The sequence below is a fragment of the Streptomyces sp. NPDC003036 genome, from assembly GCF_040611175.1.
Taxonomy (GTDB): domain Bacteria; phylum Actinomycetota; class Actinomycetes; order Streptomycetales; family Streptomycetaceae; genus Streptomyces.
In genome coordinates, this window is sequence record NZ_JBEXNO010000023.1 from 1 (window position 1) to 110245 (window position 110245).

General features: G+C 72.7%; 113 protein-coding genes, 4 pseudogenes and 1 riboswitch (1 of these 118 cut by a window edge). Of the genes and pseudogenes, 46 read left to right on the forward strand and 71 right to left on the reverse strand.

The features are described 5' to 3' along the window. From ABZX67_RS18335 to ABZX67_RS18365, 7 genes are all read right to left on the reverse strand, one after another. On the reverse strand, positions 1-753 hold a 753-nt coding region (locus tag ABZX67_RS18335; RefSeq protein ID WP_355361291.1), incomplete at its 3' end, for a squalene/phytoene synthase family protein. 356 nt (positions 754-1109) lie between these two features. After that, entirely contained in the window at positions 1110-1403 is a 294-nt protein-coding gene (locus ABZX67_RS18340) for a hypothetical protein (RefSeq protein WP_355361536.1), read from the reverse strand. 1047 nt (positions 1404-2450) lie between these two features. Continuing rightward, positions 2451-3179 (reverse strand): hypothetical protein, encoded by a 729-nt coding sequence (locus ABZX67_RS18345; protein WP_355361510.1) that lies wholly within the window; start codon positions 3177-3179, stop codon positions 2451-2453. Beyond that, the gene (locus tag ABZX67_RS18350) at positions 3077-3499 is read right to left on the reverse strand and encodes a hypothetical protein (protein ID WP_355361293.1); all 423 of its coding nucleotides are present in this window, start codon (positions 3497-3499) and stop codon (positions 3077-3079) included. The genes ABZX67_RS18345 and ABZX67_RS18350 overlap by 103 nt, the downstream gene beginning before the upstream one ends. Positions 3500-3735: 236 nt before the next feature. Beyond that, positions 3736-4104 (reverse strand): STAS domain-containing protein, encoded by a 369-nt coding sequence (locus tag ABZX67_RS18355; protein WP_355361295.1) that lies wholly within the window; start codon positions 4102-4104, stop codon positions 3736-3738. Continuing rightward, positions 4101-5546: a SpoIIE family protein phosphatase gene (locus ABZX67_RS18360; protein WP_355361297.1), complete on the reverse strand. Its 1446-nt coding sequence runs from the start codon at positions 5544-5546 to the stop codon at positions 4101-4103. Before ABZX67_RS18360 ends, ABZX67_RS18355 begins: the two co-directional genes overlap by 4 nt. Positions 5547-6238: 692 nt before the next feature. Next, positions 6239-6547 (reverse strand): hypothetical protein, encoded by a 309-nt coding sequence (locus ABZX67_RS18365; RefSeq protein WP_355361299.1) that lies wholly within the window; start codon positions 6545-6547, stop codon positions 6239-6241. A gap of 638 nt (positions 6548-7185) precedes the next feature. On the opposite strand from ABZX67_RS18365, the gene ABZX67_RS18370 reads away from it, so the two are divergent. Further along, complete coding sequence (locus ABZX67_RS18370; protein WP_355361301.1) at positions 7186-7359, forward strand: hypothetical protein; 174 nt, start codon at positions 7186-7188, stop codon at positions 7357-7359. A 111-nt stretch (positions 7360-7470) separates the two neighbouring features. On the opposite strand, the gene ABZX67_RS18375 is transcribed toward ABZX67_RS18370, so the two are convergent. Then, positions 7471-8079: an ABATE domain-containing protein gene (locus ABZX67_RS18375; RefSeq protein WP_355361303.1), complete on the reverse strand. Its 609-nt coding sequence runs from the start codon at positions 8077-8079 to the stop codon at positions 7471-7473. 93 nt (positions 8080-8172) lie between these two features. Between ABZX67_RS18375 and ABZX67_RS18380 the strand changes: the two genes are divergently transcribed. The 3 genes from ABZX67_RS18380 to ABZX67_RS18390 all read left to right on the forward strand — a co-directional run bounded on the left by ABZX67_RS18380 (position 8173) and on the right by ABZX67_RS18390 (position 11142). After that, positions 8173-8964, forward strand: a complete 792-nt coding sequence (locus ABZX67_RS18380; RefSeq protein WP_355361305.1) for an MBL fold metallo-hydrolase — start codon at positions 8173-8175, stop codon at positions 8962-8964. Between the two features lie 134 nt (positions 8965-9098). Continuing rightward, positions 9099-9515 carry an ester cyclase gene (locus ABZX67_RS18385; RefSeq protein ID WP_355361307.1) on the forward strand — a complete coding sequence of 139 codons (417 nt, stop codon included), beginning with the start codon at positions 9099-9101 and terminating at the stop codon, positions 9513-9515. Positions 9516-10437: 922 nt separating this feature from the next. Next, complete coding sequence (locus ABZX67_RS18390) at positions 10438-11142, forward strand: hypothetical protein (RefSeq protein ID WP_355361309.1); 705 nt, start codon at positions 10438-10440, stop codon at positions 11140-11142. 318 nt (positions 11143-11460) lie between these two features. On the opposite strand, the gene ABZX67_RS18395 is transcribed toward ABZX67_RS18390, so the two are convergent. Then, positions 11461-11808, reverse strand: a complete 348-nt coding sequence (locus ABZX67_RS18395; protein ID WP_355361311.1) for a hypothetical protein — start codon at positions 11806-11808, stop codon at positions 11461-11463. Beyond that, positions 11805-13569: pseudogene (gene mobF, locus ABZX67_RS18400) on the reverse strand (MobF family relaxase). The gene ABZX67_RS18395 and the pseudogene mobF overlap by 4 nt, the downstream one beginning before the upstream one ends. A gap of 219 nt (positions 13570-13788) precedes the next feature. On the opposite strand from mobF, the gene ABZX67_RS18405 reads away from it, so the two are divergent. Further along, entirely contained in the window at positions 13789-13986 is a 198-nt protein-coding gene (locus tag ABZX67_RS18405) for a hypothetical protein (RefSeq protein WP_355361313.1), read from the forward strand. Here the strand turns inward: ABZX67_RS18405 and ABZX67_RS18410 are convergent. Further along, entirely contained in the window at positions 13974-14258 is a 285-nt protein-coding gene (locus ABZX67_RS18410; RefSeq protein WP_355361315.1) for a hypothetical protein, read from the reverse strand. The two genes, ABZX67_RS18405 and ABZX67_RS18410, sit on opposite strands and share 13 nt — an antisense overlap. A 145-nt stretch (positions 14259-14403) precedes the next feature. On the opposite strand from ABZX67_RS18410, the gene ABZX67_RS18415 reads away from it, so the two are divergent. Then, positions 14404-15093: a hypothetical protein gene (locus tag ABZX67_RS18415; protein ID WP_355361317.1), complete on the forward strand. Its 690-nt coding sequence runs from the start codon at positions 14404-14406 to the stop codon at positions 15091-15093. A gap of 59 nt (positions 15094-15152) precedes the next feature. Here ABZX67_RS18415 and ABZX67_RS18420 read toward each other — a convergent pair whose 3' ends face one another. Then, positions 15153-15755, reverse strand: a complete 603-nt coding sequence (locus ABZX67_RS18420; protein ID WP_355361319.1) for a hypothetical protein — start codon at positions 15753-15755, stop codon at positions 15153-15155. Positions 15756-16441: 686 nt separating this feature from the next. On the opposite strand from ABZX67_RS18420, the gene ABZX67_RS18425 reads away from it, so the two are divergent. Both ABZX67_RS18425 and ABZX67_RS18430 read left to right on the forward strand, forming a co-directional pair. Continuing rightward, positions 16442-16828 (forward strand): hypothetical protein, encoded by a 387-nt coding sequence (locus ABZX67_RS18425; RefSeq protein ID WP_355361321.1) that lies wholly within the window; start codon positions 16442-16444, stop codon positions 16826-16828. 835 nt (positions 16829-17663) lie between these two features. Then, positions 17664-17831, forward strand: coding sequence for a DUF6207 family protein (locus ABZX67_RS18430; protein ID WP_355361323.1), 168 nt, complete (start codon positions 17664-17666; stop codon positions 17829-17831). A gap of 23 nt (positions 17832-17854) precedes the next feature. Here ABZX67_RS18430 and ABZX67_RS18435 read toward each other — a convergent pair whose 3' ends face one another. Together ABZX67_RS18435 and ABZX67_RS18440 are read right to left on the reverse strand one after the other, a co-directional pair. Beyond that, positions 17855-18631 (reverse strand): hypothetical protein, encoded by a 777-nt coding sequence (locus ABZX67_RS18435; RefSeq protein WP_355361325.1) that lies wholly within the window; start codon positions 18629-18631, stop codon positions 17855-17857. A gap of 83 nt (positions 18632-18714) precedes the next feature. Further along, a pseudogene (locus ABZX67_RS18440) lies at positions 18715-18843 on the reverse strand (AAA family ATPase); the annotation flags it as partial. Between the two features lie 304 nt (positions 18844-19147). On the opposite strand from ABZX67_RS18440, the gene ABZX67_RS18445 reads away from it, so the two are divergent. Further along, positions 19148-20635, forward strand: a complete 1488-nt coding sequence (locus ABZX67_RS18445) for a PE-PGRS family protein (protein WP_355361327.1) — start codon at positions 19148-19150, stop codon at positions 20633-20635. Positions 20636-21235: 600 nt separating this feature from the next. Here the strand turns inward: ABZX67_RS18445 and ABZX67_RS18450 are convergent. Beyond that, on the reverse strand, positions 21236-21436 hold the full coding sequence (locus ABZX67_RS18450; protein WP_355361329.1) for a hypothetical protein: 201 nt from the start codon (positions 21434-21436) through the stop codon (positions 21236-21238). A 26-nt stretch (positions 21437-21462) separates the two neighbouring features. Further along, positions 21463-21661: pseudogene (locus tag ABZX67_RS18455) on the reverse strand (transposase family protein); the annotation flags it as partial. A 206-nt stretch (positions 21662-21867) separates the two neighbouring features. Between ABZX67_RS18455 and ABZX67_RS18460 the strand changes: the two are divergent. Then, a complete protein-coding gene (locus ABZX67_RS18460; protein ID WP_355361331.1) occupies positions 21868-22407 on the forward strand; it encodes a hypothetical protein in 540 nt (179 codons plus the stop codon). 574 nt (positions 22408-22981) lie between these two features. Here the strand turns inward: ABZX67_RS18460 and ABZX67_RS18465 are convergent. Beyond that, complete coding sequence (locus ABZX67_RS18465; protein WP_355361333.1) at positions 22982-23254, reverse strand: hypothetical protein; 273 nt, start codon at positions 23252-23254, stop codon at positions 22982-22984. Between the two features lie 416 nt (positions 23255-23670). On the opposite strand from ABZX67_RS18465, the gene ABZX67_RS18470 reads away from it, so the two are divergent. Next, on the forward strand, positions 23671-24711 hold the full coding sequence (locus ABZX67_RS18470; RefSeq protein ID WP_355361335.1) for a vWA domain-containing protein: 1041 nt from the start codon (positions 23671-23673) through the stop codon (positions 24709-24711). 475 nt (positions 24712-25186) lie between these two features. Here ABZX67_RS18470 and ABZX67_RS18475 read toward each other — a convergent pair whose 3' ends face one another. After that, positions 25187-25747 carry a GNAT family N-acetyltransferase gene (locus ABZX67_RS18475; protein ID WP_355361512.1) on the reverse strand — a complete coding sequence of 187 codons (561 nt, stop codon included), beginning with the start codon at positions 25745-25747 and terminating at the stop codon, positions 25187-25189. Positions 25748-26221: 474 nt separating this feature from the next. On the opposite strand from ABZX67_RS18475, the gene ABZX67_RS18480 reads away from it, so the two are divergent. From ABZX67_RS18480 to ABZX67_RS18510, 7 genes are all read left to right on the forward strand, one after another. Next, a complete protein-coding gene (locus tag ABZX67_RS18480; RefSeq protein ID WP_355361337.1) occupies positions 26222-27025 on the forward strand; it encodes a maleylpyruvate isomerase family mycothiol-dependent enzyme in 804 nt (267 codons plus the stop codon). 674 nt (positions 27026-27699) lie between these two features. Next, complete coding sequence (locus ABZX67_RS18485; RefSeq protein WP_355361514.1) at positions 27700-28785, forward strand: glutamate--cysteine ligase; 1086 nt, start codon at positions 27700-27702, stop codon at positions 28783-28785. 65 nt (positions 28786-28850) lie between these two features. Further along, positions 28851-29033, forward strand: coding sequence for a hypothetical protein (locus tag ABZX67_RS18490; RefSeq protein WP_355361339.1), 183 nt, complete (start codon positions 28851-28853; stop codon positions 29031-29033). A 6-nt stretch (positions 29034-29039) separates the two neighbouring features. After that, positions 29040-29627: a transposase gene (locus ABZX67_RS18495; protein ID WP_355361516.1), complete on the forward strand. Its 588-nt coding sequence runs from the start codon at positions 29040-29042 to the stop codon at positions 29625-29627. A gap of 516 nt (positions 29628-30143) precedes the next feature. After that, complete coding sequence (locus ABZX67_RS18500; RefSeq protein WP_355361341.1) at positions 30144-30941, forward strand: hypothetical protein; 798 nt, start codon at positions 30144-30146, stop codon at positions 30939-30941. A 485-nt stretch (positions 30942-31426) separates the two neighbouring features. After that, on the forward strand, positions 31427-31696 hold the full coding sequence (locus ABZX67_RS18505) for a hypothetical protein (RefSeq protein WP_355361343.1): 270 nt from the start codon (positions 31427-31429) through the stop codon (positions 31694-31696). Next, positions 31693-32055, forward strand: a complete 363-nt coding sequence (locus ABZX67_RS18510; protein ID WP_355361345.1) for a TetR family transcriptional regulator — start codon at positions 31693-31695, stop codon at positions 32053-32055. The genes ABZX67_RS18505 and ABZX67_RS18510 overlap by 4 nt, the downstream gene beginning before the upstream one ends. 232 nt (positions 32056-32287) lie before the next feature. Here ABZX67_RS18510 and ABZX67_RS18515 read toward each other — a convergent pair whose 3' ends face one another. Both ABZX67_RS18515 and ABZX67_RS18520 read right to left on the reverse strand, forming a co-directional pair. Further along, on the reverse strand, positions 32288-32632 hold the full coding sequence (locus ABZX67_RS18515; RefSeq protein ID WP_355361347.1) for a hypothetical protein: 345 nt from the start codon (positions 32630-32632) through the stop codon (positions 32288-32290). 7 nt (positions 32633-32639) lie between these two features. Then, complete coding sequence (locus ABZX67_RS18520) at positions 32640-33224, reverse strand: sigma-70 family RNA polymerase sigma factor (protein ID WP_355361349.1); 585 nt, start codon at positions 33222-33224, stop codon at positions 32640-32642. A 295-nt stretch (positions 33225-33519) separates the two neighbouring features. Between ABZX67_RS18520 and thpR the strand changes: the two genes are divergently transcribed. Continuing rightward, entirely contained in the window at positions 33520-34104 is a 585-nt protein-coding gene (thpR, locus tag ABZX67_RS18525; protein WP_355361351.1) for an RNA 2',3'-cyclic phosphodiesterase, read from the forward strand. Positions 34105-34270: 166 nt separating this feature from the next. Then, positions 34271-34732 (forward strand): VOC family protein, encoded by a 462-nt coding sequence (locus ABZX67_RS18530; protein WP_355361353.1) that lies wholly within the window; start codon positions 34271-34273, stop codon positions 34730-34732. Between the two features lie 342 nt (positions 34733-35074). Here the strand turns inward: ABZX67_RS18530 and ABZX67_RS18535 are convergent, their stop codons facing one another. The 4 genes and pseudogenes from ABZX67_RS18535 to ABZX67_RS18550 form a co-directional block, all read right to left on the reverse strand. After that, complete coding sequence (locus tag ABZX67_RS18535; RefSeq protein ID WP_355361355.1) at positions 35075-35746, reverse strand: polysaccharide deacetylase family protein; 672 nt, start codon at positions 35744-35746, stop codon at positions 35075-35077. Positions 35747-35822: 76 nt separating this feature from the next. Continuing rightward, positions 35823-36368, reverse strand: a complete 546-nt coding sequence (locus ABZX67_RS18540) for an erythromycin esterase family protein (protein WP_355361357.1) — start codon at positions 36366-36368, stop codon at positions 35823-35825. Between the two features lie 53 nt (positions 36369-36421). Continuing rightward, positions 36422-37177: pseudogene (locus ABZX67_RS18545) on the reverse strand (erythromycin esterase family protein); the annotation flags it as partial. Continuing rightward, positions 37150-37299 carry a hypothetical protein gene (locus ABZX67_RS18550; protein WP_355361538.1) on the reverse strand — a complete coding sequence of 50 codons (150 nt, stop codon included), beginning with the start codon at positions 37297-37299 and terminating at the stop codon, positions 37150-37152. The pseudogene ABZX67_RS18545 and the gene ABZX67_RS18550, both read right to left, overlap by 28 nt. Positions 37300-37413: 114 nt before the next feature. On the opposite strand from ABZX67_RS18550, the gene ABZX67_RS18555 reads away from it, so the two are divergent. Both ABZX67_RS18555 and ABZX67_RS18560 read left to right on the forward strand, forming a co-directional pair. After that, positions 37414-37776 (forward strand): hypothetical protein, encoded by a 363-nt coding sequence (locus ABZX67_RS18555; protein ID WP_355361359.1) that lies wholly within the window; start codon positions 37414-37416, stop codon positions 37774-37776. A 166-nt stretch (positions 37777-37942) separates the two neighbouring features. Next, positions 37943-38458 carry a hypothetical protein gene (locus ABZX67_RS18560; RefSeq protein ID WP_355361361.1) on the forward strand — a complete coding sequence of 172 codons (516 nt, stop codon included), beginning with the start codon at positions 37943-37945 and terminating at the stop codon, positions 38456-38458. 20 nt (positions 38459-38478) lie between these two features. Here ABZX67_RS18560 and ABZX67_RS18565 read toward each other — a convergent pair whose 3' ends face one another. From ABZX67_RS18565 to ABZX67_RS18590, 6 genes are all read right to left on the reverse strand, one after another. Beyond that, positions 38479-38673, reverse strand: a complete 195-nt coding sequence (locus ABZX67_RS18565; protein ID WP_355361363.1) for a hypothetical protein — start codon at positions 38671-38673, stop codon at positions 38479-38481. A 268-nt stretch (positions 38674-38941) separates the two neighbouring features. Beyond that, positions 38942-40330: a hypothetical protein gene (locus ABZX67_RS18570; protein ID WP_355361518.1), complete on the reverse strand. Its 1389-nt coding sequence runs from the start codon at positions 40328-40330 to the stop codon at positions 38942-38944. Positions 40331-40484: 154 nt separating this feature from the next. Then, positions 40485-41087 (reverse strand): cysteine hydrolase family protein, encoded by a 603-nt coding sequence (locus ABZX67_RS18575; protein ID WP_355361365.1) that lies wholly within the window; start codon positions 41085-41087, stop codon positions 40485-40487. A 46-nt stretch (positions 41088-41133) separates the two neighbouring features. Further along, positions 41134-42135, reverse strand: a complete 1002-nt coding sequence (locus ABZX67_RS18580; protein WP_355361367.1) for a helix-turn-helix domain-containing protein — start codon at positions 42133-42135, stop codon at positions 41134-41136. 240 nt (positions 42136-42375) lie between these two features. Further along, entirely contained in the window at positions 42376-42600 is a 225-nt protein-coding gene (locus ABZX67_RS18585) for a ferredoxin (protein ID WP_355361369.1), read from the reverse strand. After that, on the reverse strand, positions 42597-43790 hold the full coding sequence (locus ABZX67_RS18590) for a cytochrome P450 (RefSeq protein WP_355361371.1): 1194 nt from the start codon (positions 43788-43790) through the stop codon (positions 42597-42599). The genes ABZX67_RS18585 and ABZX67_RS18590 overlap by 4 nt, the downstream gene beginning before the upstream one ends. A 171-nt stretch (positions 43791-43961) precedes the next feature. On the opposite strand from ABZX67_RS18590, the gene ABZX67_RS18595 reads away from it, so the two are divergent. Together ABZX67_RS18595 and ABZX67_RS18600 are read left to right on the forward strand one after the other, a co-directional pair. Further along, positions 43962-44645, forward strand: a complete 684-nt coding sequence (locus ABZX67_RS18595) for a TetR family transcriptional regulator (RefSeq protein ID WP_355361520.1) — start codon at positions 43962-43964, stop codon at positions 44643-44645. Positions 44646-44759: 114 nt separating this feature from the next. Then, entirely contained in the window at positions 44760-45401 is a 642-nt protein-coding gene (locus ABZX67_RS18600; RefSeq protein WP_355361373.1) for a carbonic anhydrase, read from the forward strand. A gap of 52 nt (positions 45402-45453) precedes the next feature. Here ABZX67_RS18600 and xdhC read toward each other — a convergent pair whose 3' ends face one another. From xdhC to ABZX67_RS18625, 5 genes are all read right to left on the reverse strand, one after another. Beyond that, positions 45454-46263, reverse strand: coding sequence for a xanthine dehydrogenase accessory protein XdhC (xdhC, locus tag ABZX67_RS18605; protein WP_355361522.1), 810 nt, complete (start codon positions 46261-46263; stop codon positions 45454-45456). A gap of 1 nt (position 46264) precedes the next feature. Then, positions 46265-48652 carry a xanthine dehydrogenase molybdopterin binding subunit gene (gene xdhB / locus ABZX67_RS18610; RefSeq protein ID WP_355361375.1) on the reverse strand — a complete coding sequence of 796 codons (2388 nt, stop codon included), beginning with the start codon at positions 48650-48652 and terminating at the stop codon, positions 46265-46267. Next, positions 48649-50127, reverse strand: coding sequence for an FAD binding domain-containing protein (locus ABZX67_RS18615; RefSeq protein WP_355361377.1), 1479 nt, complete (start codon positions 50125-50127; stop codon positions 48649-48651). Before ABZX67_RS18615 ends, xdhB begins: the two co-directional genes overlap by 4 nt. A 405-nt stretch (positions 50128-50532) precedes the next feature. After that, positions 50533-50916, reverse strand: coding sequence for a DUF3592 domain-containing protein (locus ABZX67_RS18620; RefSeq protein ID WP_355361379.1), 384 nt, complete (start codon positions 50914-50916; stop codon positions 50533-50535). A 4-nt stretch (positions 50917-50920) separates the two neighbouring features. After that, on the reverse strand, positions 50921-52939 hold the full coding sequence (locus ABZX67_RS18625) for a hypothetical protein (protein ID WP_355361381.1): 2019 nt from the start codon (positions 52937-52939) through the stop codon (positions 50921-50923). A 365-nt stretch (positions 52940-53304) separates the two neighbouring features. On the opposite strand from ABZX67_RS18625, the gene ABZX67_RS18630 reads away from it, so the two are divergent. The 3 genes from ABZX67_RS18630 (at position 53305) to ABZX67_RS18640 (ending at position 57444) form a co-directional block, all read left to right on the forward strand. Beyond that, on the forward strand, positions 53305-54909 hold the full coding sequence (locus tag ABZX67_RS18630; RefSeq protein WP_355361383.1) for a TROVE domain-containing protein: 1605 nt from the start codon (positions 53305-53307) through the stop codon (positions 54907-54909). A 121-nt stretch (positions 54910-55030) separates the two neighbouring features. Beyond that, positions 55031-56269, forward strand: a complete 1239-nt coding sequence (locus ABZX67_RS18635; RefSeq protein WP_355361385.1) for an MFS transporter — start codon at positions 55031-55033, stop codon at positions 56267-56269. 32 nt (positions 56270-56301) lie between these two features. Beyond that, on the forward strand, positions 56302-57444 hold the full coding sequence (locus ABZX67_RS18640; protein WP_355361387.1) for a DUF4185 domain-containing protein: 1143 nt from the start codon (positions 56302-56304) through the stop codon (positions 57442-57444). Here ABZX67_RS18640 and ABZX67_RS18645 read toward each other — a convergent pair. The 4 genes from ABZX67_RS18645 to ABZX67_RS18660 all read right to left on the reverse strand — a co-directional run bounded on the left by ABZX67_RS18645 (position 57402) and on the right by ABZX67_RS18660 (position 62921). Continuing rightward, entirely contained in the window at positions 57402-59777 is a 2376-nt protein-coding gene (locus ABZX67_RS18645) for a glycoside hydrolase family 3 N-terminal domain-containing protein (protein WP_355361524.1), read from the reverse strand. The two genes, ABZX67_RS18640 and ABZX67_RS18645, sit on opposite strands and share 43 nt — an antisense overlap. Positions 59778-59887: 110 nt before the next feature. Beyond that, positions 59888-60706, reverse strand: a complete 819-nt coding sequence (locus ABZX67_RS18650) for a carbohydrate ABC transporter permease (protein ID WP_355361389.1) — start codon at positions 60704-60706, stop codon at positions 59888-59890. Further along, positions 60706-61593 (reverse strand): sugar ABC transporter permease, encoded by an 888-nt coding sequence (locus tag ABZX67_RS18655; RefSeq protein WP_355361391.1) that lies wholly within the window; start codon positions 61591-61593, stop codon positions 60706-60708. Before ABZX67_RS18655 ends, ABZX67_RS18650 begins: the two co-directional genes overlap by 1 nt. Before the next feature lie 23 nt (positions 61594-61616). Continuing rightward, entirely contained in the window at positions 61617-62921 is a 1305-nt protein-coding gene (locus ABZX67_RS18660) for an extracellular solute-binding protein (RefSeq protein ID WP_355361393.1), read from the reverse strand. A 138-nt stretch (positions 62922-63059) separates the two neighbouring features. Here ABZX67_RS18660 and ABZX67_RS18665 point away from each other — a divergent pair, with 138 nt between their 5' ends. Together ABZX67_RS18665 and ABZX67_RS18670 are read left to right on the forward strand one after the other, a co-directional pair. Beyond that, positions 63060-64100: a LacI family DNA-binding transcriptional regulator gene (locus ABZX67_RS18665; RefSeq protein WP_355361395.1), complete on the forward strand. Its 1041-nt coding sequence runs from the start codon at positions 63060-63062 to the stop codon at positions 64098-64100. 259 nt (positions 64101-64359) lie between these two features. Beyond that, complete coding sequence (locus ABZX67_RS18670; RefSeq protein ID WP_355361397.1) at positions 64360-65769, forward strand: endo-1,4-beta-xylanase; 1410 nt, start codon at positions 64360-64362, stop codon at positions 65767-65769. A 31-nt stretch (positions 65770-65800) separates the two neighbouring features. Here the strand turns inward: ABZX67_RS18670 and ABZX67_RS18675 are convergent, their stop codons facing one another. From ABZX67_RS18675 to ABZX67_RS18700, 6 genes are all read right to left on the reverse strand, one after another. After that, positions 65801-66427, reverse strand: a complete 627-nt coding sequence (locus ABZX67_RS18675) for an NAD(P)H-dependent oxidoreductase (RefSeq protein ID WP_355361399.1) — start codon at positions 66425-66427, stop codon at positions 65801-65803. Further along, entirely contained in the window at positions 66424-66882 is a 459-nt protein-coding gene (locus tag ABZX67_RS18680; RefSeq protein ID WP_355361401.1) for a hypothetical protein, read from the reverse strand. The genes ABZX67_RS18675 and ABZX67_RS18680 overlap by 4 nt, the downstream gene beginning before the upstream one ends. Beyond that, entirely contained in the window at positions 66866-67624 is a 759-nt protein-coding gene (locus ABZX67_RS18685; RefSeq protein WP_355361403.1) for a hypothetical protein, read from the reverse strand. Before ABZX67_RS18685 ends, ABZX67_RS18680 begins: the two co-directional genes overlap by 17 nt. A 292-nt stretch (positions 67625-67916) precedes the next feature. Next, on the reverse strand, positions 67917-68114 hold the full coding sequence (locus ABZX67_RS18690) for a hypothetical protein (RefSeq protein ID WP_355361405.1): 198 nt from the start codon (positions 68112-68114) through the stop codon (positions 67917-67919). A gap of 29 nt (positions 68115-68143) precedes the next feature. Then, a complete protein-coding gene (locus ABZX67_RS18695; protein ID WP_355361526.1) occupies positions 68144-68638 on the reverse strand; it encodes a metallophosphoesterase in 495 nt (164 codons plus the stop codon). A gap of 14 nt (positions 68639-68652) precedes the next feature. Then, a complete protein-coding gene (locus ABZX67_RS18700) occupies positions 68653-68877 on the reverse strand; it encodes an acyl-CoA carboxylase subunit epsilon (RefSeq protein WP_355361407.1) in 225 nt (74 codons plus the stop codon). A 171-nt stretch (positions 68878-69048) separates the two neighbouring features. Here ABZX67_RS18700 and ABZX67_RS18705 point away from each other — a divergent pair, with 171 nt between their 5' ends. The 3 genes from ABZX67_RS18705 (at position 69049) to ABZX67_RS18715 (ending at position 72155) form a co-directional block, all read left to right on the forward strand. After that, a complete protein-coding gene (locus ABZX67_RS18705; protein WP_355361409.1) occupies positions 69049-70287 on the forward strand; it encodes a type III polyketide synthase in 1239 nt (412 codons plus the stop codon). A 69-nt stretch (positions 70288-70356) separates the two neighbouring features. Then, positions 70357-71589, forward strand: a complete 1233-nt coding sequence (locus ABZX67_RS18710) for a cytochrome P450 (protein ID WP_355361411.1) — start codon at positions 70357-70359, stop codon at positions 71587-71589. Further along, positions 71586-72155: a cupin domain-containing protein gene (locus tag ABZX67_RS18715; protein WP_355361413.1), complete on the forward strand. Its 570-nt coding sequence runs from the start codon at positions 71586-71588 to the stop codon at positions 72153-72155. The genes ABZX67_RS18710 and ABZX67_RS18715 overlap by 4 nt, the downstream gene beginning before the upstream one ends. Positions 72156-72191: 36 nt before the next feature. Here ABZX67_RS18715 and ABZX67_RS18720 read toward each other — a convergent pair whose 3' ends face one another. Together ABZX67_RS18720 and ABZX67_RS18725 are read right to left on the reverse strand one after the other, a co-directional pair. Continuing rightward, a complete protein-coding gene (locus ABZX67_RS18720) occupies positions 72192-73487 on the reverse strand; it encodes an MFS transporter (RefSeq protein WP_355361415.1) in 1296 nt (431 codons plus the stop codon). 222 nt (positions 73488-73709) lie between these two features. Further along, the gene (locus ABZX67_RS18725; protein WP_355361417.1) at positions 73710-74177 is read right to left on the reverse strand and encodes an SPW repeat protein; all 468 of its coding nucleotides are present in this window, start codon (positions 74175-74177) and stop codon (positions 73710-73712) included. A 202-nt stretch (positions 74178-74379) separates the two neighbouring features. Here ABZX67_RS18725 and ABZX67_RS18730 point away from each other — a divergent pair, with 202 nt between their 5' ends. Next, positions 74380-74598 carry a hypothetical protein gene (locus ABZX67_RS18730; protein ID WP_355361419.1) on the forward strand — a complete coding sequence of 73 codons (219 nt, stop codon included), beginning with the start codon at positions 74380-74382 and terminating at the stop codon, positions 74596-74598. On the opposite strand, the gene ABZX67_RS18735 is transcribed toward ABZX67_RS18730, so the two are convergent. After that, positions 74571-76109 carry a SulP family inorganic anion transporter gene (locus ABZX67_RS18735; RefSeq protein ID WP_355361421.1) on the reverse strand — a complete coding sequence of 513 codons (1539 nt, stop codon included), beginning with the start codon at positions 76107-76109 and terminating at the stop codon, positions 74571-74573. The two genes, ABZX67_RS18730 and ABZX67_RS18735, sit on opposite strands and share 28 nt — an antisense overlap. A gap of 657 nt (positions 76110-76766) precedes the next feature. On the opposite strand from ABZX67_RS18735, the gene ABZX67_RS18740 reads away from it, so the two are divergent. Together ABZX67_RS18740 and ABZX67_RS18745 are read left to right on the forward strand one after the other, a co-directional pair. Beyond that, a complete protein-coding gene (locus ABZX67_RS18740) occupies positions 76767-77201 on the forward strand; it encodes a subtilase-type protease inhibitor (RefSeq protein WP_355361423.1) in 435 nt (144 codons plus the stop codon). Positions 77202-77605: 404 nt separating this feature from the next. Continuing rightward, positions 77606-78547, forward strand: a complete 942-nt coding sequence (locus ABZX67_RS18745; RefSeq protein ID WP_355361425.1) for a hypothetical protein — start codon at positions 77606-77608, stop codon at positions 78545-78547. A gap of 27 nt (positions 78548-78574) precedes the next feature. Here the strand turns inward: ABZX67_RS18745 and ABZX67_RS18750 are convergent, their stop codons facing one another. The 4 genes from ABZX67_RS18750 to ABZX67_RS18765 all read right to left on the reverse strand — a co-directional run bounded on the left by ABZX67_RS18750 (position 78575) and on the right by ABZX67_RS18765 (position 81777). After that, entirely contained in the window at positions 78575-78973 is a 399-nt protein-coding gene (locus ABZX67_RS18750) for a response regulator (protein WP_355361427.1), read from the reverse strand. A 112-nt stretch (positions 78974-79085) separates the two neighbouring features. Then, a complete protein-coding gene (locus tag ABZX67_RS18755) occupies positions 79086-80759 on the reverse strand; it encodes an NAD(P)/FAD-dependent oxidoreductase (protein WP_355361429.1) in 1674 nt (557 codons plus the stop codon). 79 nt (positions 80760-80838) lie between these two features. Further along, positions 80839-81315 (reverse strand): SRPBCC family protein, encoded by a 477-nt coding sequence (locus ABZX67_RS18760; RefSeq protein WP_355361431.1) that lies wholly within the window; start codon positions 81313-81315, stop codon positions 80839-80841. A 75-nt stretch (positions 81316-81390) separates the two neighbouring features. Then, positions 81391-81777 (reverse strand): hypothetical protein, encoded by a 387-nt coding sequence (locus tag ABZX67_RS18765; RefSeq protein ID WP_355361433.1) that lies wholly within the window; start codon positions 81775-81777, stop codon positions 81391-81393. A 159-nt stretch (positions 81778-81936) separates the two neighbouring features. Between ABZX67_RS18765 and ABZX67_RS18770 the strand changes: the two genes are divergently transcribed. Further along, a complete protein-coding gene (locus ABZX67_RS18770) occupies positions 81937-82314 on the forward strand; it encodes a plasmid stabilization protein (RefSeq protein ID WP_355361435.1) in 378 nt (125 codons plus the stop codon). Between the two features lie 36 nt (positions 82315-82350). Here ABZX67_RS18770 and ABZX67_RS18775 read toward each other — a convergent pair whose 3' ends face one another. Then, on the reverse strand, positions 82351-83022 hold the full coding sequence (locus tag ABZX67_RS18775; RefSeq protein WP_355361437.1) for an HAD family hydrolase: 672 nt from the start codon (positions 83020-83022) through the stop codon (positions 82351-82353). 228 nt (positions 83023-83250) lie between these two features. Here ABZX67_RS18775 and ABZX67_RS18780 point away from each other — a divergent pair, with 228 nt between their 5' ends. Then, positions 83251-83730: a DUF6328 family protein gene (locus ABZX67_RS18780; RefSeq protein ID WP_355361439.1), complete on the forward strand. Its 480-nt coding sequence runs from the start codon at positions 83251-83253 to the stop codon at positions 83728-83730. Here the strand turns inward: ABZX67_RS18780 and ABZX67_RS18785 are convergent. From ABZX67_RS18785 to ABZX67_RS18795, 3 genes are all read right to left on the reverse strand, one after another. Further along, positions 83706-85262, reverse strand: a complete 1557-nt coding sequence (locus ABZX67_RS18785; protein ID WP_355361441.1) for an ATP-dependent DNA ligase — start codon at positions 85260-85262, stop codon at positions 83706-83708. The two genes, ABZX67_RS18780 and ABZX67_RS18785, sit on opposite strands and share 25 nt — an antisense overlap. Before the next feature lie 81 nt (positions 85263-85343). Next, positions 85344-86336, reverse strand: a complete 993-nt coding sequence (locus tag ABZX67_RS18790) for a DUF6397 family protein (protein ID WP_355361443.1) — start codon at positions 86334-86336, stop codon at positions 85344-85346. Between the two features lie 98 nt (positions 86337-86434). Beyond that, positions 86435-86830, reverse strand: a complete 396-nt coding sequence (locus ABZX67_RS18795; RefSeq protein ID WP_355361445.1) for a roadblock/LC7 domain-containing protein — start codon at positions 86828-86830, stop codon at positions 86435-86437. Between the two features lie 245 nt (positions 86831-87075). Here ABZX67_RS18795 and ABZX67_RS18800 point away from each other — a divergent pair, with 245 nt between their 5' ends. The 5 genes from ABZX67_RS18800 (at position 87076) to ABZX67_RS18820 (ending at position 90809) form a co-directional block, all read left to right on the forward strand. Further along, a complete protein-coding gene (locus ABZX67_RS18800) occupies positions 87076-88494 on the forward strand; it encodes a nucleotide sugar dehydrogenase (RefSeq protein ID WP_355361447.1) in 1419 nt (472 codons plus the stop codon). A 91-nt stretch (positions 88495-88585) separates the two neighbouring features. Then, positions 88586-88759: a hypothetical protein gene (locus ABZX67_RS18805; protein WP_355361449.1), complete on the forward strand. Its 174-nt coding sequence runs from the start codon at positions 88586-88588 to the stop codon at positions 88757-88759. A gap of 44 nt (positions 88760-88803) precedes the next feature. After that, a complete protein-coding gene (locus ABZX67_RS18810; protein ID WP_355361451.1) occupies positions 88804-89412 on the forward strand; it encodes a methyltransferase domain-containing protein in 609 nt (202 codons plus the stop codon). 72 nt (positions 89413-89484) lie between these two features. Continuing rightward, on the forward strand, positions 89485-89790 hold the full coding sequence (locus ABZX67_RS18815) for a hypothetical protein (RefSeq protein WP_355361453.1): 306 nt from the start codon (positions 89485-89487) through the stop codon (positions 89788-89790). 110 nt (positions 89791-89900) lie between these two features. Next, positions 89901-90809 carry a hypothetical protein gene (locus ABZX67_RS18820; RefSeq protein WP_355361455.1) on the forward strand — a complete coding sequence of 303 codons (909 nt, stop codon included), beginning with the start codon at positions 89901-89903 and terminating at the stop codon, positions 90807-90809. Between the two features lie 4 nt (positions 90810-90813). Here ABZX67_RS18820 and ABZX67_RS18825 read toward each other — a convergent pair whose 3' ends face one another. From ABZX67_RS18825 to ABZX67_RS18840, 4 genes are all read right to left on the reverse strand, one after another. After that, positions 90814-91059 (reverse strand): hypothetical protein, encoded by a 246-nt coding sequence (locus ABZX67_RS18825; RefSeq protein ID WP_355361456.1) that lies wholly within the window; start codon positions 91057-91059, stop codon positions 90814-90816. 76 nt (positions 91060-91135) lie between these two features. Continuing rightward, positions 91136-91681, reverse strand: a complete 546-nt coding sequence (locus ABZX67_RS18830; protein ID WP_355361458.1) for an MOSC domain-containing protein — start codon at positions 91679-91681, stop codon at positions 91136-91138. An 86-nt stretch (positions 91682-91767) separates the two neighbouring features. Next, positions 91768-91950, reverse strand: coding sequence for a hypothetical protein (locus ABZX67_RS18835; RefSeq protein ID WP_355361460.1), 183 nt, complete (start codon positions 91948-91950; stop codon positions 91768-91770). A gap of 81 nt (positions 91951-92031) precedes the next feature. Next, entirely contained in the window at positions 92032-93117 is a 1086-nt protein-coding gene (locus ABZX67_RS18840; RefSeq protein ID WP_355361462.1) for an acyl-CoA desaturase, read from the reverse strand. A 255-nt stretch (positions 93118-93372) separates the two neighbouring features. Between ABZX67_RS18840 and ABZX67_RS18845 the strand changes: the two genes are divergently transcribed. Then, the gene (locus ABZX67_RS18845) at positions 93373-96318 is read left to right on the forward strand and encodes a DEAD/DEAH box helicase (RefSeq protein WP_355361464.1); all 2946 of its coding nucleotides are present in this window, start codon (positions 93373-93375) and stop codon (positions 96316-96318) included. Next, positions 96315-97616 (forward strand): SWF or SNF family helicase, encoded by a 1302-nt coding sequence (locus ABZX67_RS18850; RefSeq protein WP_355361466.1) that lies wholly within the window; start codon positions 96315-96317, stop codon positions 97614-97616. Before ABZX67_RS18845 ends, ABZX67_RS18850 begins: the two co-directional genes overlap by 4 nt. 87 nt (positions 97617-97703) lie before the next feature. On the opposite strand, the gene ABZX67_RS18855 is transcribed toward ABZX67_RS18850, so the two are convergent. Beyond that, on the reverse strand, positions 97704-98570 hold the full coding sequence (locus ABZX67_RS18855; protein ID WP_355361468.1) for a bifunctional 5,10-methylenetetrahydrofolate dehydrogenase/5,10-methenyltetrahydrofolate cyclohydrolase: 867 nt from the start codon (positions 98568-98570) through the stop codon (positions 97704-97706). Between the two features lie 20 nt (positions 98571-98590). Continuing rightward, a riboswitch (ZMP/ZTP riboswitch) is annotated at positions 98591-98679 on the reverse strand. A gap of 117 nt (positions 98680-98796) precedes the next feature. On the opposite strand from ABZX67_RS18855, the gene ABZX67_RS18860 reads away from it, so the two are divergent. Together ABZX67_RS18860 and ABZX67_RS18865 are read left to right on the forward strand one after the other, a co-directional pair. Further along, positions 98797-99609 carry an AAC(3) family N-acetyltransferase gene (locus tag ABZX67_RS18860; RefSeq protein WP_355361470.1) on the forward strand — a complete coding sequence of 271 codons (813 nt, stop codon included), beginning with the start codon at positions 98797-98799 and terminating at the stop codon, positions 99607-99609. A gap of 135 nt (positions 99610-99744) precedes the next feature. Further along, positions 99745-100968 carry a phosphodiester glycosidase family protein gene (locus ABZX67_RS18865; RefSeq protein ID WP_355361472.1) on the forward strand — a complete coding sequence of 408 codons (1224 nt, stop codon included), beginning with the start codon at positions 99745-99747 and terminating at the stop codon, positions 100966-100968. 5 nt (positions 100969-100973) lie between these two features. Here the strand turns inward: ABZX67_RS18865 and ABZX67_RS18870 are convergent, their stop codons facing one another. From ABZX67_RS18870 to ABZX67_RS18915, 10 genes are all read right to left on the reverse strand, one after another. Then, complete coding sequence (locus tag ABZX67_RS18870; RefSeq protein WP_355361474.1) at positions 100974-101168, reverse strand: hypothetical protein; 195 nt, start codon at positions 101166-101168, stop codon at positions 100974-100976. A gap of 125 nt (positions 101169-101293) precedes the next feature. Continuing rightward, positions 101294-102199: a phosphatidylinositol-specific phospholipase C/glycerophosphodiester phosphodiesterase family protein gene (locus tag ABZX67_RS18875; RefSeq protein ID WP_355361476.1), complete on the reverse strand. Its 906-nt coding sequence runs from the start codon at positions 102197-102199 to the stop codon at positions 101294-101296. A 116-nt stretch (positions 102200-102315) separates the two neighbouring features. Continuing rightward, the gene (locus tag ABZX67_RS18880) at positions 102316-103182 is read right to left on the reverse strand and encodes an ANTAR domain-containing protein (protein WP_355361478.1); all 867 of its coding nucleotides are present in this window, start codon (positions 103180-103182) and stop codon (positions 102316-102318) included. A gap of 43 nt (positions 103183-103225) precedes the next feature. Then, positions 103226-103888 carry an ATP-binding cassette domain-containing protein gene (locus ABZX67_RS18885; RefSeq protein ID WP_355361480.1) on the reverse strand — a complete coding sequence of 221 codons (663 nt, stop codon included), beginning with the start codon at positions 103886-103888 and terminating at the stop codon, positions 103226-103228. After that, on the reverse strand, positions 103881-104807 hold the full coding sequence (locus ABZX67_RS18890) for an ABC transporter ATP-binding protein (RefSeq protein WP_355361528.1): 927 nt from the start codon (positions 104805-104807) through the stop codon (positions 103881-103883). Before ABZX67_RS18890 ends, ABZX67_RS18885 begins: the two co-directional genes overlap by 8 nt. 35 nt (positions 104808-104842) lie before the next feature. Continuing rightward, positions 104843-105709, reverse strand: a complete 867-nt coding sequence (locus ABZX67_RS18895) for an ABC transporter permease (RefSeq protein WP_355361482.1) — start codon at positions 105707-105709, stop codon at positions 104843-104845. After that, positions 105702-106667 carry an ABC transporter permease gene (locus tag ABZX67_RS18900; RefSeq protein ID WP_355361530.1) on the reverse strand — a complete coding sequence of 322 codons (966 nt, stop codon included), beginning with the start codon at positions 106665-106667 and terminating at the stop codon, positions 105702-105704. The genes ABZX67_RS18895 and ABZX67_RS18900 overlap by 8 nt, the downstream gene beginning before the upstream one ends. Positions 106668-106705: 38 nt before the next feature. Then, positions 106706-108310, reverse strand: a complete 1605-nt coding sequence (locus ABZX67_RS18905) for an ABC transporter substrate-binding protein (protein WP_355361484.1) — start codon at positions 108308-108310, stop codon at positions 106706-106708. 99 nt (positions 108311-108409) lie between these two features. Then, positions 108410-109507, reverse strand: coding sequence for an acyl-CoA dehydrogenase family protein (locus ABZX67_RS18910; RefSeq protein WP_355361486.1), 1098 nt, complete (start codon positions 109505-109507; stop codon positions 108410-108412). Beyond that, positions 109504-110245, reverse strand: the 3' portion of a protein-coding gene (locus ABZX67_RS18915) for an acyl-CoA dehydrogenase family protein (RefSeq protein ID WP_355361532.1). It continues 446 nt past the right edge of the window; only the last 742 of its 1188 coding nucleotides appear in the window; the start codon falls outside the window, past its right edge; it ends in the stop codon at positions 109504-109506. Before ABZX67_RS18915 ends, ABZX67_RS18910 begins: the two co-directional genes overlap by 4 nt.

The following is a 110245-nucleotide window of genomic DNA, read 5'->3' on the forward strand; positions in this document are numbered from 1 at the left end:
GAGCTCCTGGGTGGAGAGCTGGCCGCGCCTCGACGGCTGGAAGCGCTGGCTGAAGGTGACCGGCTCCGGGCACTTCACCTTCACCGACTCCTCGACGAGCCGGCCCAGCTCGGGACCGGGCCGCGTCAGGTCCGCGCCGTGGCGCGCCACCGCGTCGGCCGGGACGCCGGGCCGGCCCGCGCGCACGTCCTCGGCCAGGTCCTCCAGGAAGTCCAGGCGCTGCATGGCGCGGATGAGCACATGGCAGTGGGCGGTGAACGCCTCCCGCGCGGGCGGCTCCGCGGGGGCGAGCAGACAGGCCGTGAGCATCAGCCCGGGCAGGGAGTACTCCCGTACGTACCGCTCCAGCTCCTCGTCGTCCGCGATGGTCCGCCACGCCGCCTCGCGCGCGCACCCCCGCAGGAACTCCTCCACGTGCCCGCGCACGTCCGGGTGCCGCTCGGCGGTGCGTGTCAGGCAACGCAGCACCGGCAGCCCCGAGTCGCCTTCCGCGAACGCCTTCCGTACGAGCCCGTCCCACTCCGCGAGCGCGCCCGCCCGCTCGTCGTCAGCACCCCGGTCGATCCGGTCGTCCGTCTCGTGCATGAAGGCGACGGCGGCCACGACGTGCGGCAGCAGCCCGGCGGGCAGCAGCAACCGCGCCGCCGCGTACTCGGCGGGCCGATACCGCCGAACCGCCCGCCGCTGCTCCGTGTAGTCCCGTCGCAGCCGGGGTTCGCCGACCCCGGCCCGGTCGAGGGCCCGCTTCCACATGCCGATCTCCTGTCGTCCGTCGGCTGTGAGCCTAGGGGGTGGGACACTCCGGGCGAGACGCTCGCTACGGCCGACCGGAAACCTGGATGAGCCGCCGGCGTTCGCGGAGAAACTGCCAAAGACCGCTGCCGAGCTGTACGTCCACGACGCCTCCGACGACGACCTGGCCGCCGAGGACAAGCTGCCGAAGTCCTCGATCCACACCGACTTCTACGAACCTGAGGCCAGCCGCTCGTACCGCAACGAAACGCGGATAATCTCCCACTCCCCCGGCTCCAGAACCGAAGGCCCGGGCGCGCGGCGGCACGGAGCGGCCGCACCCCACACCTTCGACCCAGCGCCCCTGCTCCAGCGCATCATCGCCGTTGACGACCGGCGAAACGCAGATCCTCCAGCAGCACCCGAAGCTCCTCAGGCACCTGTGACGTCACCTGGGCAGCCGCACTGAGCAAAATACTCACGCGTTGCTGCAACTCGACCAGTTCACATCCCTCCCCCAGCGCCTCAGCGACCATGACGAGCGGCGTGCTCATCTCGATCTGCACTTCATACGGCAAGGAGTCGTGGTAAGCCATGTCATCCGTGAGCGCCAGCTCGACGACACGTTCTGCCGCTCCTCGGACAGCCTGCTCATTCTGTAGGGCCGGCATCCGCCATCTCCTTTGCCTTGGGTAACCGACGCAGAGCCAGTCAAGCCGGATGTTCGTCAGGCACGGTACGACGGAGCGGGTACGGCACGGAGCGGCGGAAGACCGGGCGACGGCCGGCCTGGCCGGACCCGAGGCCCGTGGGCACGGGGCCCCGTCGGCGGAGGCAGCGGGTACGACGCCCCCGGCACGGAGCGAAGCGGAGCGGCTGGACCAGCAACCCAGCAACCAAGGGGGGGCGGGCGGCGAGACGTGGAACGGCTACGGCCCTGGAGGCCAGGGGCGATAGTCCGGGGGCACAGCGGGAAGTGGTGGAGCTGGGAGCATGGCGACCGTTCGAGGTTCAGGCGCGCCGCTCCCGGCAAGCCTGCACGAACTTGATGCAGACCCACACGGCCACGGTGAGGACACCGGCCAGGACGATGCTGCCGACAAGGAAGGGAGCGGTCATGCCGCCAGCATCTCAGGCGATCACCCATCAACCTTCAGTGGCCCCGACTACGGGGTGGGGTGCCTGCAAGCGTATGCCCCGGGGGATGGTCCTGCCGCGCACCACAGCGCGGCGCCGGGTTGCTAGAGGCGCTGGGCTACGCCGGCGGTCCGCGCACGGCGCGGCCCCGGCGGACAGCGGGCGGGGAGAGGCAGCAGCCCGGCGCACGCGCAGAAGGCGGACAACCGACGCGGCCCAAGCACGCACCGGAGCCCGCCCCGGCGGTGAACAACGGCGACGCGGGAACGGGACTGACGCGCCGGCCCGAACACGCGGCCGTCCATACGGCGACGCTACCCCCGCACGGAGCGACCGGCGCGGAACGCGGAACGGGCAACGAAGGGGGCAAAGCGCGGCGAGCGGGCGGAGGCGGCGAGCGGAGCAGCGGCGCCGGGCGCGGAGCGGCTGGCGGACGGACACCGGAGCAGCTCGCGAACGCCGATGTACGGCGGGCGGCGGCTGGACGACCAGCCCGAACGCACAGCGGAGCGCGGTGAACGGGCCCCGGGCGGGCGGCGACGGAACGGCGCGCGAGCGCGCGACCGCACGGCGAGCGACAGTCACTCGGTGGGCGCGGGACAGCGAGACCGGCGCGAGGCGAAGCGAAGCGGCCGGGCCAGCAGCCCAGGGGAAGGCGACCGGCGAGACAAGCCCGACCCCCGGCGACGGAGGCCCACCAAGCGGCGCACGAGCGCGCGGAGGCGGCGAGCGGAGCAGCGGGGCGAGCGCGGAGCGGCGACGCAGGCGGGCACGGCAGCGCGGCCCCGGCACGAAGCACGCGCGGAGGCCCACACGACGGTCGGCAAGGCGGCGGGCGGACCCCGACGTCGCAGCGGGCAGTCGGCAGCACGGCACGACCCCGACGCGCGGTGGAGACGGCGCAACGCCTGAACGGCGCCTGGACGACCATCCCGAACGCAACGGACAACGGCAAACAGGCGCGCAGCGGCGGAGCCGCGTCGGGCGTACGACGACCCAGGCCAACAGCCGTACGAACAAGCCGCGGGGGCGCGACCCCGGCACGAGGCGAAACGTAGCGCGGACGCACGGCGGAGAGGCCCGAGCGTGCTGCGGGTGGACGGCGGGGGCAAACAGAGCGCGGCGGTGCTCGTCGGCGCGGTGAGCAGTTCGCGGCCCTCGAGCTGGAGGACGTCGAAGGCGATGAAGTGGGCGGGCAGGGTGTTCGCTAGCTGGTCCACCGTGCGGGCGCCGGCGGAGGCGCGGTGCTGCAGCGCCTCGAAGGAGAGCCGTCCCTGCGACCACACGACGAGCTCGCCGTCGAGGACCAGGCTGTGTGGTAGCTGCGTGGCCGCGCGTACGAGGTCGGGAAAGTGCCGTTGCGCAGCCTGTCCCCGCCCGGGATCTGCCCGCCGTTCTCCGCCAGGCCGTGCTTGCGCAGATCGGACAGCGCCCCGGTATGCGAGGCAGTGCGAGCCTGCTTCCGCTTCGACGGCGTCGGCTTGTCGGTGTGGCGGTAGCTCAGGTGCGGAGCCGCGATCTGCTGGATCTGTTCGACCGTCGCGACCTTCACCACCCCGAGCACGCGCAGCACGTCACCGCGCAGGTTGTTCGACGACCCCGCCGGGTTCTCCTCACGCTTGCCCGCCATCAGCTGCGCTCCCTCCCCGTGGTCTGTCGCGCGCGGCCACCGGCCGAGCGCCGGCCGCGCCCTGCCGCATACGCCGCGGCCCGACGTGTAGCGCCTGGCGGAGCGGATGAGCGCGCGTCGCGACCAGTACGTTGGTCGCGGCGCGCGCTTGGCCATGCCCCCGTGCCCTGCGGGAGGAAAGGCCGGGCCGTGCAGTGCTAGCCAGCTGTTGGCGCCGACCTGGCGAGCGAGAGGTTTCAGGCGGTGGTGCGGTTGCTTTGGCGTGCGGCAAGCGCGGCGTCGGCGCTGGGAAAGATGGGCAGGAAGGTGTCCATCCCGGTGACGCTGAGCAGGCGGCTCAGCCGGCCGGGGATGGCCGCCAGGGTCAGCGAGCCGTGGGCGTCCTTGGCGCAGCGCCAGATGCCGACGAGGGCGCCCAGCCCTGAGGAGTCGCAGAAGGTGACGCCCGCCAGGTCGGCGACTAGGTCGGGGTGGCCGTTCTCAAGGAGTTCCAGGGCGCGGGTCCGCACGGCAGGGGCGGCGGTGATGTCGAATTCACCGGACAGTGCGATCACGGCCAGGGTGCCGTCGGTGTGCGGGACGTCGATGTGGAATGTGTCGGTCATGGGCGTCGGTTCTCCTGCCCGACGGAGGCGTCGGCGGTCGGGGCGGCGGCGCTGTGGGCGGTAGTGGTGATGCCCGCGGGAGCGACATCGGGTGGGGGGACGGACAGAGCCAGCAGGGCAACGTCGTCGCGTTCAGTGTCGGGGAGGGTGTCCAGGAGCACGACGGTGTCGTCGATCAGGGAGCCGGCCCTGACCGGCGCCGGCCGCCGGGCGAGGAAGTCGGTCAGGCCCGTGTCGGCGAGCATGTGGCCATCGGCGGTGCGGGCCTCGGTCAGCCCGTCGGTGTAGAGCAGCAGGCCCTGGCCGGGCGCCAGGTGCAGGGTGCGTGAGGCGAAGGTGGCTTCGGCGATCGCGCCGACCAGCATGCCGCCCTCGGCGCGGACCGCCTCCACCCGTACACCGCCTTCCTCGGTGGGGCTTAGGTGGTAGGCGGGCGGATGGCCGCCGGTGGCCAGCGTGACCGTGAAACCGCCATCCCGGGCGGGATCGAGCAGGCCGAAGATGGCAGTGCAGAAGCGGGTACCAACCGCCGCGTCCAGCAGCAGCGCCGTGTTCAGGGCATTCAGCGCGGCCGTCGGGTCCGCGTCGACGAGGGCTGCGGCCCGCAGCGTGTAGCGGGTCAGTGAGGTGACCGAGGCGGCTTCGGCGCCCTTGCCGCACACATCGCCCAGGAAGAACGCCCACCGGTCCCCGCCGATGGGGAAGACGTCGTAGAAGTCGCCGCCCACTTCCTGCGGGGAGGCGGTCTTGTAGTGGCAGGCCAGCTCCAGCCCGGGTACCGCGGGCAACGCGGGAGGCACCAGGGTGCGCTGCAGGGTGGAGGCGAACGCGGCGATGGCCGCCTTGTCCCGCTCCGCCCGCTGCCGGGCCTCTTCCTCCGCCTGGCGCTTCTCCTGCTCGACCTTGCGGCGCTCCTGCTCGGCGCGCACCGCGTGCAACGCCGACAGCCGCAGCTCCAGCTGGTCACGCACGACCGCCGCCAGGTCCGCGAGCGTGGCCGAATCCGCCTCGCTGATCTCGCGGGGGCGGGTATCGAGGACGTTGACCGTGCCCAGCCGATACCCGTCGGCGGTGATGATCGGAGCGGCGGCGTAGAACCGCACCCCCATCGGGCCGGCGACCAGCGGGTTGGAGCAGGCGACCGGGTCCAGCAGGGTGTCGGGGATGACAGTGGTGTCATCCGTCAGGACCGCCGAGGCGCACAGGCCCGGATCCCGGCCGATCTCGCTCACACCTTCCAGGCCGTGCGCGGCCTTGAACCAGATCCGGTCCTCGTCCACGATCGTCACCGTCGCCACCGGAACCTCGAACAGACGCGCGGCCAGCGCTGCGACCCGGTCGTAGGCGCCGTCCGGAGGAGTGTCGAGAATGTCGTAACGGCGCACCGCCGCCATCCGCGCCGCCTCGGCCGACGCGGCCAGAGGTTTCTTCGGTGCTATCACAGGCGGGCTCGCTTGCTCCGGCATAACCCTCGTCTCGCTCATCCCCCCCAGGAAGACGCCGACCAGGCAGCCAGCATCCCCAGCACTGTACCCAAACGCCTCAGCGCACCCGACCCGACGGCAAGCTTCGCGGAAACAGCCCGCAGCTGAGCGCAGTAATCACGGAAAGGCGAAACGTGACGGCCTTCGCGGCCCGACGGTTCGTCGACCGCAGCCTGCTGGTCGACCTGAGCGCGAACCCGGGCAGGGACGCTGCACCACCCCGGTCAAGACGACCAGGCCTGCCGCCCCGAGGACCTGGCGAACCTGGTCGCCCCCCCGACACCCCTGCTCGGGCCCGAGCAGGCCGCCGCTCGGCTTGGGGTGCGCAGGGTTGAGTTCGACTGGATGGTGCGGCTCGGCTGAGTCCGCGCCCCGCAGTCGATCGAGGTCCGCTTCGGCAACCAGCCGGGCCGGGCCGTCGACGTCGCGCTCTACACCACGGCCTCCGTCGACGCGGTCATGCCCGCCCACCCCGAGGCCGACTGGGGGCAGCTGCGCACCGTGGAGAAGGGCCGACGCTCTCCGCTCGCGTCGCTGCGCCCGGAACCTGCGCCCGTACCGGCGTAAGCCTCCGGCTTCCTTCCGCCCGCCCGCGCCCCACGCCGCCCGGAAGGGCGGCCCGGGGCGCGGGCGTTCTTCTTGCGAGCCGCTCAAGCGTGCCCGGCAGCCGGCTCCCACAAGGGTCGGGCGAGCCCGGTCCCGTCGCAGTGGAAGCACCGGCCGCCTCCCGGCGTGCTGCGGGCACCGATGGTGCCGGCCTCGCGCAGCGCCGAGACGCGTATGCCCCTCGGCTCCAGCAGCTTCTTCGCCTCGCCGTGGCCTCGCTTGGTCAGCACCCACACCTGCCGCTGGTCCTCCCGGACCGTCTCGATCCTCACCAGGCGGTGGTCCTGAAGATCCAGGAGGTTGTCCCGTACGAGCTTGTCGTGCCGGTTGTCCGGACGGGTCAGTTTCCACAACCGATCGGGCGTCGCCCTCTGGAAGATCCCCAGCACTTGCAGAAGTTCCCTCCGCCTGGGCTCTGTCGAGTTCTTCCTGTGAGTAGGACGCCTTTGGGCATGAGGGTTTGTCGGACCTGCGGCGCCCCCCTGTCCGCCGGGCCTGACCTGCGGGAACGCCCGGGCCCTGGCGACGGGGCGCGGAGGGGGTGATGGAGGGGGCCACGGAGGGGTTTCCGGAGCCGTGTCCGGGGTCTGCTCGGGCTCGTCTGCGGTGCTCGCCACAGGGCGCTCCTGGGAGGTGGGGGCGGGCTGATCCCGCCATTCACCTTCTATAGGTCCGGTTTTCCGCTCTCGTGTGACGCCGGTCTTGAAGAACCTCTCTGTCGTGACCGCATCGTGATCAGCCGTGTGACGGCTGCCGATAGTTGGCGGACAACCGGAGGAATCCCGAAGGTGACGAGTGTGTGGTCGAACGTAGTTGGCAAGTTTGGTCGACGATAGTTGGCGAGCCCATCGCCGTTCCCGTCACTGGGGTCAGAGGTCGGCTGACAGCGGCCATGCGGGGCGAGGGGACAGGTAGCTCAGTGTGATCTGAGGGCTTCTGCTTGAGTACGCGGCTCGGTGATCGCTCCGTTGTTCATGGCGGTGAAGTCGGCGTGGGCCTGTTCGACGGCTTCGGGATATGCCTCGCGCTTGGCGTGGTCGGCGAGCGCCCGGTAGATGCTGGTGACGGAGGGGTTCTGGCCCTTGCGCTTGCCGGTGGGGATGATCAGGTCGTGCTGGATCTGCTCGACGGACTCGCCGCCCGCGCGGCGGCGGAGTCAAAGTAGTGATCTTCAGTGATCAAGTGCCCGGCTGTCGGTTGGCAACCGGAAGCAGCCTGCTGGAGGTGTTTCGCGTGGCCGCCGGGCGGTCCGCAGGAGGGCCCTGGGGGTGGTGCGTCAGTCCGAGGCGCCGCTGCGCCGGGCGTAGGCGCGGGCGGCGCGGGCACGGTCGCCGCAGCGTGTGGAGCACCAGTGGCGCCGGCCGTGGGTGCGCAGGAGGAACCGGTCGCAGGGGGCTGATCCGCAGGCGGCGAGGATGTCGGCGTCGGGACCGGTGAGCAGGTCGGCGGCGTCGGCGGCGAGGGTCGCCAGTGCGTGGTTGACGGCCTGGTCGGTGGGGTGCGCCTGGATGCGGCGCAGCCCCCGGGCCCCGTCCCAGGCGAGGAGGGGGGCGGTGGGCACGGCCGTGAGGGCCTCGTTCACCGCGCGCAGGGATTCCTCGGGCGGCGTGGTGGTGTCGACGCGGGCGGCGAACAGGGCGCGGATGTGGGCGCGCAGCGTGCGCATCCGCTGTGCGCACACCTCGTACAGCTGCACGTCCGGGGTGGTCAGGTCGTGGGCGGCGAGCCAGCGCATGGCGGATTCCGGGGCTGCGAGCAGGTCGTAGCTCTGGCTGGCGGGCAGGGTGGCGGCGGTGTCGGCGAAGTCCAGGGAGCGGTACCGGTCGGCACCCGGTGCCGGGGGCAGAGCGGTCGGTGCCACGTCGGTGGCCAGGGTGTCATCCATACCTCTCATGGTAGCGCTTGCATTTTTCCGTGATGCCTGCCTAGCCTGGGATCACGTTAACCGCAGGTTTTTTTCGTGAGAAACGGAGTCGTGATGTCCCAGCTCAACGACAGCCAGTTCCCGGTCCGCACGTTCGGCGGTCCGACCGCCCTGTTCGAGTACGGCGGCCTGCGCTTTCTGACCGACCCGACCTTCGACGGCCCCGGCGACTACGCCTCGCCCGGTGGCCCGACCCTGTCCAAGACCGCCCCCTCCACCACCACACCCGCCGAGCTCGGCCCCATCGACGTGGTCCTGCTCTCCCACGACGAGCACGCCGACAACCTCGACACCTCCGGCCGCGCCCTGCTCGCCGACATTCCCCTCACCCTCACCACCCCCGGCGGCGGCGAGCGCCTCGAGGCGAAGGCCAAGGGCCTGGCCGACTGGGAGTCGATCGAGCTGGAGCGTCCGGGCGGCGGCACCATCACTGTGACCGGGGTCCCTGCCATCCACGGCCCCGGCGCGCGTGAGGAGGTCGAGCCCTTCGCCGGCCAGGTCGTCGGCTTCGTCCTGACGGGGGAGGGACTGCCGACGGTCTACGTCAGCGGCGACAACGCCTCGCTCGACGCGGTCAGGGAGATCGCCGAGCGCTTCGCCCCGATCGACACCGCCCTCCTGTTCGCCGGCGCCCCCCGTTTCCCCATGGTCTTCGATGGCAACCTGATCGTCCTGGACAGCGCCCAGGCGGCCGAGGCCACCCGGATTCTTGACGCCCGCCGTGTCGTCCCGGTCCACCACGACAGCTGGGCCCACTTCACCGAGGGCCGCGACGAGCTGGGGGCAGCCTTCGCCGCCGCGGGCCTGACCGACCGCCTGGACCAGGACTGGGCGCAGCGCGCCTGAGCCCGGACCGCAGCTTAGGAACCGAGACCTCGTGCCAGGGGCGGGGCTCCCCACACGCCGAGCCCCGACCCTGGGAGCAACCCCTCGCGGCGTCCCCTGCGCCGTGCCAGAACGACAGAGAAGGACCCGATCACATGTCCACCGGAACCAACGTCGGCCTCGTGCACCGCTTCTACCAGGCCCTTCAGCAGGGCGACTACGACACGCTCACCGGCATGTTCCACCCGGACTTCCTCTTCTACCCTCAGATCGACAGCCCCCGGCCCGGTGCCGCAGGGTTCATCAACGCGGAGAAGAAGCACGTCGACGCCTTTTCCGACGTCCGCCTGACGGTCCTCGACACCGTCGCCGAAGCCGACAAGGTCGGCGCCTACGTCGTGGTCGAAGGAGACCAGGGCGGCGACTACTACGGCATCCCCCCACGCGGAGCGCACGTACGTTTTTCCATGTTCAACCTGTTCACGTTCAAGGACGGGAAGATCATCGAGAAGCGGGCCCACTACAACCTGGCCGACATCATGGACCAGCTCACGGCCGGCTCCGCCGCCTGACGACACGGGCCTCGACAGGGCCACGCCCTGCGCCCCTCCACCGCCGCACACCGACGGCGCGCGCCTGGAGCGAAACGCTCCGACTGCCCACACCGAGAACCGCGGCGTCACCTTCTGGCCGATGCCGCATCGCCCTGCGGGCTGCGCGGGTCGGGCACCGCCCTGGCCGTAACGAGCACCCGGGCAATCACACAGCGCTACATGTCCGTTCGCCGCAGCTATACGAGAACAAGGCCGACCGCATCAGGCACCCCATTTCCGACTACTGTGTGCGAGCAACGCCGTGGCCACTTGACGGGGCGTCAAGTGGCCACTGGCGGGGAATCTCAACAGGCCGCTAGCAGTCGGCGCTGTCGGCCGCCGCCAGCTGGCCGGCGTATCGCGTGAGGGATTCTCTGAGCAGCTTGTAGAAGTGCAGCGTCGGGCTTCTGAGCTGCGTCATGATCCAGTACTGGGGGCTGCGTGTGGTGATCGCCTGTTCGCGGTTTGGTCCTTCGGTCCGGAGGCTGGGAGCCAGACGCCATTCGCTTCCGGTTACGAGCGACCAGGTGAAGGCGGGTGAGCAGCTGCGGAGCTGTTCATCAGGGCGTCTTGTGGTGCGTGGGAGGCCCTCGCGGATCACGCCCCATTCCTCCGGTCGCAGTGTCCAACCGGCAAAGGTCTGCCTGCGTTTGCGGTAATCGCGTCCCCGCAAAGCGTGGATCTGCACACGTGATCACAAGCGACGCGATCTGACCGTCTACGCAGCGTCACTCGCCAACTATCAGTGGCCAACCGCCAACTATCGCTGGCCGTCGCATCAGCCGGGAGGAGGGAGAGTTCTTCCCCCTCCCGGCCGGACTCTGTCCACAGGGCCGCACGCCGAGCATCGGGTTCGAGGCCGCCACGATCAGCGGGGCGGCCCGTACGTTGAGGAGCCGACATGCCCGGCACCACGCCGCTCGCCCCGATGACCCCCCACGCGGCCATCAGCGCTTTCAACTACCTCCTGGCCGTCCAGGCCGACGACGTCGACGCCGCCCGCGAGTTCGCCGGCGCCGAACCGCGGATGCCCGAGCTGCTCGTCGACGCCGCGACGCGGATCGTCGTCCCGGTCACCGCGCTGCCCGGCCCGGACGCGGGCGAGCCGTGCGAGGACACCTTCGCCCTGGAGGCCCTCGGGCGGGTCTTCGTGACCTCGCTGCGGATCTGGGCGCAGGCCGGGCCGGACACGGCGGAGGGCATCGCCCGCGCGGTCATCGACTTCACCGCGCAGTTCCTCACCGAGGACCACGAGGACGTCGCCGACACCCTGCGCCAGTTGGAGGCCGTCGGCGTGGGCCAGGCCCTCGATGCGCACCCCGCACCGGCCGGCTCGCCTTCCGGTGCGCCTGACCATCGCGTAGGGCGCCGCCGGAAGAGCGGTGGTGCGGTGCGGCGCGCATCGAACCCGCGCCACCGCCGCGCGCCGCACCACACCACCCATCGTGATGCACTCCACCGGCATCGCCGCACCGCACCAGGCGCGCGCCGCAGCCGGGCGGGCTCCTCTATCACACACCCCCTTGACCGCGACCTGATCGCCAGCCGAAACATGCTGTGGCAAGGGGAAACGTCCTCGGTAGCAGACCTGGACAAGGGGGTGTAGCGGAGCTGGACAAGGGGTCGCGCGCCTCCAGCCGCACCTGATCGAGGGGACGGTCGGCAGTGGGCGCACCAGTGCGGTGCGGAACATCGAGTGCGGCCCACCGGCGCGCGCGAGTGCCGGGCATCGGCCGGGCGGGGCGGTGCACCGGGTGCGGTGGCGCACCATCGCGGTGCGCACCACGGTGGTGTCGATCGTCATCCGGCGCACCGGAGTGGAGTCCACTCGGTGGAGCCCATCGGGTGGAGCCCACCCGATGTCGTGCATCTCACTGGATGCAGAACATCGTGGGCTCCACCCGGTGGACGGTGTCCGGCATCGTCACCGCAGCCATGCGGTGGAGTGCCGCACCCGGGACAGGGCACGCGCGTCGCGGCGCGCGGCCGCGTTGCCGATCCGGTTCTGCCGGGAGCGGGGCCGGCGCGACTGTGCGGCGGCGAGTCGGCGCTTCCCGGCGTCCTGGAGTCGCTTCCGCTGCTTGCGCAGTTCCGCCTTCTTCGCGGCCTTCGACTTCGGCTTCCGGGGCCGCTTCCAGATCGGCTGCCACCCCAGGGGCTCGTCGGGCTCGGGCTCCTGGTCCTCGTTGAGCGCGGCGGCCATCTTCGCGCGGGCCGCGCGGGCGCGGGCGAGGGCTTCGTCGGGGTTGGGGCATTCTTCCGGGGTGTTCACGTGACTCCTCCTGTGGTCCGGCCCGGCGTGTGCTGGGTGCCGGGCTGCTGCGTGTGCGGCGGCGGGGCCGTCGCCGGGGCGGGCTGCGGTCGGGGGCCGTGGGCGACTTCGCGCGCCCGCCGACTGTCCTGGAGCGTGGCGGCCACCTGCGCGGCGGCGGCTTCCAAGGTCTGGCGCGTCTGTTCGACCATGTCGACGCCGGTCTCCGGCCCCAGGAGGCGGCCGTCCTTCGGGCCGGTGCGAAACGGCCGCGGATGCGACCTCGAGGCGGCGGGCACGGCGACGGTGCGCGACCGGATACGGAAGCCCAGTCGCTCCGCACGACGCACCGCGTGGACCCGGGCGGCCAGGGCGGTCAGCGGCGAGCCGGGCCCGCTCGTACGGCGTGGCGGTCCGCTTGCGGGTCAGCGGGCGCAGCACGGCCTGGTCCTCGGTGTCGCGCGGGTACAGGGCGCGCAGGTCGGCGGTCATCATCCGCCGGCTCGCCGGGCGGGTGTAGTCGTCGACGACCGTCTGCACGATCTGTTCGTCCAGGCCCGGCTGGTGGGGTCGGCCGCGCAGGACGTAAGAGAGGTGGCGGCGGGCTTCGGCGAGCAGGTGGTGGCACGCGAAGGCGCCGCGCATCACGTACACCACGGCGACGACGTCGACGGCCGCCAGCGCGATGTCGACCACCGGCCGCACCCGCGCCCACACCGCCGCGGCCGCCGCCCGCGCCCGCTCGGCGAGCCGGTAGATGGTGCAGGCCCCGAACGCCCGGATCGCTAAGGTGCGCCACCGCGTCCGCAGCTCGGTCAGCGACAGCAGCTCGGTGCGCTTGGGCAGGCGGGTCTGGTCGGCGGCCTTGCAGGCCAGCGCGTAGGCGGCCCGCTCCCCCGGCGCGTGCCCCTGCCGTTCCTTGTACCTGGCGGTCAGGACGGGCAGTGCGTCCTCGATCTGCTGGCGGCGGGTCGACTGCCAGCAGATGAGCCGCCGGTCGATGCCTGCGATGTCCATCACGGGCCGGCGGCCGGGCGTCACTTCGCGCGGCTCCCACGCCCACCCGAGCCGGGCGGACACCTCTTCCATGAAGTACAGGGTGTAGAGGGTGTCGGCCGCGACGATGTGGGCCATCAGCGAGTCCGCCGACAAGTTGCCCCACGTCCCCGCCTCGTCAGGCCGCCGGGCGCGGATCGACACGACCGCGTGAGCGTGAAGAAGTGGCCTCGATTCCGTGGCTCTGGACTCGTAGTGCCGGAAGACCGCGACGATCAGCCCGTCCTTGACCCGGGCCCGCTGCTTACCGCCGGCCTTCGAGCGGATCTGTGCGACCGACTCCTCTATCCACGCCAGGGTCTTGTCGCGGGCGACGTCGTCGCACAGCTTCAGCACCCGGCGGTGCTCGTCGTCCATCAGGGCCCACGCGAGGTGGGCCGTCGGCGGGGGCCGGAAGACCAGGTCGAAGGCCAGCCAGGGGGTGCGCTCCTTGGCCTTGTCGGTCTTGGGCGACTGGTTGTGCTCGATGGGCCTGCCCAGCACGGTCGCCCGCCTCGCCTGCGCCGGGCTCTTGCCCTGCGCCAGGAGCTCGCGCTCGATCCGGTCGGCGTCCGCTGCCGGCCCTCCCCCCAGGAGCAGCTCGGCCTGTCGCTCGCTCACCACGTGCCCGTCCTTGAGACCGAGCGCGGCCAGGCCCCGGCCCTTCCACACGCCGGGCGGGACACCGGCTTCGTCCTGGGCGGCGCGCAGCGACGTGCCTGCGGCACGGTGGCCGTCACCGACCATCACGCCACGGAACAGGTAGCGCCACCCGGCCCCCGGGCGAACTGGCGACATGCTGATCATCGACCCATGGAGCCCCGGCGCTGACCTGCGGAAAAGTGCGATCCGGGGTCCTTCCCGCCGGGCGGGAGGCCATCACCAGATCTTTACCGCAGCGCCCGCCAGGCGGGCCGTCTACTCAGCCCGAGACGGTAAGCCGCCGACGTGTGCACAGTCCGCCGCATGAATACGGAACTGCTCCACGGAGACCTCTGCCCGCTGTGCCGCCGCCCTCTCACGCTGCGCACGACCGTCGAAGTCCGCTCAAACACGCCGTACCCCACCCGGACCGACTACCTGCCCCACTGCGAGAGCTGCGTCAGCGACATGGCGCGGGCCCAGGAATGGGCAGACATGATGCACGCCCGCTACGAGAGCTGACCGCACCGTGCGAATACTGCGCGACAACCACCGACATCGCACGCCTCCCTCAGCATCGCCACCATGCGGGCCAGGATACGGATCACCCGCTCCTGCGGAGGGATCCCGGTCTTATGGCCGGGCACCCACTGCGTGCCGCCAACCAGGGCCTTGAGAAGCTCGTCGGCCTCCTCGCCCTGGAGCACCAGGTCCGCGGTCTCCTCCTCCACCCACACCGTCGGTGACCCCTCACCGACGGTGTTCGGGTCCATCCCGACAAACCGTAACGTCATCGCGGCCTCCCCTGTCGAGTCAGTTGCGCACAGTAGCGCCACGACCGCCCCGCGCGCCGGGGCGGCGGTCAAGGCCGCGCCCCGTGAACGCCATCATGTGATCAACGCGCACGACCTTGCGCGACCACATCTCGTTGGACGGGACATGAAGCTGACAACCGAGCCGGGCCGGGTGGAAGCGCTGGCGGAGGAAGCCGTCGTCGCGGCGTGCACGCTCGCCGACGCCGCCGACCCGACACGGTGGAGCGCCAGCGCGGTCGAGGACACGGCCGCCGCCCTCGAGGTCCTGGCAGGTGCGCTCGCCCAGCTCGACCCCGAGTGCGCGGAGATCCTCTCCGTCGTGCCGATCGCCGCGGCCGCCATCATCGAGCGCGCCGAACAGGCCGCAGCCGGGCCAAGCGAGGCCGTCGGCGGCAGAGCTACAGCCGGAACAAGCGCCGCGCTGCGCCAGGCGCTCGCCGCTCACGGTCTGACCCGGCACCGTGTCCACCAGCTCGGGGCCGCGCTCGTCACGGTCACGCCGGACGCACCCGAGGCGCAGGCCCTGGCCGTACTGCTCAGCCGAGGTGACGCACTCCCCCGTCAGTCGCAGCAGGCCGATGACAGCTGGGGCGCGGGACCGGCGGAGACCGCGGCCGCCGCGCTCGCCGACGCACCTCGCACGCATGGCAGCGGCGCGTACGCGCGGGTCCTGACCTCCGGCCAGGTCAGCGCCGGCCTCACCCCGCAGACCGCCCAGGCGGTGGCCGCAGCCCTCACCACCCGGCCCGGCGCCGCGTCACGTGGCAAGCGGCGCGGGCTCGGATCCGGCTTCAAGGGCATCGCCGCCTCGTAGTCGGCGCCCTCCCTCCCGTCTGCTTGGCGCTGGTTGGTGCCTGACCTACGAGCAGGTGTTCAGAGGTAGGGGCTGAAGCGGCCGAAGCGGGCCAGCAGCATCCGTGCCGCGTCCTCGTTCAGCCCAAGGGCGGCAGCGGCCCGGTCCGGCGTCGTCTCCTGCAGGGCATCGCGAGCCGGCCAGTAGCCCAGCCGTACGGCGGTCACCTCCAGACGCCGGGCTGCCCGCAGGGCCGCCAAAGGGGACATCTTCGCCAACTTCTCGATCTCCTCCTCCAGCTGGGACAGCAACGAGGTGACCGCCTCCGGCAAGGCCACAGCCGAGGCCTCCACTTCGGCGGTGTGCGCATCCCAGTCCACCAGGCACGCGTCTGCCGCACCCGCTCCCGCCTCCGCCAGCTCCTGCTCGCCGACCTCGTCCCAGTCCAGGGTCTGCTCCGTGCCGGTCCAGCCGCACGAGCACACCGCGCGCAGCGCGGCCGCACGCGGCCCGCGCGTGATCCGGCCGTCGTAGACGCTCCACTGGGCGACCGACTGCCCGCCCCCACCGGAGCCCGTGTCGAAGAGGACGGGGGCCGGGACGGCACCGCCGGCCAGAAGGACACCGACGCCCTCGTGCGAGGCGCCGAACTCGTCGGTCGTCCACATCTCCCGCTCACCCATGCCGCTCCTCCAGCCGCTCCACCTGCTTGCCCGCGCGCACCCGGTAACGGGACGCCGGAGACGACGATGCCGCAGACTCGGCGGCCTCAGGGCGTAATCACCTATCAGGTGACCCCTGTAGACGCGGTCCGCGCGACCACGTCGGGACCTGTCGGCAACGGGGCTTCGTCGCGTGGGTACTTGGGCTCGCGGCCGGAGAACCGGGCCGCTCGACACGAAGCTTGAAGAGCCGGGGTGGAGCGTGACGCGAACGGCCACCATCCGCCCGCTGGCTGATCAGCGTCAAGAGGTCTGCACACCTTGCAGCCCCTCGCAGCAGCACCGTCGGCGGCAGGGGTCCCGACAAGGGGGGCAACCGGCGCGGTCCTGTCATCGAAGCGCGGCTGCCCCTTCCTGTTTACGGCAGGGCATCGATCCGCGCGACGAGCATGGGGTGAGTCGGCGTTCAAATCCCTCGATCCCCCGCGTACGGGCCTGGCTCGGCTGCGCCTGGGCCACCTACGCCTTAGTCCGCTAGCGCCTCTTGATCATGAGAGCGTGATTGTCGTACTGTTTCGCCGCCCCGGGGGCTTTGAGCTCCGAACCGTAACGACCAAGGCCATATGGAGGGCAGCATGATGCCGCCCCTCCTCGACCATATGGGGGACTGTATGAAGCTCCGTACACATCGGGTGAGCAGGGCGCTCATGGCCACGATGGGCGCCGCTGTGCTCGTGATAGGTACTCAGAGTCAGGCCTACGCGTCCACAAGCATCTACGTGTCGGACTGGGAGCCGGCGGGCTACGGCTCCTTCACCGCCGACCCTGACCCGGCGCGCGACACGCCTGGAGACAGCGTGATGGCGTGCGACAGGGCGGCAGATGGCTGGGGCGTACAGGCCGAACTCGACATCAACGCCGTTTCGCCGTTCTCTTTCGACGCGGACCGCATCGCCACCACACGCGGTGAAAGCTCCCCTTACTGCGACATCGTGACGGGCAACATCGCGGAGGAGACCCCGGTGTCCCTGAGGGTCTGCCTGGTTAAGGGCACGGAGAAGAAGTGCACGGTGCCGAAGTTCGGCAAGGCCTAAACCGCGGAACTCGGGTGGGCGGTGGGGCGGCCGTCGAGCGCGGCGCGGGCCCGACTCGTGCCGGGCAGGACAGCCAACAGCGGTCGCAGCGGCAGCGGTGACACCGGCGCGACCCCACCCTCTTGCCGTGTGGGCGCACACCCGGAATACCGCGCACATGCTGGCATGGACGCTGAACGGCGCCGTGCCGCCCGCGCTCGCCGGGCGGTTACCCAGGCGCAGACGCGGCCCCAGCTGGCGCCCCCGAGCGAACGGTGTTTTTCGATCACCTTGGGCCACCACCGATCAGGCGGTGGCCCAAGGGACGTCGGGCGCTTCTGCATCGCAGGCGCTTACCTGGCCCGTACGACCGCGGCTGCGCGGCCTCGCCCGCGGGCCGCACCTGGCACCCGGCTATGTCGACCTGTACGCGCACTCTGGGCCCTGCTGACCGCGTTCCCGTCCTGCCGCAGGCGGTCGGCCCCCTCGCCGGGCGCTGCGCGAGCGGACCGTCAAGCTTCTGGACGCGGCGGCCATCTCGGCAGGTCACGGCGCGAGCTGGCCCCATGTCCACTACGTTCTCGGCTGGGTGCGTCGGCTCCGCGGGCGGGCTTCCCACCACCAAGTTCTCGTGGTGGGGAGCCGTGCCGAGCTCGGGGGCGGCACGGCTCCCCGTCAAAGGGCGGGGTGCAGCCGGCCTGGTCCTGTCAGCGGAGCACGGCTGCCCCTTTCCTGTGTACGGCCTGACCCTGGTCCTCGCGACCGCGCGGGGCGAGTCGGCGGGTCGAGTCCCTCGTACGGGTTGTCTCCCCACAACCATCGAACCGGCCGGCCGGGTGGAGCCGTCAACAGGGGCATGGAGATCGATGCGCAGCACATCGCCGAACCGGGGCTCGTGGTCCTGGACGTCACCGCCGCCGACGAGGAGACCGTCTGGCTTCGTTCACTTCTAGGGGCAGCGTTTGTCCGCCAGTTTGGGCAGCAGTTGCGGATCTTGAGGCCGGTCAATGTTCACGAGAAATAGCAGCGCGAGCGACGCGCGGTGCGTCACTGCCCGGCGGGTGCTCGGGTGAGTCCGATTCCGACCTTCGTCAGCATCTGGCCGAGGAGGTGGAGGGCTCGTGACCGGGCTGGCACTCCGCGCGCTGTTCCTGTCCAGTAGGCGTCAGCGAGCTTCTCCGTCGCCGTGAGGATCTGGTCGTCGTTCTGGGTGGCCAGGACGAGGACGAACCGCACGTAATCGCCGATGTCGGTGCCATGGGTGTGCTGGTGCGTGAAGGTTTGCAGGCGCGGTGTCAAGGCGGGCAGGGTGCGGTCCGTCGGGAAGACCACGGCGAGTCCGGCGAGGGCGAGGCGAACCGCTGGGCATTCGGCCGACCAGCGGGCCAGCAGAGCTGGAACGTGAGCCTGGACCGCGCTGCGGGCCCGGGCCTCGCTGTCGGGATCGGCATGCTGCGGGGTGGCCGGCCAGGTCTCGGCAAGATGGCGCTCAGCGACAGTGGCAGCCCTGAACAGCAGGTCGACGGCTTGGAACCGGTGTCGGGCGGGAATGCGGTCGTCGACTGCGAGGGCCGTGACCAGGGCGAGGCCGTCAGCGGTGGCCGACTGGCAGGTGTCCTGGTGAAGGATCTCGCTGTAGAAGTCGCCGAGGAAGCTCCGGTCGTCCCAGCAAGGGTCGACCTCGCCGTCGAACAGCATCGCGGCCTGGGGCGGCCTGGGGCCCTGCATGCGGTCGGCGATGACGTCCCGGAACAGCTGCCGGATCGGCGGACCAGCAGCGTTTGTGGTGTGCCGGGTCTGCTCGGGTTCGGCGTTCGTATCCATGGCCAGCGCAGCCTACTGGAGCGTCTCCGGCCGACGGCCCGTCGCCTGGATGGGGCGGGTGGTCGGCCCTGAGTCTGTCGCGGTCAGCCGGCCTTGGCCGATTCCTCCGCTCGGGCTCGCGTGCAGGCGAGGCGGTAGGAGTCGGTGCCGGTCTCGATGATGGTGCCGTTGAAGGTGAGGCGGTCGACGATGGCCGCGCAGAGCCGGGGGTCGGCGGGCCAGCATGTGGAAGGGGCGCACGGTGTGACCAGCGGCAACGAGCTGCCACCGCGGTGCGGCGCAGGGGCCGCGCCGGTGAGAGCACCGGAAGCTGCCGTAGGTGCCGACGGTCGGTTCGCTGCGGCCACGATGCGTGCGGTGATCAGTCTCACCTTCGTGCCGTACGTCCCCGCACCCGCGTGGTAGTCCGGTGCTGACGCCCGTTGCCCGCGCGCGCCGGCGCCATCCTCGCCCACCACCATGACCAGCCCATGAGCCCCCATCTCAGCCGGCCGTGGCTGGGGCAGGATGGCGCCCATGACACTCGACGACGTAGGAAAGCCGGTCCACGGCTGGCACTGTCTGGGCTACAACCGGGCGGCGCCCGAGGAACTGCTGATCCGGTTGCTCGACGCCGAACCCGGCTTCCTGTGGCGCAAGGACCTGCCGCCGGCCGTCCTCGACGCCGCGGTCGACCATCCAGACGCGCAGGTGCGCGGCCGAGTCGTCGAGGCGAGGCAGGAGTTGACGGCCGAGCAGTGGCTCCGGCTCCTCCTGGCGGAGAGGAGCGCTGCACGGCGAGCGCTGTTCATGGAGTGGCTGGCGCGTGCCGACGTACTGCTGACCGCCGCTGAGTACGAGGCGCTGGCCTCCGACGCCTCTCCACTGGTCCGCGCCGAGGCCGCCCGGCTTCCCGGACTGCCCGCATCCCTGCTCGATGCGCTCGCCGCCGACCCCGTCCCCGCCGTACGGGCCGCCGCCTGCGAACCGGCCTGGCCCCACCTGCCTCCGCCCCTACGGAACCGGCTGCTCACCGACCCGGACGAGCGCGTCCGTACCGCCGCCCTGCTGCGCCACCACCAGGACCACCCGCTGGACGAGGCCACGTTCGAGGAGCTCGGCGGCACGGCCGGCAAGGCCTTGGACACCTGCTGTCTGGCGCCGGAACTGGCAGCACGCCTCACGGCGCACGAGGACCCCGAGGTCCGGGAGAGGCTGGCGGTGAACCCCCGTCTCGACCCGGCGGCCGTCGCCGTCCTCGCCCAGGACCCGGAGGACGAGGTCCGGCACAGCGTCGCCGTACGGGCCGACCTGACGGAGGAACAGCGCGCTGCCATACGCCTCGCCCTCCATCCCAGCGACGGGCGCCCCATAGTCCTGCCCTGGGTCGCCGCGCTCCACCACGACCCGGAGGCCATGCGTCGACTCGCCGCCTCCCGCCATCCGTACATACGCAGCAGTGTGGCCCGCGCCCGGCACCTGCCGCCCGATGTCGTCGAACGCCTCGCACGGGACGAGGACCGGGTCGTACGGCTCTTCCTCGCCGAGTCCTGCGACGACGCGCCCCCGGAGATGCTCCTGGAGGTCTGGCACTGGTGGGACGGCAGCTTCACCTTCCCCGGACGTCCGCGCACGCATCCGAACTTCCCACGCGCCGGACTGCTCTGTTACGCCGGCGACCCGAACCCGAGGCTCCGCCGACTCGCCCTGAGCGACCCGCAGTCCACTCCCGAACTAGTCGAGGAGCTCAGCCAGGACGAGTCCGCAGAGGTACGGCAGGACGTGGCGCAGGACCCGCGCCTCGCGCCCGCGGCGGCAGTACGCCTGCTCCACGACCCGAACTCCTCCGTGCGGGCCCTCGCAGCCCGGCACCCCGCCCTCCCACAGGACGTCCTGCTCCGGCTGCTACGCGACCCGAAGACCGCCGGCGACGCGGCGACGAATCCCGCACTGCCCGTGCCGGTGATGCGCCGGATGGTCGACCTGCTGGCGGAACGGGCGGAAGGGGCCACCTCTAGTCGCTGAAGCGCAGCCACCCCATGACCGCGTTGATTTCACCCCCGGCGAGCTGCCGAGCAGCGGGCACGGGGCCGCGCAGCAGGTGGGATAAGCGCCCACCGAACACCGACGGCGGCGCGCTGTCCACCCCGCAGGCGACCCCGGTGTGCGCCCGCACCCGGCTAGCGGGTACGGCCCAACGCCCGCGGGGGCGTTGACACGGGGATGCCTGGCCGGCAAGGCACAACCGGCACTCGGCACCGGTGGGCCTGCCCGCTGAATCAGGCGTCGGCGTACGCGATAACCGACGACCGGCAGGACGCCGGTGTCGTGGTCGATCAGGATGACCGCGGTGACATGGCCGCAGGCGGCGGTGCGCCCGTCCAGACGAGCTCGACCGTACGGGGCGCTGGCGCGGCGCGGACGCCAGGACCCGGATGCTGCGTCCGGCGTCGGTACCGACGGCCCGGTTCGCTGGGGCGCCGATCCGACACCCTTCGCCGTCACCGCGTACCCAAAACCCCGGCGGCCCGCCGCTGTGCTCCGCCGCGCAGAGGCGCAGCAGTTCTTCGGCTCGGGGCGGTCAAAACCGGTCGCGGCGTTCGAGGGAGAGGCTGATCTTGCTTGCTACTCGGTCTCCGTGCTCTGGAGGAGCTGGTCGTGAAACCCAGAGATCGCCAAGAAGGTGACCGTCAAGACCGGGAAGAACGCCGGGCAGCACCCCTCCGTCACCTCCGTCTGCCGCGCGCTCGCCGACGCCGAGAAGACCGCCGCACCGGCCGGGCCGGGCATCGCCGCCCCGGGCTGGCCGATCCGGGTGGACCTCACCGGACCCGACAGTGGCACCGACCCCGAGCGGCCAACTCCGACACCCCGACAGCGGGGCCAGTTGCCGCATCGTCAAGTTCGCCCGCCAGTACGCGGCGACCAGCAGCACGCGGTCCTCCAACGGCGGCTTCCATGGCCGACCCCGACCAGGGGAGCCGGCCCCTGGCGACGCAGCGCGGTCACCAACTTGCCGAAGGCGCGCGGCCTCAGGCCGGTGAACGGGGCTTCGAGGACGGCTCGGACGCCGCTGCGGGTTCGGGACGGCGGCCGCCGTGGCGGGACCGGTCTTCCCAGGGGCCGGCGGCAGGACGTGCAGGGTACGCACGCTCGCGCCGGGCACCTGCTCGTTGGCCGCTTCGATCAGCCCAAGCGCGGTCCAGCGGAGCTTCGTGCCGTACGCCGGGGCGTCGGGGGCGACGTCCAGGCGGCCGGTGTCCGCGTCGCACTTCACCTCCTGGACGTGCCCGGCGAGCTCGGGTGCGACGGCGGCGAGGACGGCCTCGAACCGCGCGAGGACGCTGCCGCTGGCGGCCGGGGCGACCCTGCCGCGCTCGGTCGTCATCATCGTGAGCGCCGCGCCGAGCCGAAAGGCTCGTGGCCATCACGCCGTACGGCCGTTCCCGTGCGCCGCTTCGGCTTCGCCGTGCGGCCGGCGCAGCTCTTCCTCGCCGCCTCCGGGCGGCGAGCAGGGCCTGGCGCGCGAGGTCGACGCCGCTCAGCTCGGCCGTCACGCGATCACCGCCCCGGCCGCCTCGCCGTCCAGTGGGCGCGCGGCGAGCTCGGGCATCGCACTGCGCAAGACCTCGGCGGCTCACGGCCTCGCCCGGTACTGCGTCCGCATCACGCTAACCCTGGATGGGCAGCCCCCGAAGTCTTTCCGGGCGCCGAGGAGCGGCCGCCCCCCTCCCGGCCCGGGCATGCTCGCCCTCTACCGCTCCCACCCGACCTTCAACAAGGGCTCTTGCCACTGACTTGGTGATCTTTCTGGAGCCCCTACGCGGACGATGCGCGCCAACCGGCGTCGGTCTCGGGGAGGCTCCCGCCAACGAGGCAGGCAGTTGCAGGACGCAGCGGCGCCGTGCGGCCGATGGGGTGGAGACGTTCGTGCGCGCCTCGTGGCCACCCAGGAGGAGCTGGCCGGAGCAGGGGCCGGTGATCGCTTCGGTGCTGCCGCACCGCCGGAATCCGGCAAAGGAGGGGCGCCGCATCCCGCCCGGTCCCGTCATCGAAGCGCACCCCCTCTGCCTGTCTACGGCCGGGCCACGGCCTGCGCGACCGGCGCCGCGTGAGGCGGCGGCCCGAGTCCCTCGCACAGGGCTGCCTCCCCGCGCTCAGCGAACCGGCCGACCGGGCCGAGCCGTCGGCTGGGATATGGAGACCGCTGAGCAGCACATCACCGAGCCCGGGCTCGTGGTCCTGGACATCGCTGCCATGGCGGCGAGCCGGATGGGCATCAGCAGGTGCCGGTAGCCCTCTGCGGCCCGTTGGTGCCTTGACGGTGACCGGTACGGCTTGCGGTGGGGTTCACACCACGGCGCCGGGCGCTCACTCGGCGACGTCGACGTGAAGGTTCTCCGCAGGCTGGTCGGCTTTGTCCCCCTTGGGCAGCCCCAGGTCACCGCATTGGTTGGCCGGGGCACTCAAGGACAACGCGAGCACCCCCGCGACCAGACCTCCAGCGGTATGCCGCGCGGGGCTCGCGGTGTGCGTGGAGCCCTGGTTGACACACTGGTTGTCGTGCGCGCTGTTGCCGAAGCCGATGACCGAGGTAGCGCCCGCCGCGGTGGCAGCGCAGACCACGAAAGCGGCTGCGGCCACGGCGTATCAGGGAAGGTGCCGGTGTACCGGCACGACGTGTACGTCGCCGACAACGACCGCGCCGCCTGGCGCGTCACGGCCGTCGCTGCCCGGCGGCACAACGGCAGGGCACCGACGCCCTGCCGGACCCCGTCGAAGGGCGAGCAGTGGGGCGAGGCCGGTGGGTGGGCTGACAACGGCGGGCCACGGCACAGGACTACGGTCAGGTGGACCAGAAGCACCCGGGCCAGGCCGCCGGGGCGTGCGGCGCGCACCGTACGACGCGCACAGCGCCGGGACAGCCGAGCGCCCCGGGCAACTGGGGTTGTCCGCAGGCTCGCTCCTGCCCTGCGGTCAGCCCCCCGGCCCCGATCCGAGATCATTGTCAGTGGTGGGTGAGACGATCACAGCATCAGGTCGAAAGAGGGGGAGCAGTCATGTCCGGAAAGCAGAACTACATCAATCACGTTGCTCTTGTGCTGGATGCCAGTTCGTCCATGTCACACCTGAGCCGCAAGGTCATCGAAGTGGCCGACCAGCAGATCGCCTATCTGGCCCGCCGGTCGCAGGAGCTGGACCAGGAAACCCGCGTCACCGTGTACGTCTTCGCACAGAAGGTGGAGTGCGTCATATACGACAAGGACGTGCTGCGGATGCCGTCTTTGAAGCAGCTGTACCGGGTCGGTGGAATGACGGCGCTGCTGGCGGCCACGCTCAAGTCACAGCGGGAGCTGGCGCAGACCGCTCAGCTGTATGGAGACCACAGCTTTTTGACGTTCGTCCTGACCGACGGCCAGGAGAACGCGAGTCATCGCTGTCCGGATGCCCCTTCCCGCGATCAGCGTGAACTGGTGCAGGCCGTGGCCGAGATGATCGAGACGCAGGACGACAACTGGACGCTGGCTGTTCTCGTGCCGGACCAAATGGGCAAGCGGGAGGCCATGCAGTACGGGTTCCCCAAGGACAACATCGCCATCTGGGACGCCACGAGCACACAGGGGCTGGAGGAGGCGGGGCAGGTCATCCAGGAGGCCACCGAGAAGTTCATGGTGGGCCGCACCAAGGGCATCCGGGGATCGCGGGCGGTGTTCTCCACGGGCGCGGACGCGGTGAACAGGGAGACCATCAAGGCAGCCGGTCTCACACCGGTGGATCCCTCCCAGTACCAGCTGATACCGGTAGCTCGCGCAGCGGGGATCCGGGAGTGGGTCATCGAAAGCGGGCACACCTACCGCACCGGTGGTGCCTTCTATCAGCTCAGCAAGTCGGAAAAGATCCAGGCACGGAAGCAGATCGCCGTGCTGGAGAAGAAAACGGATCGCGTGTACACGGGGCCGGAAGCCCGGGTCCTTCTCGGCCTGCCCGACATGGAAGTGCGCATCAAGCCCGACCACAACGACGACTTCACGATCTTCGTGCAAAGCACAAGCGTCAACCGGAAACTCGTACCCAACACACGGCTTCTTCTGATGAACTGACACCGCGGAGCCCCACCGGCTCCAGGACCAGTACAGCTCTTTCCTCCACGTGGGAATAAGCAAGGCAAGGCCAGGCAGACAACCCAGCCGAAGCCAAGAAGTCCGAGACCACCGCCGACAACCAAGCGGCCGACTGGGCCACAGGGCGCGTCCAGGCGCTCGCGCAGGCGCCGCGTGGAGGGTCTGCCGACGACATCGAGGGCGTGCTTGGCCGCACCGGGGGCAGCGTGATCGGCGATGTGGCTGCCGAGGGCGTGGAGAGGCGCGTCGTAGCCGAGCTCGCCATCACCGTCGGCGTCGGTCACGGCGATGATCTGGCGCTCGGGGCCGACGGCGGTGACCCGGCCAGGCGCAGCCGTATCGACGAAGCCGTGACAAGCGCTGGCGGCGGGCCGCCTGTTTCCTCCCGCCCGCGTCGGCCACTTCGGGCGGAAGTGGCGTGGAGCGGCAGGATGACTTCGTATTCCCGGGGCCTCTAATGCAGATGTTCCCACGCGGTCCGGGTGAGTTCGTACTCGACTTCACCGTGCTCGGAGCCCTCGATCGCCTCCGGCCAGTCCCCGGTGAAGTTCCGGACGAAGGACAGCCCAGACTTCTCCATGACGCGGCGGGACCGGGTGTTGACGGCCATCGTGTTCGCTGTGACCCGCTCGACCTCCATGTCCGTGAAGCCCTTGTGGATCAGAGCCCGAGACCCTTCAGTGGCGTAGCCGCGTCCCCACGCCGCCTGGTTCAACCGGTAACCGAGTTCGACCACGGCGGGGCTGCGCTCTTGCAACGGCCGGAACTCGAACCAACCCAGGAAGGTGCCGGTGGTCTTCTCCTGCGCGGCCCAGTAACCGCGAGTCCCCCAGCACGGATAGTCGTGCACGAGCCGCGGCAGGACCCGCGTCTCGATCGCCTCGCGGCTGGTGGGTCGGCCACCGTTGATGAAGCGCATGACCTCCGGGTCGTTGTCCAGGGCGAACAGGTGGTCGGTGTCGGCCGCTGCGAATGCGCGCAGGACGAGCCGGTCGGTCTCCAGGAAGTTGGACATACCGCGATCTTCATCAGCGGCCGGCCATGCCTGCCACCGGTTTTCCGGTCGGCGCCGGTTGGTGGTGTTCATGCCGCGCGGGGCTACCCGGCCTCGCCCGCGCCGTCGCGCGGCGCGATCCGGCGGCCGGGGTCGCTTCCTGTCCGAATCCGGCCACGTCGGCTGCGGTGACGTCCGGGCGCAACCGCGCGTAGCGGATCGGGCGACGTTCGAGCGCCGTATTACGTGGCCTTCGATCGCGTGCACGCGGGCGCGGCCTGACCGCTGGCCGTACGCGGCCCCGTCACCGGCTCCGTCGCAGCGCCGTGACGCCGCCGCTTGCGATGCTTCCGCCCGCAGACCCATATTCTCCCCGGCCGCTGGAAGCGTCTTCGCGTGCAGCTGTTGTTCTCATTCCACCTGCTCGGCTGCCCCTGGTCGCATGCACATGCCGCCGGTGTGGGTGCCTTGTAGCCTGGGTGGAGGAGGTGCGGTATGGCCACGCCTACTGTCTCTGCCAAGGACATTCCCCGGACTTCCGCGGCTCGGGCGCGCGCGGTCAACGAGGCGGAGGTACGAGCCTCGCTCGCGATCATGGGTGCGTTGGATGTCGGGGCCTGGTCGAGGCCGACCGTGTGCTCTGGGTGGACCGTCCGGAACATGGTGGCCCACGAGGTCGGTCAGTTCGAGGAGCTGCCCAAGCCCTGGCTCATGATCACGCGAGTTCGACGGGCCCGTCGGAGGCATCCCGAATTGGGTGCGCTGGACGGCCATAACGAAAGCCAGGTCGAAGATCGTGAAGAGGTCCCGGGAGAGCGGTTGGTCGCGGAGTTCGCTCGCATCGCCCCGAAGGGGGTGCGCTCGTTGGCCCGTGTGCCGGCTTCGGTACGGCGTCGGATCCGCACGAGCATGATCTTCCCGGAGGCGAAGGCGCTTCCCGAGGACTCCATGGAGTACCTGAACTGCGTTCTCGTCGCCCGTGACACCTGGATGCACCGCATCGACATCTGTGACGCCACCGGTACCGAGTTGGCGCTGGATGCGCACGACGGCGAAATCATGCGCCAGGTACTGCTGGATCTGGCGCTTGATTGGACCGGTCCGTCCTGTCTGCTGGAGCTTTCCGGCCCGGCCGGTGGCCGATACCGGCTCGGCAGCGGTCCCCCCGTGGTCACCCTGCGGGCCGATGCCCTGGACTTCGCCCGCCACCTCTCCGGGCGACCGCCACGAGGTGAGCTGACGTTCGAGGGCGACGGGGAGGCCGCGGCGGCTCTCACTGCGGCGCGGGTCCTCTTCTGAGCATCACTGTTCCCATCGGTACCCGACACACGACGGGGCAAGCTCCACGAGGGGGAAGCTCCCGCCGCCTGCCGACCATGACCGCCAGCGCGACGCCCGGCCCACTATCCCAGGCCACCGCCCCCACCCTCCCCGCGCGGGCCCGGGCCGTCCGCGTCGTCGGTACGGTACTGAGCGGCCACGGCCGTCGTCTGTCTGGGCTTGTTCCTGCTGGGCATGGACCTGACCGTTCCTGAACGTCGCGCTCCCCGCCTTCAGCAGGACTTGCGCCCCTCCACGACACAGGTTCAGTGGACGGGTCGCCGGTTGGGCACTGCTGCTGGGCGGCACGGCCTTACCCTCCGACCGGTGACCGGCGCCGCGCGCCGCACAGCTGCCCCCGTGGCCGCCTACTGGCGGCTTCCCGCGGTGGCAGCTCGTATGCGGAACGTCAGCCCTTCCGGGCCGCCGTTGTTCCCGCCGGGCCGCCCCCGGCGATCAGTATCTATGTCCGCTCGCGCACCTCCCGCTCCCCGTAGTTGAGAGATGTCGTCTTTGCGTCCTGTCTCGGGCTTACCGTCCGTGACAGCATGATGACCATGACGAGTACAGGGCGTACGTCTGCCGGTGCACAGGGACTGCTCCCAGGCCATGGCCGAAGCCGGGCAACCGCAGGCAGGCGGGCCCCGTTGACGGTGGGAGCGGAGGAGGAATTCCTCCTGGTCGATCCGGTGTCGCGCGCGGTGAGCGCGGAGGCGGACAACGTGGTGGCCGAGGCGTCGGGTGAACTCGGCGATCGCGTCGGTACGGAGCTGACGCGCTACCAGGTCGAGGTGCGGACCGACCCTCACACCAGCCTTGCGGACTTCGCCGAGCAGGTCCGTTCCACGCGCACGGCGGTCGTACGGGCCGCCGACCGCCAAGGTCTGCGCGTCATCTCCAGCGGCACTCCCGTCCTCGGCCAGGCCTCCCCGCCGCCGCTGACGGCCGGCCCGCGCTACGCTCGGAGCGCGGCGATGTTCCGTGCCCTGGACGACGAACAGAGCGTCTGCGCCTGCCACATCCACGTCGGGATCCCCGACCTCGCCACAGCGTTGCAGGTCAGCAACCACCTGCGCCCCTGGATCCCGGTCCTGATCCCCCTCACCGGCAACTCGCCCTACTGGGCGGGGCGCGATACCGGTTACGCCAGCTGGCGCAGGACAGCGTTGGGACGCTGGCCTGTGGCCGGGCCACCGCCGTACTTCGAGTCCACCGCCCACTTCGAGGACCTCGTCGCCGCCTTCATCGCCACCGGCAGTGTCATGGACCGCGGTGGCCTGTACTGGGACATCCGGCCCTCCCACCACGTGCCCACGCTCGAATTCCGCGTCACCGACGCGACCGCCACCCCGGGAGAGACCGTGCTGCTCGCCGGCCTCATCCGGGCGATGACCACTACCGCCTTGCAGGCCATCACCGCCGGCGTCCCGGTTTTCCAGCCCGGGCCTGAGATGCTGCGCGCCGCTTGCTGGCGCGCGGCCCGCGACGGCCTGGCCGGGCAGGGCATCGACCTGTCCACCGGCCGCCTGTCCCCCGCCGTCGACCAGGTCGACCAGCTCCTGGCATGGGCGCAACCCGCTTTGAAGGAGCACGGCGACGCGGAACTGGTGAGCACACTCTGGTCACGCGTGCGCGCCGCCGGCGACGGCGCCGACCGGCAACGTGCCGCGTACCAACGCAGGGCCCGTCTCACCGATGTCGTCGACCATCTCATGTCCACGTTCACCGCATCGGATTGAGATATCCCGCCCGCTGTCGCAAACGGGCCGATCCGGCCGGAGTCGGGTTCCGCCGCTGTCCGTGCGTGAAGGGCAAACGACGCACAAGCGGCGGGGACTGCAGGGACCTGCCCGCCCTCGCCGTCCGCATCCGCGCCGACGCCGAAGGCCGCTACGACGGCGCAGAACCCGGGTGGCGGGCCAGCGTCGAATGGACGCTGCCGTGGATCGAGGACACCGCCGGCCAGCTGACCGCGGGCAGGCCGTAGGCAGTGGTGCCGGCTTGGGCGTCAGGGCGTGCCGCCGGAGTAGGAGAAGCGGCAGCTCACGCCGGGGCCGGGTGTGCGGGGTTCACCGGAGCCCGGGTCGTACGGGGGGCGGCCGCCAGCCCGCCGGGAGAGCTCGGTGGACAGGGCGACGCCGTCGTCGACTTCCGCGATCAACCGGGGCGGATCGACGTCGCACGCCTTCGTCGCGCGGTGGCGAACGTGCCGCTGCCTCGGGCGAGCGACGGCCGGTCGGTGCTGGCGGTGAACGTCTCGCCGTGGTTGCGGCCGGGTGCCGACACACCTGCTCGAACCGCTCGTTCTGTCACACCTTCGGCCGGGGCCTGGGTAAGCACCAGATGGTGCCTGGCTGGCCCTACTCGATCGTGGCCGCGTTGGAGACGGGCCGGGCTTCCTGGACCGCGCAGCTGGACACGATCCGCCTGGAGCCCGGCGCGGACCTGGCCGCGGCAACCACCGAGCAGGTCCGCGAGGTCGTTCACCGAGTGCTGCCATCGGCATGCCCTTGGACACCCGGACCGCAGTGCCGTCACAGCCCTGCCCGCGCCGCCGGACGGCCGTGAGCGGTCGAAGTAGGCGGAGCCGCACACGCCTGTGCAGCGCGCGCTCACGCTGACGAGCGGACCCTGCTTTCGGAGCGCGACATGCACCAGATCATCCGCGCTCGGGAGCAGCGCCGCCACGTCGGCCACGCCGGCCACGGAGGCAGGCAAGCTCTCGGTCATGCCGTGACCGTACTTGCCGGGCGCATGTTACGCCGCCGTGCGCGGTGGCGGAACTGGTTCCGATGCCGATCGCCAGGCGCACCGGGAGGTGCGGGGATCCGCTCGGCCATCGCCGGCGGAGGAGGCCTTGCACCGGTGCGGCAGGACTTTCCGGCAGGGTGACGAGAAGTCCGGCCTGGTGGGCTAAGGTGTCAGGGCCATTACAGCCATCAGCGGGTGAGCGCCGTTCCGCCGTGGCCGGGTATGCCCGCACGGCAGGCGCGCCCGCCACCGCGGACAGTCGCGCCGTGATACGCGGACGGATCTCCGTATCCATGTATCCATCCGTCTGCGCGTTCGTACGTTTCATGTGTTCGGGGGAGCATCAGTGAACACCCGCCGGGGCGCGTCCGCGTCCCTCCGGTCGATACCCAGTCCGTTCGCGGTCGCCACGGCGATGACCGCCCCGTCCCGGCCCGACCGGATCGAGGACCCCCTCATCACCGGCCTGCAGTGGGCCCGTACGGCGGCGGGCTTCATCGCCACCGCCTGGCTGCTCCTGGCGTTCCCGCTGGCCGAGGGCCGCGAGAAGGTCGTCCTGGGCAAGCTGGAGGACCTGCTCATCGGAGGCGGGCTCACACTCACGGTCGGTTTCGTAGCGGTGACGGCCTTCATCGTCGCGGCCCGCGCGCCGCTGGGCCGCCGGTACGCCGCCCGGCTGCTCGGTCCGCTGTGCTCGCTGAGCGCAATCGCGTTGGGCGCCGGAGTGTCGTATCTGATGGTCAAGATGCTCAAGGGCGAGATTATCTCGACGGCCGACATCGGCTACCACGGCATCCTGATCGGCCTGTTGGTCATGGTGCTGTTCTTCGTCGGCGCGGTGGTCTGCGCGCTGGTCCTGGTGTTCGCGCTGCTGTGCACGATCGTCGCACTGGTGTACGGGGTGAACTCCTGCTTCCGCCTGGGCGATGTGCACGAGCTGCTGCCGGCCCTGATCTCCCCACTGCTGGTGTGGTCCCTCTTCGGGCTGGGCCTGTTCGACGGCCCCGACGTGGCGGCTCCGCCCCTCGTCCTCTACACCTTCCTCCTCGGCGGCCCCCTCTCGGTCACGGCGCTATCGGTCTGGGAGGTGCGCAGGCTGCGGACCCGGTGGGGTGTGACGCTGCGGGGGGCGCTGGGGAGATAACCGGGATGCCGACATCCTCAGGACCGTCGACGGCAAGCGCGTGCTCGACACGGGCCGCGCTGGTCACGAGTACACCCGCCACCAGCGGTCCTCCTCGGCACGAGCCACTTCGGCGCCCGTACTGACGCGCGTCGGAAGCGGAGCTCCGGCAGTGGGGAGGGCAAGAGGGGTGTGGGCCGGCCACGGGACCTCCCAGTCCCACCCCGCAGGATCTCCCCGAACCGCTGCACGACCACGGTCAGGAAGCCACAGCAACCACCGGTACAGTCCGGCTCCCCCAGCTCCAAGCGGCGCGCCTCGCGGTCGCCCTGGACGGCGTGCCGGGAACCCGGCGGCAACACCCTGATCTCCCCATGAGAGAACATTCAGATCACTTTGCGCGTCGTGCCGACGCCGACGCGCTGCCGGGTCTCGGGTTCCTCCGCGGCGCCCCGAAAGACCCACCGCGAGAGACGGTCCGCGGGATCGTGGGGCAGTGGTGGACCATGGGCCCAGCCGACGGACGGCCGGGCGTCACAGGGCCGCGTGAGTTCCTGGCGTTCGACGAACCCGGCTACGCGAAGGCGACCTTCAGCATGCGGTTCTCCGTGGACGCCGCCACCGGCGGTACGCGGGTCGTCACCGAGACCCGGGTCCTGTGCCTGGACAAGGCGGCTCGTCGAGCCATGGGCCGGTACTGGCCGCTGATCGGACCCTTCAGTGGCCTCGTCCGCCGGATGATGCTCGGCAGGCTCAGGAAGCGGGCCGTGGCGTGAGCGGTGCCAGGAGCCCCCGCGTACAGGCGCTGCTCACCGCGGCGGTGGAAGTGATCGCCGATGAGGGCCTGCGAGGGCTCACCCACCGTGCCGTCGACGGGCGGGCGGGGGTGCCGGCCGGGTCCACCAGCTACTACTTCCGTACCCGGCAGGCGCTCCTCGCCGGTGTGGTCGCGTTCATCGCCGAACAGGAAGTGGCGGACACCGAAGCGGCGACCGTCTCCGAAGAGCCGGCCGCGGCGCCGCCGGTACGCCAGATGGCGGACCGCTTCGCCGGCGTACTGGCCCACTGGCTCGGCTCCGAGCGCGACCGCACCCCGCGCGTCTGGAGATCGTCCTCTTGGCAGCACGCAACCTAGAAGGGAGCTGGGCTCCGAACTGCTCCGCGCCCGGGAGCAGTTCGTCGGCCAGGCGCAGCTACTGGCGACCGCGCTCGGCAGCCCGTATCCGGTGGTGCAGCGGCTCATCCAACGTCAGGTCGATGCAGGCCATGGAGAGGAAGGCTTCGCCCGAATCATCGAGAGCATCAAGCAACCGGGCTGAGGACACGCGCTCCCGGGGCGGTCCAGGGTCACCCCGGTTGTCGGTTGCCTAGCGCTTCGCGCGGGTCAGGTCGCACCTCCCGTCCGTGCAGGACCGGCGTAGTCGGCCGGCCGAGACGGTTTCCGCGAGGCCGATGGCCCAGCACATCGGGCAGCCGCGCAGCGCGATCAGGCCCACCGGGGCGAGCAGCAGGCTCGCCGGGCCGGTGATCGGCAGGAGGGACAGGGAGGCGGCGAGCGCGCCGAAGCCCAAGGCGCCGCGGGCCAGATGGCGTGGGACGGTGGCGCTCGCGAAACGGCCGCGTGCCGGTGATACCAGTGGTGCCGGTGTGGCGTGTGCACCGGTGGCACCGGGGTCGGTGGGGCGTGTCGTCATGGTCGCGTCAGGGGTCATCGTCGGTTCACCTCGTTTCGGCCGGTTCGTCGCGCAGGGCTTCGCGTACCGCCGAACGGGCGCGGTGGAGGCGGGACTTCATCGCGGCGGTGCCGAGCCCGAGCCGGTCGGCGACGGTGCGGCCGGGCAGGCCCTGGATGTCCCGCATGACCAGCACCTGCCGCTGGTCGTCGGGCAGGGCCGCGACGGCCGCTGCGACGCGTTCGCCTTCCAGGCGCAGCAGGACGTCCTCCTCGGCGGACCGCGTGGGGCCGCCGAGCGCCTCGGACCGGTCCGGCGTACCGAGCCCGCCCGCCTCGGCGTCCGGTCCGCGGTGGAGCAGGGCGCGGGTGCGGCGCAGGCACTCGTTGCGCACGATCCGGAACATCCACGACGCCAGCGCCCCGGAGGCGCGCAGCATGCCGATCTTTCGGTAGAGGATGATCAGCGCTTCCTGGGCGGCGTCCTCGGCGTCTTGGGGTGTCGCGCACAGCGAGTGCGCGAACCGTTGCACGTGCGGGTAGGAGCCGTACACGAGCGCGGTGAGCGCCTCGACGTCGCCGCGTTGCGCCGCGGCGACCAGGGTCGCGCCGGGCCAGGTGCGGTCAGCCACGCTGCCGCCTCCGGCGGCGCAGCAGGGTGGCGGTGCACGCGCACAGCAGCGGCACGGCGGCCGCGGCGGCGACGACGACGGTGGTCATGGGGGGTCCTTCCGGTCGGGGTGCGCGGCGGACGCGGTCGTCCGCACACCTATGAGAGGCGCGACCGGCGCGGAAGGATTCACCCCCTGTCCGCGCTCCGGCGGTTCGCCGTACGAGCTACGAGGTCGGTAGCCGGTTTCCCTTCCCGGCGTTCCCGTGTACCACGGGGAAAGCGTGGACCGGCGCCAGTGGTGTACGAAGTCCTTCGTGAACGAACAGATTGCGGCCGAAACCATCCGTGTCTTCATAGCCCTCGCTCCGCCCGACGACGCCAAGGAGGAGCTGGCGCAGGCACTGCGGTCCGCCTATGACGCCCACCCGTGCCTGCGGTGGAACCGCATCGAGGACTGGCACATCACCCTGGCGTTCCTCGGTGAGCTGCCCCGGTCCACCGTTGCGCTCCTGCAGCCGCCCCTCGCGGAACTGGCGGCCGGGCGCCGGCCCCTGCGGCTGGCCCTGCGCGGCAGCGGGCACTTCGACGAGCGGGTGCTGTGGAGCGGAATCGGCGGGGACCTCGAAGGCCTGCGGTCGCTCGCCGGAGAGGTGCGGACGCTGGTCAAGGCGCACGGTGTCGCCTTCGTCGACCGGCCGCTGAACCCGCACCTGACGCTCGCCCGGGCCCGCCGCGACGACACCTCCGGCGTGGTGCGGGCCGCCGCAGGACTCTCCGCGTTCACCGGCCGTACGTGGCAGGCCGAGCGTCTGCACCTGGTCGGCAGCAACTACGGCCGTGGCCCCGGGCCGATCCATTACCGCGACATCGACTCCTGGCCCTTCGGCGGCACGGGATGAACCCGCTCGGAGGAAAGCGGACCGGTTCTGTCCGCTCAAGGTGTCAGGGTGACCCCACGGACGGAGACGATCCGCAGCCGGTCCCCGGCGGACCGCTCCCCGTGCGGGAAACCCGCAGGAAGCCCGCAGGGAGCCTCAGGAAACCCACGACGGACGGAGCAACCCTATGAGCCGCCACATCCAGGTCACCTTCGACGCCCACGACCCGCGGGCGCTGTCGTGCTTCTGGCGCGACGCGCTCGGCTATGTCCACCCGGGCCCGCCCGGAGTCGACCTGCCCAAGGGCGCCGACCCGCTGGCCGCGTGGGACGACTTCCTCACGCGGATCGGCGTACCGGAGGAGGAGCGCAACACGCGGTCGGCCATCGAAGACCCGGAGGGGCACGGCCCCCGGCTGTTCTTCCAGCAGGTCCCCGAGAACAAGGTCGCCAAGAACCGCGTCCACCTCGACATCCGTGCGGCTCCCGGGCTGGAGGGAGAAGAGCGGATGGCGGCGCTGGAGGCCGCCTGCGACCGGCTCGTCGCGCTCGGAGCGACGCGGGTACGCCGCTTCGAGCCCGCTCCCCCGATGAGCGCCGGGTTCATCGTGATGGCCGACCCGGAGGGCAACGAGTTCTGTCTGGACTGACCGCGGGCAGCGGTGCGGGCGCGAAGCCGTGCTAGGGGAAGGCGGCTGTGGGAAGGCGGCCAGCACGCCTTCCCTTCGTCCGACACGACCGCCGCCCCCACTCGGTCACCGGCCGCTGGGGCAGGTTCCCTCCGCCGCGTCCCGTCCGCCGCCGACGGCGCCGCGGAGAACGGCACGGAGGTCGATGACGCGGTAACCACGAGCGGTGAAGGGCGTCGAGGACGAGCGGCAGGGCCTCGGCGTCGATCACCTCGCTTCCGCCGTCGGCGGCGCCGACGTGCATCTGCACGATGGCTCCCGGGCGCAGGGCGTCCAGCGCTCGGCGCACCGCGCGGTCCACGGTCATGCCGCCCTTGGTGCCCTTCCATCCGTTGGTGTCGGTGGTGAACTCCACGTCCGCGAGCCCGAGTGCGTTGACCTCCTCGATGTGGGCGGGGCTGGTCTCGCCGTAGGGGAAGCGGAAGAACGGGGTGCGGGCCGGTCCGCGCCGGCCGCGCGCAGGGCCCGGTCCGCCGCGAGGACCTCGCGGGCTCTGCCGGCCGCCGTCAGGTCCTTGAAGAACGGGTGGCTGTAGGAGTGGTTGCCCAGGCCGTGCCCGGCGGCCGCGATCCTCCGGACCACGTGGGGGTTCCGGTCGGCGAACTCGCCCGTGAGGAAGGACGCGGCAGGCGTCCGTCGGCGGGCCAGCTCGCCGAGGACGCGGTCCAGGCCGGCGTCGTTCCACGCCGCGTTGAACGTCACCGCGACGGCCTTCTCGCAGGTGCGGATGACGCGGTTCTCCGAACCGAACAGCGAGCGCAGGCCCTGCTCCTCGTCCGCGGCCGCCGCGGCGGGGCGAGGGGACCCCGGCCTGGCGGGCGCGGCCGGGGCCGGGACTGGAGCTGGGGCCGGGGCTGGGGCCGGGGCTGGGGCCCGCAGGGCCGCGCCGGACGAGACGGCGAACAGGGTGGCGGCTGATACGAGCAGGCGGCGGGAGAGAGGACCGGGTACGGCGAACAGACCACGCGTTGTCATACCGCCCTCATCGGCCGGCCGTCGCCCGCCCTGAACCTGGACCGCCGTGTCCGTACGCCGGGCGCGTTCGCCGCCCCTACCGGGGTGTGTCGGCACTCGGGGTCGTGTCCGGGAGGCAGATGATCCCGTCGAACGCCTCCAGGGCGGGGATCTCGATGAACGTCGTGTCCAGGCGCGTACGGACCGGTTCCGCCAGTCCGTGCCGGCGTGCGTACGCGCGCAGGGCGCGGGCGTCCACCAACGCCGGCTCCCCGGGGACCCCGGCGAAGAGCGCTTCGACGCTGTCCGGCGCCGCCTCGGGAGTGGCCGCCGGGCCCCAGCGCATGCCGAGCGGATGCTCCGGGTCGGGCACGTTCTCCACCGTCTCGCCGCCGTTGCCGGTGAGCGCGATCGGGACGTACTGCGCGCCGAGCGCGCGGGAGAGCAGATTGCCCATGGGGGTCACCGTCAGCGGCCCGTCGGCCGGGTTCGCCGAGCGCTGGATGTGGGCGTTGTGCCCGACGAGGACCACGCGGGTGCCGGGGCCGGAGCGCTCCAGGAACTCCAGCAGGGTGTCGGCCAGATAGCGCTCCCTGGCGGCGAAGGCCAGGTTGTCGGGCGCGCCCGCGAGCGCTTCGGCCATGGCCCGCTGGAGCCGGTCGGTCGTCGCCGCCGCACGGACGTCCGCAGGGCGGTCTCGTACGCCGTACGGCCGCTGCGCTCGGTGTAGAGCTCGCGCAGGTCGGTGAAGCGGCCCAGCAGGCGTGCCAGCGCGGTGGTGAGGCGGTCCTGCGGGGCCTGGTCCAGGTGCAGTCTGGAGTAGGCGGGCACCATGACGGTTCCGCCCGCGATCGGCCCGGAGATCTCGAGCGCGGTGTGCACGAAACGCAGCGCGGCGGGGTCCACCGTGGCCAGGTAGGCGGCGACCGGCTCCAGTACGGGCGCGAGCGCGCCTCCTGCCATGGGGATGTCGCAGTCGACGAAGCGGAACGGGTGGGCGGTGCCGGCGTTGTGACGGCGTAGCCATCGCAGGGTGTTCCTGCACTCCACGGGCTGCCCCAGGCCCTTGACGACCTGGTCCTTGCCCTGCCGCCGGCCTTGGCCCCGGCCTCGGTCGCCGTCGCCGTCGCCGTCGCTCCCGGCTCGCTCGCCGTCGGCGGCCAGGAGGTCGTCGATGTCGCCCGGCCCGCCCTGGACCCAGGCGTCAACGGCGCGGCCCTCGGCGGCTCCGTACTCCATGGCGTAGGCGTTGAAGCCCACCTCCTCGATGTGGAACCGCAGGACGCGGTGGCGCAGCAGCCCGAACTCGCGGATGCGGTGGGCGCTCTCGCCGAGGGCGACGACGCGGGCGTCGCCGACGAGGTCGCGCAGGGGCTCCAGGTCGTCGAACGGGGCCGCCGGGTCCGCCCCCGGGCCGAGAGGGGTCAAGCGGTCGGCGTGGCGCGTGACCATCGCGTCAGTTCAGCGGGGGCGGCCGTCTGGGCGGGCTCCGCGGGCGGCAGCAGCGTACGCGGGTCGCTGGGGATTCCGGGGTCGTTGCCGTGAGGGGCGCCGTGGCGGCTCCGGCCGGTCATGGAACCCATGGTCCGGTACGGGCCGGGGCCATCGGCGCTGCCTCGCCGACCGGTCCCCCGTCCCTGGAGGGTGCAGGCCGGCAAGCGACGCCGCTCGTCGCGTACGGTGCCGGGATGACCGGAAGCCTTCCCGCCGACGTGGCCGACGTACTGGAGCTGGTCCTGGACGGGGACGATCCCGTTCATGTCGCCCTGCGCAGGCAGGTTCCGCACCTGGGCGTGCGAACGCGCTGCACGTGCGGGTGCGGTACCGCCTTCTTCACGCTCGACGCCGGCGCGGTGGAGCCCGCGCCCACCGGCCCCGGCACGGTCGTGGCGGTCGAGGCGCAGCTCGTCACCGAGGCCGGCGAGTGGCCCGGCGAGGTCCTGGTCTTCACGCAGGGCGGCTATCTGTCGTGGCTGGAGGTCTGCTCTTGGAGCGATGACATCGAGGTCACCCTGTCCGCCGCACGGCGGTGGCTGCGGTCGCGCTGTTGAGCGGCCGGTGCCGGGCCACCGTGTCGGCGGCCGTGTCGCCGGTACGACTTGTGCGTGCGCCCGGGTGACACGCGGGCCGTTGAGCTGCGGTGCGGAGGCCCGCCCTTCTACGAATCGGCGTGATGAAGGACGAAGCACACCGCTGCCTGCCCCGTGGGGGAAGACCATGAACAAGCACCTCGCCGCCGCCCTCGCCGTGGCCGCCACGGCGGTCCTGGCCGCCACCGGCTATCTCACCCACCGGTACGTCACCTCCCCCGCCGCGCCGCGCGAGGCCATCGCCCGCCACGCCCCCGAGAGCGCCCGGGAAGTGGCGGGGAGCGCCGACGACGTCTTCCACGGCACCGTCGTCCGCCACGCCGGGCGGCGTACCATCGCCGAAATCCCCTCGGAGCTGTACGAGGTGCGCGTCGGGCGCGTTTTCAAGGGCGGGGTGAGCGGCACCGTCACGCTCACGCAGCCCGCAGGAAACCCCCGCCTGGCCGTGGGCGGGAAGTACGTCTTCGCCACCGCGTCGTGGCACAACGCGAGCAACGAGCACGCCGTTCTGGCGGACGCCCGTCCCACCCCGGCAGCCGACCTCGGCGCGCCCGTACGGGGGGTGGGCGGCGGCTCGGCGCCGACCGTCGCCGAGTACTGGCAGGACGCCGTCGACCGCCGGATCGGCGCCGCCCGCGGTTGACCGGCGGCCGCCGGTGCGGGTCAGCCGAGGTGGTCCTCGGGGTGCGCCTGGGTCTTCAGCGCCCAGTACTCGCCCGAGCAGCCGGCCGGCAGCGGCGGGAAGCGGTGGCCCTTCACGTCCGTGCTCCAGTGATGCTCGCCGCCGCAGTCGCACTCGTAGATCCCGCTCGCCGGGACGATCTCACCGGGGTGCCACGACGTCTTGTCCTCGCCCATGTCACCAGGTCTACGACGCCGGTCCCGGGACCGCTACCCGAGCGGCCGCGCGGGCGGGTGCGGACCCGGCCCGGGAAGCCGGGTGTCAGTCCACCCACACGCGTACGAGGCACCGGTGGCGGATGAAGTGGTCCCGCACTCCGTTGCTCGCCGGTGCGAGGAGGTCGGTGCCGCGTCGCGGCGTCGCCGGAGAGGGGTGGAGCACAGGTTCCGTATCCCCGCCGGCCGGGGCCGAGCCCCGCGCCGGCCCCTGTTCACCCGAAAAGCCTCAGCCGCTCACGCCGGCTTCCCGTTTGCGCCGCTCGAGCACATAGTCGCTGAACAGGTGCCTGCTCCGGTCGAGGAGCTCGCCGACCTCGGCGGTCCCGCGCGGTTCGTTCGTCGCCGGGTGCCAGCGCTGGACGGACTGTCCGGCCCAGGTGCGGAGCTTGTCGTCCGGGTCGTTCAGCAGGCCCACGGCGGCGCGCAGCGCCACGATGCCGCCCCGCGCGTCGAGCAGCCGGAACGCGGCCAGGCGCACGTGCCGCAGCCGGTGGGGCCCTGTGCGCTCCGTCAGCCATGGCGCGGGCAGCTGCTTCGCACAGGGCAGCAGGGAGACGGTGGCCTGGCGTACGACGGCGGGGGCCGGGTCGTCGAGCAGGGGCCGCAGGCGTGCCACGTCCGTGACGTCCAGGGCCCGCAGCCCCGCGAGCGCCTGGGCCCGGACGCCCGCCGCCGGGTGGGCGACGAGCGGCCACAGCGCCCCGGCGTCCGCGCGGTCTCCGCACTCGGCCAGCCCGATGACCGCGCCCGGCGCGATTGCGGGGTCCTGCGGGTCCGCGCACCATCGCCGGTACCGGGCGGCCGGATCATCTCCGTGCTGCCGCACCACGTACCGCGCGCAGGCGCGCACCAGCGCGGACCGGTCCGCGAGGTACGCCTCCGCCCGGTGCGGCTGCCCGGACGCCCGAAGGGCGGTGACGCCCGCCGAACGCGTCCGCGGATTGCGGGCGGTCAGCAGCGGGGTGAGCACGTCGTCCGGCACGTCGTCCGACACGTCGCCGTCCCACAGGTCGGCCAGGGTGGCGAGGGCCGCACTGGCGCACAGGTCCTGGACCACGGTGTCGTCGTCCCGGTGGGCGGCACGGGCCAGTTCGACGGGGCTCAGCAGCCGCCGTGCGATGGCGAGGCGGTACGCGAACCGCCGTACGGCACGGTCCGGGTCGGTGAAGAGCGCCGAGAACCGCTCACGGGGAGCGTGGCGCAGCGTCTCCTCCAGCACGCCCACGCCGAAGGCGCCCCTCTGCCGCCTGCAGACGCGCAGGATCAGCGCGGCGAGGGCGACGGCGGCGTGGACGCCGAGGGCCTCGCTCAGTACGTGGCGGGCGCGTTCGCGCACCGGTGCGGCCCAGTCCGCGCAGCGGACGACGACCAACGGCAGCAGGTCGGGGCGGTGCCTCGACCGGTGGACCGCCGCTTCACGGACGCGCCCGTCGCGGTGGCAGAGGGCGAGTGCGAGCCGGGGATCGTCGAACCCGGCCAGCTCCTCGATCCGCGGGCGGGCGTACCGGCGTGCCCCCGGAACGCCGAGCCCGTACCAAGGGACGTCCCGCACCCCCGCGTCCAGCGCCAGCCACGCGCAGGGATCCGCGGTGGCCAGCGCGCGTTCCAACGGCATGCCGTCGGCGAGGCGCAGGGCCGCGGCCACCCCGCCCTGGTACGTCTCACGCGTCGTCACTCCGGCTCCCACTCCCCCATGTGCCATACCGGCCCATCCTAAGGAGCGGGCCTCGGCTCCTCCCAGGCCGTCAAGACGGCTGTCAGGGCGGCCGTCAGGGCGTGAGGTCCCGCACGCGGCGCGCGATGAGGCCGAACAGGTCGCCGATGGTGGTCAGGGCGGCGTTGTGGAGGGCCTCGGCGGGCAGGTCGGCGCCGTCGGGAGCGGGGAGGGAGCGGGTGGCGGTGGCCTCGGCGACGACGGTGGGACGGTAGCCGAGGTTGAAGGCGCCCTGGGCGGTGAAGGTGACGCACATGTGGGTCATGAATCCGGCCAGCACCAGTTCCGGACCCGCGCCCAGGTCGCGCAGCGTCTTCTCCAGCTCGGTCTCGTGGAAGGCGTTGGGGAACCGCTTGACCACCACCGGTTCCCCCTCGACCGGGGCGGCCTCGGGGCTGATGGCGCCGATCTCGGCGCGGATGTCGTACGGGGTGCCCTCGCCTCCGTCGTTGACGACGTGCACCACGCGCGTGCCCTGCGCCCGGGCGGCGGTCAGCAGCCGCGCGCCGGCGGCGAGGGCCTCCTCGGCTCCCTCCAGGGCCATGACGCCGGTGCGGTAGGTGTTCTGGAAGTCGATCATGATCAGGGTGGCGTCGGCGAGCTTGGGGAGCTCGTTGTTCAGGCCGATGACGTCGCGCAGTGTCGTGGACGTGGGCATGGCTGTCTTCCTCTCGGATGTCGGATGGGGTGGAACCGGCCTGTCGTCAGGCCGTGGTCGTGGTCGTACGGAAGCGGCGCCGGTACGCGGCCGGGCTCGTGGCGATCTGCCGCCGGAAGGCGCGGTGGAGGGTTTCCACCGAGCGGAGCCCGGTGGTCCGGGCGATCTCCTCCAGGGACTGGTCGGTGGTTTCCAGCAGGCGGCGGGCGGCCTCGACCCGCAGGGCCTCGACGTACGCGGCGGGTGTCGTCCCGGTCTCCTGGGTGAAGACACGGGCGAAGTGACGCTCGCTCAGGCACATGCGCGCCGCCAGCGCGGCCGCCGACAGGTCCTCGGTGAGGTGGTCGGCGACGTACAGGCGCAGCTCGTCGATGTCCCTGCGGGATGCCGGCGGGCGGCTGATCGGGACGCTGAACTGGCTCTGGCCGCCCTGGCGTTTGAGGTACACCACCAGGTGCCGGGCGACCGCGAGCGCAAGGTCTTCACCGTGGTCCTCCGCGACCAGCGCGAGGGCCAGGTCCAGGCAGGCGCTGATGCCCGCTCCGGTCCACACCCGGCCGGAGCGGATGAAGATCGGGTCGGGGTCGACGGCGACCCGGGGGTGGTCGGCGGCGAGCCGGTCGGCCGTCGACCAGTGGGTGGTCGCGGCCTTGCCGTCCAGCAGGCCGGCCGCCGCCAGCAGGTGGGCGCCCACGCACACCGAGGCGATCCGCCGTGCGTGGGGTGCGGTGTCCTTGATCCAGTCCACGACGTGGCGGTCGATCCGGGGCCGGGGGCCGTCGGTGTGCACCTCCACCGCGCCGGGGACGAGGAGGGTGTCCACCGCGTCACCGACGTCGGCGAAGCCGATGTCGGTGAGGAGGCGCACGCCCGCGGAGGTGGCCACCGCTTCCCCGGCCCGCCCGGGTCCGGCCAGGCGCACCTGGTAGCGGGCGCGGCCGCCGGACTCCCGGTTGGCCAGCGCGAAGACCTCGGCCGGCCCTGTGACGTCGAGCAGATCGACGTCGGGGAAGACCGCGATCACGACGCGGTGACTGATCTTGGACATGTCCACATCGTCGGGCCCCGGCAGGTACGGCGGCAATGACGAGCTCCTGCCACATCCGGACATCGATACCTGCGATGCCTGTAGCGGGAACGGTCCTCCCTGTGACGCAGGACGCGCAGATCGCGGGGACGAAGGTCCTGCTGACCATGGTCGGCGGCACGGTCGTGCACGGCAGCACCGACCTCGGCTGAGCACGGCCGGCCCGGTCGCCCGGGGCGCGGCGCGTGTCAGCAGCGCGACTCAGGGGCGCGGGCCGAGGGTGCGGTGGCCGTCGCGGACGACGATGGCCAGCGCCGGGCAGGAGTCGGCCGCGTCCAGGGCGCGTTCGTCGGGGGCGAGCTCCTCGCGTACCGGCTCGGCCTGCGCGCCCTCCAGGCGGAACAGGTCCGGGGCGAGACCCGCGCACATGCCCGAGCCCATGCACTGGTCCCGGGCGATCTCCAGGGTCCAGGTCACGGCGGTCACCAGCCCACCGGCATCGCGCGCGGGCCCCGGACCAGCATCTCGTTCTTCCAGGCGACATCACCCGCGAGGTGGATCCGGGGGAAGCGGGTGATCAGCGCCTGGAGCGCCTCCTGGAGTTCGAGGCGGGCCAGCGGCGCGCCCAGGCAGTGGTGGACGCCGTGGCCGAAGCCGAGGTGCTGCACCCCGGTGCGGGTGAGGTCCAGCCGGCCCGGCGCGTCGAACTTGAGCGCGTCGCGGTTGGCCGCGCCGACCGCCACCAGCACCGGCTCCCCCGCGCGTACGAGGGTGCCGCCCACCTCGATGTCCTCCTTGGCGTAGCGGGGGAACGCCGCGGCGCTGCCGAGGGGGACGAAGCGCAGCAGCTCCTCGACCGCGCCCGCGATGAGCTCGGGCCGCTCGCGGAGCAGCTGGAGCTGGTCGGGGTGTTCGAGGAGCGCGTAGAGGAAGTTCGGGATCTGGCTGGCCGTGGTCTCGTGACCGGCCACGAGGATGCCGACGCACAGGTCCACCAGCTCCAGCTCGGTGAGCCGGTCGCCGGTGTCACGGGCCTCGATCAGCCCGGTCATCAGGTCCGGGCGGGGGTTCTCGCGGTGGTCCTCGATCAACACGGCCATGTAGGCGCGCAGTTCCTCGCGGTTGCGCTGGAACTCCTCGGCGGTCAGCGAGCTGGTCGACAGGGCGGCGTCGCTCCACACCCGGAACTTCGGCCGGTCCTCCTCCGGTACGCCCAGCATCCGGCAGATCACGGCGACCGGGATGGGCAGCGCGTAGGACTCGACGAGGTCGGCGGGCGGTCCGGCGGCCTCCATCTCGTCGAGGAAGGCGTGCGCCAGTTCCCGTACCTGCGGGCGCTGCTTCTCCACCTGGTGCACCGTGAAGGCCTTCGCCACCAGCGTGCGCAGCCGGGTGTGCTCGGGCGGGTCCATGCTGAGGATGCCGGCGTCCTGCCGCCCCTCCGACTGCCGCGGCTCGTCGTGCTGCAGCGCTTCCGCCCGGCTGAAGCGCCGGTCGCCGAGGACCAGGCGGGCGTCGGCGTACCGGGTGGCCAGCCAGGCGGGCTCGCCGTAGGCCATCCGTACGCGTAACAATCCGGGGTGTTCGAGCGCCTCCGTGTACGCCTCGGCCAGGCCGAGCCCTTCGGGTTCGTTGAACGGGTAGACGAGCGGAGCCTGCTCGTCAGTGGTCGTCATCGGGGGTGACCTCCCTGGTGTAAGCAGCTGCTTACGAACCTATGGTGGGGCGGGTGGACAGTCAACGGCGCCTGGGGCGAGGGGCCTTGGACGGTGCGCCGGACGACGGAGGGGTGGCGGAAAGTGGCGGTTGCGAAGGTGGTCGCGAAGGCGGCGGCGGAGGCCGTGCCGGTGGCCGGCGGGGCGGAGGCGGAGCGTCCGCAGGCGGGTCCGGCTACCCGGGACCGGCTGCTCATGGCCGCGTCCGCCCTGTTCGCCGAGCGGGGTTACGAACGGGCGACGGTACGGGAGATCGCCGCACGCGCGGGGGTCAACCAGGCGCTGCTGTTCCGCCATTTCGGCTCGAAGCAGGCCCTGTTCGGTGAGGTGGTCGCGCGGGGCGGGCACGAGCAGCTGCGCAGCACGCCCCCGGAGCAGTTGGTCGAGGTGGTGGTGCGGAGCCTGCTGCGTCCCACGGCAGAGGGGAGGCCCGCGGGGGCGGAGCACGCGGGGGCGGAGCACGCGGGGGCGGAGCACGCGGGGGTGGACCGGTCGCTGGAGACGCTGCTGCGTTCGGTGGGCGGCGACGACGAGGTGGCGGCCGTGGTGACGGCGCTGGGCGACGAGTACGCCCGCGCCCTGGCCACCCTCAGCACCGCGGACGACCGGGGGCTGCGCGCCGACCTCGCCCTGTCGTGGCTCCTGGGCATCGGTCTGATGCGGGTGGTGGTGGGCAGGCAGCCCCTGGCCGACGCGGACGCGGACGACGTGTGCCGTCTGGTCGGGGGCGCGCTGCGCCACCTGCTGGAGGGGCTGCCCGCGCCGGTGGAGCGCCCTGGGGCGGCCGAGCCGTGCACCGACGAGGCCGCGCGGTGACGAGACGGGACAAGCCGGGCATGTGGGCACCGGTCGGCAGGCCCGCGGAGCATCCGGGCGGTGCCGCGCGCCCCGCTGCGCCATCCTGCGAGGCCAAGGCCGTAATCTGGCCTCATGACTACTGCCCAGACATTGACGCCCCGTGAAGCCTTCGAGGTGCTGTTGGCTGGCAACAAGCGGTTTGTCGCTGGTTCGCCGGAACATCCCAACCAGGACGCTGCTCGGCGGGCCGAGACCGCGCCGGCCCAGTACCCGTTCGCCGTGATGTTCGGCTGCTCCGATTCCCGGCTGGCCGCCGAGATCGTCTTCGACCGCGGGCTCGGCGACCTCTTCGTCGTACGGACCGCCGGGCACGTCACGGGCTCCGAGGTGCTGGGCAGCATCGAGTACGCGGTCAGCGTGCTCGGCAGCCCCTTGGTCGTGGTCCTCGGCCACGACGCCTGCGGCGCGGTCGCGGCCACCCGCGCCGCCGTCGAGGAGGGCACGACCGTGGGCGGCTACGTGCGGGACGTGATCGAGAGGGTGACTCCGAGCGTGCTGGCCGCCCGCGCCGCCGGCCGCACCGAGGACGCGGACTTCATCAGCGAGCACATCCGGCACACCGTCGATCTCCTGCTGGACCGCTCCAAGGTCCTGTCCGAAGCGGTCGCGGGCGGGCGGGTCGCGGTCGTGGGCCTGTCGTACCGGCTCGCCGACGGCACAGCCCATCTGGTCACCACCCGCGGCCTCGACTCGGAGACCGCCTCCGCCTCCTGACCTCCCACTCCCCTGGCCGCCGGCCCCTCGACGGGCCGGCGGCCCCCGTGTCTCAGCGGCGGTCCCGCTCGAAGGTCAGGAGCAGATCCGCCGCCACGCTCACCGCGATCGTGGCGGGTTCCTTGCCGGTGATCCCGGTGATGCCGATCGGGGTTCTGATCCGGTCGATGGTGGCGGCGTCGTGGCCGCCCTCGGTGGCCAGCCGGTGCCGGAAGCGCGTCCACTTGGCGGCTGAGCCGATCAGTCCGATCGAGCCGAGAGCGGGGGTGCGCAGGGCGGCGTCGCACAGCGCGGCGTCCTCGGCGTGATCATGCGTCATGATCAGGACGTGGGTGCCGGGCGCCAGCTCGGCGAGCACCTCCTCCGGAAGCAGCGGCGTGTGGTGCACCCGGACCTGCGCCACCGCGTCCGCGAGCACGCCGAGCCGTTCGTCGGTGAGCATGTCGGGGCGGGTGTCCACCAGGTGCAGGTCGAGGTCGTGGCGGGCCAGGATGCGTGCCAGCTCCAGACCGACGTGCCCGACGCCGAAGATCGCCACCGCCGGGACCACCGGCAGCGGTTCGAGCAGGACGGTGACGGCTCCGCCGCAGCACTGCACGCCGTGCCGGCCGGTGACCTTGTCGTTGAGGGCGAACTCCATCAGCTCCGGCTCCGGGTCGGACGTGGCGATCAGCTCGCGGGCCCGATCGATCGCGACGGCCTCGATGTTGCCGCCGCCGATCGAACCCCAGGTGTCGTTCCGCCCCACGACGAGTTTGGCGCCGGCCTTGCGGGGTGCGTGGCCGCGCACGGTCGCGACGGTCACGAGCACGCCGGGTTCCCGGCGGGCCCGCAACCGCGCGACCGCGGCCACCCAGGTCATGTCAGGCATTGCTCAGAGCGGTCGCGTGGGCCGGGGTCTCGCCGCCCTCGCCGCCCTTGGCGCCGCGGGCCGCTTCGATCGCCCAGTACACCGCCTCCGGTGTCGCGGGAGAGGCGAGTTCCACGCTGATCCCCTCGGGCCCGAACGCCGCCGCGGCCTGCCGTAGCGCCTCCCGTACCGAGAAGGCCAGCATGAGCGGAGGCTCGCCCACCGCCTTGGACCCGTACACCGCGCCCTCTTCGGTGGCGTTCTCGAGCAGGGTGACGTGGAACTCCTCGGGCATCTCCGAGAAGCTCGGCAGCTTGTACGTACTCGCCGCCTGCGTCAGCAGCCGGCCGCGGTTGGGCCCGTCACCGGTGTCCCAGCGCATGTCCTCCAGCGTCAGCCAGCCCGCGCCCTGCACGAAACCGCCCTCGACCTGGCCGATGTCGATCATCGGGGACAGGCTGTCGCCCACATCGTGCACGATGTCCACCCGCCGGATGCGGTACGCGCCGGTGAAGCCGTCCACCTCCACCTCGGTCGCGGCGGCGCCGTGTGCGAAGTACTTGAACGGCGAGCCCCTGAACGTCTTCGCGTCCCAGTGCAGGCCCTCGGTCCGGTAGAAACCGGCCGCCGACAGCTGGACGCGCTGGAAGTACGCGGTGCGCACCAGGTCGTCCCAGGCCAGCTCCTTGTCGCTGCCGAGGATCCGCGCGACGCCCTCGACGATGCGTACGTCCGAGGCGTTCCCGCCCAGCTGGGTGGCGGCCACCTGCAGCAGGCGCGCGCGCAGCTGCTCGCAGGCGTTCTTCACCGCCGCACCGTTGAGGTCCGCTCCGGCGCTGGCGGCGGTGGCGGAGGTGTTGGGCACCTTGTCGGTTCGGGTCGGGGCCAGCCGCACCTTGTGCAGCGGGATGCCCAGCGTGGTCGCGGCGACCTGCAGCATCTTGGTGTGCAGGCCCTGGCCCATCTCGGTGCCGCCGTGGTTGATCAGGACGGAGCCGTCCTTGTAGATCAGCACCAGCGCGCCGCCCTGGTTGAAGGCGGTGAGGTTGAACGAGATCCCGAACTTCAGGCCGGTGATCGCGAGCGCCCGCTTGGTGTGCGGGTGCGCGGCGTTGAAGGCCGCGATCTCGCGCCGGCGGTCTTCGATGCCGGCGTTGTCCTTCACCTGCTGCCAGACGGCGGAGATCCGTTCGGGGTGGGTGACCGGCTGTCCGTACGGCGTCGTCTGGCCCTGGCCCGGACGGTAGAAGTTGCGCTCCCGCAGCTCCATGGGGTCCAGGCCGAGCAGCGGCGCGCACCGGCCCATGATGTCCTCGATCACCAGCATGCCCTGGGGTCCGCCGAAGCCGCGGAAGGCGGTGTTGGAGACCTTGTGGGTCTTGGCGATGCGCCCGGCGACGCGGGCGTTGGGGATCCAGTAGGTGTTGTCGATGTGGCACAGCGCGCGGGCCACCACCGGCTCGGACAGGTCCAGGCTCCAGCCGCCGTCCGCGGTCAGGGTGGCGTCGAGGGCCTGGATGCGGCCGTCGGCGTCGAAGCCGATCTTCCAGGTGGCGTGGAAGCCGTGCCGCTTGCCGGACATGGTCAGGTCCTGCGTCCGGTTGAGCCGCAGCCGCACCGGCCGGCCGGTCAGCCGGGCGCCGAGCGCGGCGACGGCCGCGAAGCCGTGCGGCTGCATCTCCTTGCCGCCGAAGCCGCCGCCCATGCGCAGGCACTGCACGGTGACCTCGTGGCTGTGCAGCCCGAGCACGTGCGCGACGATCTCCTGCGTCTCCGAGGGGTGCTGGGTGCTGCTCTGGACGAACATCTGCCCGGCCTCGTCGACATGGGCCAGCGCCGCGTGCGTCTCGAGGTAGAAGTGCTCCTGCTCGGAGAACTGGAACTCGCCGGTGAACACGTGCGCGGAGTCGGCGAAGCCGGCGTCCACGTCGCCGGTCTCCATCACGGGCCGGGCGCCGTGGAAGCTGCCCGCCGCGATCGCGTCCCGCAGCGTGACGATGGAGGGCAGTTCGTCGAGTTCCACCTCGACGGCCGCCGCACCAAGCCGGGCCGCTTCCAGGGTCTCGCCGAGCACCCACGCCACCGCGTGGCCGTGGAACATGACCTCGTCGGGGAAGAGCGGTTCGTCGTGCTTCATTCCGGCGTCGTTGACGCCGGGTACGTCGGCACCGGTGAGCACGCGGACCACACCCGGGACGGCGAGCGCGGGCTCGGTGCGCAGCGCGGTGATCCTGCCGTGGGCCTTCATGACCTGGACCGGGTAGGCGTGCAGCACGTCCTTGGTGCGGTGGACCAGGTCGTCCGTGTAGAGCGCGGCGCCGGTGACGTGCAGGTGGGCGCTCTCGTGCGGCATCGAGACGCCGACGACGGGCTTTTCGGGACGCTCGGACAACTGGCTCATGACGACACCGCCTCGGTGGTTTGCGCGTACAGCTTCCGCAGGCTCTGGCCGAGCATCGCGGAGCGATAGCCGGCGCTGGCGCGGTGATCGTCCATCGGCGTGCCCTGGGCTCGCAGCACCTGGGCCGCTTCCTCGACGGTCTCCGCGGCCCACGGCCTGCCCTCCAGGGCCGCCTCGGCGGCGAGGGCGCGGATCGGGGTGGCGGCCACGCCGCCGAGGCCGATGCGCGCCTTGCGGACGATCCCGTCCTCGATGTCGAGCGCGAAGGCGACCGCCACGCTGGAGATGTCGTCGAAGCGCCGCTTGGCGATCTTGTGGAAGGCCACGACGGGCGACAGCGGCAGCGGGACGCGCACCGCGCGGATCAGCTCGCCGGGACGGCGCACGCTCTGCCGGTAACCGGTGAAGTAGTCCGCCAGCGGGACCTCGCGCTCACCGTCGGCGCCGGCGAGCACCACGGACGCCTCCAGCGCGAGCAGCACCGGCGGGCTGTCACCGATGGGCGAGCCGGTCCCCAGGTTGCCGCCGAGGGTCGCGCTGTTGCGGATCAGCCGGGACGCGAACTGCGGGAAGAGTTCCGCGAGCAGCGGGACGCTGCCGTCGAGGCGGCGTTCGATCTCGGTGAGCGTCAGCGCCGCCCCGATCTCGATGTGGTCGGACGCGGTACGCAGCTGCCGCAGTTCGGGCAGCCGGTCGATGGCGACCACGCAACTCGCCCGGCGGGAGCGGATGTTCACCTCCACGCCCCAGTCGGTGCTGCCGGCGACCACCACCGCGTCGGTCCGCTCGCGCAGCAGCCGCAGCGCTTCGTCCAGGGTGGCGGGCCGCAGGAACGCGCTGTCGCCCTGGGTGTACGCGGTGGCGACCGGTTCGGGCGGGGACTGCTCGCGGCGCTGGGCCAGGGGGTCGTCGTCGGCGGGCTCGCCGACGGCGAACGCGGCGTCGCGGATGGGGCGGTAGCCGGTGCAGCGGCACAGGTTTCCGCTGAGCGCGTGCAGGTCGAAACCGTTCGGTCCGTGCTCGGCGTCGGTGTTCGTGCCGGCGCCGTCGTCGGCGGACTCGGCGTGCGCGCAGCGGCCGGGCCGGTAGTACTCGGCGGCCATGCTGCAGATGAATCCCGGCGTGCAGTAACCGCACTGGGAGCCGCCGCGGACCGCCATCTCCTCCTGCACCGGGTGCAGCGCGGCCGGCTCACCGGCTCCCCCCGCGGTGGCGAGCCCCTCGGAGGTGACGACCTCCTGCCCGTCGAGGGCCGCGACCGGAACCAGGCAGGCGTTGACCGCCACCCAGTCGGTGGGCTTGTCGGTCCCGGGCCGGGCCACCAGGACCGAACAGGCGCCGCATTCCCCCTCGGCGCAGCCCTCCTTGGTACCGGTGAGACCGCGCTCGCGCAGAAAGTCCAGCACCGTGGTGTGGGGCGCGGCCGGTGAAATCGGCGCTTCTTTCCCGTTGACCGTAATGCGCGCCGCTACCATGGCACGTCCTCATTTCCGGGCGCGGTCGATCTGATTGTCCTAGTCGCCATGTGAGAGCCTTCTATTTTCGGTGGCGCAGCTCAAGAATCCGCGCAGACCAGCACGTAACGACGTGCCGCAGGCGGTGAAAGAAACCAAAAGAATGCCGGGCCGCAATCGGGCAAACCGGAAGAAGGGCTGCTCAGCAGCCGTGTGCTACACGACCCGGAACCCAGGCGGCCTGGTGGGCGAGGCGATTGAGGTCGGAGAAGGTTGACATCCGACGTCGCCTCCTTTCCAGCGCTCACGGGTCGGTCGGTGCGCTGAAATTACGTCCCCGCACGTCCATTGGTCAAGCTTCAGGTGGCACAACGGACCTGACTGCCCGTCAGCGGTGCGGCCGGTGCCCCCGCCTCCTGCCCTACCCTAGAAGCACCGGCAGGCGACGGCGGCCGCGGCCACCGATACGGCGAGGAGCACCAGGGGCCCGACGATCCCCGGGTCCTCCCGGAACCTCCGGGGTTTGCGGGGGTCGTAGACCACGCCGATCGTGGCCGGGGCGTGGTACTCGTGCACGCGAGCGTACGTCTCGCCTTCGACCTCGGTCCCGTCCGGGGCGGTGAAGCGGACGATCGGGTAGTGGTGCACGTCGCCGTCACCGTCCTCGTGCTCCCGCACACCGACGACGTCCGCCTCGACGCGTACGCCTCGGCGCATCAGGCGGACGTCCCCGTGCATCCACGCGACCCCGCCCGCGCACCCGGCCACGCCGAGGACCAAGAGCAGCCATCCCGCGATCAGGTCCCCCACGGCCTCATCGTAGGCCGAGGGCGAGCCGGTCCCCAGGGGCCGGAGAGTCCGCGAGATCTCCGCCGACCGCGGCGTCGTGTCCGGTGCTTCGGCACTCCGCGGTGAGCAGCTCCTCGATCGTGCCGAGTTCTGGGCTTCGCGGATCGCAGCCCGCCAGTCGGTGGTACAGCCGATGCCAGGCAGCTTCGTCCGCCACCGGCAGGTGCGTACGGACCAGGGCCGTGAGCTGCTCCACCGCTTCTCCGATCTGCGGCGGGGCGTCCGGTCGGTGCCGGGCGTCGCCGAGGTGGCGCAGGACGCACGGGCCCCGGCCCACCCGCCGCAGCAGGTCCTCGGGGGAGACGAGCCCCTCCGTGAGCAACTCCTCGAGGGGGCCCGTCTCCTTCTCCTGATCACTGCTGTAGCCCAGTCCGGCCCACAGCGTGCCCCCGTCCGCGAGCCAGTTCGCGGCGTAGGAGCGGTGCCTGCGGTAGTCGCCGCGTATCGCGTCCATGTGGCGGGCCGCCACGTCGGGCGGTGTGCCGGGGCGGTTCACCATCTGTGGCCAGTACCGGAACGGCTCGCGGTCGTGCTCCGCCTCCAGGTAATCCCAGTCGGGGTTCGCGAGGAGCTCCATCAGCCGGTCCGCGGCGCGCGCGCCGGCCTGCGGGCCGAGGCGGCGCAGGCGCGAGGCGAGCTTCGGCGTGGTCAGCTCCTTGTCCGCCCGGGCGCGGAGGGCCGCGAACGGGTCGGCGGTGGCCAGCGCCTTCTCGCAGATGCGGGTGACCGCCGGGCCCACGAGTCCGGTGGCGAGCAGGGCCGACAACCGGGCCGGTCCCCCGTGGCGCAGCACGTTGAGGCAGCCTGTCAGCTGCTCCGGCATTTTGAACGACTCCCGGTGCGCGCTGGCGAACGCCGCCTCGACGAGTTCCGGCTCGATGGCGTGGAGGCAGTCGGGAAGCGCGCCCCACGGAATGCGGTCGACGTATGGCGCGAGCGGCACCGCCGGGTCGGTGAGGGCCTGGCGGCGCTCCTCGGCGCAGACGTAGAAGTGATTGTCCAGGACGGCGAGGTGGATCTTCGGATCGCCGTACTCCAGGAGCCGTAGCGCGGTGCCCCGGGTCAGGTCGATTCCGCGGGCGATCACCAGCAGGGCTTCACGGTCACGGCTGCGCAGGAGGTACTCAAGGACCGCCCTGGGCGTGCCGTGGCGGAGGGCGACGACGTACTGCGCCAGCAACCTGCCCGTACCGGGCGGCAGTTCGGGCATCAGGGCGTCCAGGACGTCGGCGTCGCACCGCAGCAGTACCTCGCCCGTCGGCCACCACCACTGACCGTGGAACAGCCGGTCCTCGATCGCGCGGCCCGTGGGCGGGCGGTCGGGCAGCAGGCGGGCGGGGTCGACCGCCTCCGTGTCCTGGGACCGCTGTGCCAGGGCGGGCCAGCTGAGCCGGGTGTCGGGGCCTGCGCCGCCGGGCCGGCACAGAGCGTCGACGGTGGTGAGCAGCTTGAGCCAGGCGGTCGGCTCGGCTCCCAGGGTGGTCGTCAGGTACTTCCGTACCTCCCGTTCGAAGGCGCGACGGGCCCGGCCGAGGTCGGATTCCATGGGGACCGGCATCGTCCAGCGCGCCGGGTACACCTCGACGACGTCCCCCGCGGCAAGCGACCCGGCCTCGTACGCCGTCGCCAGCCGGTGATCGAGGGCGGAGCGGCGGCCGGCGGCGAGCGGGAATTCCGCCACGTCACGCCGCAAGCGCTCGAGTGCGTCGCGCCCGTCGGCCGGAGGCGTCGGGTGGAGCACCTGGGCGTCCGCCGGCAGGTCGCAGCGGCGCCATGCCTCGGCCAGCCACTCGGGGCGGCCCACCGACCGGGGGTACCGGTTGCGCGGCGTACCCCCCAGACGGCGCACCACCTCGGCATCAGCGGGCAGCGGAGGGGCGACGCCCCCGTTCTGTTCGGCAGCGAGGCGACGCAGGAGGTCGATGGCGGCCGCCGCCGCCCGGTGGACCTCCACGTACCGTGCGTCGTACGGACGGTTCCCCATGATGTGTCTCCCCCGATGGTTGTTCTCCGATCAAGAACAGTGGACCACGGAGGTCTGACAGTGGGACGGCGGGACCCGAGGGACATGGCCAGGTGCTCCGCGCGCCGACTCCCAGGGCGCCCGCGCTGAATTCGGTGGCGTGAGGCTCGGCGGCCTGTGTAGGGTCGGCGTCGCGACCGCGCCTGGCGATGCGCTCGGCTGCGGCTACTTCCTTTCGAAACCAAGTGACGCCGCCGCCTCTTTGATCTCGCCAGGCGCGGGCGTCTTCGCCCGTCGGGCCGTGTGGCCGGGGCCGTACCATCCGTTGGATCCGGGGGGATTCTCTGCCTCGTTACACCCGACGCGTCTCGAAGGAATGGTCCGAGATGCTGGTGGCTCCGCACGTCTTGGCCGCTGCCCAAGCCGCGCCCGTCTCCGCTCGGCGCCTCCACAGGCCCACCGGGCCGGAGTTCCGTACGTACCCGGGCGGCCTCGCCTTCCAACGGGAGCCGCGCGAGGAGCTGTTCCTTCTCGCGGTCGGCAACTTCGTTTCCGAGCAGACCTTTTACGAGAGCGGCGAGGAGCGGGACGGCCGGTACGTCCGGCTCGTCGGCGAACTCGCCGTCCAGGAGCCCGTGTGGACGGCCGGGCTGCTGCGCTGGCTTCGGGGCGAGGGCAACATGCGTACGGCGTCCCTGGTGGGTGCCGCCGCGTACGTGCGGGCCCGGCTGCGGGCCGGGGCGGCCGGAGGCCCGTCCCATCGGTCCGTGATCGACTCGGTGCTCCAGCGCGCCGACGAGCCCGGCGAGCTGCTCGCCCACTGGATCTCGGCGTACGGGCGCAACGTGCCGCAGCCCGTGAAGCGGGGCGTCGCCGACGCCGTACGGCGGCTGTACACATCGCGGTCCCTACTCAAGTACGACACCGCCTCCAAGTGGTTCCGCTTCGGTGACGTGCTCAACCTCGTGCACGCCTCACCCGACCCGGACAAGCCCTGGCAGGGCGCGCTCTTCCGGTACGCCCTGGACCGCCGCCACCACCCGGAGAAGGCGGTTCCGCCGGCCTCCGACCGCCTGCTGACCGCCCATCGGGCGCTGATGGAGTCCCCTGTGGTCGAGCGGCGGGCGGTGGTGACCGGGCCGGGCGGTTCCGAGCGGCTCGCCGCGGCGGGCATGACCTGGGAGGCGCTGGCGGGCTGGCTGCACGGGCCGATGGACGCCGCCGTGTGGGAAGCCGTGATCCCGACGATGGGGCCGATGGCGCTGCTGCGGAACCTGCGGAACTTCGACGAGGCGGGGGTCTCGGACGAGGTCGCGGAGCGGGTGGCCGCGCGGCTCTCGGACCCGGCCGAGGTCGCCCGGTCCCGGCAGTTCCCCTTCCGCTACCTGGCCGCCTATCAGCACGCGCCCTCTCCGCGCTGGGCCGCCGCGCTGGAACGGGCGCTGGGCCACTCCCTCGCCAACGTACCGGCCCTGCCCGGCCGGACGCTGATCCTGGTGGACCGGTCCGACTCCATGTTCTGGGACACCGTCTCCGAGCGGTCGAAGCTGACCCGGGCGGACGCGGCGGCCGTGTTCGGCGCCGCGCTGGCGATGCGTGCCGAGCAGGCGGACCTGGTGGAGTTCGGCTGGGGCAGCGCGGCGGTGCCGTTCGAGCCGGGCGAGCCGGTACTGGAGGTGCTGAAACGGTTCCGCAGCATGGGGGGCACCTACACGGCCAAGGCGGTGCGGAAGCACTACCGGCAGCACGACCGGGTCCTGATCGTCACCGACGAGCAGACCGCCGCCTACGACCCGGGCGGGCCGACCGAAGCGGTCCCGGCCGGCATCCCGGTCTACACGTGGAACCTCGCGGGCTACCGGCCCGCCCACGGCCCCACGGGCCCGCACCGGCACACCTTCGGCGGCCTCACGGACGCCGCGTTCCGGATGGTGGGACTCATCGAGGCCGGGCGCGAGGCCGCTTGGCCGTGGACGACCGACCCGACCTGATCCGGGCGGATCCCGGCTGATCCGGGTCCGTACCGCCGATCGGGCGAGAGCCGCAGGGCAGGGGTTCTCGTCCCTCATGGCGTTCCGTGGACCCACGGCTCACGTGCCTAGGGTGATCGCCATGACCGGTACGTCCTCTCGGATCGAGCACGGCGCACACCGCGGCCGGCGACGACGCCTCGGCTACCCGGCAGCGGCCGCCGTCTTCGCCATCGGCATGGCGGGCACGACACTGCCCACGCCTCTGTACGGGCTGTACCGCAGGGAACTGGGCTTCTCCGAGCTGATGGTGACGGTCGTCTTCGCCGTCTACGCGGTGGGCGTGATCGCCACCCTCCTGCTGGCGGGCAACCACTCGGACCGGGCCGGGCGCCGCCCGGTCCTGCTGTACGCCCTGGGGCTCGCCGCGGCGAGCGCCGTGTGCTTCCTGCTCGAAGGCGGGCTGCCGCTGCTCTTCGCCGGCAGACTGCTGTCCGGTTTCTCGGCCGGGCTGCTGAGCGGCGTCGGCACGGTGACCGTGATGGAGCTGGCCGCACCGGGGCAGAAGTCCCGCGCCGGATTCGCCGCGACGGCGGCGAACATGGGCGGTCTCGGCTGCGGTCCCCTGCTGGCCGGGCTGCTGGCCGAGTACGCCCCGCTGCCGCTCCGGCTGCCGTTCCTCGCCCATCTGGCGCTGGTGGCAGTCGCCTGCGTCCTCGTCCTGATGCTGCCGGAGACGGTCCCCGATCCGCGCCGCCGGACTCCCCTCAGGCCGCAGGGCCTGCACGTACCGCCCGAGGCGCGCGGGGTCTTCGTGCCCTCGGCGCTCGCCGCGTTCGCGGGCTTCTCGCTCCTCGGACTGTTCACGGCGGTCGCCCCGAGCTTCGTGGCGCAGACCCTGGGCGTGGCCAACCTGGCCGTCGCGGGTCTCGTGGTGTTCTCGGTGTTCCTCTCCTCGACCGTGGGGCAGTCGCTGACGGGCCGGCTGACCCTGGCCACCGCCGCGCCGCTCGGCTGCCTGGTGCTCGTGGTGGGACTGCTCCTCGTCGGCGCGTCCCTGTGGGTGAAGGCGATGCCGCTGCTGGTGACGGGGGCGGTCTGCGGCGGGCTGGGGCAGGGCCTCGCGTTCCGGGCGGCGGTGACCGCGGTCGGGAACGCCGCACCCGCCGCGCAGCGGGCCGGCACGATCTCGTCGTTCTTCGTCGTGGCGTACGCCGGGATCTCGCTGCCCGTGGTGGGCGTGGGGGCGCTGACGATGTGGCGCGGGCTCGAGCAGGCCGGGTTGACCTTCACCGCGTGCGTGACGGTGCTGGTCACCGCCACCGGACTGCACCTGGCGCGGCACCCCGCCGGGCCCCGCCGGATGGACTCCGCCCGGTGAGGCGGCGTCGGAGGCGCGGCGCGGAGGCCGGCGTGACGGCGCGTCGTACCGGGCGACGGCGGCGTATCGCGTGGGGCGTCTCCCTCGCGGTGTGCCTGGCGCTGCTGCCGGCGGCGGCCTGGGCGTCGGCGCGGGCCGCGCGCCCGGCCGACCGGGCGCGAGACCAGGACGCGCCGTCGGCCGTGGCACCACGGGCGGAGGTCGTGGCCTTGGTCGCGGGCCAGGGGGACGGGGACGTCAACCGGACCCGCGACCGGTTCGCCGTGCACGCCACGGACCTGGGCGTGATGTGGCGGGACAGCCTCGGCCGGGTGGCGGTCGCCTTCGGCGACACCTACGGAGAGGGCTGGGGAGGCAAGGGCGCCGGGCCCGCCACCGCGGACTGGCGCTTCAACACACTGGCGCACTCCACCGACGGCCGCCTGGACGACGGCATGCTCATCGACTCCATGGTGACCGACCGGCCGGGCCACGCGGCCCGCTTCCTGCCCGGTGACCCCGGCCTCGACGAGGTCACCGTCATCCCCACGGCCGGTGTGAGCGCGCTGGGCCGGGACTACGTGCACTACATGTCCGTACGCTCCTGGGGGCCGCCCGGCAGGTGGGTGACGAACCACGCGGGCATGGCCTGGTCCGACGACGGCGGCCGCACCTGGACCAAGCCGTCCGCGGCACGGTGGGACAACGCGGACGGCACCAGCACCTTCCAGATGGGGGCGCTGGTGCCGTGGGGCGGCCACGTCTACCTCTTCGGTACGCCGAGCGGCCGGTTCGGAGACGCCCGTCTGGCCCGGACGACCGCGGCGGCCCTGCTGGAGCCGGCGGCGTACGAGTACTGGACCGCCGCCGGCTGGCGGGTGGGCGCGCAGGCCGACGCCGTACCGGTCATGCGGGGCCCGGTGGGCGAGCTGTCGGTGCAGTACAACACGCATCTGGGCGCGTGGCTGGCGCTCCACCTGGACGAGTCCAGCGCCGCGATCGTGGCGCGCACGGCCCCGCACCCGACGGGGCCGTGGAGCGAGGGCCGGGTGGTGGTCGACGGCCGGGACCATCCCGGCCTCTACGGCGGGTTCCTGCATCCGGCCACCACCGGGGCGGAGGTGTACTTCACGATGTCCCGCTGGGACCCCTATCACGTGCTGCTGATGCGCCTGCCCGTCGACGGGCTCGCCTGAGCAGGGCCGATGTGCGCGTGGAGCCGCCGGGTGTGGTCCACGTACCGGGCGGCCCCGGTGAGGCGGACCCTGGCCACCAGGCGGGGGTCCGCGCTGGAGGCGGCCAGGCGCAGCTCCAGCTCTCCCGGTTCGACGACACGCCGGCCGTCGCGGCCGGTGAAGGAGGCCAGGTCGGCCGGGACCGTCACCTCCAGCCGCCGCGACTCCCCCGGCGCCAGGGTCACGCGCGCGTAGCCGATGAGGCGCTGCACCGGCTGCACGACCGACGCGACCGGGTCGTGCAGATACAGCTGGACGACCTCGGTGCCGTGCCGCCCGCCCGTGTTGCGCACCGTGAAGGCGAGCGCGAAGTCGCCGTCCGTGCCGGTCTCGTCGTGCGTGACCGTGAGGTCGCTCCAGGAGAAGGTGGTGTACGACAGGCCGTGGCCGAAGGGGAAGGCGGCGGTCGGGTCGATGCTGGACACCTCGGTGGCCTGGGCCAACCGGGCGGCCAGGTAGGTGGACGGCTGCGCGCCGGGCGTGCGGGGGACGCTGACGGGCAGCCGGCCCGACGGGTTGATGCGGCCGCTGAGCACCCCGGCCAGGGCTGCCGTACCGGCCACACCGGGGAAGAAGGCCTGCACGATCGCGGCCGCCTCCTCCACGGCGCGGCCCAGTGCGTACGGCCGTCCGGCCAGCAGCGCGGTGATCACCGGCGTCCCGCTGTCGAGGAGGGCGTCCAGCAGCTCCTGCTGTACGCCTGGCAGGGCGAGCGAGTCGGCGTCGCAGCCCTCGCCGCTGGTGCCGCGGCCGAAGAGCCCGGCGCGGTCGCCGAGCGCCGCGATGACGACGTCGGCGTCCCGGGCGAGGCGTACGGCCTCGGCGATGCCGGAGGTGTCGTCGCCGTCGACGTCCGCGCCGCGCGCGGTGACGATCCGCGCGGTGGGGAACTCGCGCTCCAGCGCCTCGCGCAGCGTCGGGAGCTCGGTCCCCGCCGGGGTGCCGGGGTGCTGCGTGCCGACGTGGACGGGGAAGGAGTAGCAGCCGAGGACGGCCGTCGGCTCGTCTGCGTTGGGACCCACCAGGGCGATGGTGCGCGGCCGGTTCGGTGATGAAGTCGGTGGTGAAGTCGGCGATGGGGTGAGCGGCAGGGTGCCGTCGTTGGCGAGGAGGACGATCGCCTGGTCGGCGATCCGCGCCGCCAGCTCCCGGTTGGCCGGCGCGTCGAGGTCGACCGTGCCGCGCAGGGCGGCCGGGTCGCCGAGGTCGGCGCCCTCCAGGGCGGGTGGGACGGGGCTCCAGTCGGCGTCGAGGAGGCCGAGTTGCGCCTTCTGGGTGAGCACCCGGCGCACGGCCCGGTCGACGAGCTCCTCGGGCACCCGTCCGGTGGCGACGGCTTCGCGGAGGGGTGCGCCGAAGGTCTTCACGGTGGGCAGTTCGACGTCGACACCGGCGCGCAGGGCGGTGGCGGCCGCGTCGGCCCAGCTGCCGGCGACGCCGTGCAGGGTCTTGAGGAACGCGATGCCGAAGTAGTCGGCGACGACGGTGCCGTCGAAGCCCCAGGTGTCGCGCAGCAGCCCGGTCAGCAGGGGTTCGTCGGCCGCGGAGGGGACGCCGTCGGTGTCGGTGTAGGCGTGCATGACCGAGCGCGCCCCGCTCTCGCGTACGGCCATCTCGAACGGTACGAGCACGACGTCGGCGCGCTCGCGCGGCCCCATGGCGACGGGGGCGAGGTTGCGTCCGGCGCGCGAGGCGGAGTAGCCCGCGAAGTGCTTGAGAGTGGCGACGATGCCGGCGGACTCCAGGCCCTGGATGTAGGCGGTGGCGAGGGTGCCGACGAGGTACGGGTCCTCGCCGATGGTCTCCTCGACGCGGCCCCAGCGGGCGTCCCGTACGACGTCCAGGACGGGGGCGAGGCCCTGGTGGACGCCGACGGAGCGCATGTCGGCGCCGATGGCCGCGGCCATGCGGCGGATCAGGCCGGGGTCGAAGGTCGCCCCCCAGGACAGGGGGACGGGGTAGGCGGTGGCCTTCCAGGCGGCGAAGCCGGCGAGGCACTCCTCGTGGGCGAGGGCGGGGATGCCGAAGCGGTTCGCGGAGGCGATGCGCCGCTGGGTGCGCACCAGGGACAGGGCGCCGAGGGCGGGGTCGACGGGGGCGGTGCCGAAGGGGCGGGTGAGCTGTCCGAGCCCGGCGGGCAGGAGGGCGTCGAGGTCGACGGGCTCCTCCATGTCGTGCTGGTGGGGAGCGACTTCGCCACCCTGGTCGGAGGCCCCGGCCCAGACGCCGTAGAGCTGGGCGGTCTTCTCCTCGAGGGTCATCGCGGAGATCAGGGCGGAGACGCGGGTGTCGATGTCCTGGGCGGGGTCGTTCCAGACGGAGACGGCGGAGGTGGCGGGGGTGGCGGGGGCCGGCTGGGCTTCGGCCGTGTCGGCCGGGTTGGCCGGGTTGGCCGGGGTGGCGGTCACTTTCCTCCCACACCCATCAGGCCCTGGACCAGGGCGCGACGGGCGAACAGGTAGACGAGCAGGACGGGCATCATGGACAGGACCACGGCGGCCAGCAGTCCCGGGATGTTGATGCCGTGCTCGGTCTGGAAGTCGTACAGACCGAGCGTGATGAGCTTGGTGGAGTCGGACTGGGTCAGGACGAGGGGGAACAGGAAGCCGTTCCACGCCTGGAGGGCGGAGAACACGACGATCGTGGACAGGCCGCCCTTGGACAGCGGCAGGACGAGCCGGAAGAACATCCGGCGCGGCGAGGCGCCGTCCATGGCCATGGCTTCGTACAGCTCGGGCGGGATGTCCCGCATGGCGCCGCTGAGGACGAGTGCGGAGACCGGCAGGCAGAACGCGGCGGTGGGCAGGACGACGCCGATCAGGTTGTCGTACAGACCGGCCTGGCTGATGAGGTAGAACATCGGGATGATCACGGCCTGTGCCGGGATGGCCAGGCCGAGGAGGAAGAGCCGGAAGACGCCGGAGGTGATCCGGCTGCGGCTGCGCACGATCGCGTACGCCAGCGGCGGCACGAGCAGCACCACCAGGCCGACCACGGCGACGGTGACGAGCAGCGTGTTGAGGAGGTACTGGCCGAAGCCGCTGTCGAAGGCACCCCGGTAGTTGTCGAGGGTGAAGGCCTCGGGGAGGGCCAAGGGGCCGTTGCGGGCGTAGTCGGAGCGGGACCGGACCGTGGCCGTGAGCATCACGTACAGCGGGAGGCCGACGAGGACGAGCCAGATCAGGGAGACCGCGCCGGCCGGATAGTTGGGGCGTCGTCGCATCACAGGCCTTCCATGGTGCTGCGCATCTTGTCGTAGCCGGAGACACGCACGACGATCAGCGAGACGAGGGTCGCGGCGACGACGAGGACCAGGGCGACGGCCGCTCCGGCGCCGAAGTCGAAGCCTTTGAAGGCCTTTTGGTACATGTAGTACGCGCTGATCGTGGTGTCGGTGCCGGGACCGCCCTGGGTCAGGATGAGGACGGTCTCGAAGGTGGTGAGCCCGCCGACGACCATGAGGATCACCGAGGTGATCACCGCGTTGCGCAGCTGCGGCAGGGTGATGTGGAAGAACTGCCGGTAGCGCCCGGCGCCGTCGATCCGCGCGGCCTGGTAGAGGACAGGCGGGATGGCGCGCGCGGCGCCCTGGTAGATCAGGGTGTGGAACGGCGTGAACTGCCAGGTGGACACGGCAACCAGGACGCCGATGGCGGTGGCCTGGCCTCCGAAGAGGTTGCCGTCGCCGAAGAGCCAGGCCGCCCGGGAGGGCACACCGAAGTTCGGGTCGAGCACCGCGCGCCACAGCACCGAGACGGCGGTGGTGGACAGCAGCAGCGGGACGAAGTAGATGGCCGAAAGTACCGCGCGGTTGCGCTGGTGTCCCGCGGCCCAGACGCCGAGCAGGATGCTCAGCGGGGTCTGGACCGCCACGCCGAGCGCGGTGAGCAGGAGGCTGAGCCAGATGCTCTCGATCATGACGGGGTCGCGGAAGACCCTGGTCCAGTTGGCCGTGCCGGCGAACTCGGGAGGTCCGAGGCCGTTCCAGCTCATGAAGGACAGGACGGCGACCATGAGGAGGGGGGCGAGTGCGAAGAGGGCGAAGAACACGGTGGCGGGGAGCGCCCAGCCGAGGCCGGGGCGGCCCACGCGGGTTGTCTGCGGGGTCATGTCGGTTCGGGGCCGGTTCGGGGTCAGACCGTCGGAAGGGCCTGCATGGCCTTGATGAAGCCGTCCGCGTCGATCTGGCCGTTGACGAAACTCTGCACGGCCTGGTGGATGGGCGTGATGGCGGCCGGCGGGTACGCCTGGTCCCAGGACAGCTGGAACGACGGCGCCTTCTTGACCAGGTCGAACTGGTAGCGGGAGTACGCCGGGTTGGCGGCGGTGTCGAGGAACTTCTCGGTGTTGGTCGTGGTGGGCAGGTTGCCGACGGAGAGTTGCTCCTTGACGAAAGTGTCGGAGTACATCAGCTTGAGGAACTCCGCGATGGCCTCGGGGTGTTTCGTCTTCTTCAGCACCGAGTAGAAGTTGTTGGTGTTGCCGACGAGATTGGCCTGGTCGCCCTTGCCGCCCGCGACGGCGGGGAAGGCGGTGTAGCCGAGGTCCTTCTCGGCGAACTCCTTGTCGGCGTCCTGCTGCGTGGCGTACGCCCACGAGCCCATCAGCTCGAACCCCGCCTTGCCGCTCGCCAGGAGCGCGGGGGAACCGCCGTCGGTGAACTTCACGGAGTCGAAGTTGGAGCCGAAGGCGCCGGCGTCGACGAGCTCTTCGAGCATGCGGAGGGCCTTCTTGCTGTCGGCGCTCTCCCAGACGCTCTTGTCGCCCTCCAGCGCCTTCTGGAACAGCTCGGGGCCCGCGACGCGGTCGTAGAGGTACTCGAACCACATGAGGGTGGGCCACTTGTCGCCGCCCCCGAGCGCGATCGGCGTGACGCCCTTCGCCTTCAGCGCCTTCACCGCGGCGAGCAGCTCGTCCCAGGTCCGGGGCGGCTGGACGCCGGCGTCGGCCAGCACCTTCTTGTTGTGGAACAGCAGGACCGGCTGCGTGCCGCGCATGGGGATGCCGTACGGCGTGCCGTCGACGACGGCCGTGTTGAAGACGGACGGCAGGAACCTCGACAGCAGCTGCGGGTCCTTCTTGGTGAACTCGTCGAGGGGCAACAGGAGGTCGGCCTTCACGAACGGTTCGATGCTGCCGCCGCCCCAGTTGAAGAAGACGTCCGGGGCCTGCGGGGTGTTGATGACCGTCTGCAGCTTCTGCTGGTAGTCGGCGCCCGGGATGGTGTCCAGGACCGCCTTGACCTTCGACGTCCTGTTGAACTCGTCGACCAGCCGCTTCTCGACCTTGTTGGTGGCGTCTCCGTACACCAGGACGTGGAACTCGCCCTCACCGGACGACGCCTCCCCGGCGCCGCCCCCGCAGGCGGCCAGGCCCAGAGCCATGACCAGGGTCACGCCGGCCGCGAGCATGCGGGGGGACCGCGCACGTGTCTTCATACCTTGCCTCTCGAAAGTTTCTGACCTACGAGCGAAAGTGTCTGCGCGCCCTGGACAGTAGGGGAGGCGCCCGCGGCCGTCAACGGGCGCGACGGCGCGACCGGACCGTTACGGGGAGGCGTGCCCTATCCTTCGGGCATGCGTGATGACGACGGTGTGGACGTTCGGGTGACCTTGGCGGAGGTGGCCGCGCAGGCCGGTGTGTCCCTCTCGACGGTTTCGAAAGTCCTCAACGGCCGTTCCGACGTCTCCAGCCCGACCCGGACGAAGGTCGAGCGGCTGCTGGTCACCCACGGCTACCGGCGCCGCGCGCAGGGGACGCCCCACGCACCGCTGATCGAGCTGGTCTTCCACGAGCTGGAGAGCGTCTGGGCGATGGAGCTCATCCGCGGCGTCGAGAACGTCGCGAAGGAACACAGCGCCGGTGTCGTCCTCACCGAGAGCGGCACCCGCCACGCCCCCGGCCCCGACTGGGTCGAGGGGGTCCTGCGGCGCCGCCCGCTCGGCGTTGTGCTCGTCTTCTCGACCTTGCCGGACGAGGTCAAGAAGCAGCTCAGGTCCCGGGCGATCCCGTTCGTCATCATCGACCCGGCCGGCGATCCGGAGCCGGACGTCCCCTCCGTCGGGTCCGCCAACTGGTCGGGGGGCATGGCCGCCACCCGCCACCTCGTCGACCTGGGGCACGAGCGCATCGCCATCATCACCGGGCCGGAGGACATGATGTGCTCGCTGGCACGGCTGGACGGTTTCCGCTCCGCCATGACGGTGGCGGGCCTGACGGTCGACCCGCGCCATGTACGGTTCGGCGACTTCCACGTCCAGGGCGGCTTCTCGCACGCCATGGAGCTGCTCGACGGCCCGGACCGGCCCACCGCGATCTTCGCCGGCAGCGATCTCCAGGCGCTCGGGGTGCTGGAAGCCGCCCGTCTGAAGGGCCTGAGCGTGCCGGGGGACCTGTCGGTCGTCGGGTACGACGACGTTCCGCTGGCCCAGTGGTCGGCCCCGGCGCTGACGACGGTCCACCAGCCGCTGCGGCAGATGGCCGAGGAGGCGGCGCAGATGCTGCTGCGGCCGCGCGACCCCGGGAAGTCCGCGCTGCGCATGGAGCTGGCCACGAAGCTGGTGGTGCGCAAGAGCACCGCACGGCCGGCGTCGCCGCCCCGGGGAACCTCGGCCTGAAGCGTTCCGAAGCGCTCTCGTCCCGGTGGTTGACCGGCCGGAGTCGCGGCCGTAAGGTCTGGCCAACCTTCGGAAGAAATCCCGAAAATTTCGAAACCGGGACAGGGACTTCTCCGCGCAGGGATACGTGCCGGCGCACGCGCCATTCGGCGGGGCGCACCTGCCCGGCATGTCTGTCGACCACGACAGCGACCCATCAGCCAGTCCGGACGGTCCTCCGGTCGTCCGGCACCCGCCAGAAGAGGACCACGACATGGTCATGCGTACCTCCGTGAGCCCCGACCCCACACCCACACCCGCGTCCACGCCCACACGCCCGGGCAGGCGCTCCCGAGCGCGCCGCTTACTCACCGCCGGTACGGCGTTCCTGCTCGCCGCGGCGGGCGTGACCGCTCTGTCCGGCACGGCCGAGGCCGCGAGCACCCTCGCGTCGGCGGCCTCCGCCAAGGGCCGCTACTTCGGGGCCGCCGTATCGGCGCAGTACCTGGGCGAAGCGCCGTACGTCTCCACGCTCAACACCGAGTTCAACTCGGTCACGCCGGAGAACGAGATGAAGTGGGACGCCGTCGAGGGCACCCGCAACGCGTTCACGTTCACCTCGGCGGACCGGATCGTCAACCACGCGCTGGGCAGGGGCATGACGGTCCGCGGCCACACCCTGGTGTGGCACTCGCAGCTGCCCGGCTGGGTCGGCGGTCTGTCCGCCACCGACCTGCGGTCGGCGATGAACAACCACATCACCCAGGTCATGCAGCACTACAAGGGCAAGGTCGCCGCCTGGGACGTGGTCAACGAGGCGTTCCAGGACGGCAGCAGCGGTGCCCGGCGCAGCTCGCCGTTCCAGGACAAGCTCGGCAACGGGTTCATCGAGGAGGCGTTCCGTACGGCGCGCGCAGCCGACCCCGGTGCCAAGCTCTGCTACAACGACTACAACACCGACGGCGTCAACGCGAAGAGCAACGCGGTCTACGCCATGGTGAAGGACTTCAAGGCGCGCGGCGTGCCGATCGACTGCGTCGGCTTCCAGTCGCACTTCAACAGCGCGTCGCCGGTGCCGGCCGACTACCAGGCGAACCTCCAGCGCTTCGCCGACCTCGGCGTCGACGTCCAAATCACGGAGCTCGACATCGAGGGCTCGGGCACCGCCCAGGCGACGAGCTACGGCAACGTCGTCAAGGCGTGCCTGGCCGTGACGCGCTGCACCGGCATCACCGTCTGGGGTGTGACCGACAAGTACTCCTGGCGCAGCAGCGGTACGCCGCTGCTCTTCGACGGCAACTACAACAAGAAGCCCGCGTACGACGCGGTGCTGGCCGCGCTCGGAGGGACCGGCGGGGGCGGCGGAGGCGGCGGAGGCGGCAACGGGGCCTGTTCCGTGTCCTACACCACGACGTCGCAGTGGAACGGCGGCTTCAACGGCCAGGTGACGGTGACCGCGGGCAGCGCGCCGATCAGCGGCTGGACCACCACGGTGACCGTCACGCCGCCGCAGAAGATCTCCGCGACCTGGAACGGCACACCCACCTGGGACAGCAGCGGCAACGTCATGACGATGAGGCCGAGCTGGAACGGGAACCTGGCGGCCGGCGCCTCGACCACCTTCGGATTCACCGTCATGACGAACGGCACCACCGCGGCACCGGTCCTCGGCGGGTGCACCGCCTCCTGACGCCCCCTCACCCAGTGGACTCCGCGTGGGGCTACCGCTCCCCGGCCCCCTCCTCGTAGGGGAACCGGGCGAGCGGGGCCTCACGCTGGAAGAAGGTCTTGGCGCGTATCGCCGCCCGCTCGTCGTCCCGCACCTGTCCGGGCCGGGAACCGTTGCCGAGCAGCACCCCGCCGAACCGCATCCGCATGTACGCGGCCGTGTGGTGAAGGGTGGTCACCAGGCCGTCGGCGACGACCTCTTGCTGGTGCGCCATGACCGTCACGCCCCACAGGGTCCGGCCCGCCATCCGCTCCTTGAAGTCCGAGCCGGGCGCCACCAGCCAGCCCGACCAGTAGTCCAGGTACCGCTTGGTGTGCGCGGACAGGCTGTACCAGTACAGGGGCGAGGCGATGACGATGTCGGTGGCCTCCAGCGTGGCCTGCCGCAGCGTCTCCTCGGTCTCCCCCGCCGACCAGCCGTCGGATTCGTGCCGTCCGTCCTGGAAGTCCGGCAGCGGCAGCCCGGACAGGTCCACCCAGCGCTGCGCAGTTCCGGCGGGCAGCTGCGCGGCGGCCGCTCTCGCGAGGATCTCGGTGTTGCCGTCCGGCCGGGAGCTGCCGAGGACGAAGAGGAACGAGCGGTCCGTGCCGTGCGTCGCATCAGTCGTATCAATGGTCATGCTGTCTTACAACTGCCTTGCTCCGCCGGTATTCCGGCGGCGGACCGACGCGCCGGCTCCGTCTGCCACGGGACGACCACGACCTGTACGTCGTCCTCGTAGAGGATCCGCCCCGGGGACGTCGACTCCACGCGCTCGCAGGCCACTCCGTGGGCTGCCAGGAGATCCAGGTAACCGGTCACCCGGTCGATGAGGTGCACGGCCGTGGTCTTGAACCACGCGACGGCACCGGGGTTGACGTCCTGGTCGTAGACGGTGGGGTCGGTGTCCGACGGGTCGGGGTAGGCAGCGTCGTACCAGTCGTTGGCCGCCCGCCAGAACCGGTACTCCTCCTCGGTGAGCCTGCCTTCCCTGGCCAGCCCGTTGGCCAGCGCGAACACGCCGGGGAAGTGCCCCCGTGGGGTGCGGTGCGTCCCCTGGAACCTCACGTACAACGCGTCAGCGTCCTTGCTCACGGCACTCCGTCCTTCCTCGTGTGACGCGGTCGTCCGCCGCCACCAGCAGCCGCCGCTGGAGCACCGCCACCTGATCGGGGTGGCGCGTGCGTGCGTGGCGGAGCAGCAGGTCGCGGGCGGTCGCGCCGATACGGCGCTTCTTCGGGTGGCGGGTCGTGAAGTGTTCGCTCGCGAAGAAGGCGACCGCGCCGTCCAGCCCCGTGGTGTCCGTACGCCGGACGGCCCAGGCGAGATCCGCCGTCGGCGCCTCCGTCAGCAGGGCGAGGGGCGCCAGGCGTGCGAGCACATGGGCGGCGTCGTCGGCGCGCGGCGACCCCAGCCACCCGAACACGACCTCCAGCGGGACGGACCGTGCCGTTCCGGGATCCGGTACGTCTCCCTCGGCCCAGGCCCGTGCGTAGGGGCGCAGCGGTTCGGGGGCGGCCGAGGCCCACGCGTCGCGGTGACGCCTCGGGATGGCTCCCGGGGCCGTTGGCCCGAGCAGGTCCGAGGGGGGCTTGCCGACCGTGCGGATGCGCTGGCTCCCCGCGTCGTACAGGGTCAGCCGGGGGTGGTCCTGGCACATGCAGTCGAAGAGGGGCGTTGTGGCCGCCCGCGCCGCCTCGGCGGCCGTGACGGCGGCCACCACCTCCCGCACCTCCGCCGGATCGGTGATCCCGTACGACGCGGGATGGCCCGGCAGAGCGGGGACGGGGGCGGGGTCCGACACGACCACGCGCACCGCACGGGACAGTGACTTCATCGTGCGATCGTAAGGCGCGCCGCGCAGCACAGGTGCGGAGTGTAGTGCGCCGAGAACTCCACGGCCGTGAAGGGGGACAGCGCCCTGTCGCACATCCTGCAGGACGTGGTCTCCGAGAACGCGTCGGTGGCCACCGACGACTGACCCGACGTCCGGCGGGCGCCGGACGCGAACGGGATCCGGGGCCGCAGAACCGCAGAACCGCCGGGGTGGCGTCAGTGCTGCCGCCCCGGCGGTCCTCTGTCATCCGGCCTCTGCGGCCTTCCCTACCGGCCTTCCCTACCGGCCTTCCCTACGTCTCGCCCTCGCGGTCCTTCTCGCGGCGTACCGACTCCTGGGCCGTCGGGCTCGGCGTCAGGGTGTCGGCCGCCTCGCCGTCCTTCCGCCGCCTCTTGTCCCGCTCCCCCTCGCCGATGCGGAGTTCGGCCTCCTCGAACTCGTGCAGGACCTCTTCCGTCGCCGTCTCGGGCGTGTGCTTGCGCTCCTTCATGGTCTCCGGGTTCCTCGCCCCGCGCCGTATTAACCCAGGCGGTGCAGCTCGGTCCCGGTGAGGCGGCCGCCGGTCACCAGGGCCGTCATGTACGTGCGGTACGGCTGGCGGCGCCGGTCCGTCGGGGAGCCCGGGTTCAGCAGCCGCAGCCCGCCCGGTGCCGTGGTGTCCCACGGGATGTGGCTGTGTCCGAACACCAGGACGTCGAGGCCGGGGAACCGCTCCTCGCAGCGGCGCTCGCGGCCCTGGGCCGGCCCGGTGTCGTGGACGACGCCGAAGCGCAGGCCGCCGAGGTCGGCGTGGGCCACCTCGGGGAGGCGGGCGCGCAGCTCGGGGCCGTCGTTGTTGCCGTACACCGCGATCAGGCGCCGGGCGCGGCGCTCCAGCAGGTCCAGCGTGGCGGCGTCCACCCAGTCCCCCGCGTGCAGCACCACATCGGCCCGGTCGACGGCGTCGAGCAGCTCGGCGGGCAGGTGCCGGGCGCGTTTGGGCACGTGGGTGTCGGAGGTGAGGAGCAGCCGCAGGCCGTCTCCGTCGCTCATCGCCGGTGGTGGACGACCGCGCCCAAGCGGGCGCGCCACGATCCGGGTGCCGGATGCGCCCGCCAGCCGCGGTCCCACTCGGCCCTGCGCGGGGCGGGTGAGAAGTCCGCTTCCGGGCCCTCGACGGCGTACCGGGAGGCGAGTGCGGTCAGCACGGCGGTGAGCGCCGCGAGCTCGGTGGCGGTCGGGCGGCCGTGGACGATACGCAGGTGGTGCGGCATTCCCTCATGCTGCGCCGACGCCCTCCGCCGGGGCATGCCGTGCTCGGCCGCACGGGTGAGTCGTGGTCACGCCACGCCATCGCTGTTGTTGCGCACGTCGCGCACGCCACTCCTGCGTGCCGTGCGCGACGCGCACCGGGGTCGGGGGGGCCTGACGTCGTGATGCGGCCCATGAGCGGGGCGCCGGGCCCGAGGCCGGCCGCCCGGGGCCCCGGGCCGCGGCGGCGGCCCACCGGTGCCGGCGAGGGCCTTCGCTCCCCGGTTCGGCCCAACGGCGCCGGATTTCTTCGACGCGCGACCTGGCCGCAGGTCCGTGATTCTTTGAGCAAACGCGACGAAAGGGCTTACGTCATGGCCACGTTGTGCAGACCCGCAGTGGCGGTCCCCGAGCATGTGATCACCATGCAGCAGACGCTTGATCTGGCACGCTCCATCCACGCGGACCACCCGCAGCTGGCGCTGGCGCTGCGATTGATGGAAAACACCGGCGTGCGCAAACGGCATCTCCTGCGACCGATCGAGGAGACGCTCAAGCACCCCGGATTCGAGGCCCGCAACGCCGTGTACGAGGCGGAGTCGAAGGCCCGTGTGCCCGCCGTCATCCGCCAGGCGCTCGAGGACGCCGAGCTGCGTGCCCAGGACATCGATGTGATCATCTACGTGTCCTGCACCGGCTTCATGATGCCGTCATTGACGGCCTGGCTCATCAACACCATGGGGTTCCGTACGGACACCCGGCAGATCCCCATCGCGCAGCTGGGCTGTGCCGCCGGGGGCGCGGCCATCAACCGCGCCCACGACTTCTGCACCGCCTATCCCGAGGCGAACGCCCTCATCGTGGCCTGCGAGTTCTGCTCGCTGTGCTACCAGCCCACCGACCTCGAGGTCGGCAACCTGCTGTCCAACGGGCTCTTCGGTGACGGCCTCGCCGCCGCGGTGATGCGCGGGCGCGGCGGCACCGGCATCTCGCTCGAGCGCAACGGCTCGTACCTGGTGCCGCAGACGGAGGAGTGGATCGCGTACGACATCAAGGACACCGGGTTCCACTTCAAGCTCGACAAGCGGGTGCCGGGCACCATGGAGCCGCTGGCTCCGGCGCTCAAGGAGCTGGCGGGGCAGCACGGTTGGGACGCGTCCGACCTGGACTTCTACATCATCCACGCGGGCGGGCCCCGAATCCTGGACGACCTCAGCAAGTTCCTCGGGGTCCCGCCGGAGGCGTTCCGCTTCAGCCGGGCGACGCTGACCGAGTACGGCAACATCGCCAGCGCCGTCGTCCTGGACGCGCTGCGCCGGCTGTTCGACGAGGGCAGTGCGGAGCATGAGGCGCGCGGCCTGCTGGCCGGGTTCGGTCCCGGCATCACGGCCGAGATGTCCCTCGGCCGCTGGACCATCTCCGATCAGTCCTGATCGAAGTCTGATCAATCCCAACCATCCCTGGACCGTTCCCGATCGCGTCTTCAACAGAGGATTCGCACCGTGCTGGATGAGACGACCACGGCCACCACGGCCGACGCGGCCACGCTGCCGCCCGTACGCCCCTGGCCCGCGCTCGACCTGTTCGGGGTCGACTTCGACCCGGTGCTGGCCGAGCTGATGCGGGAGGGGCCCGTCACCCGGATCAAGCTGCCCAACGGCGACGGGTGGGCCTGGCTGGTGACGCGCTACGACGACGTGCGGATGGTGACCAACGATCCGCGCTTCAGCCGCAAGCTGGTCACCCAGCACAACGTCACCCGGCTCGCCCCGCACTTCATCCCCGTCGACGGGGCGGTCGGCTTCGAGGACCCGCCCGACCACACCCGGCTGCGCCGGGCGGTGGCGCCGGCGTTCACCACGCGCGGTGTGGAGCGGGTGCGGGAACGGGCCAGGGAGAGTCTCGACGAGCTCGTCGAGGAGCTGCTGCGCGACGGGCCGCCGGCCGACTTCACCGAGCGGCTGCTGGAGCCGTTCCCGCTGGCCGTGGTCTGCGAGCTGATGGGCGTGCCCCAGGCCGACCGGCCGCAGATGCACGAGTGGACCTCGCTGATCCTGTCCTCGGCCAAGGGCGCCCAGCGCAGCCAGCGCGCCAAGGACGAGATGTGCGCGTACTTCGCGGAGGTGCTGCGCGAGCGCGGTCCGGGCGGCGGCGAGGACGTCATCGGCCTGCTGGGGGCGGCGATCGAGGACGGCGAGGTCACCGCCTCGGAAGCGGTGGGACTGGCCCTGCTGATCCAGATCGGCGGGGAGGCGGTCACCAACAACGTCGGCAACATGGTCTTCATCCTGCTCACGCACCCCGAGCACCTCGCCCGGCTGCGCGCCGAACCGGAGATCCGCCCGCGCGCCATCGACGAGATGCTCCGCTACATCCCGCACCGCAGCGCCGTCGGCCTGTCCCGGATCGCGCTGGAGGACGTGACGGTCGCCGGCGTACGCATCCGGGCGGGCGAGCCGGTCTACGTGTCGTACCTGGCGGCCAACCGGGACCCGGACGTGTTCGCCGATCCGGAGACGCTCGACTTCGACCGGAGCCCCAACCCCCATGTGGCGTTCGGGTACGGGCCGCACTACTGCGTCGGCGCCATGCTGGCGCGGCTGGAGACGGAGCTGCTCGTCGACGCCATGGCGGATCGTTTCCCCGGGCTGCGGTTCGCCGTCCCGGTGGAGCAGCTCCGCTTCCGCCGGGGCGCGCTCATCCGCGGCCCCGAGTCCCTCCCGGTGGCCTGGTGACCGCGCACCACGGGACGCCGGCGGCCCTGCTCGCCGGCGCGCCCGACGGGCTGCTGGTGCCGACGGGGCACGGCCGGACGCTGCGTACGCCCGCCCAGCAGGTGACGTTCAAGGTGACGGGCGAACACTCGCGGGCGGCGTCCAGCTTCGAAGTGGTGGTGCCCCCCGGATTCGACGTGGGGGCGCACCTCCACACGCGGAGCGAGGAGCTCTTCTACGTGCTCGAAGGGGAGCTGGACGTGCTGGCGTTCGAGCCGCGGGTGCGGACGCCGGACGACTGGCGGCACTGGGAGTCGGCGTCCGGCAAGCGCACGGTGCGGGCCACGCCGGGCACGGTCATCGTGGTGCCGCCGGGCTGTCCGCACGCGTTCGCCAACCGTACGGACACCCCGGCCAAGATGTTCTTCCAGGCGTCGCCGCCGCCGGACCACGAGCGGTACTTCGAGGAGCTGCTGGAGATCCTGGACCAGGGCGGCCCGCCGGACCACGACGCCATCGCGGCGCTGCGGGCGCGGTACGACATCGAGCAGCTGACGCCGCTGCGGCACGACGCGCGCGCCGGATAGCGGGCGTACGGAGCCGGGTTCGGCGACGTTCCCGGCTCAGCGTGCCAGCTCCTTGTGGGCGCTCTCCGGCAGCCGCAGGTAGACGACCGCGGACAGCAGGCAGAGGGCGGAGACGTACCAGGGGAACAGCCCGGGGCGGTCCAGGTCCTTGAAGAGGGTGCCCACATAGGGTGCCGTCCCGCCGAAGAGCGCGACGGTGAGGGAGTACGGGAAGCCGATGCCTGCCGCGCGGACGCGGGCGGGGAAGATCTCCGCGTTCACGGCCGCCGAGATCGAGGTGAACCCGGTCAGGAGCACCATGCCCGCGCACTGGACCAGCAGGAGCGTGCCGAAGCCGCTGATGGAGCGCAGCAGCGGCACGCTGAGGACGGCGAAGCCGACGCCGAAGAAGAGCAGCAGCGGCTTGCGGCCGTACCGGTCCGAGAGCAGGCCGCCGAGCGGCTGGAGCACGGCGAAGAAGCCGAGGGAGAGGGTGCCGGCGAGCAGCGCGTCGGCCTTCGAGACACCGGCGTTGAGCTCGGCGTACGTGGGGAGGTACGAGGTCCATGTGTAGTACGCGATGGTGCCGCCGGCCGTGATGCCGCAGATCAGCAGGGACGCGCGCGGGTGGTGGCGCAGGGCGTCGAACAGTCCGGGGCGGGAGCGGGCGCCTCGGCCGTCGGCGCCGGGGGCGAGCGTCTCGTGCGCCCCGCGCCGGATCCAGAAACCGACGAGGCTGAGCGCCGCGCCGAGGAGGAAGGGGACGCGCCAGCCCCAGCTTTCCATCGCGCCCGCGCCGAGGGTGGAGACCAGTACGGCGGCGATGCCGGAGGCGGCGAGCTGGCCGATGGTCGTCGAGACGTACTGGAAGCTGGAGAACAGTCCGCGGCGGCCGGGGCCGGCCGACTCGACGAGGAAGGTGGTGGAGGCCGCGAACTCGCCGCCCACGGACAGCCCCTGGAGGAGCCGCGCGACGACGAGGATCACGGGGGCGGCGAGGCCCGCCGCCGCGTACGTGGGGGTGAGCCCGACCAGGAGGCTGCTGCCGCCCATGAGGAGGATGGTGACGGTCAGGGCGGCCCGTCTGCCGTGCCGGTCGGCGACGGCGCCCATGAGGAGGCCGCCGACGGGGCGCATGAAGAAGCCCACGGCGAAGACGGCGAAGGTGGCGAGGAGGGGGACGAGGGAGGTCTCGGCCCCCTGGGGGAATATCTGGCCGGCGATGTACGTGGCCAGGAAGGTGTAGGCGTACCAGTCGTACCATTCGACGGCGTTGCCGACGGAGGCCGCGAGGAGTTGCCGGGCGGGGCGGTGTCCGGGCCCGGGGCGGGCCGGAGCGGAAGTAGATGTCATGATCACGGCCCTCCCCGCGCCGACGACACCGCACACCTGTCCCGTGTTACGTGTTCGTGTGACGTGCCCGTGGCCGTGTTACGTGTCGGTGCGGCGGCGCGCGGGGCCGGCCACGCGACGGCCCCGGCGCCGTCGGTGGCGTCGGGGCCGTACGGGGGGCGCGTCGCTGCGCGCGTCACATCACGTCGAGCGTGTCAGCTCCTCGGTTCCTCAGTCCGTTCCTCACTCCATGGTCGGGCCAGGGCCTCCGCGGACGCGGGCGCGTCCGGAGCGGCCTTCGGCCTTGGCGGCCGCGGCCATGGCCGCGCCGAGCAGCAGAGCCACGACGCCGACGATGACGTTGTTGACCACACTGCGGGTCGTGTCGACGTTGCCGGCCACGACCCACGGGGAGACGATCGTCCATGCGCCGATGGCGCAGGCGCACCAGGCCATGGCGTGGGTCCGCTCGTACGCCGAGGTGAACCCGCCCATGCACAGCACGTAGGCGATACCGGTGATCAAGTTGCTCACGGCGAGAGCGGTGAGGCCGCTGAACCCGGCGATCCAGGGAGAGGCCGCCAGGTAGACACCTGTGAGAAGGCCCAGCGCCTCGATCGCCTGGGTACGGGGGTTGCTGGTCGCACGCTCGAACCGGGAGCGCATCTCGGCCAGATCGGGGTGTTGCTCGATGCTCGGATGAGTGGTCATTGCGGGCCTGCCTCCTGTGGAAGACTTTATCTGCCCTTTATCCCATAAAACTCCTTTCGGACCTTTTGGTCAACAGGCAGAGATCCCCTTGTTGTCCGCTCCTGGTCACGACACCTGCGGGGCTCCCCGTCGTTGATCTCCCGCAGGACTCAGGACTGACGACGTCGAGAGGGGAACCGTGAACATCCGTTCCGCCCGTACCATGCATCTCCGCGCCGCAGCCGTGGCCGCGGTCGCCGGCGCGCTGATCGGCGCCGGCGCCGGGACCGCGGCCACGGCGCAGGGCGCCGAGCAGCCCGTGGGGCAGCCTGCCGGACAGCCCGGCGGGCACGAGCCAGACCAGGCCGTCGGGCTGGTCAAGAAGGGCCGACTGACGCCCTGGTCCGTCGTCGGCTACGCCCTCGACACCGCCGGGGGCTGAGTCGCCGGATCCGCGGGAGTTTCCGGGGCTCCCGGGCCCGCCGGGGCCGGGTGGAGCAGGCGGACCGGCTCGGTGTCGGCGTCGTTGTGGCGGAGCGCCCAGTTCTCCAGGGCGACCCGGCACGCGTGGTCGAGGTGGCGCACCCCGGACAGGTCCAGCTCGATGGGCCGGTCCTGGGGCAAGCCCTCCAGCCGCTCCAGGATCTTCGGCAGCCTCAGGAAGGTGGCGTTGCCGGTGAGGGCGGCCACGAGCCGCCCCCCGGTGAGCTCCCGGACCTCGACGTGGAGGTGGGAGGTCTCCCACGCGGTCTTGCACACGGCGAGCAGCAGCCCCAGCAGCACCCCTTCGAAGAGGTTGGTGAACAGGATGGCCAGGGCGGTGACGCCGAGGATGACCACCTCGCCCCGGTGCTCACGCCACAGCGGGGCGAGATCCCCGACCGGCACGAGCTTGCAGCCCGCGTGCACCAGGACGCCGGCGAGCGCGGCGAGCGGGATGGCGCCGATCGTCGCGGGGAGCAGCGCCGCGAACAGCAGCAGCCACATCCCGTGCAGGAAACGCGAGAGCGACGTGCGGGCACCCGCCTGCACGTTGGCGGCGCTGCGTACGATCACGGCTGTCATCGGCAGGGCGCCGAGCGCCCCGCAGATCGTGTTGCCGACGCCCTGCGCCATGAGCTCCTTGTCGTAGTCGGTGCGCGGACCGTCGTGCATCCGGTCCACCGCGGCCGCGCTGAACAGGCTCTCGGCGGAGGCGATCAGGGTGAAGGCGAGTACCGTCCCGATCGCCGCCATCCCGGCGAGGTCGGCGAAGTCGCCGAGGCCGGGCGGCTGGACGGCTTCCAGCAGACCCTGCACCTCGACCTTGGCGGCGGGCAGCTCGAACAGCGCGGCCACGGCGGTGGCCAGCCCCACCGCGGCCAGCGGACCGGGCACCACCCGGACCCGGGCGGGCAGCCGCGGCCACAGGACGAGGACGGCGATGGTGCCCGCGCCGAGGAGGAACGCGGTGAGCGCGGTGCCTCCGGAGGCGATGGAGGCGGCCAGCGAGGGCAGTCCGGCGAGCTTGCCGAGGCCGCCGGAGGGCTGGGTGGTGTCGGCCATCGCGTACAGCTGGCCGAGGACGATGACCAGGCCGATGCCCGCGAGCATGCCCTGGACGACGGCGACGGAGATGGCCCGGAACCAGCGGCCGAACCGCAGGGCCCCCAGGGCGAGTTGGAGCAGCCCCGATATGAGCACGATGGCGCCGAGCGCGGCGAGGCCGAACTCGCTCACGGCCTCGAAGACGAGCACGGTCATGCCCGCGGCGGGGCCGCTCACCTGAAGGGAACTGCCGGGCAGCGCGCCGACGACGAGCCCGCCGACGATGCCGGTGATCAGGCCCAGTTCGGCGGGCACGCCGGAGGCGACCGCCACACCCACGCACAGGGGCACGGCGACGAGGAAGACGACGAGCGACGCGAGGAAGTCGCGGCGCAGCACGGAAAGGTCTTTGAAAGCGGTGAACATGAGGGTGTGTTCCTAGCGGTGCGGTTCGCCGACAAGGGCGGCGGACGTCGGACGGCGAGGGGGCCGAGCGGGTCACGGAAGAGGGCCGGGCGGCTCACAGCGGCCCGAACTCCCCGTGCGCGTCCGGCCGGTGGGCGGTCGCCCGGTCAGGAACAGCGGCTTCTGGGTGGTACATCGTGGCCTGCCTCCTGCGCTCCGGGCCGTGGCCGGGGGCGCGGTGTGGTCGGGTCATGGACAGAGGTCGGCGGACCGCGGGGTCTCCGCGGCAGCCGTCGGGGCGCACGACACCGTGGTGCGGCGTTCATGCGAGCATGCGCCACTGCGACTTCCGCTGACTTTGCCTGAACATTACCTTCAGATGAAAGGTGGCTCCAGCGCCACCCTGAGCCATGTTGCCGTTACGTTTCAGCCGTGTTGACCCGGCCCCGGACCGCAGGGTTCTACGCATCGTGAAGTCTTGAACCGTATCGGGCGCCCCCGTACGGGCTGGTGACGGGGTGTCGGGCGGCCCGGGCAGGCCGGGAGGGAAGGCGCTTTCGCGTCACTGCTTGAATAACAGACAAAACTGAAAAGCGCCCCTGAATGTGCGTCAACAGCCTGCGCGAGGCAGTGTGTCCACCGCACCCCATCGGGAAACCAAGCGAGAGGATTCACACCATGCGGACACTGTTAAAGCGCGCCTTCATATGCGGCCTCGTCACCGCCGCTACCCTCGGCCCGCTGACCGCGGCGCAGGCCGCGGAGCGCGCCGAGGCCGGGCAGCGGCTCTACGCCCCGAGCGCACTCGTCCTCACCATTGGGCAGGGCGAGGACGTCGCGTCCTCGACGCCCCTGCGGGCGACTACCCTGACCTGCGCCCCCACCCCCGGCGGCACGCACCCGGCGCCGCAGCGGGCGTGCGCGGAACTGCGTGCGGCGCAGGGCGAGTTCGACAAGCTCGGCGGGGACGAGCAGCGGCCCTGCATCAAGATCTACGACCCGGTGGTCGTCACCGCGCAAGGCGTCTGGGAAGGCCGGCGCGTGGACTACACCCGCACATTCCCCAATTCCTGTGTGATGCAGACCGAAAGCGACAGCGTCTTCGCTTTCTGAGTCTGCTCGGCACATGTCCGTGCCGACATCGGAGGGCGAAACGGGTGGGCCGAACGGCCTCGACGCCCTCCTCTCGCGGCCCGCACAGCCGGCACCAAGACGGCCGTGCGGGCCGTCGTTCCGTGTGCGTACCCTGAGTGACGGCCGGAGTTTCCCTGCTCTTTCCCCGGGCTCTTGACCGCTCCGCGCACATTACGTTTCGTATACCACTTCTTGACCCGGCATCCGTCCGGCCCGCCCTGAGCGGCCGCCCGGGCCCGCGGGCCGGAGCCCGGGGAGAGGGAAGATGGCCTGTTTCCTTCGCTTTACGACTGCGACGGTGCGTACGGCTGCCACTCCCGCGTCTGCCACGACTGCCACGCTCCCGGGAGGAGAAACCCGGCGCGGACGGCCACAGTGGTCCTATGCGGGATCTGGACAGCGTCGCCGAGGAGCTCTACGGGCTGCGGCCCGACCGCTTCACTGCGGCCCGGAACGCGCGGGCCGTCGAAGCCCGCAGGGCCGGTGACCCGGCGCTCGCGGACCGGATCAGGGCCCTGCGCAAGCCCACCCTGGCCGCGTGGACCAGCAATCTGCTCGTACGCGAGCGGCGCGAGGAGACACGGTCGCTCGTCGCCCTCGGCGAGGCCCTGCGGCGGGCCCACCACGAGCTCGACGGGGAGCGGCTGCGCGACCTCGGCCACCGCCGCCACCTCGTGGTCAGGGCGCTCGCGCGGGAGGCGGGGCAGCTCGCGGCCGAGGCGGGACAGCCGGTCGGCGAGGACGTGCTGCACGAGGTCGAAGCGACGCTGAACGCGGCGCTCACGGATCCGCAGGCGGCCGAGGAGTGGGCGGCCGGGCGGCTGGCGAGACCCCTGTCCGCGCCGGTCGGCTTCACGGCGGTGGCGCCGGCCGCCGTGGCGGAGCGGCCGCGACGCCGCCCGCCGGAGATCCCGGAGAAAGAGAAGGCACGGGAGGGAAAGGAGGAGCGGGAGGCCGAGGAGGAGCGGCAGCGCGAGCGGCGGGCGCGGCTGGAGCAGGCCCGGCAGGAGGCCGCGGCGACCGAGCGGGAAGCACGCGAGCGGGAGGAGCGGCACCGGCGGGCGCAAGCGGACCGGGAGCGCGCCGAGGCGCAGCTGCACGAGGCGGAGCGCCGGGCCGCAGCCCTGGCCGCGGAGCTGAGAGACGCCGAGGAGCGGCGGCACACGGCCGCCGCCGAGGCCCGTGAGGCGCGGGACCGTGCCCGGGAGGCCGAGCGCGAGGCGCACCGGGCGCGCCGACGGGCCGAGGAGGCGGCCGGGAAAGCGGCACAGGAGGAGCGGTCTTCGGGGCAGCGGGCTCCGGGCCGGCCGCGCGGAACACGGTGAGCCGCGGGCGGAGAGGCGCCTCCAGTCCTAGGCCGGGGACAGGCGCCGGCTGGTGCCGTGGAGGTAGCCCACCTTGATGCGGAGCGCCCACGGGTCGATCGGTTTGACGAGGAGGTCGGCGGCCCCCAGGCGCAGCGCCTCGCGCTGGAGCTGCGCGCCGGCGCCCCAGCCGGTGACCAGGATCACCGGGATGTGGCGGGTGTGTTCGACCCGCTGCATGTAGAGCAGGACGTCCAGGCCGCCCAGCGTCGGCATGACGACGTCGAGGACGGCGACGGCGATTCCCCCGCGCAGCACCGCCTTGAGGGCCGCGTCGCCGCTGGTCGCCAGTTCCATGGGGTAGCCGAGTGGCGCGATGGCGCACTGCAGGGCGAGCAGGTTGTCCTCGTGGTCGTCCACCAGTAGGACCTTCTCCCCGACGGCCATGGCTCCTCACCTCCGCTCCATGCCGTTCGGTGGAGCCGGCGGGCGACCGCGCGACCCCCACTCACCCAGCATGCGCCCATGACGCCGTCCGTGGCAGCTCCTCCGCGGGCCTTCAGAGGCGGCCGCGGCGGCCCCTGCTCGCCAGGGCGCCCTGCGCGCGGGCCAGTGTGCGGCGGACCGGGCGCGTGCTGCGCAGCGCGGCGCGCGCCGCGTTCGCGCCGGGGGCGCCGTGCACGCCGCCCCCGGGATGCGCCCCCGCCGACGCGAGGTACAGGCCCTCGACGGGCGTCTCGGGGCGGCCGGTGCCCGGGAGCGGGCGGAAGACGAGCTGCTGGTGCAGGGCGGTCGTGCCGCCGTTGACGGCACCGTCGCGGAGGTTGGCGTCCAGGGCCTGCAGGGTGGGCGGCGCGAGGACGCGGCGCGCGCGGATGCGGGCGCGGAAGCCGGGGGCGAACCGTTCGACCTGCGCCTCGACGCGGTCGGCCATCGCCTCCCGCTCGCGCCGGTCCCAGGTGCCCGTGAGGGCGTCGTCGCCCGCGTCACCGCGTACGTCGTGCGGGACGTGGGTGTACGCCCAGGCCGACTCGGTCCCCGCCGGCGAACGGGTCGGGTCGGCGGTGGTCATCTGGCCGACGAGGAGGAACGGCCGGTCGGGCACCCGGCCCATGGCGATCTGGGCCGCGAAGCGGGTCAGCTCGTCCATGCCGTCGGCCAGGTGCACGGTGCCCGCGCCGACGGCCTGCTCGGCGGTCCACGGCACGGGTCCGGACAGGGCCCAGTCGACCTTGAAGGTGGCCCAGTCCCACTGGAAGCGGCGCACGTCGTCCAGGAGCCGTCCGGGCAGGTGCTCGGGGGCGACGAGGTCCCCGTACAGCGTCGGTACGGCCACGTCGGCGAGGACCGCCCGGCCGGCCGGCACCGTCTCGCCGTCGTCGGTGCGGACCGCCACGGCCCGCCCGGAGCGTACGACGACCTCCGCGACCCGCTCTCCGCAGCGCAGCAGCCCTCCGCGCCGCTCCAGCCGCCGTACGAGGGCGGCGGTGAGGGCGCCGGAGCCGCCGACCGGGACCGGGTAGCCGACGGTCTGGCCCAGCATGGACATCAGCCAGCCGAACCCGCCGCTGCCCGCTGACTCGGGCGCGAGGTCCGCGTGCAGGGCGTTGCCCGCCAGGAGCAGCCGGCCGCCCTCGCCGTGGAACTCCTCCTCGCCCAGGCGGCGCACGGGCAGCAGGAGCGTACGGGCGAGGTGCAGGCCCCCGGCGGCGCGCAGCCGGGCGAACAGGAGGGCCGAGGAGCGCAGCGGCGGGAAGGGGGTGAAGAGGGCGCCCAGGATGTCCTCGCCGAGCCGGTCCCAGATGTCGCACAGGCCGTCCCAGGCGAGGCCGTCGCCGGGGGCGAACTGTTCGAGTCCGGCCGCCGTGGCCGCCTGGTCCCGCTCCAGCACGGCGCAGCGGCCGTCGCCGAGGGGGTGGGCGAGGACGCGGGGCGCGTGGCTCCAGCGCAGCCCCTCCTCGTGGAGGTTCAGGCGGGCGATGACGGGCGAGGCGGCGGCGAGCGGGTAGAAGGCGCTGAAGAGGTCGCTGACGTACTCCGCGTCCACACCCCGGTCGCTGCGGACCGCCCCGCCGGGTTCGTCGTTGGCTTCCAGGACCTCGACGCGCCACCCGGCGTCGGCGAGGACGTTCGCCGCGACGAGCCCGTTGGGCCCCGCTCCGATGACGACCGCGTCGGGCGCGGTGGTCTCCAGGGCGGGGGTGTGCCAGTCCGGTGCCGGTGTCCGGGACATCGCTCTCTCCGTCCGTCTCCGCCCGTCCGCGTCCGTCCGCGTCCCCGTCAGCGTCCGTCTCCTCCCGTCGGCCCGGCTCTCAGGGGGCGCCGGCGGCGCGGGCTTCGGCGGGCCCGGCGTCGGTGGCGGTCCGCTCGACCAGGTCGGCGAGGCGGCCCAGCATGGCCCGGTGGCGCAGTTGCAGCAGGGCGTCGAGAACCGTGTTGTGCAGGAGGCCGCCGGGCCCGCGCAGCGGGTGCTCGTCGAGGACGACGAGCGTCTCGTCTCCCCAGGGACGCAGCTCGATGGCGATCCGGGCGGTGCCGAGGGCGCCGCTGCGGGCCTCCAGCTCCAGCGTCCGGGGCGGATCGCAGATGCGGACGACGGTGTCGCCCTCGGCCGTGTACGGGCCGAGGCGCACGGTGTACGCGATCTCGGAGCCGACCTTCGGCCAGTTGTCGTCCTTCTGGCGGGACGAGTCGGTGCCGACGACCCAGTCGGCGTACCGCGCCCCGTCCGCGAGGACGGCCCACACCGCTTCGGGGGCCCTTCTGATCAACCGGTGCCGCACAGCCATGGTGCCTCCAGGCGTCCTTCCTACGTCCGCTGACGAAGACGGGCGGCGGGTGCCCGCCGCCCCGGGCCCGCGCCCTCAGCGCGGGGCGAGCAGCAGGCGCGACTCCTTCTCGTGCTCTCCGGACACCGACTCGGAGGTGCGTACCTCGAAGAGGCGGCCGAGCGCCTTCTCCACCTCGGCCACCGCGTGGTGGTCGCCCGTCAGCAGGGCCTGCACGGGGTGTCCGAGGTGCGGCGGGCCGGGGAGCTGCTCGCTCGCGTGCGCCGAGCTGTCGAACGTCGCCACCCAGACGGTCGGCTCGTGGTCGTGGCGCTGCTCCGGTCCCGGCGCGGGCGCGTCGCAGGCCGAGAAGACGTGATCGAGCGTGTCGAAGACGATCCGCGCCTCCTCGCGATCGCAGTCGGTGAGCTGGACGGTGACATCACAGTCCGCAGGGTGGTTGTTCGTTGCCTTGTTCTCCACGTCGCTCCACTCCTTGGTCCGCGGGGCTACCCGTTCAGCGTCGTACAGTCCCGCATACCTCGCCTCCGGAGCTCCAATCGGGATCGGGGGCGCGCGTTTGCGGAGGTGGGTGCCTGGTACGAGGGTGAGGACAGGCAAGGGGGGCCGTGAGGAGGAGCGATGCCCGCAGGATCCAGCCCCAAGCGGGAGCGGCAGTACGAGCACATCAAGGAGAGCTCGAAGGAGCGCGGCGCGCGCGAGGAGCGGTCGGAGGAGATCGCGGCCCGGACGGTGAACAAGCAGCGGGCCCAGACCGGTGAGGCCAAGTCCTCGAGCAAGTCGAGCTCCAGCAAGTCGAGCGGGTCGAGTGGGCCGAGCAAGTCGAGCGGGTCGTCGAAGCAGGGAACGTCGTCCTCCCAGCAGGGCGGCCGGCGGTCGGGCGGTGGCGGGTCCAAGGAGGCCACGTACGACCAGCTGTACGAGGAGGCCAAGCGCAAGGGCGTCCAGGGCCGCTCGTCCATGAACAAGGCGGAGCTCCAGCGCGAGCTCGGCAAGTGACGGATGCGCGCCGGGAGGCGGCGGGCGGCGGCCGGATCAGGGGGTGGGGCGGCCGAGCGGACCGTCGTCCAGGTGCGCGAGCAGGTCGGCGGGGTCGTCGTGGATCACGGCGGCCCCCGCCTCCGTCAGGTCGGCGCGCGGGATGCCGCCGCACAGCAGTCCCACGCAGGTGACGCCGGCGCCGGTGCCCGCCCGCATGTCCCACACCGTGTCGCCCACGAAGACCGAGCCGTGGGCGGGTGCCCCGGCCAGTTCCAGAGCGTGCCGCACCGGCTCCGGTGCGGGTTTGCCCTCTTCCACGTCGTCGGCGCCGGCGGTCGCCGTGATGGCGTCGTCGGCGTCGATCGCGCGGCGCAGGGCGGACAGCTCCGCTCCCCCGGCGGAGGTGGCGAGGACGACCGTCCAGCCGTTCGCCGCCAGCGTCCGCAGGAGCCGGCCCGCGTCCCGGAAAGCGGGCAGCCGGTCGAAGTAGGTGCCGTAGAGGGTCTTGTGGGCGGCGCTGAGCGCGTCGTCCTGTTCGCGGTCGCGGTCCTCGCCGAGGAGGCGGGCGATCAGGTCATGGGAGCCCAGGCCGACGGAGCGGTGGACGGCGTGCATGGGTACGTCGTGCCCGGCCTGCCGGAACGCCTCCCACCAGGTGATGACGTGCAGGTGATTGGTGTCGGCGAGGGTGCCGTCCACGTCGAAGACCGCCGCGCGGGTCGTCATATCGTCTCTTCCCCTTCCCGTTTCCGTACGAGCATGGACGTGTGGGAGCCGCCGATCGATCCCGGGCGGCGCGACACCCGCGGAGTTCCGTCGGCTGCCGTACCGCCGCGGTTGAGCGGGCTCCGGCGGGTTACAAGGGTGCGTGGGAGGTAGGCAGGCATGGCGGACCAGGATGAGAGAGGCGCCTCCGGACGTGTCGCCGGACGTGTCTCCAAAGGAACCTCGGGGTTGGCGCGGGGGCGGAACGAGACGGAGGAGGAGCGTGCGGACAGGCGCTGGGGCGAGCTGATCCAGGAGATCCGGGTTGCCCAGACGGGTGTGCAGATCCTCTTCGGTTTCCTGCTCACGGTGGTGTTCACGCCGCGGTACCAGGAGCTGACGTCCACCGACAAGGGCATCTACATCGCGACGGTCGCGCTCGGCGCCTCCGCGACCGGGGCGCTGATCGGCCCGGTGTCGTTCCACCGGCTCGTGGCCGGGCGTCGGATCAAGCCGCAGACCGTGCAGTGGGCGTCCCGGCTGACCTTCATCGGGCTCCTGCTGCTGCTGGCGACGCTGGTGTCGGCGCTGTTCCTGGTGTTGCGGGTCGCCACCAGCGACCACTTCGTGCCGTGGCTGGTCGCGGGCGTGGTGGGCTGGTACCTGGTGTGCTGGTACGTCCTTCCGTTGTGGGTCAGGCACCGCTACACGATGCGGGACGCCCCCTGAGGGCCGCTCGCGAGCACCTGGTCGACGGTGTCGGCCTCCTCGGCCCGCTTGTCGGGGCGGTGGCGTACGACGCGGGCGAAGCGCAGCGTGATCCCGGCGGGGTAGCGGGGCGAGCGCTGGAGGCCGTCGTAGGCGATCTCGACGACGAGCTCCGGGCGGACGCGGACGGTGAAACCGTCGTCCTCGACGGCCAGTTCACGCAGCCGTTCCGTCTGCCAGCGGAGCATGGCGTCGGTCAGGCCCTTGAACGTCTTGCCCAGCATGACGAAGGAGCCGTCGGCACCGCGCGCACCCAGGTGCAGGTTGGACAGCAGCCCGGTGCGGCGGCCGTGGCCCCACTCGGCGGCGAGGACGACCAGGTCAAGCGTGTGGACCGGTTTCACCTTGAGCCAGGAGCGGCCCCGCCGGCCCGCGCTGTACGGCGCGTCGAGCGCCTTGACCAGCACGCCTTCGTGGCCGCGGCGCAGGGTGTCGGCGAAGAAAGCCTCCGCCGCCTCCACCCGGGCCGGGTCGGACGGGTCCTCGACGACCGTACGGCGGACCCGCATCGGTTCGGGAACCAGGCGGGCGAGCACCGCGTGCCGCTCACGGCCGGGCAGGTCCAGCAGGACATCGCCGTCCGCCGCGAGGACGTCGAAGAAGACCGGTGACACGGGCAGCGCGGCCGCCGCGGTCGTCACGTCGAGACGCGAGCCGACGCGGGAGGCGATGTCCTGAAAGGGGACCGGGCGGCCGACTGTGTCGAGGGCGATCACCTCGCCGTCCAGGACGAACTCGTCGCCGGGCAGGCCGAGGGCGGTCGCGGTGATCTCGGGAAGGCGGTCGGTGATGTCGTCGAGCGAGCGGGTGTAGACACGGACGTCGTCGCCGGAGCGGTGCACCTGGACGCGGATGCCGTCGAGCTTCTCCTCCACGACGCACGGGCCGAGCGTGGCGATCGCCTCGGTGACGCTCTTGGCCGTGTGCGCCAGCATGGGCTGCACCGGGCTGCCGACCCGCAGCCGGAACCGCTCCAGGGCCGCCGGGCCCTCGGCGAGCAGCGCCTGGGCGACGCGGGGCAGCGACCCGTCGAGCATCACGGCGCGCCGTACGTCCGCGGCCGGTGCCGCGGCCGCCAGGGCGACCCCCTCCAGAGCCACGGCGTCCAGCGCGCCCTGGCGGACCTCGCCCGTGAGCAGCCGCAGCAGAAACTCCTGCTCGGGCGGCGTGGCGGCGCCCATCAGCTCCCGCACGAGGCGCTGCCGCTCGGCCTGCGCGCCGGGGCCGGCGACCTCCGCGAGGGCGGTGAACGCGGCATCGGTGTCGGCGACGGTCAGCGTGGCCTCGGCGGCGGGCGGGACGGGGTCCTTGAGCGTGCTCCAGCCGACGCCGATCCGCCCCTGGGGGAGGCGACCCGCGAGGTAGGCGATGACCAGCGGCGCCTCCTCGGGCGGGGTCGCCGCGAAGAGGTCGGCGAGGGCGGCGGTCTTGCGCGAGCGCGCGGAGGTGGCGGCGACCTGGCGGGAGACCTCCGCGAGACGGGCCAGCAGCATGCGGCCATGGTGCACGCCCGGCGCGCCGCACGCACGCGGACCGCCACATCGCGCACGCGCCCGCCCGGGCACGCCAGGCGCTCACCCCCGCCGGCCCGGGCCGGTCGGCACCCCGAGCCCCGTCTTGCGGCGGCGCAGCCGGAGCCGGGCGAGCAGGCCGCTGCGCCCCGGTGCGGGCCGCGCGGCCGGCAGCGCGGAGGCCGGTGCGAAGGCCGGTGCCGGGACTGGTGGCCGTGTGAAGGCTGGTGCGGAGGCCGGTGGCCGGGTGGGGGCCCGTGCAGGGTCCGGCGCGGTGGTGACGCCGCCGTCCGGGCGTGGAGCCCGCCGTACCGCGCGGGCCTCGTCGAGGGCGAGCGCCAGGTTGATGCGGTGCCACAGGATCTCGTCGGGCTCGTCCGCCAGCAGCAGCCGGTCGCTGATCTCGCGGGCGGAGAGGGACTCCGGGCGGCCGTAGGGCGGCTCCGGCCGCAGACGGTCGAGGTAGGCGCGCTCGTACGGATCGTCGACCACCTCGGCCAGCTGGACCGGGTCGAGCAGCGTGGCGATGGCCGCCGCGGCCGCCCACGGATCCTCCGCCCCGCGCAGCAGCAGGCCGAGGCGGCGGGTACGCCAGTTGCGCGGGCGGGCGTCGTCCCCCGCGTCGAGCCTGGCGCGCAGGGCGTGGGGCAGTCTGCCGGTGAGGAGCTCCGGGTGGTGCGCGGCGAACTCCCGTACCTCACCGGCGAGGTAGAGCCAGACGACGGCGCGGTAGCGGTTGAGGTAGAACCTGACCGGTGTCAGGTGCCCGGTCCTGGCCAGCTTGGTGAAGCGGTCGGCGGTGATCGAGGCGAGCTCGGCCGCCTCGGCCGTGCCCACGGTGCGGACCCGCTCGCGCAGGCCGTCCGGGAAGTCGGGCGCGCCGCGCAGCCGGTCGATCTCGGTCTGGGCGACGCGCCGCCGCCCACCACCGGTCCCGGGCACGGTGCGCACGTGCCCGAGCTGGACGGCGAGGTCGAACTCGCTGGGTTTCAGGGCGAGTTTCTGTGCCGCGCGCCCGAGGGTGAGGCTGCGTGCGGTGGTCTCGGTGGCCGTCATGACGGTCCTCCCCCGTGAAAGGTGACGCACCGTGCGTCGTCACTCTGTGTCACGAAGGTAGCGCGGCGGAGCCCGGTCGCGTCAGGCCTGTGGACAACTCAGGCGCCGGGCCGCCGCGCGGCCACCGCGAGGTGCTCGCCGACCCGGTTGACCAGCAGCGTCATCTCGTAGGCGACCTGGCCGACGTCGGCCTCGGCGGCGCTCAGCACGCACAGGCAGCTGCCTTCGCCGGCGGCGGTGACGAACAGCATCGCCTCGTCGAACTCGACCATCGTCTGCCGTGCGTTGCCGGCCCCGAAGTGGCGCCCGGACCCGCGGGCCAGGCTGTGCAGCCCCGAGGAGACCGCGGCGAGGTGCTCCGCGTCCTCGCGGGCGAGACCGCTGCTCGCCCCCGTCACCAGGCCGTCGTTGGACAGCACCAGGGCGTGCCGTATGTACGCGACCCGCTGCGTCAGGTCGTCCAGCAGCCAGTCGAGTCCCTTGTCCAGAGCCATGTCCGGTCTCCCCCTCGTCCGCGTCGTGGTCCCGCGTTCCCCGTCGGCCCGCAGGCCCGTGCCCTGTGGTCGTCGGGCTTCCGTAAGCCTTCCGTACTGTCGTGAACAGGGCAAGAGCGCTCCGTCGCCGCGGTGGACGGACAGGCCGCTCACCCTTCCGCCCGCGGCGGGTGGCCGGGCGGTGGGGGCGCGGTGAAGCTGGGCATGGCCGCCACACCGGACCGGACCAGCGTCAGGAGCCTCCTATGCGTGTCGCCGTCGTCGGGCAGGGCTACGTGGGAGTGGCCGGAGCGGTCGCCCTCGCACGGCAGGGCCACCACGTGACCGGCATCGAACGGGACGCGACGCGCCTGGAGTCGTTGACGGCCGGCCGTGCGCCCGTGTCGGAGCCGGGTCTCCAGGAGGAGCTGTCCCTCGCCCTGGGGACCGGGCGGCTGCGGTTCGCCCCCGACCTCGCGCACACGCACCTGCGGGAACCCTTCGACCTCGTGCTGATCACCGTGGGCTCCCCGCCCACCGAGGACGGCTCGGCGGACCTGTCCCAGGTCGGGGTCGCGCTCGGCGAGGCGGCCGCCCTGCTGCCGGCGCCGTACGTGGTGCTGAAGTCCACGGTTCCGCCGGGCACGAGCGACGGCTTCCTCGTGGCGTACCCCCAGTTGCGGGACCGGTACGCCTACACCCCCGAGTTCCTCAACCAGGGCAGCGCCCTGGACGACTGGTCGGCGCCGTCGCGGGTGGTGGTCGGCCTGTGGTCGCAGGCCGTCGTCCTGCCGGTGCTCCAGGAGTTGTACGGGCCGCTGGCCTGCCCCTGGGTGGTGACGACTCCGGCGTCGGCGGAGATGGTCAAGTACGCCAGCAACACCTTCCTCGCCATGAAGATCAGCTTCGCGAACGAGTTCGCACGGCTGTGCACGGCTCCGGAGCTGAACATCGACCACGTGATGCAGGGGGTGGGCCTCGACCCGCGCATCGGACACGCCTTCCTCCAGCCCGGGCTGGGCTTCGGTGACTCGTGCCTGCCCAAGGACACCGCCGCGCTGACGCACTGGGCGGTGGCCCGCGGCCTGCCCACTCCGCTGCTGGACGCGGCGGTCGCGGTCAACCGCGCGCAGCCGGGGCTGGTCCGCGAAACGCTCCGCGCCGAGCTCGGTGACGACCTGGCCCGCTGCGAGGTCGCCGTCCTGGGGGCGCGCTACGAGCCGTGGAGCGACGACATGCGGGCGGCCCCGAGCCGCGTCGTCGTGCCGCACCTGCTCGAGGACACGGCCGGCGTACGCGTCTGGGACCCCGCCATGGACGCCGAGCACCTGGGCCGCCTCTTCCCCGGTGCCCGGCCGTGCCCGGACCTCCGGACGGCCGTCGAAGGCGCCCGCGCGGCGGTCGTCCTCACCGAGTGGCCCGAGACGATCGAGGCCGACTGGTCGGAGCTGGGCGCCCGGATGGCCCCGCCCGCCGTGGTGGTGGACGGCAAGAACTGCCTGCTTCCCGAGCGGCTGTCCGGCCTGCCGTTCACGTACCGGAGCGTCGGCAACCGGATCCACCCGCGCGCCGGGGCTCCCGGGGAGGTCCCCACGGGCGCGGGCGGCGGTGACGTGCTGCTCGGCGAGCCGAACGACCCGACCCGGGACGACCGCGCCCGGCCGGCCGGCGACCCGACCGGATGAGGCGGGCGACCGTTCCGGCGCCGGGTCATGGTTACCCGGCCGCGGGCGGCAGCGGCCGCCCGGACTTCCGATGACACAGAAGGGCTCAGCGATGACCGTTCCCGAGGAGAACCGCCCCAAGACGAGGACGACCGACGACACCTCGGCCGCCCGCCCGGACAAGGAGGCCCGGGAGCGCGACAGGGAGCGGCAGGAGGGCGGCCGCACCATGCGCGAGGCACTGGAGGAGGCGGGGGTCGACCGGGACGACTACGAGGAGAAGTAGCCCGTAGCCGGAGCCCGGGTTGGCGCGTGAGGGATCATGTCCGTATGGCCGATGACCACACGGATGTGCAGGAGTTCTTCACCGCCCGGGCGGCGGACTGGGACACGCGGTTCCCCGACGACGGCCCCGCTTACGCGGCGGCCGTCCACGAGCTGGGGCTGCGCCCCGGCGACGCGGTCCTCGACGCGGGCTGCGGCACCGGACGCGCTCTCCCGCCCCTGCGGGACGCCGTGGGGCCGGCGGGCACCGTCATCGGGGTGGACGTCACCGCCGCGATGCTGGCGGCGGCGGTACGGGCCGGGCGCGGCGGCAGCGGAGCGCTGCTGCTCGCCGACGTGGCCCGGCTGCCGCTGCGCGACGGCGTCCTGGACGCCGTCTTCGGCACCGGCCTCATCTCGCACCTGCCGCGGCCGGCCGACGGTCTGCGGGAGCTGGCCCGCGTCGTACGGCCGGGCGGACGGCTGGCGCTGTTCCATCCGATCGGCCGCGCCGCCCTGGCCGCGCGCCATGGACGGCAGGTCACCGCCGACGACCTGCGCGCCGAGCCGAACCTGCGCCCCCTGCTGGGGAGGTCGGGATGGCGGATGGTGTCGTACGCGGACGAGGACCACCGGTTCCTGGCTCTCGCCGTACGGGACGAACGTCAGTACTGACGGCCTCTTCTGCAGCCGGGGGGCGGGCCCTACGTTGGAGGGGCAGTCGGCGTCGAGGGGAAGGTGGGCCCGGTGTTCAGCAGACTCCGCACATTCTTCAAGTACCCCAGGTTCCCCAAGTCCCCGGGGCCGGGGCGCGAGAACGGCTCTACCCGCGTCCGGCAGCACAACCTCTTCGAGGCGGCGGCGGTGTACGTGTCCGCGTCGGCGGAGGACGACCAGGACCGGATGGAGGAGGCGGCGGGGTGGGTGTCGCCCGAGGCGCTGTCGTTCGGGGTCGGCGAGCTGGCCTGCCGGGCGGTCATCGCGCTCGCGCGGGAGCGGGACGAGTCCCCCCAGAGTGTGGCGCGTAGCCTCCTCGGCCTGCCCGCCGCCTGAGGTGATCGGGCAGCAGGCCCCTCGACGCGGGGGTTACTCGCTGGTTAAGGTGCGCCCGCAAGCGACCGGAACGACGGTCGGGCGACCGGAGGGACCGGAGGGAGGCTGCCATGGCCGGGACGCGGGAGGCCGGGGAGGCCGAGGGCGGGGCGGTCGGCGGGGCGGCGGAGGACGACGCGCTGTACGTGCTGACGGCCGCGCTGCTGACGCCCGCGCAGTTCCCGAGCGTGCTGGGGGACGACTATCCCGAGGCGTGCGCGGCGCTGGGCCTGGAGCCGTACGCCGACGGGTACGGGCTGGTGCTCGGGCAGGACGGCGACGGCGCGCGGTGGACGGTGGCCGTCGACGACGTGTCGCTGGTCGCCGTCGCCATCGCGTCGTGGGACTGCGGGATGGAGTACGACCTCTCCCCCGACGAGCGCAGCGTGGTCATGGCGCTGCCGGGCTGGCCGCTGGAGCTCGCGGTCGCCGCGCCGGGGCTGCCTGCGCCGCACGACCCGGTGCCGGGCCCCGGCGAGCCGGGCCCGCTGCGGCCTCCGGACGCCGGTGCCTGGGGCCCGGCGCTGCGGCGGTTGGGGGCGGACGAGGTCGCGCTGCACTGGGCGTCGTGGCGGAGCCGGCTCGGCGACGGTGACTCCGCGCCTCCGGAGGCCGCGGCGAACGCGCCGGGCACGTCGGGCGCGTCGGACGTCGCAGGCCGCGAGGCTCCTCCCGGCGCGTCCGACGGTGGTGAGGAAGCGTCGGGGCGGGGCCGGGCGGAGTTGCGGCGCGTGCTGGACGAGCTGGGCGGCTATCTGGAGGACCCGCCGCCGCTGGGGCGGGTGCGCTCCGGTTTCGCGCCCGACGGCGCGCGGCTGCTGCGGGCGGACGGGCCCGGCTGGTCGCTGGTGGCGCGGACGGACGACATCGCCTTCGTCCTGCTCGACGCCCTGCCGCGCGAGGTGCTGCCCGTGGGGCGTGGGCCGCGGTTGCCCGGCCTCCTGGCAGCCCTCGACGCGATGGCGGTGCGTCCGGCCTGAGTGCTCAGCCGGTGGGTTCGTCGGGGGCGGGCTCCTCGGCGGGCTGACCGCCCTCGGGGTCGTCGACGGGGGCGGGCTCTCCGGCGGGGGTGCCGCCGCGGGTGTCGTCCGCCGCCCGCGAGAGGTCGGCGTCCCAGTGGTCGGAGCCGTTCCCCGCCTGTTCGTCCGGCAGGTCCCTCGGGATGCCCCGCTCGTTCCCCACGGGCACGTCCTCGCCGGGACCCTTGCGCCGCTCGTCGTCCTCGTCCATGGTCTCTCCCTCCGGCCGTGTGGCACGGCCCGGCCGTGTGGCACGGTCGGGTACCCGGTACCCAGGTGGGCCCGGCTCAGACCCGTTCCAGCGGGTGGTGCGGCCCGTCCGGGAGCTCGGCCTCGATCGGGTCGCCGGGGCGGACCACGCCGCCGGTCCTCACGATGCCCATGCTCCCGGCCTTGCGGACGATCTGCCCCGTCTCCTCGTCGCGGCCGACGACCTGCTTCAGCAGTCCGGCCTGGAAGCCGTCGATCTGCCCGCAGGGGTTGCGCAGGCCGGTGACCTCGACGACGGCCTCCCTGCCTATGCGCAGCAGGGTGCCGGTCGGCAGGCCGAGCAGATCGATACCGCGGGTGGTGATGTTCTCCCCGAGCTCGCCGGGGGCGACGGTGAAGCCCGCGGCGGCGACCTCGTCGAAGAGCTCCTCGTGGATCAGGTGCACCTGGCGGAGGTTGGGCTGGGTGGGGTCCTGAGCGACGCGGGAGCGGTGCTGGACCGTGACGCCCGCGTGGGCGTCCCCCTCCACTCCGAGCCCGGCCAGCAGCGTGATCGCCGGCCGGTTCACCTTGCTGAACGCGTGCTCCCCGTGGCTGCTGACCGTCGTGACCGTCCCGCCCATCGCGTGGAGCTCCCCTCTCCCGTACGGATGACCACCGCATGATCACCGGATGGCCACGGGCATGGTAGCCACCGGCTCACGGTGACCTAGCGGCCCAGCTCCTTGCGTCCGACGCGGCGCAGCCTGCGCCGCTGGCCGGGGTCCAGGGCCAGGTAGGCCACGGCGGGCACGCCGAGGAGCACCAGCAGGGACAGCCAGAATCCGATCAGTGGCATCAGGAGGAGGCCGACGGCCACTCCCCCGATGACGATTTTGGTCCTTGTCGACATCTTCGACGCCTCCTTGACGGCCGCGGGGCCGCTCTCTCCTTGAGAACGCCGCATCGGGCGTCCAGGTTCCCCGCCCGGGGTCTACGCGGCGCGCAGCGGCTCGCCGACCTGGTGCAGATGGCCCAGGGCCTGGCGGTACGAGTCGACGAAGCCGGTCTCGGTGTACCGGATGCCGAGCGCGCGGCAGTGGGCGCGGACCAGGGGCTGGGCCAGCCGCAGGTGGGGGCGGGGCATGTTCGGGAAGAGGTGGTGCTCGACCTGGTAGTTCAGACCGCCGAGGAACCAGTCGGTGAGGGCGCCGCCGCGGATGTTGCGGGAGGTGAGCACCTGGCGGCGCAGATGGCCCCACGGCTCGCCGTCCGGGTCGGGGACTTCCATGCCCTTGTGGTTGGGCGCGAAGGCCATGCCCAGGTGGACGCCGAGCAGCATCTGGTGGATCAGCGCGAAGACCACGGCCTGTCCGACGGACATGGTGGTCAGCAGCAGGGTGGCGTAACCGGCGACATGGGCGAACAGCAGGCCGCCCTCGACGAGGCGCTCGCGCCGGGTCTGGCGCGGTCCGTCCTTGGAGAACAGGGCCTGGAAGCCGTACACCTTCAGGGCGAGCCCTTCGAGGGTGGTCAGCGGGAAGAAGAGCCACGCCTGGTGGCGGGCGAGCCAGCCGCGGAAGCCGGTGCGGCCCTCGGCCTGGTGCTGGGAGAAGACCAGGACGTCCGGGGCCACATCCGGGTCCTTCTCCTCGTGGTTGGGGTTGGCGTGGTGGCGGTTGTGCTTGTCGTTCCACCACTCCTGGCTCATGCCGAGCAGCAGATTGGCGTGGAGCAGCTGGATCAGGCGGTCCTTGCGCTTGTCGGCGCCGATCTGGGCGTGGCCCGCGTCATGGGCGAAGAAGCCGGCCCGCGCGGACAGGACGGCCAGGGGGACCGCGAGCAGCAGGGACCACCAGGAGTGCCCGAAGACCACCAGCCCGACGGCGACGGCCGCCAGCGCGAGCAGGTTGGCGGTGATGCCGAGCACGTACCAGCCCGTGCGGCGCTCCAGCAGTCCTTGTTCCTTGACCGTGCGCAGCAGGGGCGTGAACTCGCTGCCGGTGCGCTGGGTGCCCCGGGCGGCGGCGGGGGGCGGTGCGGGTAGGGGGGCGGCGAGGACGGCAAAAGCCTGGGGCATGGAATCTCCGGGGTGTAGGTCCGTTGCGCGGAAATGCGCCGACCTGATGAACGTACGGATGAGCGAGCGCCCAGGGCCATGGCACCACCACCCGGAAGCGGGCGGGGGCTTTCCAGGGTACCGGGGTGGTGCTGGCTGCACCCTGGGGGCGAAGTGGGCTATGTCACCACGATCTTGGGCGCGTTGCGGGATGCGTTCGGGTACTCTCGGCCGCTCCGACTGGCACTAGTCAAATTTGAGGAATGCGTCAGCGCTGTGCAGAGACTCACCGAAGCAACGCCCTCCCCTGAGCCCGACGTCGCCCCGCTCCCTCAACTCCCCCTCCTCACCCGCTGTTCCGCGCTCTTCCTGGCCGCCGACCCCGCCCGTACGGGACGCTTCGGGTTCCTGCTCCCCGACGGCGCCGAGCCCGCGGCGACGCACGCTGCAACCGTCGAGGACCTCACCGCCGTCGTGGACGGCGCGCACGACGGCCCGGCCGCCCGGACCGTACGGGCGCTGATGGTCCCCGTGTCCGACGCTCTGCCCCTGCTCACCCGGGCGCGCCTGTCCCCGAACGCCTCCCCTTCCGTGGCGTTCTGGGGCGCGGCCGCCCTGCTTGCCCTCCAACTGGTGGCGCGCGGACGCCTGTTGCCCGGCCTCACGGCGGCGGACCACGACGCGTGGCGGGTGGGACCGCTCTCCGCCGAGGACCTGGAGCGGCTGCGTACGCTGGCCGCTTCGATGCCCCCGGACGCCCACGCGGTGCCCGTCGGCACGGCGGACGACGGCATGGTCCTGCTGCCCGAACCCGAGCGGCTGCTGCGGGCGTTCCTGGACGCGGTCGCCGACACCCTGCCGCGTACACCCGCCGCGCCGCTCCTCGCGGGCGGCGGCGCCTACGCGGAGCGGGCCCCGCAGCACGTGCCGGAGCAGCGCGCATGGGCGGCGGACGTGGCGGCCGGCCACGACGCGGGCGTACGGCTGTCGCTGCGCGTCGAGGCCACGGGACTGAACGGGGCCGAAGGACTGAACGGGGCCGAAGGGCTGGACACGGCGGAGGGCCCCGCCTTCCGTGCCGTGGTGCAGATGCACAGCGTCAGCGATCCGGCCCTGGTCGCCGACGCCGCCGACGTGTGGGCGGGCGCGGCCCCCGAACTCGGCGACGCGGGCGCCCGGATGGACGCGCTGGTCGCGCTGCGCCGCGCCGCGCGCGCCTGGCCGCCGCTGGCCCCGCTGCTGTCGGCCGCCGTCCCGGACGCGGTCGACCTCGCCGACGAGGAGGTCGTCGAGCTGCTGGGCGAGGCGGCGCGGGCGTTGGCGGCGACCGGCGTACAGGTGCACTGGCCGAAGCAGCCGGCGCGTTCGCTGACCGCGCGTGCGGTGATCGGCCCGCCGGAGGACGAAGCGGACGACGGCGCTGAGGGCGGGGCGAAGGCCAACGGAGAGGCCTCGGCGCTGCCTTCGTTCCTCTCCGCCGACGCGCTGCTCACCTTCGACTGGCGCTTCGCGCTGGGCGATCAGCCCCTTACGCGGGCCGAGCTCGACCGGCTGGCCGAGGCCGCCCGTCCCGTCGTGCGGCTGCGCGACCAGTGGGTCCTGATCGACCCGGAGGAGGTACGGCGGGCCCGTGACACGCGGAACCGCGCCCTCACCCCGGTCGACGCGCTCGGCGCCGTCCTGACCGGCAGCACCGACGTGGACGGCCGCCGGGTCGACGTCCAGGCGACGGGGTGGCTCCGGGCGCTGCGGGACCGGCTCGCGGACCCGGAGGGCGGAACGCAGGAGGTCGCACAGCCGGCGGCCCTCGCCGCGACCCTGCGCGACTACCAGCTGCGCGGCCTGAACTGGCTGCACCGCATGACCTCCCTCGGCCTCGGTGCCTGTCTCGCCGACGACATGGGCCTGGGCAAGACGATCACCCTGATCGCGCTCCATCTGCACCGGCAGACCGATCCGACCGCCGCGGGCCCCACGCTCGTCGTCTGCCCCACCTCCCTCATGGGCAACTGGCAGCGGGAGGTGGAGAAGTTCGCGCCGGGCACCCCGGTGCGCCGCTTCCACGGCCCCGCGCGCGACCTGGACGGCCTGGCCGACGGCGGGTTCGTGCTGACCACGTACGGCACCATGCGGCTCGACGCGGAGCGGCTCGCGGGCGTGAGCTGGGGCATGGTCGTGATCGACGAGGCGCAGCACGTCAAGAACCCCTACTCGGCGACCGCCCGGCAGCTGCGCACCATCGGCGCACGCGCACGCGTGGCGCTGACCGGCACACCCGTGGAGAACAACCTCTCCGAGCTGTGGGCGATCCTCGACTGGACCACACCTGGACTGCTGGGCCGGCTGGGTACGTTCCGCAGCCGCTACGCCCAGGCCGTGGAGGGCGGCGCCGACCCGGCCGCCGCCGAGCGGCTGGCGGCGCTGGTCCGGCCGTTCCTGCTGCGCCGCCGCAAGTCCGACCCCGGGATCGCGCCGGAGCTGCCGCCGAAGACGGAGACCGACCACGCCGTGTCGCTGACCGCCGAACAGGCCGGGCTGTACGAGGCGGTGGTGCGCGAGACGCTGGCGGCCGTCGCCGAGGCGGACGGCATGGAGCGGCGCGGACTGGTGGTCAAGCTGCTCACCGCGCTCAAGCAGATCTGCAACCATCCCGCCCAGTACCTGAAGGAGGACGATCCCCGGATCGCCGGCCGGTCGGGGAAGCTGGAGCTGCTGGACGAGCTGCTCGACACCCTCCTCGCCGAGGGGGCGAGCGTGCTCGTGTTCACCCAGTACGTGCGGATGGCGCGGCTGTTGGAGCGGCATCTCGCGGCGCGCGGCGTACGGACGCAGTTCCTGCACGGCGGTACCCCGGTGGCCGAGCGGGAGGCGATGGTGGCCCGCTTCCAGGACGGTGAGGTGCCGGTCTTCCTGCTGTCTCTGAAGGCCGCCGGCACCGGGCTCAACCTCACGCGCGCCGGGCATGTCGTGCACTACGACCGCTGGTGGAACCCCGCCGTCGAGGCGCAGGCGACGGACCGGGCGTACCGGATCGGCCAGACCCAGGCCGTGCAGGTGCACCGGCTCATCGCCGAGGGCACCGTCGAGGACCGGATCGCCGCCATGCTGGCGCGCAAGAAGGAGCTGGCCGACGCCGTCCTCGGCGCGGGCGAGGCCGCGCTGACCGAACTGACCGACGCCGAACTGGCGGAGATGGTGGAGCTGCGAGGGAGCGGCCGATGAATCGTCAAGACGACATGGAGCGTACGTTCGCGGCGCTGCCGCCCGTGGGGGGCGGGGGGTTCGCCCGTACCTGGTGGGGCCGGGCGTGGCTGAAGGCCCTGGAGGACACGGCGCTCGACGGGCAGCAGCTGAAGAAGGGCCGCAAGCACGCGCGTGACGGCGCCGTGGGGGCGGTGTCGGTACGGCCGGGGCGGATCACCGCGGTCGTGACGGACCGGGACGGCACGGCGCTGCGCAGCGACGTCCTGCTCCAGGAGCTGACGGACGAGGAGTGGGACCGGTTCCTCGACATGGCGGTGGCCCGGGCGGGGCACATCGCGGCGCTGCTGGACCGCGACATGCCCCCGCACCTCGTGGAGGACGCGGCGGCGGCCGGCATCGAGCTGCTGCCGGGCATCGGCGACCTGGACCCGGAGTGCGCGTGCGACGCCTGGGACCACTGTCCGCACACGGCGGCCCTCTGCTACCAGGTGGCGCGCCTGCTGGACCAGGACCCGTTCGTGCTGCTGCTCGTCCGGGGGCGCGGGGAGCGGCGGCTGCTGGACGAGTTGCAGATGCGGAGCGCGGCGCGCGCCGCGCGGGAGGAGCGGGCGGACGGCGAGGGCGACGGCGACCGCGAGGAGGCCGTCGTGTCCGCGGGCGTACGGGCCGACGAGGCCTTCGCCGCGCGGGACATCCTGCCTCCCCTGCCCGCCCCTCCCCCGCTGCCCGGCCGGCCGGGCGAGCCGCCCGCGCTGGACACGGAGGCGAAGCCCGCCCCGGGCGTCGACCCGGCCGCGCTGGAGCTCCTCGCGGCGGACGCGGCGGCGCGGGCGCACCGGATGCTGGCGGACGCGCTCGCACCCGGCCATGAGGACCAGCCCCTCGAGCCGGAGCTGACGCCTGATCAGGACGCCGTACGGCTGGCGGCGGCGCCGGCGCCGGACGGCGCGTCGTCCTGGGCCGCCGTACGGCTGGCCGTCGCGACCGGCCGGCGGCAGGCGGACCTGGACCTGGCCACGCGCGCGTGGCGCCTGGGCGGCACGGCGGCTCTCGCCGTACTGGAGGGAGACGCCGCGCCCGCCCCGGAGCTCCTCGCCCGGGCGGATGCACTGCTCGCGGAGGCGTGGGAGGACGGCGAGCGGCCCGCGCTGCGGGCGTCCGCCCCCGGCCGCTGGACGGTTCCGGGCGCGGACGTCCAGCTCCGTCTGGGCGGGGACGGCCGCTGGTGGCCGTACCGCAAGGAGGGCGCCCGCTGGGCGCCGGCGGGCCCGGCCGCACCGGACCCGGCGTCGGCGCTGGCGGAGGCGGCCGGGTAGGGCCATGCACCGCCCGCCGCCTGCACGAGGGGGCGGGCGGCGGGCGGTGCGTGCACCGGCCGTGACCCCCGGCCGAATCCGGGAGGGTTACGCGCCGAGCTGCCGCTCCGCCGCGTCCACCGTCTGCGCGAGGAGCAGCGCGATGGTCATCGGTCCGACGCCGCCCGGCACCGGGGTGATCAGGCCCGCCCGGGCCGCCGCGGGCTCGAAGTCGACGTCGCCGACGTTGCCCTCGTTGTAGCCGGCGTCGATCACGACGGCGCCGGGCTTGATGTCCTCGCCCTTGATGAAGCGGGGCCGTCCGACGGCGGCGACCACGATGTCCGCCTCCCGCACGGCGGCCGACAGGTCGGCGGCGGGCGTGTACGAGTGGCAGTACGTCACGGTGGCGTTGCGCGCCAGCAGCATCATGCCTGCGGGCTTGCCGAGGATGGCGCTGCGGCCGACGACGACGGCCCGCTTGCCGGCCGGGTCGACGTCGTACGCGTCGAGGAGCCGCATGATGCCGCCCGGGGTGCAGGAGACGAATCCGGGCAGGCCGAAGCTCATCGTCGCGAAGGAGCTGATGGTCACGCCGTCGACGTCCTTGGCCGGGTCGATGGCCTCGAAGGCGGCCCGCTCGTCGATGTGGGGACCGGCCGGGTGCTGGAGCAGGATGCCGTGCACCTCCGGGTCCGCCGACAGGGACCGGAGGGTGGTGACCAGTTCGGCGGTGGTGGTCCCGGCGGGCAGTTCGACGTGCCGGGAGCTGATTCCGGCCTTCTCGCAGCGGGCGCGCTTCATCTTGACGTACGTCACGGACGCCGGGTCCTCGCCGACCAGGACGGTGGCGAGGCAGGGGCGGGTGCTGGTGCGGCGGGTGAACTCGGCCGCGCGGGCGGCGGTCTCCTCGACGAGCCGGCGGGCGAGGCCGCTGCCGTCCATGAGGCGGGCGGTGGGCGAGGTCGTGGACATGGGCACTCCTGAGCGTCGCGGTGGCTCGCCCAGGCGCGCGGCATCGACGTCGGTCCGTCAGGCCGCTCCCCGGTGGTACTCCACCCAAGCGCCAGTCACGGCCCGCGCCCACTCTACGCGACGGAATCGAACGGTGTCCTGAACGGCTTCGCTCCGCCGGGGACGGGCGGGGGCCGCCGCCTACGATGACCGCGCACCAGCCTGCCTCAGGAGGGGACGGGGAGACGTGGCCGGGAACGGAACGCACACCGAGGAGCGACTGCGCGAGGACCTCGCCGCCCTGGGCGTGGAGCCGGGCGGGGTGGTGCTGGTGCACGCGTCGCTGCGGGCGGTCGGCCCCGTGGCCGGGGGCGGGGCGACGGTGCTGCGGGCGCTGCGCGGGACGCTCGGGGCGGACGGCACGGTGGTGGCGCCCGCGTTCACCGCCCGCAACTCGGACACCTCACCCGCCTACCGGGAACGGGTGCGGGGCCTCGGCGAGGCGGAGCGCGCGGCGGTGCGGGCGGCGATGCCGGCGTACGACGCGGCGACCACGCCCTCGGACACGGGGGTCGGGGTGCTGCCCGAGCTCGTGCGCACCACGGACGGCGCGGTGCGCAGCGCGCATCCGCAGACATCCTTCGCGGCGCTGGGCCCGCAGGCCGTACGGGTGGTGTCCGGCCACCGTCCCGACTGCCATCTCGGGGAGCACTCGCCGCTGGCCCGGCTGTACGAGCTGGGGGCACGGATCCTGCTGCTGGGGACCGGGTTCGACCGGTGCACGGCGTTCCACCTCGGGGAGTACCGGGTGGCGCGGCCGCCGCGCCGCACCTACCGGTGCGTCATCCGCGAGGGCGGTGTGCGGCGTTGGTGGTCGTACGAGGACGTCGACCTGGACGACGGCGACTTCGCCGCCCTCGGGGCGGATCTGGAGCGCGACCGTCCCGGTGCCGTACGGCGGGGCGCGGTCGGTTCGGCGTCGACGTGCCGGCTGGTGGAGCTGGCGGCCGCCGTGGACTACGCCCGGGGGTGGCTGGAGCGCAACCGCGCGTACGGGTGACCGGGGCGACACCCGTACGGGGTACGTTTCTGATCCCTCGTCGGTCGGCCGGTTCGCAAAGGCCCGGGGTGGGGCAGCTCTTCCGAGACCCGAGTGAGGTGCCCCGTTGCCCCGACCTACTTCCCTGGGGGGACTGTGACGCGGACGCGTACGGCTCTGCTGCTGGTGGCCGCCCTGCTGAGCGCGGGGCTGGCCGGTGCCCCGCCCGCGGCGCCGGCCGCGGCCTGGTCCCGGATCGCGACGGGCGTGGAGTACCGCACGGTCGACGTCCCGTCAGCGCGCGGTACGGCGAGGGCCCATGTGCTGTCGGCGGACCTGGCGGACGCGCGGGTGTCGGCCGGGCTGCTGTATCCGGGGGTGGTCGCGGCGCGTTCGGCGCTGTCGGTGCTCGCCGACGGCGCGGGCGCGACGGCCGGGGTCAACGGTGACTTCTTCCACATCAGCGAGACCCAGCACCCGGGCGTGGAGGCCACCGGCGCACCGGTCGGGCCCGCGGTCGCGGACGGCCGGCCGCTGAAGGCGGCGGTGCCGGACGGGCAACGGTTCGGGCCCGCGCTGCCGCCCGGGACGAACGCCCGCCAGGTGCTGGGTGTGGGTGACGACGGCAGGGCCCGGGTCGGGGAACTGGTCCTGGAGGGGGCCGTGTCGACGCCGTACGGGGAGCTGCCGCTCGGTGGGCTGAACCAGTACGCGCTGCCGGTGGGGTCCGTCGGGGTGTTCACCAAGGACTGGGGCGGCGCCTCGCGCGTGCGCGCCACCTGTGGCACGGACACCCAGCGCTCCGCGCCGTGCAGTACGGAGACGTACGAGGTGACGGTGCGCGGCGGCAAGGTGGAGGCGGTCGCCGAGACGCCCGGCAGGGGCGTGATCGAGCCCGGCACCGAGGTGGTGGTGGGGCGTGAGGCGGGCGCGCGGGAGCTGCGCAGGCTGGCGGTCGGGGACGTGGTGAGCGTCCGGCACAAGCTGGTGGCGGCCGGGGCCGCGCCCGACGTGACGTACCGCTTCGCCGTGGGCGGGTTCCCGGTGCTGCGCGGCGGGGAGCCGCTGGGCGGGCTGGACGGGGTGACGGCGGCGGTCCGCACGGCGGCGGGCGTCGGCGGCGACGGCACCCGGCTGCTGCTGCTCGCCCTGGACGGCGGGCCCGGCTTCAGGTCGGGGCTGACCGTGTCGGAACTGGCCGCCACCATGAAGGGCTTGGGCGCTTCGGACGCCGTCAACCTGGACGGCGGCGGCTCGTCGACACTGGTGGCGCGGCAGGACGGGGCGGCGAAGGTGAGCGTCCTCAACCACCCCAGCGGCGGTGTGCAGCGGGCCGTGCCGAACGGCATCGGGATCTTCGTCAGGCCCGCGGCGCCCTAGGCTGCCTACGGCTTGAGGCTGCTGACGACATCGGCCGTGGCCGAGACGCCGTTGTAGATGGTCGGCGCCAGGCTGGTGCTCGCCATGAAGAACCCGAGCAGGGCGCAGACCAGCGCGTGCGACAGCTTCAGACCTCCGTTGCGCAGGAAGATCACCGCCAGGACCAGCAAAAGCAGCACCACGGAGACGGATACGGCCATGTGTCGCCCTCCTCGGCCAGTTGCCGCGCCGGTTGTGCGGCATTCGGCGGCCAGTCTGGCGGAGCGGGGGCGCCGGACGGCCGTACGGCATGTCGGCCGAACGGGTATGAACGGGCCGCGACCCGTTACACGCCCCCTGCGGCGGCCCCGCCGCCGTCCGTGCCGGCGTCCGTACGCCGCAGGAAGGCCGCGAGCCCGGCGAGGTCGTCGGTGTTCAGGTGGTCGACGCGGGCGGCGAGGAGTTCCGTCCAGAGGGCGTCGCGGGCCGGTCCCGGGCGGTCGGGCGTGGCCCAGAAGCGTACGCGCTGTCCGGCCCGGTGGGCGGCTGTGACGAGGGCGTGGAGCCGGGCCCGTTCGGCGTCGGGGAAGGGGCCGGTGCCCTGCCAGGTGAAGTTCTGGTTCCAGTTGGCGCTGATCAGCGGGACGAAGGAGGCCGGGGCGGTGGTGCCGAGGTCGTCCGGGCGGCCGTCGTAGAAGGCGTACCGCACGCGCTGCGCCTCCATGGGCGCGCGGGCCGCGCGGTCGCCCGATATGACGGCCGTGACGGCGCCGGGCCGTACGGTGCCGTGCGCGCAGGTGCTCAGCACCCGCCGGTAGGGGGCGAGTTGGCGGTGCAGTGCCCGGTAGGCGGCCGCGCCGTCCGCCTTGATGTCGATGAGCAGCTGCACGGGCCCGCGGTACCCCGCGTACACCGTCCCGTGGTTGGCCCTGACGCGGGCGAGCAGCGGGTCGAGATAGAGGGAGCGGAGCGTACGGGTGGGGTCGAGCTGTGCGGGCTCGTGGGCGACGAGGAGGTCACCGCCGACCAGGAAGACGTCCGCCTCGACGCTGGTGAAGCCGTGCGCGAGGGCGTCGTGGAGCGGGCGCCGGTGGAGGTAGTCGTTGTGCGCGTGGGCGCGGCGCAGGGGCCTGACGGGCGCCGTACGTGCGGCGGCGGCGGCCCGCGGTGCGGGCAGGGCGAGGGATGTGCCGGCCGTAGCGGCCAGTGTGGCGAAGGCGGTGACGGCGGACCGGCGGGACAGCGGCGCCATGGGAGGCCTCCCGGGGGCGGTGGTGGGACGGGACCGAGTATGCGGCCCGCGCCTCTCAACCGGTCGGGCCTCACGGGCAGTTGGCCGATACATGGCGTTGGCGTGCGAGGGCGTTCTCACCGGCGCCGGGCGCGCGTCATACCGGGGCGACGGGCCACGGCGTGCAGGTACTCGAGCGCGTCGAGGACCACCGTGCGGTCGTACCAGTCCAGCCAGCGCCCCACCTGGCGGCCCGTCCGGTCGAGGGCCTTGAGCTGGGCGGCGTGGAGCTCCTGGATGGGGCGTGCGAAATGGGCGGAGACCATCCCGACGCAACGGCCGTCGCTCACCAGGGGCACGCTGTGCACGGAGCGGCTGCCCGCGTCGAGGACGGCCCGGCGGGCGTCCTCCGTGAACACCGGGGCCGTGGAGACGTCGCGGACGGTGACCTGCGTCAGGTCCTGCGCCGCCCGCGAGCAGGCGGTGCCGTCCTCGCCGACGTACTGGAAGAAGCTGACGAAGTCCTCGCTCAGCCCCGCGTGCTTCTCCAGCCACAGCCCGCCCGTGGTGTGGTCCCCGATCTGCACGTTGCCCATGTCCGTGGCGGTGACCGCCAGCGTCTGCCAGAGCGTGGCCTGGAGCACGGCGCCGCGGTTCGCGCGCGCCGCGTCGTCGATGGCGAGCAGGTCCAGGCTCGGGGCGGGGCGCCGGGCCCGGCCCGGGAACCACCGCTCCGCCCCGTGGTCCGGCCGCTCCAGCCGCACCACGGCCTCGGCGAGGGTGCGCAGCTTGACGTTGAAGCGCTGCGAGGCGTGCTGCATCAGCGCGAACGCGGCCTCCGCGTCCGCCAGCCGGTAGCGCTCGCGGAGGATGCCCTGAGCCTGGGCGATCAGGGGGCGGTTGCGGGCCTGGGCGCGCAGGTGCCGCACCTGGTCGCGCAGCCGCGCCAGCTCGTCGAGGGTGCCGTCGGTGTCCCACGCACCGGGCCGGGGGGTGTCTGTCATGGGGGCGCGCCTGCCCCGATCCTCGCGGATCACACTGGCGTGGTCACCCTTCGCGCACGCAGTCCGCCCACTCCGTCGTACGGTCGCACCAGCGCTCCAGCAGGACCCGGTCGTGGCCGACGGCGAGGAGTCCGGCGCCGTGCTCACGGCGGTACGACTCGACGACGGCGACCAGCGCGGCGGTCGTGGAGGCGTCGAGCATCGCGGTCATCTCGTCGCAGATCAGCCAGCGCGGGCGCAGGACGAGGGCGCGGGCGAGGCAGGCGCGCTGGAGCTGGCCGTCGCTGACCTCGTGGGGGCGGCGGGCGAGCAGGTCGTCGGTGAGGCCCACCGTGCGGGCCAGCTCGGCCGTGCGGCTCTCCGCCTCGGCGCGGCGGCCGGTCGCGCGCAGCGGCTCGGCGATCAGGTCGCGCAGCCGCAGGCGGGGGTCCGCGGACAGGCGGGGCTGCTGGAAGACGACGCCGATCGCGGTGCGCAGCTCGCGCGGCGCGCGGTGGCGCCAGCCGCGTACGGGCTCGCCGTCGACGGTGACGCGGCCCGCTTCCGGACGGTGCAGCAGGGCGGCCACCCGCGCGAGGGTCGACTTGCCGCAGCCGCTGGGGCCGAGGAGGCCGACGGACTCGCCGGGCGCGAGGGTCAGCGAGGCGCCGCGGAAGACGGGCCTGCGCGGGTCGTACCCGGCGGTGACGGCGTCGAGTTCAAGCACGGGCCGGCTCCTCGGGGACGTGGGCGTGGTGGCAGGCGACGCCGTCCGTGAAGCGCGGCACCGCCGCGCAGGCGTCGGTGGCGCGGTCGCAGCGGGCGGCGAAGGCGCAGCCGTCGGGCAGGGCGCCCAGCTCCGGGGGCAGGCCGGGGATGGGGGTGAAGTCCCGCTCGGGGAGGGCGGCGAGCAGGCCGCGCGCGTACGGGTGGCGGGGGCCGGGGTCGCCGAAGAAGCGCTCGGCGTCGGCGAGTTCCACGATCCGGCCGGCGTACATCACGGCGACCCGGTCGGCGATGCGCTCGGCCGCCGCCAGGTCGTGGGTGATCATCAGCAGGGCGCGGCCCTCGTCGGCGTGGCGGCGCAGTTCGTCCACCGTGCGGTCGACCAGGTCGCGGTCGAGGCCGGTGGTCGGCTCGTCGGCGAGCAGCAGCGGCGCGTCTCCGACGAGCGCGAGGGCGGTGGCGGCGCGCTGGGCCTGGCCGCCGGAGAGCTCGTGCGGGTGGTGGTCCAGGAGTTCCGGCGGGAAGGAGGCCCGCTTCGCCGCCGCGACGGCCGCCGCGCGGAGGTCCGCCCGGGGCGTGCCGGTCAGTTCGCGCAGGGTCTCCTCCAGCTGTGCCCGTACGGTGCGCACGGGCGTGAGGTGCGCGGCCGGGGACTGCGGTACGAGACCGATGCGCCGGCCCCGTACCGTGCGGGCCAGGGTGCGCTCGTCGGCCGCGAGGAGGTCGATGCTGTCGATCGTCGCCGTGCCGGAGGTCTGGGCGTTGCCCGGCAGCAGGCCGAGCAGGGCGGAGGCGAGGACGGACTTGCCGCAGCCGCTCTCGCCGACGAGGGTGAGGCACTCCCCCGCCGCGAGGTCGAAGCTCGCGCCGCTGACGGCGGCGATGTGGCGGCCGCCGCGCATCCGGAAGCGTACGGACATCTCCCGTACGGAGAGGACGGGAAGAGGAGCGGGGCTCACAGCATCAGCTCCGATCGGCGGCGCGGGTTGAGCCGTTCCCGCCAGGCACCGGCGAGGCCGGCGATGGCGAGTGTCGGGATGATCAGGAACAGTCCGGGGAAGAGCGTCGGCCACCAGTCGCCGGCCAGCAGCGAACCACGTGCCGTCTGCACGAGGTTGCCGAGGCTCGCCTGGTGGGGCGGCAGCCCGAGCCCCAGGAAAGACAGCGCCGACTCGTGCCACATGGCGTGCGGCACCATCAGCACGGCGGCGAGGCCCGCCTGCGGCAGCACGGCCGGCAGCAGGTGCCGGACGGTCACGCGCCACCGCGAGGCGCCGCCGGAGACGGCGGCGTCGATGTACGGGCGCGAGCGCAGCGACAGCACCTCGGAGCGGACGATCCGGGCGGTGGACAGCCAGTGCGTGAGCGCGACGGAGACGATGACGGGCCACACGCCCGGGCGGAACATCGCCACGATGAAGATGCCGAGCAGCAGGTGCGGTACGGACGCGAAGGTGTCGACGAGCCGCATCAGCAGCCGGTCGGTCCAGCCGCCGAAGGCGGCGGCGGCCGCGCCCACGGCCGTGCCGATGACGGTGGCGACGAGCGCCGCGACGAGCCCGACGAGCAACGAGACGCGCAGCCCGTACACGCAGCGCAGCAGCAGGTCGCGGCCGACGTCGTCGGTGCCGAAGGGGTGCGCCCAGGAGGGCGGCTGCAGCTTCAGCGACAGGTCGACGGCCTGCTGGTCGAGCCGGACCAGCGGCGGTACGACCAGCACGGCGAGGACGACCGCCGCGACGATCACGGCGGAGACGGTGATCCTGACGGTCCGGGTGGAGCGGCGGGTGCGCCCGTGGGAGCGCCACACGAGATCAGCCATCGAAACCCACCCTCGGGTCGGCGAGTCCGTACAGCAGGTCGGACAGGAGGTTGCCGAGCAGCACCGCCGCCGTGGCGAGCACGGTGAGCGCGGCGAGCAGCGGGAAGTCGACCGAGGTGGCGGCCTGGACGGTCGCGGCGGCGATGCCCGGCCAGCTGAAGACGGTCTCGACGAGCAGCGCGCCGGTGATGAGCTCGGGCACGCGGGAGCCGATGAGGGTGAGCATCGGCAGCATGCCGGAGCGCAGCGCGTGTCCGAGCAGCACGGTCCGCTCGCCGAGGCCGCGTGCGCGTGCCCCGCGCACCGGGTCCTCGTCGAGCGCGTCGGCGACGCCCTGCCGCACGTACAGGAAGAACCAGGGCAGTTGGGAGACGCCCAGCACGAGCGCGGGGAGCACCAGGTGGGAGGCGACCTGTCCGAAGGTGACGGTGTCGCTGGCGGTGTCGGTGAGCCCGCCGGCCGGCAGGACGCCCAGTTCGAGCGCGAAGAACCAGATGGCGAGCAGCCCGAGCCAGAAGGCGGGCGCGGCTTCCAGGGTGTACGCGGCGGAGGTGGCGCACCGGTCGAGCCAGCCGCCCTGGCGCCGGGCCGCCAGCACGCCGAGGCCCGTGCCGAGCAGGATGGCGACGGCGAAGGCGGTGGCGGCGAGCAGCACGGACCAGCCGATGCGCTCGCCGATGACGTCGGCGACGGGCTGGCGCATGACGCTGGAGTCGCCGAGGTCGCCGGTGACGGCGCCGGTGAGCCAGTGCCACCAGCGCGGGACGAGCGGCTGGTCGACGCCGAGGTTGGCGCGCAGCTGGTCGAGGTTCTCCTGGGAGGCGGTGAGTCCGGCGGTGCCGGCGTACGCCTTGACGGGGTCGAAGGGGGAGGCGGCGGCGACGGCGAAGACGCCGAACGTCACGACGAGGAGGACGGGGACGGCGAACAGCGCCCGCCGTCCCGCCATCCGGGCCATCGCCCCCCAGGGGAGGCGACGGCCGGCCTGCTTCACGGTCACTTCTTCGGGGTCCAGTCCTCGACGTTCCACCAGGGGCCGGCGGCGAGGCCGTGGTCGTGCGGCTCGACCTGCGTGGACAGGCCGTCCCAGAAGGTGTTGAGGACGTACACGTGGTCGATGTGGGTGAGGAAGGTGTAGCCGGGGTTCTTCACCAGCTCGCGCTGCACGGTGTCGTACGCGGCCTTCCGGGCGGCCTTGTCGTTGGTCTTGCGGCCGTCGTCCAGGGCCTTGTCGACGGCCGGGTTGTCGTACCAGGCCATGTTGTTGAAGCCGTCGCCGCCGAGGGAGGACTTCAGCAGCAGGTACTGGTCGAAGTCGGGGTCGCCGGGCGAGCCGCCGCCCGCGAGGACCGCGTCCTGCTTCATGCGCGGCTGGATGACCTCCCACGTACCGGCCTGGGTGGTGATGTCGATGCCGGCCTTCTTGGCGTCGGAGGCGTACGCGAGGGCGTGGTCCTGGCGGAGCTTGTCGCCGGAGAGGTACCAGAGCGGGAAGGCGGCGCGGACGCCGTCCTTGACGCGGATGCCGTCGGGGCCGGGCTTCCAGCCCGCCTCGTCGAGGATCTTCTTCGCCCGTCCCAGGTCGTGGGGACGCTCGGTGCCCTTGGTGAACCACTCGCTGTCGGTGGGGACCGGGCCGTAGGCGGGCTTCCCGGCGCCTTCGAGGATCTTGTCGACCATGGCCTGCCGGTCGACGGCGACGTCGAGGGCGCGGCGGATCGCGGTGTCGCCGGTGACCTTGTTGTGGGTGGGCAGGGTCACGGTCCGGTAGTCGTACGTCGTGGCCTCGTACGTCTTCTTGCCGCCGTCGCTCTTGAAGCCCTTGGCGAGGTTGGGCGGCAGGATGGCGCCGTCGAGGTCGCCGGAGCGCAGGCGGGTGGCGCGGACGTCGTCGTCCTTGATGATCGCCATGGTGAACTTCTTCACCTTCGGCGCACCGCCCCAGTAGTGCGGGTTGGCCTTGAAACTGAGCTTCTCGCCCTTGGACCAGCCGGTGAGGATGTAGGGGCCGGTGCCGATGGGCTTGGTGGTGAAGGGGCCGGAGTTGACGTCCTGCTTCGCGGCGATGTGCTCGGGGGCGATGGCGAGGACCGTGCGCTGGGCGAAGGGAGCGTACGGGTACTTGAGCGTGAAGACGACGGTGTCGTCGCCGACCGCCTTGACGTCCTTGAGGGCGTCGAGCTCGGTCTTCGAGGGGTTGTTGGTCTTCGCGTCGAGGATGGTGCGGTACGTGAAGACGACGTCCTTGGCGCCGAACGGCTTGCCGTCGCTGAAGGTGACGCCCTTGCGGAGCTTGTACGTGTACGTCAGGCCGTCGGCGCTCACCTCGGGCAGCGCGGCCGCGAGGGCGGGCTTGAGCTGCATGTCGCCGTCGAAGGCGAGCAGCCCGTCGAAGATCTTGGAGTTGCCGTCCTTGCCGTAGCCGAGGAGGGGGCTGAGCGTCTCGGGCTCGTACGCGATGCCGACGACCGCGCTGTCCCCGGCGCCGTGGTTCTTCTCACCCGGAGTGGGGTTCGAGCAGGCCGCCGCGGTGAGGGCCAGGGCCCCGGCCAGCGTCGCGGCGGCCGTGCCGCGTATGGCGCGTATCGATCGGGCGGTCATGGTCCGCACCCCTCTTGAAGATCGGATGTTGTTGCGAGCGATTCGCAATTAAACATCATGTAGAGGGGTGGGCGCGTACCGCGGTCCTTACTACGGCCCTTACCGAGCCGCCCCCGGCGCCGGGAGATCCACCAGCTCGGCGAGAGTGCGCTTGTGGTGACCCGCCGAACCGAGGGCGATCTGGTCGGCCTTCGCGCGCTTGAGGAACAGGTGCGCGGGATGTTCCCAGGTCATGCCGATGCCGCCGTGCAGCTGGACGCACTCCTCGGCGGCGCGCACCGCGACGCGCGAGCAGTACACCTGGGCGACCGCCACGGCGAGCGGCGCGTCGGGGCTGCCGGTGGCGAGCGCGTCGGCGGCGCTCCGGGCGGCGGCCCGCGCTCCCGCGACGTCCAGCCACAGCTTGGCCATGCGGTGCTTGAGCGCCTGGAAGGAGCCGACGGGCCGGTTGAACTGGTGGCGCTCGCGGGTGTGCCGGACCGTCTCCTCCAGGCACCACTCGGCCACGCCCAGCTGCTCGGAGGCGAGCAGGCCGGCCCCGGCGAGCAGGCCGCGGCGGACGGCCGCCCGAGCGGCAGCGGCGTCCGCGAGGCGGCTGCCTCCGTCGGCGACCGTCACGGTGGCGAGGGGCCGGGTCAAGTCCAGCGGGGTCTGCGGCACGACCTCGGCCTCGGCGGCGTCGACCGCGTACAGCCCGTCGGGGCGCGGTACGAGCAGCACGTTGGCGCGGACGGCGTCGGCGACCGCGGAGACCGACCCCGCGGAGACCGTCCCCGTGGCGCCCGGCTCGTCACCGGGGCCGGCCGCGAGCGGAACGGCGAGCACCGCGACCTTCCGGCCGGTGGCGAGCTCCGCCAGGAGGTCCCGGGCATAGGAGTCCCCGGCGTCGAGGGCCAGCAGCGTCTCGGTCGCGACGACCGAGCTGGTGAGGTACGGCACCGGCGCCACCGCGCGGCCCAGCTCCTCCAGCACGACGGCGGCCTCGCGGTGCGTGGCACCCTGTCCGCCGAGCTTCTCGGGGACGAGGAGCCCGGCCGCGCCCATGTCGGCGGCGAGGGCCTGCCAGAGGGCAGGGTCGTACGGCGAGCTCTCCTCGACGCGTCCGGGCAGGGCGGCCGGGTCGGCGCGGTCGGCGAGGAGGGACCGTACGGCGGCCCGCAGGTCGTTCTCCTCCTCGGTGTACAGCAGGTCCGTCATCGCGCCAGGTCCTTCCATGCGACGTCCTTGTCGGTGCGCGGCTCGGCGGGCAGGCCGAGGACGCGCTCGGCGACGATGTTGAGCAGCACCTCGCTCGTACCGCCCTCGATGGAGTTGCCCTTGGAGCGCAGGTAGCGGTAGCCGGCGTCGCGGCCGGTGAAGTCGACGAGCTCGGGGCGGCGCATGGTCCAGTCCCCGTACAACAGGCCCTCCTCGCCGAGGAGTTCCACCTCCAGGCCGCTGATCTCCTGGTTGAGGCGGGCGAAGGCGAGCTTCATGCCGCTGCCCTCGGGGCCGGGCTGGCCCAGGGCGAGCTGCTGGCGCAGCCGCTCGCCGGTGAGCCGGGCGACCTCGGCGTCGACCCAGAGGTCGAGCAGGCGCTGGTGGAGGTCGTGGGTGCGCAGCTCGGGGCGGTCGCGCCAGGTCCGCGCGGCGGTGGCGATCATGCCGCCCTCGCGCGGGATGCGGGCGCCGCCGATGGCGACGCGCTCGTTGTTGAGCGTGGTCTGGGCGACCTTCCAACCGTCGCCAACCGCGCCGAGGCGGTGTGCGTCGGGGATGCGGACGTCGGTGAGGAAGACCTCGTTGAACTCGGCCTCGCCGGTGATCTGGCGCAGCGGCCGCACCTCGACGCCCGGGTCGGTCATGTCGCAGAGGAAGTAGGTGATGCCTCGGTGCTTGGGCACGTCGGGGTCGGTGCGGGCGATGAGGATCGCCCATCGGGCCACATGGGCGCTG

Coding starts and splice junctions, on each gene's coding strand:
- ABZX67_RS18340 (WP_355361536.1), bottom strand. CDS start 1,403: ATGCCGGCCCTACAGAATGAGCAGGCTGTCCGAGGAGCGGCAGAACGT.
- ABZX67_RS18350 (WP_355361293.1), bottom strand. CDS start 3,499: ATGGCGGGCAAGCGTGAGGAGAACCCGGCGGGGTCGTCGAACAACCTG.
- ABZX67_RS18355 (WP_355361295.1), bottom strand. CDS start 4,104: ATGACCGACACATTCCACATCGACGTCCCGCACACCGACGGCACCCTG.
- ABZX67_RS18375 (WP_355361303.1), bottom strand. CDS start 8,079: ATGGATGACACCCTGGCCACCGACGTGGCACCGACCGCTCTGCCCCCG.
- ABZX67_RS18380 (WP_355361305.1), top strand. CDS start 8,173: ATGTCCCAGCTCAACGACAGCCAGTTCCCGGTCCGCACGTTCGGCGGT.
- ABZX67_RS18385 (WP_355361307.1), top strand. CDS start 9,099: ATGTCCACCGGAACCAACGTCGGCCTCGTGCACCGCTTCTACCAGGCC.
- ABZX67_RS18390 (WP_355361309.1), top strand. CDS start 10,438: ATGCCCGGCACCACGCCGCTCGCCCCGATGACCCCCCACGCGGCCATC.
- ABZX67_RS18405 (WP_355361313.1), top strand. CDS start 13,789: ATGAATACGGAACTGCTCCACGGAGACCTCTGCCCGCTGTGCCGCCGC.
- ABZX67_RS18410 (WP_355361315.1), bottom strand. CDS start 14,258: ATGACGTTACGGTTTGTCGGGATGGACCCGAACACCGTCGGTGAGGGG.
- ABZX67_RS18415 (WP_355361317.1), top strand. CDS start 14,404: ATGAAGCTGACAACCGAGCCGGGCCGGGTGGAAGCGCTGGCGGAGGAA.
- ABZX67_RS18420 (WP_355361319.1), bottom strand. CDS start 15,755: ATGGGTGAGCGGGAGATGTGGACGACCGACGAGTTCGGCGCCTCGCAC.
- ABZX67_RS18425 (WP_355361321.1), top strand. CDS start 16,442: ATGGCCACGATGGGCGCCGCTGTGCTCGTGATAGGTACTCAGAGTCAG.
- ABZX67_RS18430 (WP_355361323.1), top strand. CDS start 17,664: ATGGAGATCGATGCGCAGCACATCGCCGAACCGGGGCTCGTGGTCCTG.
- ABZX67_RS18435 (WP_355361325.1), bottom strand. CDS start 18,631: ATGGATACGAACGCCGAACCCGAGCAGACCCGGCACACCACAAACGCT.
- ABZX67_RS18445 (WP_355361327.1), top strand. CDS start 19,148: ATGACACTCGACGACGTAGGAAAGCCGGTCCACGGCTGGCACTGTCTG.
- ABZX67_RS18470 (WP_355361335.1), top strand. CDS start 23,671: ATGTCCGGAAAGCAGAACTACATCAATCACGTTGCTCTTGTGCTGGAT.
- ABZX67_RS18475 (WP_355361512.1), bottom strand. CDS start 25,747: ATGTCCAACTTCCTGGAGACCGACCGGCTCGTCCTGCGCGCATTCGCA.
- ABZX67_RS18480 (WP_355361337.1), top strand. CDS start 26,222: ATGGCCACGCCTACTGTCTCTGCCAAGGACATTCCCCGGACTTCCGCG.
- ABZX67_RS18505 (WP_355361343.1), top strand. CDS start 31,427: ATGGGCCCAGCCGACGGACGGCCGGGCGTCACAGGGCCGCGTGAGTTC.
- ABZX67_RS18515 (WP_355361347.1), bottom strand. CDS start 32,632: ATGACCCCTGACGCGACCATGACGACACGCCCCACCGACCCCGGTGCC.
- ABZX67_RS18530 (WP_355361353.1), top strand. CDS start 34,271: ATGAGCCGCCACATCCAGGTCACCTTCGACGCCCACGACCCGCGGGCG.
- ABZX67_RS18535 (WP_355361355.1), bottom strand. CDS start 35,746: ATGACAACGCGTGGTCTGTTCGCCGTACCCGGTCCTCTCTCCCGCCGC.
- ABZX67_RS18540 (WP_355361357.1), bottom strand. CDS start 36,368: ATGGCCGAAGCGCTCGCGGGCGCGCCCGACAACCTGGCCTTCGCCGCC.
- ABZX67_RS18550 (WP_355361538.1), bottom strand. CDS start 37,299: ATGACCGGCCGGAGCCGCCACGGCGCCCCTCACGGCAACGACCCCGGA.
- ABZX67_RS18555 (WP_355361359.1), top strand. CDS start 37,414: ATGACCGGAAGCCTTCCCGCCGACGTGGCCGACGTACTGGAGCTGGTC.
- ABZX67_RS18560 (WP_355361361.1), top strand. CDS start 37,943: ATGAACAAGCACCTCGCCGCCGCCCTCGCCGTGGCCGCCACGGCGGTC.
- ABZX67_RS18565 (WP_355361363.1), bottom strand. CDS start 38,673: ATGGGCGAGGACAAGACGTCGTGGCACCCCGGTGAGATCGTCCCGGCG.
- ABZX67_RS18570 (WP_355361518.1), bottom strand. CDS start 40,330: ATGCCGTTGGAACGCGCGCTGGCCACCGCGGATCCCTGCGCGTGGCTG.
- ABZX67_RS18575 (WP_355361365.1), bottom strand. CDS start 41,087: ATGCCCACGTCCACGACACTGCGCGACGTCATCGGCCTGAACAACGAG.
- ABZX67_RS18580 (WP_355361367.1), bottom strand. CDS start 42,135: ATGTCCAAGATCAGTCACCGCGTCGTGATCGCGGTCTTCCCCGACGTC.
- ABZX67_RS18590 (WP_355361371.1), bottom strand. CDS start 43,790: ATGACGACCACTGACGAGCAGGCTCCGCTCGTCTACCCGTTCAACGAA.
- ABZX67_RS18600 (WP_355361373.1), top strand. CDS start 44,760: ATGACTACTGCCCAGACATTGACGCCCCGTGAAGCCTTCGAGGTGCTG.
- xdhC (WP_355361522.1), bottom strand. CDS start 46,263: ATGACCTGGGTGGCCGCGGTCGCGCGGTTGCGGGCCCGCCGGGAACCC.
- xdhB (WP_355361375.1), bottom strand. CDS start 48,652: ATGAGCCAGTTGTCCGAGCGTCCCGAAAAGCCCGTCGTCGGCGTCTCG.
- ABZX67_RS18615 (WP_355361377.1), bottom strand. CDS start 50,127: ATGGTAGCGGCGCGCATTACGGTCAACGGGAAAGAAGCGCCGATTTCA.
- ABZX67_RS18625 (WP_355361381.1), bottom strand. CDS start 52,939: ATGGGGAACCGTCCGTACGACGCACGGTACGTGGAGGTCCACCGGGCG.
- ABZX67_RS18630 (WP_355361383.1), top strand. CDS start 53,305: ATGCTGGTGGCTCCGCACGTCTTGGCCGCTGCCCAAGCCGCGCCCGTC.
- ABZX67_RS18635 (WP_355361385.1), top strand. CDS start 55,031: ATGACCGGTACGTCCTCTCGGATCGAGCACGGCGCACACCGCGGCCGG.
- ABZX67_RS18650 (WP_355361389.1), bottom strand. CDS start 60,706: ATGCGACGACGCCCCAACTATCCGGCCGGCGCGGTCTCCCTGATCTGG.
- ABZX67_RS18655 (WP_355361391.1), bottom strand. CDS start 61,593: ATGACCCCGCAGACAACCCGCGTGGGCCGCCCCGGCCTCGGCTGGGCG.
- ABZX67_RS18660 (WP_355361393.1), bottom strand. CDS start 62,921: ATGAAGACACGTGCGCGGTCCCCCCGCATGCTCGCGGCCGGCGTGACC.
- ABZX67_RS18665 (WP_355361395.1), top strand. CDS start 63,060: ATGCGTGATGACGACGGTGTGGACGTTCGGGTGACCTTGGCGGAGGTG.
- ABZX67_RS18670 (WP_355361397.1), top strand. CDS start 64,360: ATGCGTACCTCCGTGAGCCCCGACCCCACACCCACACCCGCGTCCACG.
- ABZX67_RS18675 (WP_355361399.1), bottom strand. CDS start 66,427: ATGACCATTGATACGACTGATGCGACGCACGGCACGGACCGCTCGTTC.
- ABZX67_RS18685 (WP_355361403.1), bottom strand. CDS start 67,624: ATGAAGTCACTGTCCCGTGCGGTGCGCGTGGTCGTGTCGGACCCCGCC.
- ABZX67_RS18690 (WP_355361405.1), bottom strand. CDS start 68,114: ATGAAGGAGCGCAAGCACACGCCCGAGACGGCGACGGAAGAGGTCCTG.
- ABZX67_RS18700 (WP_355361407.1), bottom strand. CDS start 68,877: ATGCCGCACCACCTGCGTATCGTCCACGGCCGCCCGACCGCCACCGAG.
- ABZX67_RS18705 (WP_355361409.1), top strand. CDS start 69,049: ATGAGCGGGGCGCCGGGCCCGAGGCCGGCCGCCCGGGGCCCCGGGCCG.
- ABZX67_RS18720 (WP_355361415.1), bottom strand. CDS start 73,487: ATGACATCTACTTCCGCTCCGGCCCGCCCCGGGCCCGGACACCGCCCC.
- ABZX67_RS18725 (WP_355361417.1), bottom strand. CDS start 74,177: ATGACCACTCATCCGAGCATCGAGCAACACCCCGATCTGGCCGAGATG.
- ABZX67_RS18730 (WP_355361419.1), top strand. CDS start 74,380: ATGCATCTCCGCGCCGCAGCCGTGGCCGCGGTCGCCGGCGCGCTGATC.
- ABZX67_RS18735 (WP_355361421.1), bottom strand. CDS start 76,109: ATGTTCACCGCTTTCAAAGACCTTTCCGTGCTGCGCCGCGACTTCCTC.
- ABZX67_RS18740 (WP_355361423.1), top strand. CDS start 76,767: ATGCGGACACTGTTAAAGCGCGCCTTCATATGCGGCCTCGTCACCGCC.
- ABZX67_RS18745 (WP_355361425.1), top strand. CDS start 77,606: ATGCGGGATCTGGACAGCGTCGCCGAGGAGCTCTACGGGCTGCGGCCC.
- ABZX67_RS18750 (WP_355361427.1), bottom strand. CDS start 78,973: ATGGCCGTCGGGGAGAAGGTCCTACTGGTGGACGACCACGAGGACAAC.
- ABZX67_RS18755 (WP_355361429.1), bottom strand. CDS start 80,759: ATGTCCCGGACACCGGCACCGGACTGGCACACCCCCGCCCTGGAGACC.
- ABZX67_RS18760 (WP_355361431.1), bottom strand. CDS start 81,315: ATGGCTGTGCGGCACCGGTTGATCAGAAGGGCCCCCGAAGCGGTGTGG.
- ABZX67_RS18770 (WP_355361435.1), top strand. CDS start 81,937: ATGCCCGCAGGATCCAGCCCCAAGCGGGAGCGGCAGTACGAGCACATC.
- ABZX67_RS18775 (WP_355361437.1), bottom strand. CDS start 83,022: ATGACGACCCGCGCGGCGGTCTTCGACGTGGACGGCACCCTCGCCGAC.
- ABZX67_RS18785 (WP_355361441.1), bottom strand. CDS start 85,262: ATGCTGCTGGCCCGTCTCGCGGAGGTCTCCCGCCAGGTCGCCGCCACC.
- ABZX67_RS18790 (WP_355361443.1), bottom strand. CDS start 86,336: ATGACGGCCACCGAGACCACCGCACGCAGCCTCACCCTCGGGCGCGCG.
- ABZX67_RS18795 (WP_355361445.1), bottom strand. CDS start 86,830: ATGGCTCTGGACAAGGGACTCGACTGGCTGCTGGACGACCTGACGCAG.
- ABZX67_RS18800 (WP_355361447.1), top strand. CDS start 87,076: ATGCGTGTCGCCGTCGTCGGGCAGGGCTACGTGGGAGTGGCCGGAGCG.
- ABZX67_RS18805 (WP_355361449.1), top strand. CDS start 88,586: ATGACCGTTCCCGAGGAGAACCGCCCCAAGACGAGGACGACCGACGAC.
- ABZX67_RS18810 (WP_355361451.1), top strand. CDS start 88,804: ATGGCCGATGACCACACGGATGTGCAGGAGTTCTTCACCGCCCGGGCG.
- ABZX67_RS18820 (WP_355361455.1), top strand. CDS start 89,901: ATGGCCGGGACGCGGGAGGCCGGGGAGGCCGAGGGCGGGGCGGTCGGC.
- ABZX67_RS18825 (WP_355361456.1), bottom strand. CDS start 91,059: ATGGACGAGGACGACGAGCGGCGCAAGGGTCCCGGCGAGGACGTGCCC.
- ABZX67_RS18830 (WP_355361458.1), bottom strand. CDS start 91,681: ATGGGCGGGACGGTCACGACGGTCAGCAGCCACGGGGAGCACGCGTTC.
- ABZX67_RS18835 (WP_355361460.1), bottom strand. CDS start 91,950: ATGTCGACAAGGACCAAAATCGTCATCGGGGGAGTGGCCGTCGGCCTC.
- ABZX67_RS18840 (WP_355361462.1), bottom strand. CDS start 93,117: ATGCCCCAGGCTTTTGCCGTCCTCGCCGCCCCCCTACCCGCACCGCCC.
- ABZX67_RS18850 (WP_355361466.1), top strand. CDS start 96,315: ATGAATCGTCAAGACGACATGGAGCGTACGTTCGCGGCGCTGCCGCCC.
- ABZX67_RS18855 (WP_355361468.1), bottom strand. CDS start 98,570: ATGTCCACGACCTCGCCCACCGCCCGCCTCATGGACGGCAGCGGCCTC.
- ABZX67_RS18870 (WP_355361474.1), bottom strand. CDS start 101,168: ATGGCCGTATCCGTCTCCGTGGTGCTGCTTTTGCTGGTCCTGGCGGTG.
- ABZX67_RS18875 (WP_355361476.1), bottom strand. CDS start 102,199: ATGGCGCCGCTGTCCCGCCGGTCCGCCGTCACCGCCTTCGCCACACTG.
- ABZX67_RS18880 (WP_355361478.1), bottom strand. CDS start 103,182: ATGACAGACACCCCCCGGCCCGGTGCGTGGGACACCGACGGCACCCTC.
- ABZX67_RS18890 (WP_355361528.1), bottom strand. CDS start 104,807: ATGTCCGTACGCTTCCGGATGCGCGGCGGCCGCCACATCGCCGCCGTC.
- ABZX67_RS18895 (WP_355361482.1), bottom strand. CDS start 105,709: ATGGCTGATCTCGTGTGGCGCTCCCACGGGCGCACCCGCCGCTCCACC.
- ABZX67_RS18900 (WP_355361530.1), bottom strand. CDS start 106,667: ATGGCCCGGATGGCGGGACGGCGGGCGCTGTTCGCCGTCCCCGTCCTC.
- ABZX67_RS18905 (WP_355361484.1), bottom strand. CDS start 108,310: ATGACCGCCCGATCGATACGCGCCATACGCGGCACGGCCGCCGCGACG.
- ABZX67_RS18910 (WP_355361486.1), bottom strand. CDS start 109,507: ATGACGGACCTGCTGTACACCGAGGAGGAGAACGACCTGCGGGCCGCC.